Genomic DNA, 115,343 nt, shown 5'->3' on the forward strand with positions numbered 1-115,343 from the left:
ACCATGACTTCTGATGCCACCATCCTTCGCGTCGGGCTCGTCGGCACCGGCACCTGGGCCTCGAAGACGCACGCCGCCGCACTGCGCGCCCACCCCGGGACGGATCTCGTGGGTGTCTGGGGGCGCAGGCCCCAGGCTGCGGCCGAGGTCGCCGCCGCCCATGGGACGCAGGTGTTCGAGGACGTCGACGAGCTGTTCGCGGCGTGCGACGCGGTGGCGTTCGCGGTGCCGCCGGACGTGCAGGCGCCACTCGCCGCGCGGGCCGCCACAGCGGGCTGCCATCTTCTCCTCGACAAGCCGCTGGCCACGTCGGTGCCCGCGGCCAGGGAGATCGTGGACGCCGTGCGGGCCGCCGGGGTGGCGTCCATCGTGTTCTTCACGATGCGCTTCGCGAGCGTCACCTCGGGCTGGCTGGCCCAACAGGCCGCCGAGGGCGGCTGGTTCACGGGCCGGGCCGACTGGTACGGGTCCCTGTACACCCCAGGCGACACCTCGGAGCTGACCGCGTCGCCGTGGCGGGTCGGGCGCGGAGCCCTGTGGGACGTCGGCCCGCACGCCCTGTCCGTACTGCTTCCCGTGCTCGGGGACGTCACGTCCGTGACGGCCGCGCGGGGCCCGGCGGACACCGTGCATCTGGTCCTCGCGCACGCCTCGGGCGCGTCCGCCACGGCGGCGCTGAGTCTGACCACACCGGCGAAGGCGGCGGGCGTCGCCGTGGAGCTGCGCGGGGAGTCCGGCATCGCGTCGATGCCGACGGGCGGCGAGTCGGTCGACGCGTTCGGGGCGGCGATCGACGCGCTCCTGGAATCCGTGCACACGGGCCGGCCGCACGCCTGCGACGCCGCGTTCGCGCTGCGCGTCACGGAGATCCTCGCGGCGGCTGAGGCCAGTCTCGCGTCACCCGGCGGCGAACCAGGCCCCGGCGAGTGAGTCGAGCGTCGCCTCCGGCGGCGCGGGCAGTTCTCGCAGGTACCAGGGCAGATCGCTGTACACGTGCAGGAGTGTGTACGCCATCACGGTGCGGGGCGCGAACTCGCGGCCGTAGGCCTCGGTGAAGCGGGTCATCAGGCGCGGGTCGGCCCGGGTGACGAACAGGCCGACGGCCACGAAGTCGTACGCCGGGTCGCCGATCATGGCGGGCTCGAAGTCGAGGAGTCCGGTCAGCTTGCGGTCCCGAGGGCCGATGACGAGGTGCTGACGCATGAACTCCGTGTGCAGCAGGGCGCGTTCGGGCCCGCACGGCAGCGTGACGGAGTCGAGGAAGGCGGGGATCTGTTCCAACCAGCTCTCGGCAAGGCCGTGTTCGCGCTGCTGCTGTACGGCGCCTGCGCGCTGCTTGCGCACGAACGTGTCCCAGTCCTCCGGTCCCACCGCGCCGGCGAGGGGCGTGGGGTCGAGGGCATGCAGTGCGGCGAGGCATGCTCCGGCCTCGTCGACGATGCGGTCCTGGTCGGCGCGCGGGATGCCGGGCCAGGCCACGGCCAGGTCCGCGCCGGGCAGCCGGGACATCAAGATGTAGAGCCACCCGTTCTCGTATGCCCCCGCCGAGCGGACCTCGGGGGTGGGGACGGGCAGCCGGCCTTCGAGGTGGGCGAGGACCCGGGCCTCGGTGGCACCGTCCTCCGCGGAGGCGGCCGGGAACAGTTTCAGGACGTGCTCGTCACCGACGGCGTAGACGGGCTGGGTGCCCCCTTCGTAGCGCGTCAGCGGGAGGCCGGTGAGGCCGAGCCGGGCGCAGAGGTCGTCCGCTCCCCGCCGCATGACCGCTTCGTCGGAGACCACGGCGTCCCATTGTTCGTCGGTTTCCACCAGGGGCAGCATGGCCCGCACCCTAGGGCGCGCGCCGGAGGGCCTCAACGGGAATTCGGCGCCCTTGTCTGCCGAGAGCGGGTCCCGCCCCGGGTCTTGACCCGCGCCGCCCCTTCGGGGTCCGATCACTCGTGGCCCCGTCGCGCGACCCAGGGACTGTGACCGCATGACTTTGCAGATCAGCGCCACCAACCCCGAACACCCGGCCCTCCTCCTCGAACTCCCCTGGCACGTCCCTCTGGAGCAGTGGCCGGACGAATATCTGGTGCCGCTCCCCCGCGGCATCTCGCGGCACGTCGTGCGCTACGCCCGCGCGGGCAGCGAGGTCGTCGCCGTGAAGGAACTCGCCGAGCGGCCGGCGCTGCGCGAGTACGAGCTTCTGCGCACCCTCGACCGACTCGCGATACCCGCCGTCGACCCCCTCGCCGTGGTCACCGGCCGCACCGATGCCGAAGGCGCGCCCCTCGAACCCGTCCTCATCACCCGCCACTTGGGCGGCTCGCTCCCCTACCGCTCCATGTTCGAGACGACGATGCGCCCCGGCACCGTGCACCGCCTCATGGACGCCCTCGCCGTCCTCCTCGTACGGCTGCATCTGGCGGGGTTCGCCTGGGGGGACTGCTCGCTGTCCAACACCCTGTTCCGCAGGGACGCGGGCGCGTACGCCGCCTACCTCGTGGACGCCGAGACCGGGGAGCTGCACCCCCGGCTCAGCGACGGGCAACGGGCGTACGACATCGAGCTCGCCCGGGTCAACATCAGCGGCGAGATGCTCGACCTGGAGGCGTCGGGCGCGCTGCATCCGTCCATCGACCCGATCGCGTTCGGCACGGAGATCGGGGAGCGGTACGACGCACTCTGGAGGGAGCTGACGCGTACCTCCGTCTACCCGGCCGGCAAGCACCACTACATGGAGCGCCGCATCCGCCGTCTCAACGACCTTGGCTTCGACGTCGCGGAGATGCAGATCTCGCACGCGGACCAGGGGGACACGGTCACGTTCGTGCCCAAGGTCGTGGACGCGGGCCATCACCAGCGTCAACTCCTGCGCCTCACCGGCATGGACGCCGAGGAGAACCAGGCCCGTCGTCTCCTGAACGACCTGGAGAGCTGGATGGCCACGCAGGACGACTACGCGCCGGGCGATCCTCCCCCGAGTTCTCGGCCGCACTCGAACAGGGGGGACCCCCATGGCGCGCGCGCCGAGGTCCTCGCCCACCGTTGGGTACGCGACGTGTTCCGGCCGACCGTGCGCGCGGTACGCGACCACGTGCCGGACCGGACGGACGCGGCCGAGCTCTACCACGAGCTCCTCGAACACCGCTGGTACCTGTCCGAGCGGGCGCAGCACGACATCGGTCTCGACGCGGCGGTCACGGACTACGTCAAGAACATCGCCGGCCGCTCGCGGCCCTGACCGCACCCGCTACGAAGATCGTGAGGGACGGAACCGGTGGCGCGGACCCGTCGTGGTACCACCGAGGAAGACGCACGACGAGGGGAGACGGACATGGCCGGGAGTGTGCGGGTCGACGGGAACAGCCTGGTGCTGCCGGGCGGTGCGCGGGTGCGGTTCGTGCGCACGCTGCGCCTGCCGGAGACCGGAACGCATCCGCTGCCGCCGGGGCTCGGCGAGTTCCCGGTGCGGCGGGTCGAGGACTACGCGGACTCGGTGCCGCCTCAGTGGCGGGCGCGCGGCGGCGTGATGCTGCCGATGTATCTGCGCGAGGCGATGTGGCTGAGCTTCGCGGGAACGGCCGAACCGGCCGCGCTCCAGGTGGGCGTGGGCAAGGTGTGCGCCATCTCGGGGCTGCCGTGGAGCAGCCGGCTGTCCCGGGATCCGCAGAACTACGTGGTGCTGCCTCGCCAGCCGTGGCTCGACGGCATCAAGTCGGGGGAGGGCACGGTACGGCAGTTCGTGGCGCTGCCCCTGGGGCTCGGCGCCACGATCGAGGGCCAGGTCACGGGCGAGGAGACCTGGGGCGGGATTCAGCTCCAGGCCTTCACCCTGAGCGAGCCGGCGCTGGGGGCTTGGCGCGCGGAGGAGGCCCGCAAGCGGGAGGCCGCGCGGGCGATGCCGCCTGCGCCCGGCGGCATGCAGTGGATGGGGGCCTCCTCCGGCGGCTACGGGGCCGCGCCCATGCCGGCCGCGCCGGGTGCGGCGCCGCAGGCTCAGGCGGCGCGTTCGATGGGTCTCGGCGCGGGCGGCACGATGCGCCAGCAGGTGTTCCGGGACGACCGGCCCGCGTCCGACTGGGCCGAAACGGCCGCGGGCCGCGTGTTCGTGCACCTCGTGACGCCGCCGGACTGGCGCCGCATCACGGGCGAGGAGCCGCCGCCGTCGCCGGTGGACCGGGCCGCGTACACGAGGGCGGGGCTGCCCTGGTTCGACTACTACGACGAGAGCGCGGAGGATCTCGCGCCGACGGACACGCTGGGGGCGGTGAAGCCCGCGGGTGAGTGGCTCGGCGACGACCACGAACCGTGGCAGGCGCCGGGAGCGCACCAGGTCAAGCCCCTGGGGGACGCGGGCAAGCCGGTGGAGGACGGCGACTGGTGAGTGCGCTGTACGGCGGGGTCGGTTCGCCAGCCCCGCGCTGCGGCCGGCCCGCGTGCGCGGCAGCTGTTGCGCGGCTGGGCATGCGCGGGCGGCCGGTACCGTGGCCGCTACGTAATGGCGAGTGACGGCACCGGCCGCAGCCAGTGAGCCCTTGATCTGCCCGGGAGAAGTGCCCGAACTGGGCCAAGCGATGCACTTTCCGGTCACATGGATCGGAATATGACAACTGGCCTTGCACTGTTCCCGAAACGGATCCGAGGGTTCGACGGATACCCAACACAGGGAAATTCAGCCATTTTCGAGCGTCCCGGTCCAGGTGTCCCATCGGCGTGGCCGCGCGGCCCCTGGCGTTCAAACCAGCAGGTCGCCGACCCCACGGGCTCCATCATGACGCACTGGCTGATCGTTTTCTTCGGGCAATGTTTATTACCAAAGGTGATGGGAGTAATTAGACTGCACTCGCTCAACTCGGCGTGGACCTCAAGGGATTACCCACCATGAACAAGACGGCGCTCCGCGCCCTGCTCCGTGAACGGCGCGCCCTGATAGCCCCCGAATCCCACGGCTTCACCCGCCCCACGGGCCAGGGTCGGCGCGCCCCTGGCCTCTCCCAGCACCAGGTGGACCAACTGCTCCACCGCACCCTGGGGACGTACCATCGGCTGGAATCGGGGAGTTACCCGAACCCACCTTCGGAACTGCTGCACGACGTCGCACAGCTCTTCGGCCTCAACGAGCAGGAATGGGTGCTGCTCTGCCGGTACGCACTGCGCCGGGACCCACCGGGTCCGCTCCACCCCTCGTCCGGGAAGGAGGTGCCCGGGGTGTGGCAAGAGGCGGTCGACAGCATCGGACACATGGCGTACGTGACCGACGCATCCTGGGATCTCCTCGCCTGGAACCAGCCCTTCGGCGCCCTCTTCCCCGGCAGTCGCCTACCGGGGAACACGATGCGCTGGATGCTGCTGGATCCCGACGGCCGCAAGTCCTTGACGAACTGGCACACAGCCTGGGCCCCGTTGGTGATGCCGCAGCTTCGGGCGGCCCTCGTCTCCAGGCCGCGCGACGACACGTTGCGCCAGATCGAGAAGGAAGTCCTCGCGGACCCCGAGGCCGCGCCCATCTACGAGTCGGGCGGCGCCTCCATCCACCCCGACGGGGACGAACGCCCCCTGATGCACGCGGTACACGGTCCCGGCTGGGTGACGATGTGCGCCGCGCAGCCGATGACTGCTCCGGGCGCGCGACTGATCATCCTCGTCTTCCATCCCGGCACACGTCGCTCCCACGTGCGCAGGCCGATGCTCCGGGTCGGATGGCGGTGATCAAGGTCCGTCCAGTCGGGACGGGTGAATCGCGGTGAAGTACGTTGAGCGGCACCCCCCACATACCGACCCAGCCCTGTGGGAGACACCGTGCCCGCTTTCGTCTCGATGCCACAAACCGTCCTCGGAGCCCACAAGGTCACCACGGAGGACATCACCGACGACATTCGCAGCCGTCACCCGGATCACCCCAGACTCGCAGTGATCCTGCGCGTCCTCGCCAATTGCGGAGTGCGCACGCGGTATTTCACCCGCCCCCTGGACTCCCCCACGGTCTCGGGTTCGGCGGGAGTGCGCGAGCGCGCCGAGGGCGCCTTCAGCGATGCTCTCGCCATGGCGGAACTGGCCGCGCTGGCCGCGCTCGACAGCACGGGTGTGCCGCTCGGAGACATCGACGCGATCGTCACCACCCACTCCACGGGCTGGTCCGTCCCCAACCTCGACGCCCATCTCGTCGCCCGGCTCGGGCTACGGCCGACCGTACGGCGCGTAGCACTCACGACACTGGCCTGCGCAGGTGGCACCCAAGCCCTCATCCGGGCGGCCGACCTCGTCGCGGCACGCCCCGGAAGCAAGGTCCTTGTGGTGGCCGCGGAGACGATCTCCAGCGTGTACAACCACAATGACACCAGCATCGAATCGATGATCTACAAGTCGTTGTTCGGCGACTCGGCCGCCGCGACGGTCGTCAGCGGCAAGCCGCTCGCGCCGGGTCTCGCGATCGACGACAGTTTCGAGTATGTCCTGCCGGACAGTCTCGACCGGTACAGCGGACGGATCGACACCGACGGTCTGCACTTCGAATCCACCAAGGGGGCCCTGGCGGCCACGGACGACGTGCTGCCCGCGCTCCTGGACTGGGTCGATACGCGCGCTCTGGGCTTCGTCGTCATCCACCCCGGCAGTCCACGCATCATCACCGACACGGCCACCGCCCTAGGCCTCACCCCCCACGCCGCCCGGCACTCCACGGAAACCCTCTCCGAAGAGGGCAACCTCGGCGGCGTCAGCATCCTCCGGGTCCTGGAGCGCACCCACACCGCGCCTCCCGCGGCCGGAACCAAAGGCGTCGCCGTCGCCTACGGGCCCGGCTTCACCACCGCCGCCCTCCACGGCCACTGGCACGCCTGAAACGGCGCCCCACCCCTCATCCCGTGCCCTGAGGCGGGATCAGCTCTCCCCGGCTCATGACGAACCGCAGGTCCGCGAGCGCCTCGAGGCCGGCGCGCGGGTCGCTGCCCACGGCGATCAGGTCGGCCGGGCGCCCCGGGGCGAGCAGTCCCGCGCGGCCGCCGGCGCCGAGCGCGTCGGCGGCCTCGGTGGTGGCCATGTCGATGACGCGCGGCGCCGGCATCCCGATGTGCTCGAAGAAGGTCAGGCTCGGGCGCAGGCCGTCGAACCCGGCGCGCTGCACCCCCGCGTCGGTACCGGCGATGAACCGAACCCCGCGTTCCGCCATGGTCCGCACCTGGCCGAACAGCCTCTCGGCGCGCTCGGCGCCGAACACGGTCGGCAGCATCCGCCAGTGCGGACTGACGGTCGGGCATACGCGGATCCCGCGCTCCACGATGGCGTCGAGCACGTCGTCGCGCAGATCGTTGCCGTCCTCGGTCATCCAGGTGCAGTGTTCGAGCGTGTCGACGCCCGCGGTCACCGCGGCCTCGATCCCCGCAGTGCCGTGCGCATGGGCGGCGACCGGCAGCCCGGCACCGTGCGCCTCCTCGACGACGACGGCCAGCTCACCCGCGCCGAACTGGGCCTGCCACGTGGCCGGTCCGCCGCGCGTCAGGGCACCGCCGGTCGCCATGACCTTGATCACGTCGGCGCCCAGTGCGGCGTTCCGCCTTACCAGGTCGCGTAGTTCGCGCTCGCTGCCGACTTCGCCGCCCAGGAACCAGCAATGACCGCCCTTCGGGGTGACGGGCGTCGTCGCGGCGACGATCCGGGGTCCCGGCACCGCGCCCGACTCGATCTCCTCGCGCAGCCGCAGCGTGAGCCTCCCGCGGTCCCCCAGGTCCCGCACCGTGGTGACGCCGCTCGCCACGAGCCGCGCGGCGCGCTCCCTCATGACGGCGAGCAGCGCGTCGTCGTCCTGCCGTTCGAGCGTCCCGACCGGGTCCGTACCCGCGTCGAAGACGAGGTGGACGTGCGCGTCGACGAGTCCCGGCAGCACGGTGGTGCCCGGCAGCGCGATGCGCTCGTCCCGCTCGTCCGCCAGGGCCTCGACGTCGGAGCGTCTCCCGGCCGCGACCACGGTGTCCCCGTCCGTGAGAACGGCACCGTCCTGGACACAGCGGCCGCCGGGACCGGTCACCACACGCGCCGCCGTTATCAGCTTCCTGCTGCTCATCCTGACCTTCCGAAGGGTCGGAAAAAGGGCACCCGGGAGTGTGTCATGAAACGGGCCCTATCGGGCAGGGCACCAAGGGTCATGCACCGCGAAGGGCTCAAGGGGAACGATGGACAGGCGCCACGGACCGGCCGGACCAGGAGCACGGGACCCGTACTTCGACAACGCGAAATACCTGACGATCGTGCTCGTGGCATGCGGGCACGCGTGGGAGCCGCTGACGTACGGGAGCCGCACGGTGACGGCCGTGTATCTCGGTGTGTACGCCTTCCACATGCCGGCGTTCGCTCTCATCTCCGGCTATTTCTCGCGGAGTTTCGACATGGCGCCGGGCCGGCTGCGCCGTCTCGTCGGCGGGGTCGTGGTGCCGTACGTGGTGTTCGAGGTCGCGTACACGCTGTTCTACCGGTGGGCGCAGGACGATCCGGGGTATCCGATCAGCCTGCTCGACCCCTGGTATCTGATGTGGTTCCTGGTCGCCCTGTTCATCTGGCGGCTCACCACACCCCTCTGGCTGCAACTACGACACCCAGTGCCGGTCGCCCTGGCGTCGGCCATGCTCGTGTCGATGGCGCCGGACGCGGGCGGTGACCTGGCACTCCAACGGGTGGTGGGTTTCCTGCCGTTCTTCGTTCTCGGACTGACGCTGCGGCCCGAGCACTTCGAGCGGCTACGCACGCGGCGGGCCCGGCTGTGGGCGCTGCCCGTGGCGGCCGCGACGCTGATCGCCGCGTACGCGGTGGCGCCCTGGTTCGACGCGGGCTGGTTCTACCACCGGGGCAGCGTCACCGGCCTCGGCGCCCCCGCCTGGGCGGGACTGGTCACGACCCCGGCCCTGTTCGCCCTCGCCGTCGTCCTCAGCGCCTGCTTCCTGGCGTGGGTGCCGGGACGGAAGACACTGTTCACGACACTGGGCACGGGGACGCTGTACGCGTACCTGCTGCACGGCTTCCTCATCAAGTCGTCGCGCTTCTGGGGCTGGTACGACCACCCATGGCTGCACACTCCGGCGGGCGAACTGGCGGTGACGGCCACGGCGGTCGCCGTCATCACCCTTCTGTGTACGTCTCCCGTGCGGTGGGTCTTCCGGTTCGCCGTGGAGCCGCGCGTGCCGTGGGCGTTCCGGCGTTCGGAACCGGTGCGGGAGGCCGAACCGCCGGTGACCGGCGTCCCCGGCGAGCGGGTCCTGCGCCCCTAGCCTGTGCCGGGTCGCCGAACCTTCAGCCGACGTTCAGCCGCCCCCCAGAGAGGCGCCCCGTGATGCGCACCCGCTTCCGCCGCTTCCGACTGCTGCTGCCCGCGGCCCTGCTCCTCGCCTCCGTGCCTCTGCTCGGCGGCACGGCGCACGCGGGCGGCACGTGTTTCGCCACGCACGAGGACGCCCCGATCTACGCGGGCAACAATCCGTGGACGGACATCGTCGGCTATCTGGACCCGGGCGTCCCGGTCAACGGCACACGGCAGGGCGCGGACGAGCTGTGGCGGGTCTCGCGTACGGACAGCGGCGCGCCCCTCGGTTTCATGCGCGCCGCCGACCTCACCTGCGACGGCGGCTGACCGCCTGCGCGGACGAAAGCAGGGCGTGCATGCGCTCGTTCAGCTGGGCCAGGTCGTCGGCGGGCGCGTGGAACGGGAGGCGCACGTCGGCCTGGCCGCGGATGCGTTCGAGCCGAAGAGTGAGCCCGTGCCGGTCGACGGCCAGGGGCTGGACCCGGACGACGCCGTGCAGGCTGTCCACGTCGACGAGCCGGGTGAGCTGCTCGACGGCCTCGGGGTGGCAGTCGGCGAGATGGGTGAGCAGGCGGGGTTCTGCCGCGGTGAGGGGGTCGGGCGCGGTCTCGGCGAGTTCGTCGAGATCGATGCCCGTGCGGCCGGTACGCGTCTGGAGTACGGCGCGGATGGGCCTGAGCACGAACTGCTCGCCGTCGGGCTCGAGCGACCCGGACAGCCACAGACGCGCGCGGATCCGGTCCCTGACGGGTACCGGCGCGGCGTCCGCGAACTCGATGAGCGCGGTCGGCTCACCCCGGGGCGCGCAGAGCACGGCGGCGGACAGAAGGCTGTCGTCCGGCGGCTGGATCCGTACCTCGCCCTCATCGGTGACGCGATGGGATCCGACGAGGTCCTCCCGCCCGATGTCCGTCGTCACTTCGCACGACCAGGCGGTGGCGAGCATTGATCGCGCGCGTGCCGCAGCGGTGGGAGCGGCGGTACTGATCTGTCGGACACCCATCCGAACCTCCTTAGGTAAGCCTTGCCTAAGTTATCGGAGATTTGCAGAGGAGGCCAGTACGCGCGCGATGGCGGCGAACGCCACGCGATCGGGCGCTGAATATGCCGTACGCCCACGCGCGTCGGCCGGGAGCGGCATCATGCCGCCATGGACGGTACTGCCCTTCTGCGGGACCTCTTCACGCCGGACGAGTACGACGCGGTCCGCTCGCACGCGGACCACCTGGGCGTGACGGTGGTCGAGTACGTACGTCAGACAGCCGCCGAACGTGCCCTGGAACGACTGCACTTGGCGCAGGCCATGGAGGCGCAGGACCTGCGCCTGGGAAAGCTGTCGATCCCGCACGTCGAGCGCGGCCGCTGCGGCGAAGGACCGCCCGCGCTGCAGCGTTTCCTGGACTCCCTGACGCATCCTCCGGAGACGCAGAGCTGACGCGGACGGTCCCGAGCCGGATTGGCCGGGGCGCGCGGGGGCAACCGGCCTCCATGACCCCAGAGAGTGCGGCACGTCGGAGAAAGGGCCAGGACCGTAAGGGCCGGGATCGCAAGGGCGAGGCCCGGAAGCGGTCGGCGAGGAAGCGGGTGCCACGGAAACCGGTGGCGCGTAAGCCGGCGACACGGAAGCCGGTGCCGTGGGGGCGGATCGCCGCCCGGGCGCTCATCGTCGGCTTCGCGTTCTTGGCGCTCGTGGCGTTCTCCGCGGTCCTCGCCCGGCTGACCCTGACGCCGTCCCCGGCGTCGGCGGACGTCGCGGGGTCCAACATGCGGCCGGGACACTCCCTGCGCCAGTACGCCGAGTCGTACACGTTCCTCGGCGCGTGCAAGCAGATCGGCGGGAATCTGCTGCTGGGCGCGCCCTTCGGGCTGCTGCTTCCGGTGCTTGTGGCGCGCAAGGGCCGCATGATGCGGGTGCTCGCGGTGACGGTGCTCGTGATGGCGCTCGTGGAGCTGGCGCAGGGCGCGATCGTCGAGGGGCGCGCCTTCGATGTGGACGACGTGATCCTGAATACGACGGGCGCTCTGATCGCCTACTTCCTGCTCGGGCGCCGCATCGGACACAGCTACCACGCCCTCGCACGGCCGTCGAGCCGTAACCGCTTGACGATCAGGATGCCGGGGAATGGGGCTCGTTACCGGGGAACACCCGGCGCCACAGGCGACGGAAGGAAGTGATCGTCATGCGTGCGCCCAAGCGCGCCGTACGGCGGCCAGCACGCGTGGAGTACCTGTTGCCGCAGGGCTCGGGCTCGGCCCGCTGGGCCCGGCGCCTCACCCATGACTTTCTCGCGGGACGAAGCGCGGGCGGCGCGCACGACGCGGTGCTCGTCGTCTCGGAACTGGTCGCCAACGCGGCCCGGATCAAGGGCAGTCACTGCCGTATGAGTCTGTGCCTGGACGCGGACGAGCTGACCGTCTCGGTCCACGACGACAGCCCGCACCACCCGCGCCGCAAGCCGGATTCGCTGTCCGCGGAGTCGGGCCGCGGCATCTCGCTCGTCGACGCGCTGTCGCGCCGTATGTGCGTGGTGAGCGACCCCTACGGCGGGAAGACGGTTCGCGCCGTACTCGCCCACCCCTGACGACCAGGCCTTCCGGGCGGCAGCGCTCTGTCTGCCGCCCGGCCTGATCATCCGGCCTGATCGCCCGGCTCAGTGCCCCCTGGCGATCCACTCCTCCAGGTGGGGCGCCTCCGCCCCGATCGTCGTGCTGTCGCCGTGCCCCGTCCGTACGACGGTCTCCGGCGGCAGCGTGAGGAGCCGCTCCCTGATCGACTCGACGATGGTCGGGAAGTCGCTGAACGACCGCCCCGTCGCACCCGGGCCACCCGCGAACAGGGTGTCCCCCGTGAAGACGGCGCCGAGTTCCGGCGCGTACAGGCTGACCGCGCCGTGGCAGTGCCCCGGCGTGTGCAGCACGGTCAACTCCACGCCCGCCACGGCAAGTTGCTGACCATCGACGAGTTCGCCGTCAGGCGTGCGGTCGGGGTGCTTCTGCTTCCACAGCTCCGTGTCCGCGGGGTGCAGGAGGATGGGCGCCCCGGTGCGCTCGGCGAGCGCGGGTGCCGCGTCGATGTGGTCGTCGTGCGCGTGGGTGCACACGATGGCGACGAGCCGCCGGTCGCCCACGGCCTCGGCGATCGCGTCGGCGTCGTGCGCCGCGTCGATCACGACGACCTCGCTGTCGTCCCCGACGAGCCATACGTTGTTGTCGACGTCCCAGGTGCCCCCGTCGAGGGAGAACGTGCCGGACGTGACGAGGTGTTCGATGCGCGCGCCCGCCATCAGAAGATCACCACCGAGCGCAGCACGTCGCCGTGGTGCATCCGCTCGAACGCCTTCTCCACGTCCTCCAGGGCGATCGTCTCGGTCACGAACGTGTCGAGGTCGAGCCGACCCTGCCGGTAGAGGTCGATCAGCATCGGGAAGTCGCGCGAGGGCAGACAGTCGCCGTACCAGGACGACTTGAGCGCGCCGCCGCGCCCGAACACGTCGAGCAGGGGCAGTTCGAGCTGCATCTCGGGCGTGGGGACGCCGACGAGGACGACGGTTCCGGCGAGGTCGCGGGCGTAGAAGGCCTGCTTGTAGGTCTCCGGGCGGCCGACCGCGTCGATGACGACGTCGGCGCCGAACCCTCCGGTCAGCTCGCGTACGGCCTCGACCGGGTCGGCGGAGCGGGAGTTGACGGTGTGCGTGGCGCCGAGCTTCCTGGCCGTCGCCAGCTTCTTGTCGTCGATGTCGATGGCGATGATCTTCCCGGCACCGGCGAGGTGGGCGCCGGTCACGGCCGCCGCGCCGACCCCGCCGCAGCCGATGACGGCGACGGAGTCGCCGCGGCCCACGTTGCCCGTGTTGATGGCGGCGCCGAGACCGGCCATGACGCCGCAGCCGAGCAGACCCGCTGCGGCGGGCGACGCCTCCGGGTCGACCTTGGTGCACTGCCCGGCGGCGACGAGCGTCTTGTCGGCGAACGCGCCGATCCCGAGCGCGGGCGAGAGCTCCGTGCCGTCGAGGAGCGTCATCTTCTGCTTCGCGTTGTGCGTGTCGAAGCAGTACTGGGGGCGCCCGCGCAGGCAGGCGCGGCACTGGCCGCACACGGCACGCCAGTTGAGAATCACGAAGTCGCCCGGCGCGACCTCGGTGACCCCGTCCCCGACCGCCTCGACGACACCGGCCGCCTCATGACCGAGCAGGAACGGGAACTCGTCGTTGATGCCGCCCTCCCGGTAGTGCAGGTCGGTATGGCAGACCCCGCACGCCTGGATCTTGACCACGGCCTCCCCTGGCCCCGGATCCGGCACGACGATCGTCTCGATCCGCACCGGCTCTCCCTTGGCCCGCGCGATCACGCCTCGCACCTGCTGCGCCATGACGATCAGCCCTCCACTCGCTCGTCGCATCGTTCTTGGCCATCTTCACAGATGGGCCCCCGATCCGGACCGGGGTGACGCGGAGCGCGACCGCACGGGTCGCTAGCATCCGAAGCATGTCTGTCTACGAGAATGTCGAGATCGCCGCCCTCCAGGGCGGCCCCGCCGACCTCCCCCAGTACGAGGGCAAGGCCGTCCTCATCGTCAATGTGGCCTCGAAGTGCGGCCTCACCCCGCAGTACGCGGCCCTGGAGCAGCTCCACGCCGAGTACGCGAGCCGCGGCTTCAGCGTGCTCGGGGTCCCCTGCAACCAGTTCATGGGCCAGGAGCCCGGCAGCGCCGAGGAGATCGCCGAGTTCTGCTCGGCGACGTACGGCGTGACGTTCCCGATGACCGAGAAGGTCGAGGTGAACGGCGACGCGCGCCACCCCCTGTACGAGCGTCTGGTCACCACGGCGGACGCGGAGGGCCACGACGGGGACATCCGCTGGAACTTCGAGAAGTTCGTGCTCTCCCCCAAGGGCGAGGTCGTCGCCCGCTTCTCGCCGCAGGTCGTGCCGGACGCCCCCGAGGTGCTCGCCGCGATCGAGGCCAACCTTCCGAATTGACATGCTCCTCGGGCTGAAGCCCGAGGATTCTGGCCGTCCCACGGGTTGCTGTGCCGCTACGCGGCACGGCTTCCTGCTGGGATTCCGTGGCTTCCTGTTTCTTCGCGCTGTGCCAGAACAGGTTCTGGTCTTACCTTCGCTCCGCAGGCCGATGCCGCCAGTCCGGCGGCCTGTTTCACATTCTTGGCGGCGTTGACATCCCGGTCATGCCGGGTGCCGCAGGCGGGGCAGGTCCACTCCCTGACGCGCAGGGGTTTGGGCCCGTCGTGGTGACCACAGGCCGAGCACACCTGACTGGTGGGCTCGAACCGACCGATCTTGATAAAGGTCCGCCCGTACCGAGCCGCCTTGTAGGCGAGCATGGTCACGAACTGTGACCAGCCCGCGTCATGGACGGACTTGGCCAGTTTGGTGCGCGCGAGGCCCTTGACCGACAGGTCTTCCACGGCGATCGCTTGATTCTCGCGGATCAACCGGGTGGAGAGCTGATGGTGGAACTCCTTGCGCGCATCGGCGACCTGCGCATGCGCGCGGGCAACCTTGAGCCGGGCCTTGGCCCGGTTCTTCGAGCCCTTCTGCTTGCGGGACAGCTCCCGCCCGGCCTTCTTGAGCTTCTTCTCCGCCCGGCGCAGAAACCCCGGGGAGTCGATCTTCGTGCCGTCGGACAGCACCGCGAAGTGGGTCAGCCCCAGGTCGATACCGATGGCCTGCTCAGTGGCGGGCATCCGGCCGGCGTCGGCGGCCGGGTCGGTGTCGATGACAAAGCTCGCGAAATACCGCCCCGCACTGTCTTTGATCACGGTGACCGAGGACGGCATCACGGGCAGGGTGCGGGACCACTTCACCCGCACCGCGCCGATCTTCGGCAGGTTCAGCCGGCCGCCCGGGGTGATCGACCAGCGGGCGTTGGCCGTGAACCGGATCGACTGCCTCGGATCCTTCCGCGACTTGAACCGCGGCGCACCCACCCTCGCGCCCTTGCGCTCACCCTTGAGGGAGGCGAAGAACGCCTTATAGGCCGCCTCCACATCCCGCAAAGACTGCTGGAGCACCACCGAGGACACCTCGCCCAGCCAAGACCGCTCCACGGTCCGCTTGGCACGGGTGATCAAGGTCTGGGACAGCTCGGCGGCCTTCGGATACGGCAGACCCGCCGCGTGCGCGTCCTGGCGGGCGCGCACCGCGTCGTTGAACACGACCCGCGCGCACCCGAACGCCCGGCCCAATGCGAGGCGTTGACCCGGTTCCGGGTACAACCTGAAGGCGTACCGAAGCTGCATGAACATCACCCTAGGTACGCCCTCTCGGACACCGCCCCAGAAGATCGGAACTGATCACGATCAGTCCTCCTGTTTGACGCTCGCGCGCAAGTTCGATCTATTGCGCCCGCCAATGATCATTGGACGCGTGGGCGGAGGCCGGGCGGGCGGCGGAGTCACCACGCCTCCCTGCTCCGCAGGGAGGCACGCCGCGACGCTCCGCGTCGCTATCGCAAGATTCACTTCACCACCGGGCTGAAGCCCGATGCACTGCGAATGAATCCCGGTAGCGGTTACGCGGTACTCCGCTCGCCAGCCTCCATCATGCCCCGCTCCCAGCAGTCGGCGCGGGGCATGACGGAGGCTCCGTGGCCGACCAGGTCGGGCGCGATGACGGCGCGGGGGAACGGCTCGCTCGCGGCGCGGTCTCGCGCCGCTCCCCCGCGTCCACGACAATGGCTGCGATGACGCCCGAACCCGTCGAGTCCACCCCCGGAATCCGGCTCTCCTCCGCCAGGGGTCGCTGGATCCTCGCCTGTGTCGTCCTGGCCTCCGGGATGGCGATGCTCGACGGCACGGTGGTGAATGTCGCCCTGCCGACCATCGGCCGCGACCTCGACGCCTCCCTGTCGAGCCTCCAGTGGGTCGTGAACGCCTACATGCTGACGCTGTCCGCCCTGCTCCTGTGGGGCGGAGCGCTCGGCGACCGGATCGGGCGGCGGCGCACTCTCGCGCTCGGCGTGGCCTGGTTCGCGGTCGCGTCGGCGCTGTGCGGGCTCGCCCCCGACCAGGGTGTGCTCATCGCGGCCCGTGCGCTGCAAGGAGTGGGCGGTGCGCTCCTCACCCCCGGGTCGCTGGCCCTCGTACGGTCCTCGTTCCACCCCGACGACCAGTCGCGCGCCGTGGGCGCCTGGTCGGGGCTCACGGGTGTGGCCGGGGCGCTCGGACCGTTCCTCGGCGGGTACCTGATCGACGGACCCGGGTGGCGGTGGATCTTCCTGATCAATGTGCCGCTGGCCGTGATCGTGCTGCTGATCGCGGTGCGGCACGTGCCGGAGAGCCGTGAGGCCGGGGTCGCCGGGACCCGCTTCGACATGGCGGGCGCCTCGCTCGCCGCCCTGTGCCTGGTGGGCATCAGTTACGCGCTGATCGGGTCGTCCGGCGGCGCGTCCCTCGTGTCGACGGCGCTGCCCGCCGTACTCGGTGTCGCGGCCGGCATCGCCTTCGTCGTCGTGGAGCACCATCGCGCTGAGCCGATGCTGCCGCCCTCGCTGTTCCGCTCCCGGCTGTTCAGCGCGGCCAACGCGATGACGCTGTGCCTGTACGCGGCGATCGGCGGCATCCTGTTCCTGCTGCCCGTACAGCTCCAGATCGCGCTCGGCTACAGCGCGCTGCAGGCGGGTACGGCGACGCTGCCGATCACCGTCCTGATGCTGCTCCTCTCCCCCCGCGCGGGCGATCTCGCGCGCCGTGTCGGGCCGACGCCGCCCCTGGTCGCCGGGCCGCTGATCGCGGCGGTGGGCCTGCTTCTGATGCTGCGGATCGAGCCAGGTGCGTCGTACGTGGCCGATGTGCTGCCCGCGGTGGCGGTGCTCGGCCTGGGCATGAGCGTGTTCGTCGCGCCTCTGACTGCCACGGTCCTGGCGTCGGTCGAGCCGGGCCGCGCCGGGCTCGCCAGCGGCGTCAACAACACGGCTGCCCGGATCGCGCAGCTCCTCGTGGTGGCGGCGCTGCCGCTGGCGGTCGGCCTGTCCGGGGACGCGTACACGCAGCCGGACTCCGTCAACACGTCGTTCCACCGGGCGGCCATGGGGTGCGCCCTGCTGTTCGCGCTGGGGTCGGCGACGGCCGTCTTGTTCATCCGTCCGGCGGCGGTCCGGCCGCGGCTGGAGAAGGCTCCGAAGCCGCAGTGCCGCTCGCATCTGGGCGTGGCGGCACCGGCGTTGGAGCCCGGGCCGCACAAGCGGAACCAGCGGAAGGTGCTGTAGCGGCGGGGCGGGCGGACCGGCTCAGCTCCCGAACGGGACCTGGGGCGCCGTCAGCGCTGCCGAACCCCGGTGCGGGTGTGCCCAGAGCCCGCGGGCTTGCAGCCGTGGCAGGACGCCCTCCCCGAACCAGTACGCCTCCTCCAGGTGCGGGTATCCGGAGAGCACGAACTCGTCGATGCCGAGACGGTGGTACTCCTCGACGCGGTCGGCGACCTCGTCATGGCTGCCGACCAGCGCGGTACCGGCGCCGCCGCGTACGAGGCCGATGCCGGCCCATAGGTTCGGGTGGATCTCCAGGCTGTTGGAGCTTCCGCCGTGCAGGGCGAGCATGCGCCGCTGGCCCTCGGACTCGCTGCGCGCCAGCCCTTCCTGGACGGACCTGACGGTGGCCGGGTCGAAGCCCTGGAGGAGCCGGTCGGCCTCCGCCCAGGCCTGTTCGGCGGTGTCGCGCGTGATGACGTGCAGCCGGATCCCGAAGCGGACGGTGCGGCCCTCCTTCTCGGCGAGGCCGCGGATCCAGGCGATCTTCTCGGCGACCTGGGCGGGCGGCTCGCCCCAGGTGAGGTAGACATCGCTGTGCCGCGCCGCGATCTCCCCCGCGACGGGCGAGGAGCCACCGAAGTACACCTCGGGAACGGGGTCGGGCAGCCGGGCGAGCCGTGCGTCCTGCACCTGGAGGTGTTCGCCCGCGAGATCGACGGTGTCGCCGGCCCACAGCCCCCGGACGATCTCCAGGAATTCACCGGTGCGCGCGTACCGGGATTCCTTGTCGAGGAAGTCGCCGTAGGCGCGCTGCTCGCGGCTCTCGCCGCCCGTCACGACGTTCAGCAGAAGTCTGCCGCCGGTCTGGCGCTGGTACGTGGACGCCATCTGCGCGGCGAGCGTGGGCGAGACGAAGCCGGGCCGGAACGCGACGAGGAACTTCAGGCGCTCGGTCTGCTGGCTGAGCATGGCGGTGGTCAGCCAGGCGTCCTCGCACCAGGCGCCGGTGGGGGTCAGCGCGCCGACGAAGCCGAGGTCCTCGGCGGCGCGGGCTATCTGCGTGAGGTAGCCGATGGACGGGGGCCGGTCACCGCCCGCCGCGGTCACGGGTGTGCCGTGACCACCGCCGACGACGTGGCGGCTGTCGCCGTTGGTCGGCAGGAACCAGTGGAAGGTGAGGGACACGGGCGGGCTCCGATCGCAAGGGACTACAACGGGCTGTCAACAGGCCCCGACTGGGCTGGAGTTGACGGGTCAGCTCGCCGCGGCGAGCAGGGGCCTCGCGGTGCGCGTGAGCGCGCCGGAGAACTGGTCGACGACGCGGCTGAGCGCCTCGGCCGGCCCCGGCGCGACACCGACCGTGCCGTCCGGGGCGACGGTGATGTCCTTGTCGAGGGTGAACCACCCCTGGACGATGTGGTCGGCGCCCATGGAGTTGAGGACGGGCCGCAGCGCGTAGTCGAGGGCGAGGACATGGGCGGTGGTGCCGCCGGTGGCGAGCGGCAGCACGGTCTTGCCGTCGAGTCCGTACTGCGGCAGCAGGTCGAGGAGCGCCTTGAGGAGCCCGGAGTACGCGGCCTTGTAGACGGGCGTCGCGACGACGACCCCGTCGGCGCGGGCGAGGAGCTCGGTCACCTCGACGATGGCCGGGTGGGCGAAGTCCGCGCCGAGGAGCGCCTCGGCGGGCAGGGTGCGGACGTCGAGCGCTATGACGTCGTGGCCCTGCGCTTCGAGCCGTGCGTCGAGGTGGCGCAGAAGCCGCGCCGTGCGGGATGTGGCGGAGGGACTTCCGGAAATGGAGAGGACGGTGGCCATGACGGGACCCTTCGGACTGGAATTCGGCACGTGGAATGCGGGCAATGCGAAAGGCGTGAACGCGGGAATCGCAGGAGTGCCGAAATTCAGGAATTCGCGCATGCCGAATACGCGGTGCGGTTCAGTGAGGTGCGGTGGGAAGCCGTGCGGAAATCGATCGGCACGGTGGAGGTCCGACGATGGCGGCCGCCGTGGAGGCGGCCTGGTCGCCGGGGCGCGTGTGGCTCGTCAGAGGGCGCGGCAACAGAAGGAGCTGGAGACGCGCGCGAGGTCGACATGGCGTCGCCGCGTGAGGTCCAGTCTCGTGTTCATGCCACCGATCCAACCAGGGGCGCGTCGCGCCAGTCAAGAAATCTCCGTGCCGGTCTCGCATCGCGGAACGGACTTCCGATGGAGGGAGAATGGACTCGAAGGGCGAGTCCCTTTCGGGAATCCCTTGGTGAGTGCGGCTTATCGGCGGGAGCCCGTACCCTCGTGCGCCGCACCGCGACCCGGTGCACGATGGCTGCATGCTGTTCTCCCGGCTCGCACAGGTGTCCCAGGAGGTCGCGGCCACCAGGGCGCGGTCACGGAAGATCGCGCTGCTCGCCGAGCTCTTCCGGGCGGCGGAGCCGGACGACGTGCCGATCGTGATCCCTTACCTGGCGGGACGCCTCCCGCAGGGGCGTCTCGGCATCGGGTGGCGGGTGCTGCGTGACCCGGTGGCACCGGCCGCGCAGCCCCGGCTGACGGTCCAGGACGTCGACGCCGCGCTGGCCGCCCTGGGCGATGTGGCAGGCGCCGGGTCGCAGGCCGAACGGACCCGTCTCGTCGGGGAGTTGATGGGCGCCGCGACCGAGGACGAGCAGCGGTTCCTGTTCGGTCTGCTCACCGGCGAGGTGCGGCAGGGGGCGCTCGACGCGGTGGCTCTGGAGGGGCTGGCGCAGGCGACCGGCGCGCCGCCGGAGGAGGTGCGGCGCGCGGTGATGCTGACCGGGTCGCTCCAGGTGGTGGCGCAGGCCCTACTGGCCGAGGGCCCGGACGCGCTGGGCGAGTTCCAACTCACCGTCGGCCGCCCGGTGTTCCCGATGCTGGCGCACAGCGCGCCCTCGGTCGGGGAGGCCGTGGACAAGCTCGGGGCGTGCGCGGTGGAGGAGAAGCTGGACGGCATCCGCGTACAGGTCCACCGCGACGGCGACGTCGTACGCGTCTACACGCGCACGCTCGACGACATCACCGACCGGTTGCCCGAGGTGACGGCCGTGGCCGCCGGGCTCGACGGGGACCGCTTCATCCTCGACGGGGAGGTCATCGCGCTCGACGGGGACGGCCGGCCGCGCCCGTTCCAGGAGATCGCGAGCCGTGTGGGTTCGCGGGTGGACGTGGTGACGGCCGCCGGGTCCGTACCCGTGGTGCCGGTGTTCTTCGACGTCTTGTACGCGGGCGGGGACGAGCTGCTCGATCTGCCGTTCGCCGAGCGCCACGCGCGCCTGGCGCGGCTGGTGCCGAAGGTGATGCGGGTGCGCCACGTCGTCGTTCCGGACGGGGAGGACGCGGCGGCCCGTGCGGCGGCCGACGCGTTCTTCGCCGACACCCTGCGCCGCGGTCATGAGGGCGTCGTCGCGAAGGGGCTCGACGCCCCGTACAGCGCGGGGCGGCGCGGCGCGTCCTGGCTGAAGGTGAAGCCCGTCCACACGCTGGACCTGGTGGTGCTCGCGGCGGAGTGGGGGCACGGCCGGCGGACGGGCAAGCTGTCGAATCTGCACCTCGGTGCGCGCAGGCCGGACGGCTCCTTCGCGATGCTGGGCAAGACGTTCAAGGGGCTCACGGACGCGCTGCTCGCCTGGCAGACGGAGCGGCTGCGGGAGATGGCCACGAGCGACGACGGACATGTCGTCACGGTGCGGCCCGAGTTGGTCGTGGAGATCGCCTACGACGGTCTGCAGAAGTCCACCCGCTACCCGGCCGGCGTCACGCTGCGCTTCGCGCGCGTGGTGCGGTACCGCGAGGACAAGACGGCCGAGGACGCGGACACGGTCGAGACGGTGCTCGCCGCGTACCCAGCCCCGTGACAAGACCGTTTCTTTGCCAAATATTGGGGCCGATAGGGTGACACATGGCGCCCGGTACCTGCAGGCGCCATGTATCACCCAGGACAAGCACGGACAAGGGGAGAGCTGTGCCCGCTTCACGTCTGAGCCGCACGCCACTGCCGGGGATCGGCTTCCGGTACGACCTGACCACCCGCGACCAACGCCAGGTGTCGGTGGTCGCGCACCGGGACGGCGGGCGCACCCTGAGCGCCTACCGGACCGACGACCCGGACGCCTGCGACCTGTCGCTGAAGCTGACGTCCGGTGAGGCGGCCGCGCTGATCGACGCGCTGATGCCGTCCCACCACAGCCCGAACCTGCTGCACACCACCGATCTGGGCCTCGTCGCCGAGCGCATCGAGATCGGCGCGACCTCGCACTGGAACGGGCGCCTGCTCGGCGAGACCCAGCTGCGCACAGAGACCGGCGCCTCGATCGTGGCCGTGCTGCGGCGCGCCGAGGCGATCCCGTCGCCCACCCCCGACTTCCGGCTCGCCGGCGGGGACACCGTGATCGTCATCGGCACCCGCGAGGGCGTGGAAGCGGCGGCGACGATACTCGGAAGGGAGTGATCGGATGCACTCCGCGGTGTTCCTCATCGAGTTCGGGGCGATCATCCTCGCGCTCGGCCTGCTGGGCAGATTCGCCGGGCGGTTCCGGTTCTCACCCATCCCCCTCTACCTCCTCGCGGGCCTCGCGTTCGGCGAGGGCGGGCTGCTCCCGCTCGGCGCGAGCGAGGAGTTCGTGGCGATCGGCGCCGAGATCGGCGTCATCCTGCTGCTGCTGATGCTGGGCCTGGAGTACACGGCCAGCGATCTCGTCAGCAACCTCAAGACGCAGTACCCGGCGGGCCTCGTCGACTGCGCGTTCAACGCGCTGCCGGGCGCCGCGGCCGCGCTGCTGATGGGGTGGGGCCCGGTGGCGGCCGTCGTCCTCGCCGGTGTCACGTGGATCTCGTCATCGGGTGTGATCGCCAAGGTGCTCGGCGACCTCGGCCGGGTCGGCAACCGGGAGACCCCCGTGATCCTCAGCATCCTGGTCCTCGAGGACCTGGCGATGGCGGTCTATCTGCCGATCATCACGGCGCTGCTCGCCGGTGTCGGCTGGGCGGCGGGCGGTGTCACCCTGGCCATCGCGCTCGGGGCCGCCGGCCTCGTCCTGTTCCTCGCGGTGCGGTACGGCCGTCTCATCTCCCGGTTCGTCTCCAGCGACGACCCGGAGAAGCTGCTCCTGGTGGTGCTCGGCCTGACGATCCTGGTCGCGGGGATCGCGCAGCAGCTCCAGGTGTCGGCGGCGGTCGGCGCGTTCCTCGTCGGCATCGCCCTGTCCGGTGAGGTCGCCGAGGGCGCCCACTCGCTGCTGCTACCGCTGCGCGACCTGTTCGCCGCCGTGTTCTTCGTCTTCTTCGGCCTGCACACCGACCCCGCGAGCATCCCGCCCGTCCTGCTTCCGGCGCTCGCTCTCGCCGTCGTCACGGCCTGCACGAAGATCGCGACCGGCTACTGGGCGGCGCGGCGGGCGAAGATCTCCGTCAAGGGCCGCTGGCGTGCCGGCGGCGCTCTCGTGGCGCGTGGCGAGTTCTCCATCGTCATCGCGGGCCTGGCGGTCACGGCCGGGATCGAGCCCAGGCTCGGTCCGCTGGCGACCGCGTACGTCCTGATCCTCGTCATCGTCGGACCGCTGACGGCGCGCTTCACCGAGCCCGTCGCCGTGCGCGTGTCGCGGTGGCGGCAGCGTGGCGACGCACCGGCCGCGGTGGTCACCGCGGGCGCTGGCATCGTGCCCGCGCCGCGGGACGCGCAGGATCCGGTCGGCCCCGAGGCGGAGGCGCACGGCACGTCCGGGCGGGCCTCGAACTCCTCGTCCTGATCCGGTCACCCGACCGGGCGTAGACCGTCCAGGTCGCCGCCCGGTACGGGTGCCCGGACCACGGACACGATCCGTGCCGGCCGGGTGCGGAGCGAAGGCGGGGACCAATCTGCCCAAAACCGTTCGGGGCACACGACTGAGCATGGGCTCTGGCAACAGGACTCACTCCCGCTCAGTCCTCAGGACGAACCGCCCACCTGCCGGCCGGTGTCGACCATCGCGGACGCCACGCCCGCGTCGTGCACGGCGAGACGGTCTTCTGGAGGCACCGCGGATCGCCCGCCCCATTCCAGGCGCCGTTTCACATGGAGCGCGCCGACACTGGTGCCATGGCGTACAAGAAGCAGAGCGCGGGCCTGCTGCTGTTCCGGCGCACGGCCGCCGGTACCGAGGTGCTGCTCGGACACATGGGCGGCCCGTTCTGGGAGCGGCGCGACGCCGGGGCGTGGACCGTGCCGAAGGGCGAGTACGAGGACGACGAGGAACCGTGGGCGGCGGCGCGCAGGGAGTTCCAGGAGGAACTGGGCCTTGCCCCGCCGGACGGCACGCCGGTGCCGCTCGGTGACACCGTGCAGTCCGGCGGCAAGCACGTCACCGTGTGGGCCGTGGAGGGCGACCTCGACCTGGACGGCTTCGTGCCCGGCACGTTCACGATGGAGTGGCCGAAGGGCTCGGGGCGCATGGCCGAGTTCCCCGAGCTGGACCGCGCTGCCTGGCTCGGGCTCGACGCGGCGCGTCCCCTCGTGGTGCAGGCGCAGACCGTCTTCCTCGACCGGCTCGCCGAGCACGTCTGACTGCCGCGCCACTGGGTACACGGTCCGTCCGCGTTGCGCGGCGCGACGTGGCGCGGCAAGGTCGAAGCACCGCGCAGAGGAGGTCACCCCCATGCCCATCGCGACGGTCAACCCCGCGAACGGCGAGACGCTCAAGACGTACGACGCCCTGACCGACGAGGAGATCGAGCACCGGCTCCTTCTCGCCGCCGGCACGTTCCGCACGTACCGCACCACCACGTTCTTCGAACGGGCCCGGCTGCTCCAGGCCGCCGCGGACCTCCTCGACGCGGACCGTGACGACATCGCGCGCGTCATGACCACCGAGATGGGCAAGCCCGTCGTGGCGGCCCGCGCGGAGGCCGCGAAGTGCGCGAAGGCGATGCGCTGGTACGCGGAGCACGCGCAGGAACTCCTCGCCGACGAGCACCCCTCGGCCAAGGACGTGGAGGACTCCGGCGCGGTCAGCGCCCATGTCCGCTACCGGCCGCTGGGCGTCGTCCTCGCCGTCATGCCGTGGAACTTCCCGCTGTGGCAGGTCGTACGGTTCGCCGCGCCCGCCCTGATGGCAGGAAACGTGGGACTGCTCAAGCACGCGTCGAACGTGCCGCAGACCGCGCTGTACCTCCAGGACCTGTTCCGCAGGGCCGGGTTCCCCGACGGGTGCTTCCAGACGCTGCTCATCGGCTCGCGCGCGGTCGAGGGCGTACTCCGCGATGAGCGGGTCGTGGCGGCGACGCTGACCGGGAGCGAGCCGGCGGGACGTTCCGTCGCCTCGATCGCGGGCGACGAGGTCAAGAAGACCGTCCTTGAGCTGGGCGGCAGCGACCCGTTCGTCGTGCTGCCGTCGGCCGACGTGGCGAAGGCCGCGAAGGTCGCTGTGACGGCGCGGGCGCAGAACAACGGGCAGTCGTGCATCGCGGCGAAGCGGTTCATCGTGCACACGGACGTGTACGACGAGTTCGCCGAGCTGTTCGTCTCCGGGATGCGGGCCCTGCGGGTGGGCGACCCGATGGACGAGAACACCGACGTCGGCCCGCTCGCCAGCGAGCAGGGCCGCGCCGACCTGGAAGAACTCGTGGACGACGCCGTGGAGTGCGGCGCGACGGTGCTGTGCGGCGGCCGGCGCCCCGAGGCGTACGCCAAGAGCGGCTGGTACTACGAGCCGACGGTCATCACCGACATCACGCAGGACATGCGCATCCACCGCGAGGAGACCTTCGGCCCGGTCGCCACGCTGTACCGCGTCGGCGACCTGGACGAGGCCGTCGCCCTCGCCAACGACTCACCGTTCGGGCTGAGTTCCAACGTGTGGACACATGACGCGGCGGAGATCGACCGCTTCGCCCGCGACATCGAGGCGGGCGGCGTCTACGTCAACGGAATGACAGCCTCACACCCAGCCTTCCCGTTCGGCGGCGTCAAGCGCTCCGGCTACGGCAGGGAGCTCTCGGACCACGGAATCCGCGAGTTCTGCAACATCACCACGGTGTGGGTCGGGGCCTGAACCGTCCGCGCCATGCCCTTGAGGTCGGGGATCAGGGCGGGCCTCTGGCATGGCCTGTGGGGCACGCACCATGAACACGTCGATCGGGTCCTCCGATTCGAGGGTGAAGCCGTGGCGCTCGTAGAGGCGGCGGGCCGCGCTGCCCTGGACGACGTCCAGGCGTACGGTCTCGCCCGCCGCGTCGGCCCGGTCGAGCAGTGCGCGCAGGACGGCCGTGCCGAGACCCCTGCCCTGCTGTTCCGGGGCGAGGTAGAAGTGCTCGATCCACTGGCCCCCGGACTGCGCCGGGCGCATCGTGACGCTGCCCACGAACGCACCGTCGGCCAGGACGACGGAGGTGTACCGCTCGGAGAACGTGTCACGCAGCCGCTGCCGGACTCGGTGCTCGTCGTAGCGGCCGAGGCGCACCAGGTCCGGTCGCATGACGACGGCGCGCAGCTCGGCGATCGGCTCCACGTCGGCGGGCCCGGCAGCCCTCAGCTCCCACCGGACGCCGGGCGGCCGGCCTGCCTCGGAACCCTCCTGACCAGGCGGTTCCGCGTACTCCGTCGTGCGTGTGTTCATCGCCGAAGTATCCCAGAGGCCACGTACGTCCCGGTGCGCCGCCCGGGGGCAACGGCTGAGGTTCGGCCCCCGCACGGAAGTTGGCGGGGGCCGAACCGGGCACTACGCGCGCGTGGCCGTCAGCCCCGGGCCGCCAGCAGGTGGTCCATCGCCAGCTGGTCGAGGCGCTCGAAGGCCATGCCGCGGGCGGCGGCCGCCTCCACGTCGAAGCCCTCGAAGGCGCTCGCGTCGGCGAGCAGCCCCGACAGGCCGTCGGCGGCGGTGGGCTGCACCAGCTCGTCGAGCCGCGAGGCGCGCAGCGCCTCCTGAACCTCCGGGTCGGCCCGGAACGCGGCCGCACGCTCGCGCAGGATCAGGTAGTTGCGCATGCAGCCCTCGGCCGACGCCCACACGCCGTCGTAGTCCTCGGTGCGCGGCGGCTTGAAGTCGAAGTGCCGCGGCCCCTCGTACCCGGCGGTCTCCAGCAGGTCGACCAGCCAGAACGCCGAGCGCAGGTCGCCCGCGCCGAAGCGGAGGTCCTGGTCGTACTTGATGCCCGTCTGGCCGTTGAGGTCGATGTGGAAGAGCTTGCCCGCCCACAGTGCCTGGGCGATGCCGTGCGGGAAGTTGAGCCCCGCCATCTGCTCGTGGCCCACCTCCGGGTTCACGCCGTACATCTCGGGCCGCTCCAGGCGCTCGATGAAGGCGAGGGCGTGGCCGACAGTGGGCAGGAGGATGTCGCCGCGCGGCTCGTTCGGCTTCGGCTCGATCGCGAACTTCAGGTCGTAGCCCTGCTGGACGACGTACTCGCCGAGCAGGTCGAACGCCTCCTTCATCCGGTCGAGCGCGGCCCGTACGTCCTTGGCCGCGCCGGATTCGGCGCCCTCGCGGCCGCCCCAGGCGACGTACGTCTTCGCGCCGAGTTCGACAGCGAGATCGATGTTGCGGATGGTCTTGCGCAGGGCGTACCGGCGCACGTCTCGGTCGTTCGCGGTGAACGCGCCGTCCTTGAAGACGGGGTGCGTGAAGAGGTTCGTGGTGGCCATCGGGACGATCAGGCCGGTGGAGTCGAGGGCCTGCCGGAAGCGCTTGACGTGCGACTCGCGCTCGGTGTCCGAGGCCCCGAAGGGGATCAGGTCGTCGTCGTGGAACGTCACTCCGTAGGCGCCGAGGTCGGCCAGGCGCCGCACGGACTCGGCCGGGTCGAGGGCGGCGCGGGTGGCGTCGCCGAACGGGTCGCGCCCCTGCCAGCCGACCGTCCACAGGCCGAAGCTGAACTTGTCGTCGGGGGTGGGTCGGTACGTCATGTTGCGGCTCCTCGCCAGTCACGCCTATTTCGTCATGGCACTTTACAAATTAGTATGCGGACACGCCGCTGGGAAGAGGCATATCGGGAGAGCATCGGGTGAACGCTCTGTCGCACATGTACCTCGGACAGCCACGGAATCGTCTTGTCGGGAACGGGAGAGCCGGATGTCATCAGCCGATGGACCACTCGTCGTCGGGGTGGACAGCTCCACGCAGTCCACGAAGGCCCTGGTCGTCGACGCCGCCACGGGCGCGGTCGTGGCGAGCGGCCAGGCACCCCACACGGTCAGCTCGGGGCAGGGCCGCGAGAGCGACCCCGAGCAGTGGTGGACCGCACTGTGCGAGGCGCTGCGCCAGTGCGGTGACGCGGCGCACCGGGCCTCGGCAGTGTCGGTCGGCGGTCAGCAGCACGGCCTCGTCACGCTCGACGCCGCCGGCCGGCCGGTACGTCCCGCGCTGCTCTGGAACGATGTGCGCTCGGCGCCCCAGGCCCGCCGCCTCATCGACGAGATGGGCGGCCCCAAGGCGTGGGCCGAGCGGGTGGGCAGTGTGCCCGGGGCCTCGTTCACCGTCACCAAGTGGGCATGGCTGGCCGAGCACGAGCCGGACGCGGTACGCGCCACGGCCGCCGTGCGGCTGCCGCACGACTACCTCACTCAGCGGCTGACCGGCGACGGCACGACGGACCGGGGCGACGCCTCGGGCACGGGCTGGTGGGCCTCGGCCACGGAGTCGTACGACGACGACATCCTCGCTCGCGTGGGGCTCGATCCGGCGCTCCTCCCCCGGGTCGTGCGCCCCGGAGAGGTGGCCGGTACGGTCCACGGATCGGGTGAACTGCCTTTCTCCAGGGGGACGTTGGTGGCCGCGGGCACGGGCGACAACGCGGCCGCCGCCCTCGGCCTCGGGCTCCGGCCCGGCACCCCGGTCCTCAGCCTCGGCACGTCCGGCACGGTGTACGCGGTGTCGCGGCACCGCCCCGCGGACCCGACCGGCACTGTCGCCGGCTTCGCCGACGCGCGCGGCGACTGGCTGCCACTCGCGTGCACCCTCAACTGCACGCTGGCCGTCGACCGGGTCGCCGCGCTGCTCGGCCTGGACCGCGAGGCCGTGGAACCCGGCGGCGGCATCACGCTGCTGCCGTACCTGGACGGCGAGCGCACCCCCGATCTGCCGAACGCCTCAGGGCTGTTGCACGGACTGCGGCACGACACCACGGGAGGCCAGCTCCTGCAGGCCGCCTACGACGGCGCAGTCCACGCGCTCTTGGGCGCGCTGGACCTCGTCCTCGACGCTGACGCCGACCTGTCGGTGCCGCTGCTGCTCATCGGGGGCGGCGCCCGGGGAGCGGCCTGGCAACAGACCGTACGACGGCTCTCGGGCCGTGCGGTGCAGGTGCCCGAGGCCCGCGAGCTGGTCGCGCTCGGCGCCGCGGCGCAGGCCGCCGGGCTGTTGACCGGGGAGGATCCGGCGGCGGTGGCACGGCGCTGGGGAACGGCGCAGGGGCCTGTTCTGGATCCTGTGGAGCAGGACGCGGCGGCGCTGGCGCGGATCTCCGGGGTACTCTCCGACGCGGCCCCGCTCCTGGACAGGGGTCCGCGCTGACCACCCCGCCGACCGAGGATCCAGGAAGGCCGACGGCCGCGTGCGCCGGCCCGACCCCATGGGAGCGTCCGGAGGCATGACCGCACCACTGCACGAGCCCCGGCCCGGCACACCCGACACCCAGCAGGGCATGCGCCGGCGCAACCTCTCGCGGGTCATACACTCCGTCGCCACGGACGGACCGTTGTCGCGGGCCACGGTCGCCCAGCACATCGGGCTGACCAGGGCCGCGGTTTCGACGCTCGTCGACGAACTGATCCGGTCGGGTCTGATCGAGGAGCTCGGCCCACAGCGGCCCGGCAGGGTCGGGCGTCCCGGCTCGGCGCTCGTCGTCAGCCGCAGCGGTCCCGCCGGGATCGGGGCCGAGGTCGGTGTCGACCATCTCGCGGTGTGCGCGGTCGATCTGAGCGGCGAGGTACGCGCGCGTGCCGTGCGCCGCGTCGCCAACCGCGGGCGCGCGCCCGGCCCCGTCCTCAAGGAACTGTCCGTGCTGATCCGGGAGGTGACGGCCCGTGCCGAACGGGAGGGGCTGCGCCCGGCGGGCCTCGCGGTCGCGGTGCCGGGCCTGGTCGCGCGCGGCACGCATACGGTGGTCCGGGCGCCCAACCTGGACTGGCACGACACGGACGTCTCCACGCTGCTGCCGACACCGACCGAGCCACGGTCCGTTCTGCCGCTGAGCGTCGACAACGAGGCGAATTTCGGGGCCCTCGCCGAGCTCTGGCTCGGCGAGGAGACCCCCGCCGACTTCCTGCACGTCTCGGCCGAGATCGGCATCGGCGCGGCGCTCGTCGTCGACGGCAAGCTGCTGCGCGGAACCCGTGGATTCGCGGGCGAGTTGGGGCACGTTCCGGTCCGCCCGGAGGGCCCGGCGTGCCCGTGCGGAGGGCGCGGATGCCTGGAGCAGTACGCGGGCGAGGAGGCCGTGCTGCGCGCGGCGGGCCTCGGTCCCGGCGAGGACCGGGTGGGTCTGCTCGCCGAGCGCGCCGCGGCAGGGGACACGGATGCGCGGCGGGCGCTGCGCGGGGCCGGGGCCGCCATGGGCATCGCGCTGACCGGGGCGGTGAACCTCCTCGACCCTCGGGCGGTCGTGCTCGGCGGGGCGCTGTCGCGGCTCGCGCCGTGGCTACTGCCCGCGCTGGAGCGGGAGTTGACGCGCCGGACGGCTACGCCGGCCGACGGGGTGACGGTGTCGCGCCTGGGGTCCGACGGCCCTCTGCTCGGTGCGGCGCACTCGGTGGTGCGGGCGGTGCTCGACGATCCGGTGGCGGCGAGCGTGTAGGACGCCGGTGGCCGTCCGGACCCCTGCGCCGTGGCGCGCGAAGTGCCAGAGGTTCGGACCTCTGACGTGCGGTTGTTCACAATCGGCGAGTTATCCACAGGCGCGCCGCGCCCCCTTCCGCCCCAACCGCCAAGGCCCTTAACGTAATTCACGCGGAACGCCACCGCCTCGGCGTGGTGGCGCGGTCACGTGGATCGGGGGATTCAGGTGTCGGGGGTGGACGTTCAGAACGGAACGGGACTGCGGCGCGGGGCGATCGGGCTGCGCGAGGTCCTGTTCCAGAGCATCACGGCGATGGCGCCGGCGGCCGCGGTCGCCGCGTCGATCCCGGCGGGTACGGCGTTCGCGGGCGGCAGCCTGCCCCTGTCCGTGCTGATCGCGCTGGTGGCCTGTCTGTTCACGGCGTCGTGCGTGGCGGAGCTGGCACGCGAACTGCCCGCGGCCGGCTCCGTGTCGACGTACGCCGCGCGCGGCCTCCATCCGAGCGTGGGTTTCCTCGTCGGCTGGGGTTATGTGTTCGTCGAGGCCCTTGTGCCGCCTCTGCTTCTGCTGCAGCTGGGCTTCACCACGGCCGGGACGCTGCACAACGAGTGGTCGTCGTACCCGGCTGACCTGTGGTGGCCGTGGTCGCTCGCCGGAGCCGTGATCATCGCCGTGGCAGGCTACTTCGGAGTGCGCGCGTCGGCCCGCTTCGGGACGGTGCTCGGCACCTTCGAGGTCGTCGTCTTCCTGGCCTTCGCGATCCTGCTGATCTCGAAGGCGGGCAGCGACAACACCCTTTCGGTGTTCGGCACTTCGCACTCGGCACAGGGGTACGAGGGCTGGAGCGGCGTCTTCGCCGGTTCGGTGTACACGGTGCTGGCGTTCGCCGGGTTCGAAGCGGCGGCGCCCCTCGCCGAGGAGACCCGCGACCCACGGCGCACCATGCACCGGGCCGTCCTCGGGGCGGCCCTGGCGATCGGGCTCTTCTACGTACTGACGACGTACGCGATGTCGGTGTACTTCGGACCCGGCAGGTTCGCGACGTTCGGAGCGGAGGGCGCCGCGTCGTGGGAGGGCGTGGCCCGCGCCTCGTTCGGCCTCTTCTGGGTCCTGGTGTTCCTGGCGGTGGTGAACTCGACGATCGCGAACGCCAACGCGTGCGCCAACGTCACGACACGCACGGCGTTCGCCCTCGGCCGGATCGGCGTCTTCCCGAGCGGCTTCGCGCGCCTGCACCCGGTGCGCCGCTCCCCCGTCACCGGCGTCGCCGTCCAGTTCGTCGTCGCGGTCGCGGCGATGCTCGGGCTCGGTTTCGCCTACGACCCGGTGACGGCGTTCCTGCTCCTGGCGACGGTGATCGTCACGGTCATCATCGGTGTGTACATCGTGGCGAACCTCGCCTGTGCCGGGTACTTCCTGCGCCGCGGTCGCTCCGCTCTGCGCCCGGTGCGCCATCTCGTCCTCCCGCTCCTCGGCATCGTCGCCTTCGTGCCCGCGCTGCTGACGGCCGCGGGCCTGCCGGTCTTCGACTTCGTGTCGGAGCTGACGGCGCCGGTTTCCTACGCGGGCCCGGTCGTCGCCGCGTGGATGCTCGCGGGGATCGTGGTGCTCGCAGTGCTCCTGCGGCGCCATCCGGAACGCATAGCGGAGACCGGACGCGTCCATCTCGACGACGACGCACCCGACGGAGCACCGGACACAGGATCGGACCCTGACGCACCCACCTCACAGTGAGCGGAGCAGCACAGCGATGAACGACCCCAGGATCCTGACCGTGCGGCCCGAACCGGGCGAGTACGCCTACACGTTCGGCGGCGCGCCGCCCGTCGCCCGGATCGCACCGGGCACGGTCCTGGACCTGTACACGGAGGACTGCTTCGACGGGCGGGTGCGGTCCGAGAAGGACCTGGTGTCGCAGGTGTGCGAGTTCCCGTTCCTCAATCCGCAGACCGGGCCCTTCCACATCGAGGGCGCCGAACCCGGCGACACGGTCGCGGTGCACTTCGTCTCCGTCGAGCCGGCCCGCGACTGGGCGGCGTCGACGACAGTCCCGCTCTTCGGCGCACTCACGTCCACCCACACCACGGCCACGCTCCAGCCGCCGCTGCCCGAGGTCGTATGGATGTGGCACCTCGACGGGGAGCGACGCACGGCCCGGTTCACTGCGCACGACAGCGACTTCCAGGTCGAGCTGCCGATGGACCCGATGCACGGAACGGTCGGCGCGGCACCGGCGAACCTCGAGGTCCGCTCGGCCCTCGTCCCGGACGCGCACGGCGGCAACATGGACTCGCCGGAAATGCGGGCGGGCGTCACCTGCTACCTCGGGGTGAACGTCGAGGGCGCGCTGCTCAGCCTCGGCGACGGGCACGCGCGGCAGGGCGAGGGCGAGACGTGCGGCGTCGCCGTCGAGTGCGCCATGCGGACCGTCGTGATCGTCGAGCTCCTCAAGGGCGTCGCCACGCCGTGGCCGCGCATCGAGTCGGACACGCACATCATCTCGACCGGATCGGCGCGGCCCCTCGAGGACGCGTTCCGGATATCCCAACTCGACCTGGTGCGCTGGCTGGAGCGCGACTACGGCTTCAGTGAGCTGGACGCCTACCAGTTCGCCTCGCAGACCGTCGAGTCGCCGCTCGCCAACGTCTGCGACACGAACTACACGTGCGTGGCGAAACTCCGTAAGGAGTGGCTGCCGGCACGGGAGACGCATCGCGGGCTGCACGCGCACTTGAGGGACGTCGCCGCGACGCTCCCCCGCCCGGACCACCGCACCTTCTGACGACGCACCGTTCGCTGTTCGCAGACAAAGCCCTGCCCCACCGTCCCCACCAGAGAGGCAGACCAGTCATGGACCGAAGGCCACTTCCGAGCCGGCGCCGGTTACTCCAGGCCGGCGCGCTCGCCGCCGTGCCCGCAGCGCTGCTCCCCGCCGCCCACGCCTGGGCCGGGGCACAGGCCGTCGACTATCCGGGCGCCGAGTCCGTCCCTGCCAGCACCTCCAACTACACGGCGTCCAGCCGCCCCACCAGCTATCCCCTGAACTACGTGATCATCCACGTAACCCAGGAGACGTACGCCGACGCCCTGGCCATCTTCCAGAACCCGGCCAAGAAGGTCTCCGCGCACTACGTGGTCCGCTCGTCCGACGGCCACATCGCCCAGTGCGTCCGCGAGCGCAACATCGCCTGGCACGCCGGAAATTGGGACTACAACACCCGAAGCATCGGCATCGAGCACGAGGGCTGGGTCGACCAGCCGGAGTACTTCACCGACGCGCTCTACCAGTCGTCGGCCAATCTGACCGCCGCGATCTGCGCCAAGTACGGCATACCCATGGACCGCCAGCACATCCTCGGGCACTACGAGGTCCCCGGCACGGACCACACCGACCCGGGCCCGTACTGGGACTGGTCCCGCTACATCAGGATGGTCAACTTCGCCTGAGCAGTGGCCAGGAGCGCAGCGGGGTCGGCCTGCCCGGCGCGCACGCACTGTGACGCATCCGTGCGGATCAGTGTCGGGACGCTTGTCCGTATGCGTCCCCGGCGCGACGATGTCCCCACAGCGATGCACCGCCGCATCGCCCGCCGGGGAGGCCGACTTGACCGATCCATGGGTGGCCCTGGAGCCGGGCACCGATCCGTCCGAGCGGGTACGGGTCCTGCGCCGCGCGCACGAGGCGTTCACCGCCGCGGGGACCGTGTCCCGCCCGGTGCGCTCCGTGGTGGCCGATTCCTGGCGGCGCTCCGCCGGAGCGCACGTCAGCCCGGACGCCTCGGCGTCGGTGGAGCTGAGCGACGGCGACCTCGGGGCGTACCGCGCCGAGCATCCGCTGGCCCGGGTCATGCCGCTGTTCCGTGAACTCATGGGCACGTTCGCCCAGGACGGCGAGCATCTGCTCGCCGTGTGTGACGCGCACGGCAGGCTCCTGTGGGTCGAGGGCGACCGGACGACGCGGCAGCGGGCGGGGAAGATGAACTTCGTGCCGGGCGCGCGCTGGTCGGAGACGGCGATGGGGACGAACGCGCCGGGCACGGCCGTGGCGGTCGACCGGCCCGTCCAGGTGTTCGCCGCCGAGCACTTCATCCGGCGCGTCCAGCCGTGGACCTGCGCGGCGGCCCCCGTGCACGATCCGCGTTCGGGGCGGCTGCTCGGCGCCGTCGACATCACGGGCGGGGACGGGCTTGCCCATCCGCACAGCCTGGCGTTCGTGCAGGCGGTGGCCCGTGCGGCGGAGTCCCAGCTGGCGCTGCTCGCGCCGCCGCCTTCGGACGCGGACAGCCTCCGGCTCACCGCGCTCGGCCGGGACGAGGCGCTTCTCATCACGAGCGGCGGACGCAAGATCCGCCTCAGCCGCCGGCACAGCGAGATCCTCGTCCTGCTGGCCCGCCACCCGGAGGGCCTGACCGGCGACGAGTTGCTGTGCGCCCTGTACGAGGACGAGTCGGTCACACCTGTGACGCTGCGGGCCGAACTGGCGCGCCTGCGCCGGGTACTCGGCCCCGACATCCTCGGCTCGCGCCCCTACCGCCTGGCGGCGCCCGTCGAGTCCGACTTCGGGACGGTCGAGCGGCGCCTGGGGACGGGCGCGGTGACGGCGGCCGCCGCCGCGTTCGGCGGACCGCTGCTGCCCGGCTCGCAGGCCCCTGCCGTCGTTCGTGTACGGCGCAGGCTCACCGACGAGATACGTGCCGCGCTCATCGCGCGGGGCGACCCCGACCTGCTCGCGGACTGGGCGCACGCACCGTGGGGCGAGGAGGACCTCGACGTGTGGCGGGCGCTGGCCACGGTGCGCCCCACGCCGCCCGTGCTTGCCCGGCTCAGGGAACTCGACGCGGAGCAGGCCGCGCCCGGCCCCCCGACGTCGTACGCAACCTATCTGCAACGTCCGCGCGCCTAGCCTCCGTGCGAAAGCTGCCCAACGGCGGGCGGCTCGCACGGGAGGCCAGCCAAGATGACCCTTTACGCAGCGCCCGGTACCAACGGCTCAGTCGTCTCCTACCAGGCCCGCTACGACCACTTCATCGGCGGCGAGTACGTGCCGCCGGCCCTCGGCCAGTACTTCGAGAACCCGAGCCCGGTCAACGGGAAGCCGTTCACGGAGATCGCCAGGGGCACCGAGGCGGACGTCGAGCGCGCCCTCGACGCGGCGCACGCCGCCGCGCCCGCCTGGGGCCGTACGTCGCCCACCGCGCGCGCCGACATCCTCCTCAAGATCGCCGACCGGATGGAGGCGAACCTCGAGAAGCTGGCGGTCGCCGAGACCTGGGAGAACGGCAAGCCGGTCCGCGAGACGCTCGCCGCCGACATCCCGCTCGCGATCGACCACTTCCGCTACTTCGCCGGCGCCCTGCGCGCCCAGGAGGGCTCGCTCAGCGAGATCGACGACGACACGATCGCGTACCACTTCCACGAGCCGCTCGGCGTGGTGGCGCAGATCATTCCGTGGAACTTCCCGATCCTGATGGCCACTTGGAAGCTGGCCCCGGCCCTCGCGGCGGGCAACGCGGTGGTCCTCAAGCCCGCAGAGCAGACCCCCGCGTCCATCCACTACTGGCTGAGCCTGGTTGCCGACCTGCTGCCGCCGGGCGTCGTGAACGTCGTCAACGGCTTCGGCGTGGAGGCGGGTAAGCCGCTCGCGTCCAGCGCGCGCGTGGCGAAGGTCGCGTTCACCGGTGAGACGACGACGGGCCGGCTGATCATGCAGTACGCGTCGGAGAACATCAAGCCGGTCACCCTCGAACTCGGCGGCAAGTCGCCGAACATCTTCTTCGACGACGTGTGGGCGAAGGACGACGACTTCCGCGACAAGGCCCTCGAGGGCTTTACGATGTTCGCCCTCAACCAGGGCGAGGTCTGCACGTGTCCCTCGCGGGCGCTGATCCAGCAGGGCCACTACAGCGAGTTCCTCGACGCGGCGATCGCGCGCACGGAGGCCATCAGGCCGGGCAACCCGCTCGACATCGACACCATGATCGGCGCCCAGGCGTCCAACGACCAGCTCCAGAAGATCCTCTCCTACCTGGACATCGGCCAGCAGGAGGGCGCGAAGGTCCTGACAGGCGGTCAGCGCATCGAATACGACGGCGAGTTGGCAGGCGGCTACTACGTCCAGCCCACCATCTTCGAGGGCAACAACCGCATGCGGATCTTCCAGGAGGAGATCTTCGGCCCGGTCGTCTCAGTCGCCTCGTTCGCCGACTACGACGACGCCATCAAAATCGCCAACGACACGCTGTACGGCCTCGGCGCGGGCGTGTGGACCCGCGACATCAACACGGCGTACCGCGCGGGCCGTTCGATCCAGGCGGGCCGAGTCTGGACGAACTGCTACCACGCGTACCCGGCCCACGCCGCCTTCGGCGGCTACAAGCAGTCGGGGATCGGGCGCGAGAACCACAAGATGATGCTGGAGCACTACCAGCAGACGAAGAACCTGCTGGTGTCGTACTCGGCACAGAAGCTCGGCTTCTTCTAGGGGCACAAAAGAAGGCGCCTGACCTGGTCTTTTACCCGTCAGGCGCCTTTCGCTCGACCCGCTCAGGCCGAAGCCCTTTTTGGGTTGTAACTACCAGTTGATCCCGCGGCTATCCCGCTCCTGACCAGTTGTTCCGGACCAGTCGCGGACCAAGACCCGAGTCGGCGCTCACGCGCCGCCCGGCTGACTGACGCGGTCCCACTCCTCCATCGACTGCTCGATGGACGTCCGCCGGCTGGCCGAGGCACTTTGATCGGCTCCAGTACGGGAATGAGTTGAGGGGCATCACCCCACTGCCCAGGTGTGATGACGAAGGCAAGGGGACGACAGCCGCCCTCACTCACCAAGTGGATCTTGCAAGTCAGACCGCCGCGCGATCGGCCCAAAGCCTCGTCGAGACGATGGCGCGGTGGGCTGCCATGTCTGCCGGGCAACTTCGGTGGGCGGGACCGGGCTCCCGCTGCATGGTGGTGAGCCCGGCACGAGGTGGAATCCACGCTCACCATGCTCCAGTCGATCCGGCCCTCAGCGTCCGCATCGGCCTGGATTGCCTGCAGGACTCGCTCCCACGTGCCGTCTGCCGACCACCTGCGATGGCGGTCATGCACCGTTTTCCAACTCCCGAACCGTGCTGGCAGATCCCGCCACGGCAGACCCGTCCGCTGACGGAACAGGATCCCGTTGATCACTCGGCGGTGGCACTGCCATCGCCCGCCTCGGCCTGAGTTCTTCGGCAGGTGAGGTTCCAGCCGAACCCATTCCTCATCAGTCAGATCACCCCGCCCCACTCCGAACCGAACGACCGGGTGACAGATGAGTTACCTGACCCATCGGACACGCCCTAGCCGATGAGGCTCGACTGGAGAACAGCAACCCCGTCGCACGTTGTGTCTGGAGCGTTCGCGGATCAGCATGCGAGCCCGGCGCCGACTCGTGCACCAGCACGTCCGAGAGACCTGATCGGCTTCTGGCCTCAGCCACGAAGGACACCGTGTTGCGGTTGCGGCTCGTCCCACCGCCGCAGACTGTGGGGGGATGGGTGATCGTGTCCCGGCCGGGGGCGGGCTAGTCGGCTGGTGGGTGGAGCTGCCCCCGGGAGCAGGAACAGCGGTGATGGCGACCGGGATTGTCTCCATCGGGTTGCACCTGGTCGGGCAGGAGGCGCTCTCGTGGATCCTGTTCGTCCTCGCCGCCCTCGTATGGCTCGCCCTCGCCGTCGACTTCGCGCGGCAGCTACTGCGCGAACGGGAACAGTGGGAGGTCAAGGCAGACAAGCCGCCCGCGCTGACAGCAGTGGCCGCGACGACCATCCTCGGGACCTGGTTCGCACTACAGGGATGGTCGGGTGTCGCCGTCGCTGCGCTGGTCGTCGCGGTGCTGATCTGGCCGGTGTTGCTGACGGCGGTGGTGCGGCACTGGCGGCGGCGCTTGCCGGGCACGGTGTTCCTGGTGTGTGTCGCGACGCAGGGCCTGGCCGTGCTGGGTGGAACGCTGGCCCTCTCGCTGCCGTCCGGGTGGCTCGCCTGGCCGGCGCTGGGCTGCTTCCTGCTCGGGCTGGCGTTCTACCCGATCGCCTTTCTCCGCTTCGACCTCGGCCAGGTACGGTCCGGCGCGGGCGACCAGTGGGTGGCGGGCGGGACGCTGGCGATCTCCGCGCTCGCCGGGTCGAAGTTGTTGGCCGTGCCCGCCTGGCGCGGCACCGCTGCACAAGATGCGCTGTGTGCGCTCACTCTGGTCACGCTCGCGCTGTCCGTGTGCTGGTACGCCGTCCTCGTCTTCGCCGAGGCACGCTGGCCGCGTCCGCACTACGACGTGAGGCGCTGGGCGACGGTCTTCCCGATGGGCATGACGGCCGTCGCCACCCTGCCCGACGCCGACGCCGCGGCCGTGGGCTGGCTGCGGACGCCGGGGCAGGTATTGCTCTGGATCGCCGTCACCGCCTGGGTGATCACGCTGGTCGGGCTGGTCAGGCACTTGGCCACGTATTCGCGGTGACCTGTGCAGGGACGGCGGCAGGAGGCCTTTCTCGGCACCTCTGGCGCGGCGGTACACACCAAGCCGCTACACCGACCGCGGAAGTACGTTTGGGCACCCACTTGGCGAGCGACGGGATCAGTGCGTGTCCGGCACAGGCCATCGATAGACGACGCGGCAGACATCCTCCGGGCGCAGCTGCGTGCAGCAACTTCATCGAGCAGACCCATGGTTAGACCCGCCGTCGGGCCAAGGTCATCGACCGCTTCCCCAGCGAGACCACCTGCATCAGCCTGGTCTGGGCCGACCTCGACCGGGCCTCGCGTGGTTTCACCATGCCCCGCCGGCCTCCGCTGCCTCCATGACTTCCGCCGATCCCTGGCCAAACCCCCGGACCTCGATCAGGCGAACCGCCGCCGAGCTCAACGACACACTCACAGACGCCGCGTAATATCCACTGAACGGCACCTGCCTCGTCGAGCTTTACACCGCTCCGAGAATGCGACCGTGTGAACCGGAGGCCGCTAGATGTTTATCCCGAAACCGCTCCGCTCCCTGCCCCCGGCACAACGGCGACGGCTGGCCTTGTTGGCATTCGCGCGCAGCCTGGCCACCTCGCTGGGCCTGGTCGCGTTGTACTACCTCGCCCCGCTGCAGCAACTCGAGGAGTTGTCGGTCCCGGTCCCGGCGTCATTGTCAGTCGCGCTGCTGATCCTTGCCGGAGTCGTGACCTGGCAAGTCTTTTCGATCACCCGCGCCGACTACCCCGCCCTCCGGGCGGCCGAGGCGCTCTCGGTCACCACACCACTATTCCTGCTGCTGTTCGCCGCAGCATATTTCATCCTCGCCCAAGATAATCCGGCGAACTTCAGTTCCCACACCCTCACCCGCACCGACACCCTCTACTTCACGGTGTCGACCTTCACCACGGTCGGCTTCGGCGACATCACCGCCACCAGCGAAGCCGCCCACCTGATCGTCACCGTCCAGATGCTGCTCGATCTCCTCGTCCTAGGTCTTGGCTTTCGACTTTTCCTCGGAGCGGTCCGGACCGGCGAGAGCCGGCTATCCGACGCATCCCCGTGAGACCGGGCGCCCCGCAATCGGCCAGCAGACGGCACCCCGGCGCGATCTACCAGAACGGGCACTCAAGGGTCGACGATTGCTGCCTTCACGGTAAGTCGGCAATCGGCCCATCGGCGATTTGTCGAAATTTTCCCGTGATTGCGACCATGAATTCATTGAATCATCAGATATCGAAAGCCTCGCCCGGTCTTGATCTCGGGTGTAGCCTGGGTCGCCCCGGGGGCGAGGACTGCGGCGGTCGTCCCCAATCCTGATTTTCGGATCGCGGCAACCTTGCTGGCGGGTGGGGGCCGCGAACGACTCAGCATAAAGGCGGCCGCGTAGATAACTGCTGCGACAATATCGACTGATATGGCGGAGGCCGCGGGTCGCTGTTCTTCCTTGGCGTGTTCCTCGCCGAGGTACGTTCCGGAACTGTTTGAATCCTCCGCATGACCAAGAGAGACGCTGCGGCCCTGTTCGGCAACCGTTTCCTGACCGTGCCCGCTCCCTCGGAGACCTTCCCCGAGGAAGGCATGGCTGCGACGGACGCGATGAGGCTGCTGGATGTGGACCTCGCCATGGAGGGTGACCCGCAGCGTAATCTCGCCACGTTTGTCACCACGTGGATGGAGCCGGAGGCGCAGCGGATCATCGCCGAGAATCTCCACCGCAATTTCATCGACCATGCGGAGTACCCGATTTCCGCCGAGATCGAGCAGCGTTGCGTGCGCATGCTCGCCGACCTCTTCAACGCGCCGGGCAAGACCACTGGATGTCGGACCCAGGGCTCGTCCGAGGCGATCATGCTCGGGGCGCTGTCGCTGAGGTGGAAGTGGCGGGAGCGCCGCCAGGCGGCCAATCTCTCGGCCGACCGGCCCAACCTGGTCTTCGGCGGGGACGTCCACGTCGTGTGGGAGAAGTTCTGCCGCTACTTCGACGTCGAGCCGCGGATCGTGCCGCTTGCCGAGGGCAAGTACACGATCGGCCCGGAGGACGTGGAGCCTCTCCTCGACGAGAACACGATCGGCGTCGTGGCCGTCCTCGGTACCACGTTCACCGGCCACAAGGACGACGTCGTCGGGATCGACAAGCTCCTGCGGGACGTCCGCAAGGAGCGGGACCTCGACATCCCGATCCACGTCGACGGAGCCAGTGGCGGCTTCGTGTGGCCCTTCCTCTACCCGGACTCGAAGTGGGACTTCCGGCTCGAGCAGGTCCGTTCGATCAACGTCTCGGGACACAAGTACGGCCTGGTGTACCCCGGCATCGGCTGGCTGGTCTTCCGCGAGGAGTCCGACCTGCCCAAGGATCTCGTGTTCCTCGAGAACTACTTGGGCAAGACCGACGCGACGTTCACCCTGAACTTCTCCACCGGCGCGTCGATGGTGCTCGCGCAGTACTACAACTTCGTCCGGCTCGGTCGCCAGGGCTACACCTACGTCATGAAGATGTTGCAGGAGAACGCCCACGCGCTGGCGGACAACCTGCGGAGCAGCGGCCGCTTCGAAGTGATCGGGAGCGACCTCGAGCAGCTGCCGCTGGTGGCTTTCCGTCTCGCCGGCAAGCACGCCTACGACGAGTCCGACGTCGCCTGGCAACTCGCGGCCGAGCGCGGCTGGATGGTGCCGGCGTACACGCTCCCGCCCAACGCGGAGCGGGTGAAGATCCTGCGTGCCCTGGTCAAAGAGACCCTGAGCCGCGAGCAGATCGACCGCCTGAGCCAGGACATCGACGACGCGTGCAGCACCTTGGACCACAAGGGTGCGACCCATGAGATCGAGCGGGCCCAGGTCAAGCGCGGCACTGGCTACTGACGCCCGCAACAGCACCCCCAGGGAGGGGCGTCGAAGTCGCGGCCAAGAACGCGGACCTGCGGGTAATCCGACTGCATGACGCTCGGCACGGCTGCGCGACCCTGCTCACCGCGGCCGGGGTGGCGCCACGTGTCGTGATGGAGTTCCTGGCGCACAACCAGATCGCCGCGTACAGCTCGACCTTCGACATCTGCGGCATGGCCAGGACCTTCACCAGGAGCATCCCGATGCTGCCCTGCCGTCGGTCGGCTTGATCAGGCCGGGCCGAGTACCTCATCGGCGCTGCGGGGCTCCGTGCGCGGCTGCTTGTTGAGCGTGTGGCGCGCGATGGAGGATTGCCGGTAGACCTCCTTGCGGGCCCGCATGATGTTGCCCAGGGGCGCGTGCTCGGCGGTGACCCGCCAGGGCGTGAAGGACAGTGCGTCCATCTTTTCCAGGTTTTCCGGGCTGGAGATGTCCTGCTGCGGCAGTCGCAGTTTGGCCACGGTGACGGGCGGCGAGAGTTGCTCGGGCCACTCCACGGTGGTGTCCTCCACTGGCATGCGCTCCAGGTCGGTGCAGAGCTGGACCTGGATGTCGAAGGCGTAGGGCCGCTCCTGCAGCTCGGCTTGCAGGGCCGGTCGGAAGACCTCCGCCGCCGAGGTCGGGTCGATGTCGCGCCGGACGACCGCGGCGGCGAAGGACGGATCGGGGGTGATGCGCACCTTGGCGATGTAGTCCCCGTGCCGGACCGCGCCCATCGTCCAGTAGCTCGACAGCAGCAGGTTTGCCGGAGGGGTCTTCGACAGACGCAGGAAGGCCAGGAACTCGTCCCACGCCCAGTTGTCCTGGTCCAGCGTTCCCTTTCCGGTCACGAACTCGGTGAAGAAACGATGCACGCCGGGTCGGCCCTGGGAGAAGTAGGCCGGCGCGTTCAGGAACAGTTCCTGGATGAACAGGTAGTGCTCGACCGTGTTGCAGAAGAAGATCGGTCCGTTGATGTTGGCGTAGTCGAAGGTGCCCGCGTCCGGTTCGTCTTCCAGCAGGGTCGGGCCGGGGATGTCGAAGATCTTCAGTGCCAGTCCGGTGGCGGCACCCAGTCGCGCGTCGGCTCCGGCGTGAGGCGAGCCGTTGGAGAAGCGGATGAGCGCATCGTGGGTTCCCGGAGTCGCGTAGATGCCTTGGGCGTACTCGGGGGGAAGCCCGCCCAGGATCTCCACTTCCCCGCGGACCAGCCCGTAGCCCTTGGCATGGGCGTCGCGGAGGGCCCGGCCGGTGCCACCAGCGGTGACCGACTCGGTGATGTAGGCCTCGGTCTTTTCGATCACCGTCTGCACGTTGCGGTCGAAGTGCGGGTCGTCGTCTTCGACGTCCGGCGTGTAGGGGACGAACTGTGCTGCCATGACGTCGACCTCTCCTCGGAGACCGTGATGGGACCTCAGGGGGCAGGAATTGCCCTCAGTCCTCCAGTTCGGCAAGCCAGCGCAAGGCGCGCAGACCCGGCACGAAGCAGTACTCACCGCCCCGGGTGACCACGAAGCTGGGCAGGTTCTTCAGGCGGCGCCGGACCGGCTTCTCCGGGATGGTGACGCTTCCGGTTCCGCCGTGATGCCCGGCTACCGGGTCCTTCTCGCCGGGATAGCCGATGAAGTTGCCGTCGTTGACCCACTCGGCCTTGATGAACTCGAACTGCCGTTCCAGATGGGCTCCTAGAAAGACCCCGACCAGGCCGCGGTCGGCGCCGTCGTCCTCCAGTACGCCCTCCGGCAGCGGCGGGCCGTAGGTGGTGCCGCGGCGGATGAGGCGGTGCATCCGTGCGTCGCCGATGATGGTGGAATCTCGGGGGTTGGTGCGCCGGATGTGCGCACCGGCAGGGCACCGGAGGCCGCGATCGTCGTTCTCCCGGTACAGGAAGTTGTTGACGCGGTGCGGATCGGCCGCCAGCTCCGGGTCGTCGTGCTCCGGTGTCAGCGTCAGCGGCGCCCCGCTGGGCCAGCGCCCCACCATCTTCGCCGCCAGGAGCGCCTCCTCCTCGGCGCTGGAGGTGTTCGCGCGCAGGTACTGCCGCCAGGCCGCCACGTTGGTGTGGACCTTGCGCACGGCCGCGTAGGTCCCGTTGCGCCCCAGCACATCGGGGCTGGGCATGGGCGGCAGATTGCCCGTTTCGTCGGGGTAACCGAGGATGAACTCGCCGGCCTTGATGGGAACTTCCTGCGGGTTGGAGCCGGGCAGTCCGACGCCCTCGATGTTCGGATGGCTGATGCCGTCGCGGAAGCCGAAGGTGGTGCGCCCGGTCGGGAGCTGGTGGACCTCCTGCTGCCAGATCACCTGGACACCGGGCGTGTCCTCGTAGGCGACGCGCGCCCGCTCCAGTTCCTTGTCCAGCTGGGCCGCATCGGAAGACAGGGCGCTCAACGCGATGTGCACATCGCCCGTTCCGAACGGTGCCTCCCAGTGGGCCGCGGCACTCTCACCCACGTCACCGATCAGCTCCGCCCGCGCGGCCATCCCCTCACGAAACGCCCGCGGAAAGCTGTCCAGCGACTCCTGGGGCACCCCCAGGGCCCTCAGGCCCTGGTAGGTGAACGCCACAGCCACCCAGGCATCCCGGCTCGGGTCCACGCTGGGCAGGCCACCCGCGGTCACCGGGAGCAGTCGCCGCAGCAGGGCACGCCCGGCGTGGCGGTCATCGACGCGCAGGAAGATGAACTTCCCCTCGTACGGCACCGGCCGTGGACGCAGTGCCCCGCTTTGGACGTCGTCGATCTCGACGCGCACGCTGGCTGCGCTGCTACTTGCCGCCGTGTTCATGCTCGCTTGTGCCTCCATATCGGCCTCTGCCTGGGCAGCCCTGTGGCGGCCGACCCGCGCCCGCTGACGCGGTCCACAGATGTGGGGTCGGCTCCGAGGGCTGGTTGTGTTCGGGGTCTAGGCCGAGGCTTCCTCCAGCAGCTTCTGGAAGGCCGGCGTGCCCACCAGCGCCGCGTTGGCCGGGTTGTCCAGCATCGCCCGGAACTCGGACGTGTCCAGCACCTCCTCGAACGCCTCGTCCACTCGGTGGTCCTTCCAGATCTGCTGCATGGTCAGATCCGGAGAGGAGGTGATGAAGAGCCCCGCGGGCTCCTGGTGGGCGACGAACCAGTCCTTCGCCCCTGGATCGTGGATGCCAGGGAACCCTTCGCAGTGCGCGAAGATCGTTGCGAAACGGTCCCCCATTACCGTCTTGGCGAAATCATCGATGTAGGTGTCCCAGGAGCCGTCGAAGGAGCTGCAGAACATGAACCGGGTGTCGTTGTCGAAGATCACGTGCCGCCCTTCGTGCAGGGTGCCGATCTCGTGCAGTGCCGCACGGGCCCTCTCGTCATCCTTCCCTCCGGAGAGCGTGGCGAGATCCTTACGCAGCGCATCTGCATGGCCCGGCTTGATCTCGGCGAAGATGGTGAACTCGCTGATCACCCCATCCGTCGTGCCCGGGCGCTTGGGCTGAGCCGGCTGGGCTCCACCTGTCGTCGCAGTCATCGTGTGATTCTCCTGCCACGGATCGGTGCGAGGGTCGCCAAGCGCCCGAACATGAGGCGCCATCGCCCCCACATATCAATCCTCACTGCGAATGTGCTGCCTCGCATCTGCGCCCCTGGGCGTTGTGGTCGCCCGGGGCGGATTCCCGGGAAGCTCCGGCACTGCGGGGTCCAGCTGCCCGGTGCGGCAGGCCACTGCGGGGGTACTCGCGTGTCCCGAGAAACTCCCGAGGACAGATCCGGCCATGCGCAGGAGGATGGAACTGGTGGGACGTGCCGAGTACGTCGTCGTCTCCATTCTCGGGCAGCCACTTCCGCGCAGCCGAAGACAGCGGCGCAGCCGATTGCACAGCAGCCCGGTGCGCCGCCCAGGCCGTCGTGGCGTCCGCTTGCGCCAAGCCTCTGCGCCACCCTGATCCCTTTCTGGAGGCAACCATGGGCGCAGTTCTCGGTGACGTGTTGGGTTTTGCGGCCGCTGTCGCGATCAGCCCGCTCCCGATCATCGCGATCATCCTCATACTCGCCACACCTCGGGGACGTCTCAACGGCCCCCTCTTCACCGTCGGCTGGATCCTGGGACTCTCGGCACTGGGCGCGGTCATGCGGCGATCGACCGCCTCACGCCGGTCAAGGTCTTCGGACTCGGACTGGCGCTGGCCGCGCTCAATGCCAAGAACGCCCCGCTGACCATCGCCGCGGCCGCCTCCATCGGCTCAGCCGGTCTGCCGGTCGGGCAGCAGATCGCATCGCTGGCCATCTTCGTCCTGATCGCCACCCTCGGCCTGCTGGCCCCACTGGGAGTCTTCCTGCTCGGGGGAGAGCGAGCGAAGACCACACTCGGCAACTGGAAAGACTGGGCAGCTCAGCACAACGTCGCCGTGATGGCGCTCCTGTTCCTCGTCCTCGGGCTGAAACTGCTCGGAGACGGCATCTCCATCCTCGCCTCCTGACAGGCTTACTCACGTGTGGCGGTGTGATCCAATCGCAGACGCGCAACAGAGAAGGTCGGCGGAGCGGCTTTGGGCGGGAGCTGCTTTGGGGCGAGTGATCATGGCCCCTTAAGCTTCCGGCGAGTCGGGCGCCCTCGCCCGCCCCACGTCACTGATCGCCCTTGGCGGTGCTGCCACGGCCGCACTCGCAGCAGTCCCCGGTCCGTACGCCCTTCTGGTCGTGTTGTCCGTCGCCGCCGGGATGGTCCGCGGCAACCTCACCCTGCTGCAAGCCACCGCCATCGCCGACCGCTGGGGCACCACCCACTACGGCCGTCTCTCCGGACTACTTGCCGCCCCCGCGACCGCCGCTTCCGCTCTTGCACCCTTCGCCGGCGCGGCACTCGCCGCACCGCTGGGCGGCTACCCGGCCCTCTTCGCGGTGCTGGCCCTCCTCTCTGGCATCGCGGCCCTGCCCGCCGTCAGGTCGGCATCGACGAACACGCACGTTGTTGATCGCTGACCGGTATAAGGGCAGGCCTGCCGGAAGCGAGTTGCTCGCACCGCAGGTCTTCGTGGGCCACCAGATGATCCGCCGATTGGGGGACGGATGCACAGTTCGCAGTCGCGGGCGCTGACGTTCCGCGGCTCGACTGACTCGGCAAGCGGGGCCTCACGCGCCTGTAGTTGTGATGTCTCAGGAGTTGGTTCCACGATGTCCTCGAACGTCAGCTGCTCAGGGAGGATGTCGAGCGGTTCCGGCGGCTGATCGAAGGTGACGCGGTAGTCGATGGTTCGACCTTGCCGTTCGTTCGCGGTGTGTAGCGGAGTGGAGATACGTGTAGCCGACCTTCCGGTGCCGGGCCAGCGCGTTTGGAGACACTGGGGGGCCACGCCTGGTGTCAACGAGCGAACGCTGGCCGGCTGGCGTCTGCCACAAAGTCACGGATATGAGACGGGGCAGTCCCTCGCCCGCATGCAGCGCAGTTTCGGCCTTCGCGTAGACGGTGTCAGGGGCGGGATCTCCACTCGTTGCGGCTTGGGCCGTGACCGAGGTTTCGCTGAGCCCATCTCGCTGGGAAGGCGGAGAGGTAGCCAAGGACCAATCTGCGGGCAGCCACCGCCAGGCGAGATGTAGCGTCCCGGACACCTGCGGGATGCAACTGCCCTGGTCAGGATCATCACGGACATGCACCCGTTTGGAAAACTCGACGAAGAGGGTGAACTCGTTGGTTTTGCCTTCCCTCAGGCCGGGGCGGCTGGGCGTCTGTGTGTTCGCGGTCATGTCGGGAATCCCTTCTCGGAGCGCCTCAGGAGTGTTGGTCGCTGCCACAGATGGACTCGGCTGTTCGGCCCGCGGCGTGGCTCAGGTATCACGTTCGGCAATCCACTTCAGAGCGCGGATGCTGGGCATGAAGAGGTATTCGCCTCCCTTGGTCACGGCGAAGCGGGGCAGTTGCTGAAGGCGGCGACGAACGGGCCGTTTGGGGATCGTGAAGGTGCCTGTGCCGTCGTTGCTTCCCACGATCGGGTCCTTCTCGTCGCCGAGGCCGACGAAGTCGCCGTCGTTGGCCCACTGGGTTTTGAGGAACTCGAACTGCCGGACGAGGTCGGTTCCCATGAAGATGAACACGATGCCGCGCTCGGCGCCGTCGTCCTCCAGCTCTCCCTCGGGGAGCATGGGGCCGTAGGGGGTGCCCCGGCGCAGGGCTCGGTGCAGTTTCACGTCCACCAGGGAGTCGGCCAGGGCGTCGCGCGGGTTCATCCGCCGGATGTGGGCGCCGAGCGGACAGCGCAGGCCAGCCGGATCCTGCTCGTGGTAGGTGAAGTCGTTGACTCGGTGCGGATCGGTGGCGATGGCCGGGTCGTCGTGGTCGGGAGCGAGTACCAGGGGTGCCCCGCTGCGCCAGCGGCCGACCATCTTGGCTGCGAGGAGCTCTTCTTCTTCTTCGGGGGAGGAGGCGTTGTCCTTGAGATAGCGGCGGTACTCGGCGACCCGCAGGTGTAGTTTGCGGAAGGCCACGTAGGTGCCGTTGCGGCTCAGAACGTCGGGCTGGGGCATGGGCGCGAGCCGTCCCAACTCGTTGGCATAGCCCAGGAGGAACTCGCCGGCCTTGATGGTGGGGCCGAAGCCTGGCAGGTAGCCGTAGTCACCGCCGCCCATTCGCTGGGCGAGGCTGGCCACGCCGGAGCCCCGGCGAGCGCGGAGATCGCCAGCGTCCCGCCGGCCACCCACTGGTCGCCCGCTCCGGACCGTACCTGGCCGAGATCGAAGCGGAGGCAGGCGAACGCGTAGAGCACCAGCCCAAGCACGAAGCAGCCCAGCGTCGGCCAGGCGAGCCACCCGGACGGCAGCGATACGACCAGCGTTCCGCTCAGCACGGCCAGGCCCTGCGTCGCCACACACACCAGGAACACCGCACCCGGCAAGTGCCGCCGCCAGTGCCGCACCACAGAGGTCAGCAGCACCGGCCAGATCAGTACCGCGACGACCAGCGCGGCGACGGCGACACCCGACCATCCCTGTAGTGCGAACCAGGTCCCGAGAATGGTCGTCGCGGCCACTGCGGTCAGCGCGAGCGGCGTTTCCGCCTCGGCCTTCCACCGAGCCCGGTCGCGCAGCAGCTGCCGCGCGAAGTCGACGGCGAGCGCGAGCCACGCGATGGCGGCGAGGACGAGCAGGATCCATGAGAGCGCCTCCTCTCCGACCAGAGATTGGTGGAGGCTCCGGACTGCCCCGAGTTGGGTGGAGCCGTCGCTCGCCGACCAACGGATCGCCCCGAACCCGGGCAGTGGCAACCGTTCCTGGGCAGTGAGCAGGAGTGAGTCCTGACTCACCGGCGCGCCCCGAACGGTTTTGGGCGCGCTGGTCCTCCGCTTTCGCGTCCCGGTCGGCGACGCATATCCCGTATGCGGTCCGTCCCGGGCGGGCGGCATCCCTACGATCTGGCCATATGGGTGTGGCCAGAGGCGACGGGGAGGCCCCGAACCATCTCGCTGGTGACGCGGGGGCCCCGACCGCTGACGCCACACCCGGCGTCCCAGATCGCACCGAGAACATTACGCACACCCCGTCAGCCATGCCCACAGACCGTCGCACCGTTCACTCAATCGTGCCCATGTTCGCCAAAATGAGGTGCTGGCCCAGCAGTTGCGAACCCCTTCACCACCCCGAACGTCGGCACGGACCCCGTCAAGCGCCGGTATCACGTCACGTTGCGTGCCTCGGACGTCGTCAGGGACGGGTGTCTTCGGGGACCGCACGGGGAATCTCGCGCTTGAGGATCTTCCTGGTGGCGCCCTTGGGGAGGACATCGAGGATCCAGACTTCACGGGGGTACTTGTAGGGAGCGACGCGTGCCCGTACGAAATCACGCAGCTCGACCGCCGTGGCCTCGTTGCCGGGATGCAGGGCAACGGCGGCGGCGACGTCCTCGCCGAGGGTGGGGTGAGGGATGCCGATCACGGCGGCCTCGGCGACCGCGGGGTGTTCGTGGAGGACCTCTTCGATCTCGCGGGGGTAGACGTTGTAGCCGCCGCGGATGATCAGGTCCTTCTTGCGGTCGACGATGAAGTAGTAGCCGTCCTCGTCGACGGTGGCGAGGTCGCCGGTGCGCAGCCAGCCGTCGACGATGGTCTCGGCGGTGGCCTCGGGGCGGCCCCAGTAGCCCTTCATGATGTTGTGGCCGCGGACGCAGAGTTCGCCGACGCCGTCCTTCGCGTCGATCAGGCACAGCTCGATGCCCTCGATCGGGGTGCCGATGGAACCTGCCTTGCGCGGGCGGTCCGGGTGGTTGAAGGAGGCGACGGGCGAGGTCTCGGACATGCCGAAGCCTTCCAGGACGGGGCAGTCGAAGGCTGCCTCGAACGCGTGCAGGACCTCGACGGGCAGCGAGGCGCCACCGGAGGCGCACAGCCGCAGGGTGGAGGCGTCGTGGGCACCGGGCTGCTGTGCATCTGCGGCGAGCATGGCGGCGTACATCGTCGGCACGCCCTCGAAGACGGTGCCCTGCCGCTGCTGGATGGTCTGCAGGGCCAGGGTGGGGTCGAAGCGGGGCATCAGGGTGAGGCGGGCGCCGCTGGTCACTGCGGCGTTCATGGCGCAGGTCTGGCCGAAGGCGTGGAAGAGCGGCAGGCAGCCCAGCAGGACGTCCTCCGGGACGAGCCGGAGCAGTGGCGTCGCGATGATCTCGGAGTTGTGGACCAGGTTGGCGTGGGTGAGCTCGGCGCCCTTGGGAACTCCGGTGGTGCCGGAGGTGTAGAGGATGACCGCGGTGTCCTGCTCCTCGCGGCTCCGCTCGGGCGCGGGGAACGGGTGGGCGGCGAGCAGCTGGGTGAGCGAGCCGGGCCCGACAGGCACTACGTCGGCGGCAGTGCCCTGGGCCCCGGCCGCGGCCTCCTCCGCGACCGGGGCGAAGGCGAACAGCAGCACCGCGCCCGAGTCGCCCAGGTAGTGGGCGACTTCGCGCGACTTGAGGAGGGGGTTCATCGGGACGACGATGGCGCCGGCGCGCAGCACGCCGTAGTACAGAACCGGGAACTCCAGCAGGTTGGGCAGCATCAGACCGACCCGGTCACCGGGGGTGACACCGCGTGCGGCGAGCAGCGCGGCCACCCGGCCGGCGAGCGTGTGGAGTTCGGTGTAGGTAAGCGAGTGGTCGCCGAGTTCGACGGCGACGCGGTGGCCGTGTGCTGCGGCGGTACGGCTGAGGAGGTCGGCGAGGTTCACCTTCGGCCTCTCGTCTGACGGTGGCGGTTCGGGGGCGGCGGGGTGCGGGCGGTGTCAGCCGCGCAGTGCGGAGGCGAAGATGCCGGGGAGCCTGGCGATCGCCGGTGCGGCGGTGAAGCGGGTGACGCGTTCGATGGTGGTCCGGGCGGTGCGGTTGGTGACGAAATAGGGCGGGCGGGGCGACAGTGACGGGGAACCGGTGAGCAGGCCGCGCGGGGCGGGGGCGAAGGGTGCGCGCACCACGGTCTTCTCGATGTCCTCGAGCATGAAGGCGTTGTGGACGAAGCCGATGCCGCTGCCGATGTCCTGGCGGGTGTGGCCGGGGTAGGCGCCCCAGGGCGTGTAGCCGAGCAGGAAGCCGACCGCGGACCAGCAGTTGACGCCGAGGGTCCCGTAGCGCAGCCCGGCCACGGCCGCCTCGACCGCGGAGCGGTGGTGCTTCTCGGTCCGGGGGTGGACGATCAGGGTCGCGCCGAGGGTGCCGGGGAGCTTGTCGTTGGCGAAGTCGACGGCGTGGCGCAGGAATTCGGCCGCGGTCGCGCCGGGCAGGCGGACTACGCCCAGTGCGCTGCCGAAGACCTCGTCGGTGATCAGCATGTCGTCGTGGTCGGTGATGTCCGGGACCAGCACGCGGCAGGGGCCGTCGCCGTGGGTCTCGGCCTTGGGGTGTGCCTTGAGGACCGCGCCGAGACGCTGGTCTGCCCCGGGGTAGTAGTCGGTGCGCGGCGGCAGCTCGCGCAGCACCTTCCGGATCTGCTCCAGCAGTCGCTCGGTACCGTCCCACTCCGCCGGCAGGACCAGGATCTGGCTGGCGATGCAGTTGTGGCCGGAGTTGTTCATCTTGCTGGTCACGATGTGCTCGGCCTGGAAGCGGAAGTCCGCCTCGCTCCACGGCCCGGGGGCCACGATGCACGGGCTGACCCCGCCCAGCTCACTGCTGAACGGCTTGCCGAGAAGCGGCGTGTCGTCGCGGCGGCGCTGCGCGGCCTGCTCGTCGGTCCCCCACACGATCGCGTCGTGGGTGCGGTCGCTGCCGGTGACATGGATGGCGTCCACGCCGTCGTGCGCGGCGAGATAGCCGCCCTCCGCCGCACCGCCGTCGACGAACCGCAGCCAGCCGCGCTCGACGAACTCGGCGAAGACCAGCTCGAAGTGCCGCCGGAGGTAAGCGTTGACCGGGTTCATCTTCGCAACCACGACCTGGCCCTCGACATACAGCTTGTGCAGGATGTCCAGGGCGGTGATGGCCGCGACATTTCCCGCGCCCAACACCAGGGCGACGGCCGGGCGTCCGGGCCGCCCGCGGTACTCGCCGGCGGCCCGGTCTCGCACCTGCTGCGCGCTGGTGCCAGCGCGCATCCACACCTGGGCGGTGAACCCGTTGAGCAGCAGGGTGTCCCAGCCGGTAGCGGGGAAGACGTCGACCCAGGTGCGGCCGTTCCCCTCGTGCACGGCTCGCGCGTCGACCGGGTCCTTGCCCGCGGCGATCCGGCGCAGCACGTGCAGGTAGGCGCTGACGTTCTGGGCGAGCGCCCACGGGGCGCCGGCCCAGTCCTCGGCCGCCCACGGGGAGTCGGGGCCGTAGCCCTTGGCGCGGGCTCCGGCCGCGGCCGTCTCCGCGGCGCCGTCGGCGATTCGCGGCAGCAGCCGCTCCAGCAGCGCGATCCGCTCGGCGATCGGGGCCGCGGCCCACGATGCGGAGCCTTCACGCAGCTCGGCGACGGCACGGTCCAGCAGTTCGGTGTCGGTGGCAGGGGCGGTCACGGATCGGCTCCTAGGGCAGCAAGGGTGGTCGTGCGCGTCTCGGTGAGTCAAGCGTCCAGGCGAGCGGTGTGGCGAGCCGGGGCGATCAGGGTGAAGGCCGCGCATGCCCACCAGCAGCAGGACACCGGAGAGCAGAACGGCGCTCTGGTACGACGTCACGCCACAGCTGTCGACCCGTTGTCCGACCACGGCCGAGGCGATCGGGCCCGCGGTGGTGACCACGGCGTTCACGTACCGAAGGCGCCGCCGCGCCGTGCCGGCGGGGCCAACTCGGCGACGACGGTGAACGCAACGCTCGCGAAGGATCCACCCAGACCGAAACCGACCACCAGCAACGCGGTCCTCGCCCCGGCACCGCGCACCAGGGCAGGGCCAGGCAGGCTGCCGCCGACCCGGCCATGCGCCCAGCGGCTGTCGACTCCGCGGCGTATCAGCCAGTCGGTGAGCGCGGCCTGGACGAGCAGTACGAGTGCGCTCAGCGCCCAGGGCCGGGCCGACGGTGCCAGCGCCGAAGCGACCTGCGCTCGTACGTCAGTCAAAAATCCGTCCGGCCCGTTGGCCGTTGGAACTACTGCGCGGTGCGGATCAGCGTCTCGATGTAACCGTAGGCGGTCATCTATTCCGTAGGCGGGAGAATGCCGAGCTGCCGGGCGAAGTCTGCGCCGTCCCAATAGATCGTGTTCTGGCGGATGCGCAGCTGGTCGTCCCACTCGGCGACCGAGACAGCCCGCAGCCCTTCAAACCGTCGGCCCGTCGCTTCGATGCCGAGGAAAGGTGCCCCGGTGAAGGTCCCGCTGGCATGCCACTGGACCGTGGTCCACGAGCCGTCGGACAGAATGCGTTCGGTCTCGACCTCCATGTCGGGGAACGCGGCCAGGAACTCGGTGAAGAAGCCTACGATCGCGTCCAGGCCGCGGAACTCTCCGACCGCGACGAAAGTGTCTACGGCGTCGGGGCTCCACATCTGGTCCGCATTGGCGAGATCGTGGCGGCCCATCCGCTCGAACAAGGAGCGTGCCGCCTCCGCGGGTGTGGTGGGCTGGGTGATGCTGCTCGACTCCATTGCCTGCTCCTTCTCACTCTCAATCTCGATCGGGGTCTCTTAGCGCTTACGCGCTCCCGATTTCGTCATGCCGGCAACGGTGCCAGCGCCGACGTGACCTGCGCTCGTACGTCAGTCCAAAATCCGCCCGGACCGTTGGCCGTTGGATCAATGCGGTGCCGCGGCATGCTCGTGCACTGCCGGAACAGCTGTCCCCCGAGCGGACATGGGCCGACGTCCTGGCCCTGCGCAACGGCTCCGGTTTCAGGGCGGTCGCCAGGTTCGGGCGCGACTACCAGTGCCGCTCCAATCCCACGGTTCCGGTCACCATCGGCTGGAGCGAGCGCGACCGCATCCTGCCCCTGCACATGGCTGACCTGGCCCGCGAGCGGATTCCCCAGGCCGAACACGTGACACTGCCCGGCTGCGGGCACATGCCCATGAGTGACGACCCGGCACTCATCACTTCCGTCATCCTGGACACCATCGCAGCAGCAGCAAAGCCGTGACGTCACGCGCTGCCTGACGCCATCACGTCGGCAGGCCCTCCGCGTCCTCGCGGAGGGCCTGCCGACGTCAGGGGTCGCCGAGCAACCCGAGCCGAGGCGTGACTGCGGCCGTGCGGTGCCGGTGAGCTTGCCGCGGTTGGCCTGCCCACCGGCACCGCACGGCCGGCCCGTCACTGCCGGGACATGGCGATCCGCCAGCGCTCCTCGATCGGGATCAGGTGCTCGGGGTTGTCCGCGGCGGCGTCCACGTCGATCTGCACCCACCGGATCTGGCCGGTGAAGTCGTTGCCGCGCGCCGGGTACTCCGGCGTGACGGGCGAGCCCGACTCGCGGCCCACGTTGGTCGTCTCGTCCAGGGAGAACACCATCGCCTGGGTCACCGGCAGCTGGCCGCGGCCCACCTCGGTGCCGTCGACGTGGAGCGTGACGGTGCCGCCCTTGGCCAGGCCGGGGCCGTCGTAGTCGAACTCCATCCGCACCTGGTGCTCGCCGGCCGGGAGCTTGTGGTCCGAGCCGACGTAGAAGTACTTCAGGCCCACCAGGTTGTAGCAGTAGCGCAGTCGGCCGTCGCGGACGTAGAGGCTCCAGCCGCCGGCCAGGCCGCCCTGGGAGAGGATGACGCCTTCGGCGCCGTCCTCCGGGACCATGATCTGTGCGGTGACGGCGTGGCTCTTGTTCTTGATGTTGATGACGGAGCTCTCGTTGAGGTGGCCCATGCCTGGGAAGAGCACCTGGGTGTTCCCGCGGATGAGCTGCGGCCGGCCGGCCAGGTCGGGGTCCAAACGCTCGGCGGCCCGGTCGTCCAGCGGCAGCACCTCGTGCTTGGTCGCCTCGATCAGCCACAGCCGCTGCAGCTTGTGGAGCATCTCGGGCTGCTCGGCGGCGAGGTTGCGGGACTGGGTCCAGTCGTCGGGGCCGTACAGCTCCCACACGTCGTCGTCGAAGGCCACCAGCTTCGCTCCCACCATCTCCCACGGCGTGCGGTGTTTGGTGACCGCGGTCCAGCCGCGGTGGTAGATGCCGCGGTTTCCAGTGATCTCGAAGTACTGCGTCTGGCGCCGCTCGGGCGCAGTTGCGTCGCCGAAGGAGTAGCCCATGCTCACGCCTTCGATGGGGGCCTGGGTGACCCCGTGCACGGTGGTGGGCTCGGGCAGCCCGGCGGCCTCCAGAACGGTCGGCGCCACGTCGATGACGTGGGAGAACTGGTCGCGGACCTCGCCACGGGCGGTGATGCCGGCGGGCCAGTGCACGATGGTGCCGTTGCGGGTGCCGCCCCAGTGCGAGGCCGCCTGCTTGGTCCACTGGTACGGCGTGCACATCGCATGTGCCCAGCCCACGGCGTAGTGGTTGTAGGCGCTGGGGGTGCCGAACTCGTCCACCTTGGCGCGCAGGAACTCCGTCGACTCCAGGGCACTGAGGCCGTTGAAGTTGATCGTCTCGTTGAAGCTGCCGTGGTGGGTGCCCTCGGCCGAGGCGCCGTTGTCGCCGATGATGTAGTAGATCAGCGTGTCATCGAGCAGTTCCAGGTCGTCCAGGGTCTGCACCAGCCGCCCGATCTGGGCGTCGGTGTGGGCCAGGAACCCGGCGTAGACCTCCATCTGACGGGTCAGCACCGGCTTGAGGTCGTCGGGCATCTCGTCCCAGTGCGGGATCTCCGCATTGAACTCGGTCAGCTCGGCATCGGCCGGAACCACGCCGAGCTGCTTCTGCCGCTCGAAGATCTCCTCACGCAGCGCGTCCCAGCCCGCGTCGAAACGGCCCGCGTACCGGTCGCACCACTCCTTGGGGGCATGGTGCGGGGCGTGGGTCGCGCCGGGCGCGAAGTAGAGGAAGAACGGGCGGTCGGGCTGCAGCGCGTGCTGGCGGCGGATCCAGTCCACGCTGCGGTCGGCGAGGTCCTCGGTGAGGTGGTAGCCCTCTTCCGGGGTGCGCTCGGGCTCCACCGGGGTGGTGCCCTCGTACAGCGCGGGGTAGTACTGGTTGGTCTCCCCGCCGAGGAAGCCGTAGAAGTAGTCGAAGCCGCTGCCGGTCGGCCAGCGGTCGAACGGGCCGGCCGGGCTGGTCTCCCACACCGGCACCTCGTGGCACTTGCCGAACTGCGCGGTGGCGTAGCCGTTGAGCCGCAGTGTCTCGGGCAGTGACGCCTTGGTGTTGGGGCGGATCGTGTTGTATCCGGGCGCGGAGGTGGCCAGTTCGGTGATGGCGCCCATGCCGACCGAGTGGTGGTTGCGGCCGGTCAGCAGCGCCTGCCGGGTCGGCGAGCACAGCGCGGTGGTGTGGAACCGGGAGTAGCGCAGCCCGCCGTCGGCCAGCCGCTGCGCCGCGGGGGTGTCGATCGGGCCGCCGAACACGCTGGACGCACCGAAGCCCACGTCGTCGAGCAGGATCACCATGACGTTCGGCGCGCCCGCCGGCGGCCGCAGCGGCGTGATCGGCGCGAACGACGTCTCCGGGTCCCGGGCGTCGTACGTGGTCAGCCCCGGCCGGGGCCGATCGGGCATGGGCAGGGCGGTGCGGGGGAGATCGTCATGCGAGGGCACAGGGCCCCTCCTGTCCGGGATCGGTGAAGCGACGGCGACGGCTGTCCGGGCACGCAGTCCCGGTCTCCGGCGCGGTCGTGATGGGTGGGCAGGGACACGGCGGCTCCCGGCATGCCGCCAGATGAGGCGGGCCGAGCGAGGGGCTCATGTCCCGTGTACGCGTGGGGTCTCGTGCACCGTCCGGTGGGGAGCCGGGCGGCGAGGAGGTCACGGCCGCAGCGAGGCTGTCGGTCCGGCGGTGAGTGCAGCGCTGCCGTGACGGATCACAGCTGCCGCGGCCTGCGGGGTCTTGACGACCCCTGGCGTGGATGGGACTTTAACGGAACTCGCAGTTACGTATCTAGAGGGTCCGCATGTGACCGCAGCAACGGTCGCGTCGCACATCGCCGGCTGAGCCCGGCAGCTCGACACCGCCGCCTGCCGTTGGCAGGAAAGGCAGGCCGCGGCCCGATCCTCGTAACTCCGCAAGCCCCGTACAGCTAGGTGACACCGATGAGTGACGTACCCACCGCGACCACGCCACCCCTGGGCCACACCCCGCAGAACCAGCCCGACGACATGGTGTGGATTCCCGGTGGCGGGTTCACCATGGGGTCCGACCGGCACTACCCCGAGGAAGCCCCGGCCCACGCCGTGAGCGTCGACGGCTTCTGGATCGACCCGCATCCGGTCACCAACGCCCAGTTCCAGGCATTCGTCGAGGCCACCGGGTATCGGACGATCGCCGAGCGGCCCGTGGACCCGTCCGCGTATCCCGGCGCTGATACGGCCATGCTGGCGCCGGCTTCGGCGGTGTTCACGCCGCCTTCGCATCCGGTGGACCTGAGGTACCCGTACCAGTGGTGGTCGTACGTGCCCGGCGCGAACTGGCGGCACCCTGGCGGTCCGGGGACGTCGCGACACGACCGGCTCGATCATCCGGTGACCCACGTGGCATGGCCGGACGTGCTCGCCTACGCGCAGTGGGCCGGCAAGCAGATCCCCACCGAGGCCGAGTGGGAGTACGCCGCACGCGGCGGCCTGCTGGACAGCGAGTTCGCCTGGGGCGACGAGCTCAACCCGGATGGCCGGTACATGGCCAACACCTGGCAGGGCGAGTTCCCGCACGAGAACCTCGAACTGGACGGCTACGCCGGCACCTCGCCGGTCGGGGCGTTCCCGGCCAATGGCTACGGCCTGTACGACATGATCGGCAACGTGTGGGAGTGGACGTCCGACTGGTACGCGGACCACCGGCGCCTCGCGACCAACGCGCCGACCTGCTGCGGCGCACCACGGCCACGCTTCAACCCGGTCGGCGGCGCGGAGGCGGACAGCGTCGAACCCGGTCAGGTCCAGCTGCGTATCCCTCGCAAGGTGATGAAGGGCGGCTCGCACCTGTGCGCACCGAACTACTGCCGCCGCTACCGTCCCGCCGCACGGCTCCCCCAGCCGATCGACACCTCCACCTGCCACCTCGGCTTCCGCTGCATCGTCCGCCCTGCAGCCGGTGCCGCGCAGCAAGGGAGTGTCATGAATCAGCTTGACCGTTGACGCCTGGCCCCGAAGGTGGCGTCCGTCCCTGGCGAGCACCGCCGCGACCATGGCTCCGCGCAGTTGTTCCGACGGCCAACGAGCCGGACGGATTTCGGACCCATGTACAAGCGTGGGTCACGTCGACGCTGGCACCGTTGTCGGCATGACCGTGCCAGCGCCCCTCACACGCGAAGGGACACCAATCGTGATCGAGAGTGACGCCATCGCATTCCTCGCATCCAGGAGAGCGGCGGCGGCATGACGGCGGGATTCGTTCGGCTGTTGACCAGGGCGGACATGGGGTCCCGCGCTGGTCGGACAGCCTGACGACCTTTGTCGGTGTCCGCACTGGGGTTACATTCGAAAGAGGGGCGGGTCGGGTTGAGGATCAAGGACGGCGAGGAGGTCCACGAGGCGGGCCAGCCCCTGAAATTGAACGCCCGGACACGCGCCGCATGCGCTCGAGGACGCTGAGTACGTGGACTTCAAAGGCGCTTGTCCGAGTTCGCGGCGATCCGCTGCAACGCGACACCAAGGCTTCTCGGCGTTGCGAGCAGTGGTGGAGTGCAGCATTGTTCCGGACGTCCGAGAAGCGTGGCCACGGTCACAGCGGGAGTCGGAGGCGTCGATTGTCAGAGAACCGGTCGGACGCGTTGACTGCCTGGGCAAAGAACTTCGGCAAGACTGCCTCACAGGACACCCTGGTGGACTCCTTCGCAGACCGGATCAACGCCGTCATCCTCAAGCAGATCCCCGAGATCGCCGACGATCCCGTCCTCGTCCAGGACTTGCACTGCAGCACCCGCGCGGAGTGGCGCGAGTTCGTCGCGAGCCTGAGTGAGGACCACCGCCTCGTGCGGCCCGGCCAGGGCGCCGACCTGGCCCGGACCCTGGCCCGGCGCGGCTTGGACCTCGGGATCCTGTTGAAGGTTTACCGGGTCGCCCAGCAGAGCGTCTTCCAGTTCCTCACCGAGGTCATCGACGGGGCGAGTGAAGACGCTCCCCCGCGTGACGAGATCCTCGTCTTCCTTTGGGGTCTCGGCGGGCAGTGGATGGCCGACGCCGTGGAAAGCCTGATCGAGACGTACTACGAGGAGCGACAGCGACTGCGCGACGACGCCGTCATACGCTGCGCCGAGACCATCGAAGCGCTCCTCGGGGACGCACCACCCAGCGCGGACGACGCAACGCGCCTGCTGGGCCACCCCCTGTCACACTGGCAGACCGCCTACGTCGTCCGGGCCCCCGAGGCCGGCTCGTCCACGACCGAGGCAATGCTGGACGTCGCGAACGCCGTCGCCCAGGCACTCGGCACCTCACGACCACTGACGATGGTCGCCGGCAGCCGTGACCTGTGGTGCTGGGTCGCCACGCCCCACGAACCCGACCTCGCTCAGTTGCCCGGCCTCGCGTCGGCGCTCCAGCAGGCCGGCATGCAGGCGGCGATCGGCCGGCCTGGTCCGGGGATCCAGGGTTTCCGAACGAGCCACGCGGAAGCCCGTGCCGCCGAGAACCTGGCCCTCAAGGCTGCCCACGGTCAAGCGCTGGTGCGCTATGACGAGGAGGAGTTGCTCATCCTCGTTTCAGCACAGGAAACACTGATGCGACGGATGGTGGCCCGCGAGGTCGGTCGGCTCTGCGGCGCCGACAAGAACCTCGCCCTGCTCCGCGAGACCGTCCTGGCATACCTGACGACCTTGAACATTGAGACGACGGCCGAGCGGCTGTTCGTGCACAAGAACACGGTGCGCTACCGCATCGCCCGGGCCGAGGAGTTGCTCGGGCACCCGCTCTCGCAGCGCTCGACGCAAGTCGAGCTCGCGCTGCGATGGGTCTCGCTCTTCGGCGCTCCTTCCGACACACCCTGATCCGCACCCCCGACTTGTTCCAACGTCCAACGGGCACTGCCTGTTTCGGACTGAGGCACGAGCGCACGTGACGTCGGCGCTGGCACCGTTGCGGGCACGACGAAACCCGGACCAGCCGACCGGGTCTTCCTCGTGCAACAACTCCCGACTCGCCACCTGGAACCGTGCCCCATGGACTCAGTGATCACCTCTGTCTTCCTTCCGGTAGCCCTAGCGGTCGTCATGCTCGGCCTCGGACTGTCGTTGACCGTCGACGACTTCGCCCGCGCCGCCCGCCGGCCGCGCGCGGTGGTGGTGGCGCTCACGCTGCAGCTGCTCGTCCTGCCCGCACTGTGCTTCGGGCTGGTCGTGGCGTTCGGCCTCCCCCCGGTACTGGCGGTCGGGATGATGCTGCTCGCGGCGTCTCCGGGAGGCACCGTCGCCAACCTGTTCAGCCACCTGTTCCACGGCGACGTCGCCCTCAACATCACGCTCACCGCCATCAACTCGGTGATCGCCGTGGTGACCGTCCCGCTGGTGACCAACTTCGCCTTGAAGTACTTCGCACCCGACCTCGGCACGGGACAGCTCACGCTGCAGTTCGGCAAGATGCTCCAGGTGTTCGTGATCGTGCTGATTCCCGTGGGGATCGGCATGGTCCTGCGTCGATCCCGCCCCGCCTTCGCCGAGCGCATGGACCGTCCGGTGCGGATCGCCTCAACCCTGGTGCTGGCCCTGGCTATCCTCGGCACCGCCTACAACGAGAGGGCCCATGTCCTCGGCTATGTCACCTCGGTCGGCGTGGTGGCGCTGACGTTCTGCCTGGCCAGTCTGACGCTCGGCTTCGTCGTGCCGCGAGCAATGGGGGTAGAGCACCGCCAAGCCGTCGCGGCCGCCTTCGAGATCGGAGCGCACAACGCGGCCCTCGCCATCACCATCGCCGTCAGCGCCCTGAACAGCGTCCCGCTCGCTGTTCCCGCAGCGGTCTACGGACTGGTGATGATCCCCTGCACCGCCGCTGTCGGCCGACTGCTCACCCGAGGCAGCCCGAGGCCGTCGGCCATCACATCCGCCCCGGCGGCCGACACTCCCCGCTGAGACGCTGCACCGAGCGGAACCGAAACGCCCGCGGAGACCAACGGTGTGCGTGGCCCTGCCGAAGCGCACCTTCACGCTCCCTTTGCCGAGCGGTTCCACGCGCTGATCGAGATGCAGGCCGCCGACTGTGCCGCACGCGGTCGGGTGCAGCGACCATGCCAGGGCGTCAGCTCCGGCCCGGATGGCGCACGACAACAGCCCCGCGCCCCGGCGTCGGCACCTGCCGACCGATGACCGACGCTGCCGTTCCCTGACCGCCTCCGCGGTCTTCCGCGAGGCATGCGCCGTGGCCGCGGCTCCCGCCGTTCTGACGGCAGTGGGCGCTCTGGCCGCGGGGTGCAACTGGATCTGCCGATGACTGCCCTGAGCGCGATGCGCGAGGAACTGTGTCATTGGCTCGAAAATGTCTTCGAGAAGGGCTGTCGATGGAAACGCACGTCTCCGAATCCATAGAGATCGCTATACCGCCGAGCGTCGTCTACACGGCGGTGACGAACGTGGCCGACATGGGCCGCTGGAGCCCCGAATGCACCGGCGCCGACGTCAAGGACAACGGCCTGCAGGAGGTCCGGCCCGGGATGAAGTTCACCGGCCACAACCGCTCCGCCAAGCGCCCCTGGTCGACCCAGTGCACCGTGATGGCAGCGGAGCCAGGCGAGCGGTTCGCCTTCCTCGCCCGTGGCGCAGGGCTACGCGTCGCGATCTGGACCTATCGGTTCGAGCCGCTCGACTTCGGCCAGGCGACCAAGGTCACCGAGACCTGGATCGACCAGCGCGGCTGGTTCATGCACTTCATCAGCCCCAAGGTCAGCGGCATCCGCGACCGGGCCACCCACAACCGCCAGACCATGAAGGTCACCCTCCAGCGCCTCAAGAAGACACTGGAGAAGGAGCACCCGTCCACCTGAGGCCGTCTGCGGTGACACTTGTCCTGTAGGGCCCGATCACTCCAGGGCAGCGAGCGGGAGACGCCTGGATGGAGTCGACCATGAACGGACGGAAGGACACCACAGCGCCCCGGGGCGGGCCGGACACTGACCGCGGCGCTCGGTTGGTGCTGGATGAGCAGGGCCTGATCGCCGAGTGGAATCAGGCGGCACGGGAGCTGCTCGGGTATCCGGCGGAGGAGGTTCTGGGCCGCCCGGTGGCGAGGCTGCTGGCCCGAGAGCAGCCGGCCTCCCCAGCCGCAACAACGGGAGCGACTGTGACCGCACGCCACCGGGACGGACACCGGCTTGATATCCGCGCCAGGGTGTCTGCCCTGCCGGGCGAGGGCGCGGCCGTGCGCTGGTGCGTACTGCTCGACCCAGCAGAGCGAACCGACGCCGAGATGGTCGACGCGGCGCTGCTCACAGCGCTGCTGACCGAGTCCCCCCTCGGGGTGCAGGTCCTGGACCCCGAACTGCGGTTCGTCCGGCTGAACCTTGCCGGGCCAGGGCTGCGGGGGGCGGTGAGCCACGAGGCCATCGGGCGCCGCGCTCGCGAAGTGGCTCCGGGCATGGTCGACGACGAAACGGAGCGCAGACTCCGGTCGGTGGTGGAGACGGGCCGGCCGATGACCTTCGGCCACGTCGGCCGCCCTCCGGCCGACCCCGACCACGATCACTCCTACGACGTGAGCTTCCTGCCCCTGAAGGACCCGACCGGCACCATCCACGGGGTGGTCGTCGCCTCACAGGACGTGACCGAGCGGCAACAGGCACAGGCCCGTTTGAATCTGCTGGTGGAGGCGGGCACACGGATAGGCACGACGCTGGACGTGATGACAACGGCCGAGGAACTGGCCGAGGTCGCGGCACCGGCCCTTGCCGACATCGCGGCGGTGGAGGTCCTCGACGACGTACTCGCGGGCGAGGCACCGCCGCCCGGCCCGGTGAGCTCCGAGGCGCTGCTGCGGCGGGCCGGCTTCCGTGCCGCCGCAGGGCTGGACGCGACGCCCGCCTACAGTCCCGGCGAGGTGATCCCCGGCTACCCGCCGTCCTTCACCGCGTGCCTGGCCGACCTGCAACCCCGTCTGATTCGGGAACTGCAGGTCGACCACGAGTGGATCGTCCACGACCCCCGCCGCGCAGAGCTGCTGCGCCGGGCCGGCGCGCACTCGACGATGGTGGTACCGCTCACCGCCCGCGGGGTGGTACTCGGCCTGGCCAGCTTCTACCGAACGCAGACACCTGACCCGTTCGAAGAGGACGACCTCGCCCTCGCGGTCGAAATCGGCGCCCGGGCGGCCGTGTGCCTGGACAACGCCCGCCAGTACACCCGCGAGCGTAACGCCGCCCTCACCCTGCAACGCAGCCTGCTCCCACAGACCGTCCCCGTACAGAACGCCGTCGAGGTGGCCTGGCGCCACGAGTCCACCCGCGGCAGCGGGGACTGGTTCGACGTCATCCCGCTGTCCGGGGCACGGGTGGCCCTGGTAGTGGGACACCTGGTCGGGCACGGCATGCAAACAGCAGCAGACATGGGCCGGCTGCGCACCGCCATCAATACCCTGACCGCGCAGGATCCGACCCCCGACGAACTGCTCGCCCAACTCCACGACCTGGCGTCCGGCCCCACTGGCGAACACGCCCACCTGGCTGATGACGACCGTGCCGACGCACACCTGGCCGGAGTCACCTGCGTGTATGCGGTCTACGACCCCATCTCCCGCCGCTGCACCTTCGCCCGGGCCGGCCACCCCGCACCTGTGATCGTTCACCCCAACGGCTCTGTCGAGGTCCCCGACGTCCCTGTCGGTCCACCCCTGGGAAGCGACCATCCGCCGTACGAGACCACCGAGGTGGAACTACCGGTGGGCAGCACCATCGCGCTGTCCACCAGCAGCCTCGCCCCATCCGACCACCCACCCGAGGGATCGGCCCGTCTGCGGCGGATCCTCGGCAACCCCCACCGGTCTCTCAAGGACACCTGCGACGCCATAGTCCGAGAACGCCAAGACCGCGGCGAGGAGAGCACAGTGCTGCTACTGGCACGCACCCAGAGCCTGCGCGCCGACCAGGTCTCGACCTGGACTCTGCCCAACGACCCCGCACTCGTCACCACCGCCCGCACCCTGGCCGTACGCCAACTGGCCCACTGGTACCTCCAGGAACTCGAGTTCCCCACCGAACTGATCGTCAGTGAACTGGTCACCAACGCCATCCGCTACGCCACCGGCCCCATCCAGCTGCGCCTGATCCACGACCTCACCCTCATCTGCGAAGTCACCGACGACAGCAGCACCGCCCCGCACCTTCGCCACGCATACGAAACCGACGAGGGCGGCCGCGGCCTCTTCCTCATCGCCCAACTCACCCGCCGCTGGGGCACCCGCTACACCGCCCGAGGCAAGACCATCTGGACCGAACAGGCCCTCCCATCGGGACTGTAAATCGCTCCGGCGTAACTCCTGATCAAGGAACCATGCTGCGCCGCACCTCGGGGCGACCGATTGGCTTCCCCTCGCCCTCGCCCTCTCGGAGGCACCCGTAGTCGGCTGCGATACCCACGTGGCGGTTCGAGTCCGGCCTCAGAGGGGACCCATCAAGGTACGTCGTCTCGTGCAGCCGCAGTCTGAGGATCCCGAAGGAGCCGACCCGCATTTACCACGGTCTTCGACGGCTCACTACGACTGCCGGACGGCCGCATCGCCGTCGGCGACAGCAACTGACCCGCATACCGGGTGGGCGACCGTGGCGAGTTCAAGGTGCATGTAGCAGTGGACTCCCCAGGCGCCGACGCTCGCGTCACGACGTCACGATCATCCGAAGCATCATCTGACGAGGCGGGACCGCCCGTGGTCGCAAGCCGGCGACTCAGCGTTCACTCATCTCCAACAGCAAGATCGCGATCTACAGCTGGAGTATTTCCCGGCGAGGAGCACGCTTCGTCGTGCGCTTATGCACTCGTCGCCGAACGCCCTGGCGGCGAGCGGGCGGATTATGACCACGGCTTCGGCGAGCAGGCCGGACGGCCCCTACCCGGGCTGGGTTGCATCCGACCAGAACCCTCAGTCGCCCCAAGATCCGGGCCATTCCCGGGCCAAGTCTCGCCCTAAGACCACCAAGGAAGCCGTTTTCGCTGGTCAACAGCGGTGCGAATCGTGTACCACCAGCAGACGAAGCACCTTCTGGTGAGCTACTCGGCACAGAAGCTCGGGTTCTTCCAGAACCTCAAGTCGGTTGCCTGGAGGCGCCGTTGCGCTCCAGGCAACCCGACACGGGGAACCACCTTCCGCGATCAACAAGGTGCCTCACGTCACTATCCGGCCTCGAAATGACTCGCTCCCGGACCAGCCGCGGACCAAACCTGTCGGTGAGCACGCACACCAGCCTGAAAAGGCCGTGCGTTTGGGTTCGGACCAGCGGGCGAGATGCCCACGACTTCACGGTCGATGTCGCCTACCGACCCCACGTGGGAGAACAAGGTAGTGCGCCTCACACCACTCATGACGACGGACCCGGACGATCAACAACCAAATCCGAGGCCCGTCCTTGGCGACGCCGATTTCGTGGCGGCGCCGATCCGGGCCCAGCTCGTACGTGATGCGCCGGACGCGGGCCTTCAGGTCCTTCTCCAGTCCTCGGGCAGCTCCCACTCGAAGTGGACGCACGTCGGCAACCCGACGTCGTCGAGCTCGCAGTCCTCGGGCCACAACGGGAAGTGGAACCCCGGGTCGTGGGTGCGCAGCAGGGCCCAGCGGTTCGACGGCTCCCACGCCAGCGTGTACACCCCGTCACCGGAGCGGACGGCACCACGCTCGGCCTGCTGCATGCGCAGCGCCAGCAGTTCCTTGTCCGCCCACTCCCCCAGCCGCTGCCGCGCCTCGGCCGCGGCCTTCGCCTCCGACGCGGCGTCGTCGTCCTGGGCGTGCTCGGTACCGGGCACGATGACGGTCTGCTCGGCGCCGAGAAGGCAGCCGACCATCGCGTCGATCAGCTTCACGGGATCGCCCAACTCGCGGCGCCCCCAGGCATCTTCGTTGCCCGTGGCTGCCGCACCGAGGTGCCCGGCATGATTCCTGTAGTAGGCGGTGGCCGTCTTGTACGCGGCCGGCCGGCGCAGTTCCTCGTCCGGCACCCACGACGGGGCGAGCCCGGAGAGCGGGCCACCTGGGTGACGCGGATTCGCCTCTCCGTCCAGTAGTTGAGCCCCGACCAGGCGTCGATCAGCACGTCGCGGATGCGCACCAGCAGCCTCCGGGGGCGGACGGGCCCCCGCGCCGCAGATCAAGAGCATGGGCTTGAACCGACATCTCTTGCCAAGGCGATTTGAACGTGTTCAAATATCTGCGCACGGATGACCTCGAAGCTCTTGCATGCGTCGAGGCAGGGACAGTTGGGGGAAGCTGTGGCCTCGGGCGCTGGCTACGTCGTCTTGGCGGCGTACATGTTGTACCTGGCACTCATGACGCCGTTCTGCATTCTGATCGGGGTGAAGGTGTCCGCCAGAATGGGCTGGCTGTTCTCGGCGGGCTTGATCTTCTTGCCCCTAGCCCTGCTGTTCAGCTTCGTGATCGCCGGCGTCACCGCCTAGGGCTCGGCCCAGTCACTACGGCGTGATGCCCTCCGGCGCGCTCACGCAGCCGTCGACGAACGGCTCTTTCCCGTCGTCGGCGAGGTCGTCCTGCCGACGCTCGACGTCCCACCGCTCCTCGCGGTCCTCCCGGCTCGGATGCCGTGCCTCCACGACTCCTGCCGCTCTGCGCTGCTTGAGCAGCTCGCTCGGCGGAGAATTCCGCCATCCGCGTGAGCGCACACGGCGCCTTCTGCCCTGGACAGGACGGGTTCCCGGACCGTGGGCAGCCGGGAAACAGCCCGCCCACCCCCAAGGCTTCCTGATCAAGAGTTCACGGACAGGTTCTGGCGTCCCACGCGACCGGAACTTCGGGTGCAGGGAGAGCTCCCCCGTCTGCACGCGTCCTGATCATCCGCCCCTCCACCGTGCCGATCACCAGGTCCCCGTCCGGACCTGCGCTCAGGCAAGTCGGTGTGTAGAGGTGCCCGCTGAGGGTGAGCGCCCTCCGCCGTACCACCGTGCCTTCCTCTGCTCGCAGCGTGAGCAGCTCGCAGGCCCCGGCTCCGGTCACGGCGTGGACGAGACCGCCGTGCACGTCGACCCCGGTCACCCGCGCGTCGAAACGGTGGACCCAGGCCACAGCACCGTCCGGGTAAGCGCGACGTACGAGGTAGGTGCCGTCGCGCGCCGTGCACGTGTGGACAAGCCCCTGTCCGGCGTCGTCGTCGACGTATGCGGCGGGACCGCCGCGCAGGTGAGGGCCGAGTGCCTCGTGCCAGGCGAGCGGGAACAACTTCTCGACCCCGTTGGGGTCGGCCCGCACGACCCACTTCTCCAACAGTTCCGTCCTTACCTCCCCGCCGCCGACGCCGTAGAGGAAAAGCAGATGGGGCGAACGTCGCACGGTGAAGTCGTAGGAACTGTCGCTCTCCCCCAATGCCAGGGTGGCCAGCTGTCGCCCGGACGGCGTGAGCACGACGCTGTCGTACGGCGGCCAGCGCGGCCCGGGGAACAGCTCCCGTGAGTCCCTGGCCACCCAGGCACCATCCGTGCGCGCAGCGATGGCAACGGGAAAGTCGAGGCGGCTCTCGGCGAGTTGGGCACCGTCGGTGAGGGCGAACCGGCACAGCAGTGTGCGCCGGTCGCTGCTGTCGCCCACCAGGACGGTGATCCACGCGCTCTCCTCGTCCGGGGTGACGTACACCCGACAGCCGTTGCGTTGCCGCTGGCTGTCAGGCACCGGCACCGACCACTGCGGAGTACCGTCCGGCGACCAGCACTCCAGTAGGACCCCGCTCTGCGCCGCAGCAAGAATCCGGCCGTCCCGCAGCACCTCCACGACGGCCACCCCCGGCCGCCGGGCCCAGTCGCGGCCCCGCTCGGCGGCGATGCCGGCAAGGTACCGCTGAGGTTGGTCGATGTCCGGTCCTTTGATGCCGCTCCAGTCGACCTCCACCGGCCCCTGCGGCCAGGAGACCAGCGCGGCGAGCACGTCGGCGGTAACGTCCTGCCAATCGGGGCGCTCGACGACAGATCGCGTGTACGTCACCCGGCCCAGGTCTTCGTAGTCGACAACCGGCCGAGCGAACGTCACCTCCAGGCGGCACGCATCCCGCCAGCGCAGGGCGCTGACACCTGCCCCGGCGACGGCCACGTCAGTGCGGCGCCGCGTCTCCGGCTCGTACAGGTGCAACCCGCCCCGCAGTTCGAACTCGTCGCCCTCCTCCGTCCCCACGGCGAGCACGGGCAAGGCCGGATGGAAGGCGAGCCCCTCGATGCCCTGCTCCAGCACAATCTGGTCCCACAAAGCGAGATCGCTCGTCCGGTAGACCGCGATCCGGCCACCGTCGCCGCGTCCGCTCGCGTAACAACTGACGGCGATCCAGCGGCCGTCCGCACTCACGTCGGTCGTGAAAGGGTGGCCGATCTCGGGGAACGGGTCGTCGGGTATCAGACGCATCGCAGGAGCGTATCGGCCGACGATCCCTGGTGAGCGGTCCAGTCGCTGCCACTGTCCCCTATGAGCTGGACCTTAGAGGAGATGACCGCCTGCGCCTCCCGCGACATTCTCGTCATCCCGGGCGGTGTCCTCGGCCGGGCCTGCCGGGCCGGCCTGCTCCCCATGGAGCCGTCAGCCCATCTGGTCCTCGGCGGACAGGCAATCCAGCCAAGATCCGGACCGGGCGTGGACCAACTAGACTTCCCATCAAGCGATATCGCCCGTTACCGCAGGTCAGGCGCCAAAGAGGCCCTGTACCGCAAGGAGACGAAGAACGTTTTGGTTTCATACAGCCCGAAGAAACTTGGGTTCTTCTAGAGTCTCAAGTTGGGTGCCTGGAGGGAGCTTTACCCTTCCAGGCACCCACAGCCCCGCAGCCCCTATCCGTGACCATTCAGCAACCTTCCGGACCCGTTCGCCGCGAATCTGCGCGCGTCCCGGACCAGCCACGGACCAGCTGGGTCGCTAGGTTGCGTCGCCCTCGCGGGGCGAAGCATGCGAAGAAGCCGCGGACGTCGATGCCGTCGCGCAGGGCGGGGCTGCTCACCGGCAACGTCGAGGTGATAGACGTCGTTGCCCAGGGTCGGCCACCACATGTACCGGCGCCAGTTGCCGTCAGGGTGCGGGTGCGCAGCACTCGCCCGCTCCCTCAGGTCGACTGCCGGTGGGCCACCTGCGCGGGGGGCAGCACACTGTGCAGCATCGAGGCCGCGTCGACGTGTTCTCCGGCGGTCACGGCGCTGAGCCATTGCCTGGCATGCCGACCGTAATCGGTGTCCGGGATCCACGCGGAAGACAGTTGGGGCGTGGCGAGACGGGACTCGGGGGTGTTGTCGGCTCCCATCACCGCCAGGTCGGCCGGGGCAGAGAGACCCAAGTCGGTCAATGCTGCCAGGACGGCGAGACCCATGCGGTCTTCGTGGACGCAGACAGCGGTGATCCCGGAACTGAGCAGCGCCGGGATTCCTCCGGCAATGGCGTTGCGGTCCAGGCGGAAGGACACGGTGGTCGGCGTCGGCAGTCCGCGGCGGGTGCACTCGTCGATGGCGCCACTCAGCCGGCTGCGCGCCACGGACAGGCGAGGTGAAGGCTCGGCGGGCAGAACGTAGCCGATGTGCTGGTGGCTGCGTTCGGCGAGGTGGGAAACCTGGGCAGCCCCGATGTTCCGCTCCCAGAAGCGATCGCCCTCCTGGTCCGCATCGGCGAGTGGAGTCAGGCCGAGGACGTGTTGGGCGCCCAGCGCCGTGAGCCGGGTGTGAGTATCCGCAGACACGAAGGTCAGTAGGACGACACCGAAGGGCTGCACCGCCCGGACGGTGTCACACAGCTGTGCCTCGGAGGTCTTGGTGTGGACCAGGACGGTGTAGCCGAGGCTGCCGACGCCCCCGGTGATGTACTCGATCGTGCGCCCGCTGACCTCTCCCGTGTACGTGGGGTCGACGACGATGAGCACGATCTTGCTGTGCCCGCGGCGCAGCGAGGCCGCAGCCGCATTGGGGACGTACCCGAGTTCTTCGGCGGCGGCGAGGACGCGGGCCCGGGTGGCGGGAGTCGTCTTGTCCGGCCGGTCGTTGAGTACGTAGCTGACCGTGGCGATCGAGACCCCGCTACGCCGGGCTACGTCGCTGATGGTGACCCGCTTTTCGGCCCGCGCTGCCATGCGTCTCCCTTAACAACCGCCCGAGGCGGATTGCTTGTCCGCCAGCCCCCATTGTGCCTATGCTCGCCGCGCCTCGGTGAAACGTTTAACCGGGGTGTCGTCCACGGCCGGGACGAGGACGTTCCTCGGCGCGATGAAGGAGACCTGCATGCTGTGCGCCCCTGTAGATCTGCGGACCGACACGCTGGACAGTCCGTTGTGCATCGGCAGTCGAAGTCCGGAGTTCGCATGGCGGCTGCCTGCCGGGAGCGAGGCCCAAGCCGCCTACCAAGTACAGGTGACCGCTGGGGACGGTTCCGCCGCGGGTGAGCCGGCTTGGGACAGCGGCCGGGTGACCGGCACGGAGCCCTTCGGTGTCACGTACGAGGGCACGTCGCTGATGTCGTGCCGGCACTACGGGTGGCGGGTGCGCGTGTGGTCCGGGACGGAGCAGGATCCCGGTCCTTGGAGCGAGTACGCATCGTTCGAGACGGGCGTACTTGACCCGGAGCGCTGGGCCGCACGCTGGGTGAGCGGGCCCGCTCCTGCGGCGAAGACCGACTATCGCGTGCTGTACCTGCGTGCCACGGTCGATCTTCCCGCACCCGTGGTTCGGGGCCGGGCCTACGTCTCCGCGCTGGGCTGGTACCGCTTCTTCGTCAACGGACATGACCTCACGGGCCCGGCGCTGGTGCCGCGCTGGACTCCGTTCGACCAGTACGTGGAGTACCAGGCGTATGACGTAACGGAAGCCTTCCGCGCCGGCGGCAACGTGGTGTCGATGGCGGTCGGGGACGGTAGGTTCCGCGGGGCCAACGGGCTCACCGGGAAGCAGGCCGTCTACGGCGACCGGACCGCGGGCCTCGTCCAGGTGCATCTCGATCTGGAGGACGGCAGCACAGTCACGGTCGTCAGCGACGGATCCTGGCAGGTCGGGACCGGGCGCATCAGCGCTGCCGACCCGATGTTCGGCGAGCGGGTCGACCTGCGCGTACCCGATGAGGACTGGCTGACGTCATACGCACTACCAGCCCGGTTCGGGCCCGCCGAGGTACTCGACGACCGGCGCACGCTGATCGCCGAGGACGTTCCCGCGGTGTGCGAAATCGAGCGGCTCTCACCTCGCACCATCAGCCGGGCGTCTTCGGGTAGGCAGATCGTCGACTTCGGGCAGAACTTCGCTGGCGTGGTGCGCATCCGACTTCCCGCAGGACCCGGGACCACCGTCCGCCTGACGCACAGCGAGGTCCTGCGCAAGGACGGCGAGCTGGACATCGACTACATCCACGGACTTCCCGTGAACCGCTGGTACCAGCGCGACGAGCTCCTTCTCGGCGACGAAGCAACCTGGTGGTCCCCCTGGTTCACCATCCACGGATTCCGCTACGTCGAGGTCGACGGTCTGCCCGGCGACCTGAGTGCCCAAGACATCGAGGGCATCGTTCTTTCCTCGACGTTGCCGGACGCCGGAGGCTTCGACTGCTCCGACCAGCGGCTCGTCCGCCTTCGCCGCAACGTCTCCTGGTCACTTCGGTCGAACTTCACCGACACCCCGACGGACTGTCCAACCCGGGAACGCTCCGGCTGGACCGGGGACATCCAGGTCTTCGCCCCGACGTCCACCACGTTCGTCGACGTCCAAGCATATTTGCGCCGCTACCTGCGCAATCTGGCCGCAGAGCAACTGCCCGACGGTAGAGTGCCGGTCTTCGTTCCCGCTGAGGTCTCATCCTTCTCCGGAGGAATGGCCAAACTGATGCGCATGGTGGCGCAGTCGGCCGGCTGGGGAGACGCCGCCGTACTGCTGCCCTGGACGCTCTACCGGTATTACGGCGACCGGTCCGTCCTGGAGCGGCAGTACCCGAGCATGACCGCATGGGTCGATCAACTGACCCGCCGGGCTCGTGAGAAGCGGCGCATCAACCGGCGCCTGCGCGGCAGCGCGAACCCTGACGTCGACCCCTTCCTGCTGGACACCGGCTTTCACTTCGGCGAGTGGCTGCGTCCAGGGCAGGGCTTCGCCGCGTCGATTCTCGACAGCATGCGGCACAGCCCGGTGACGGCCACCGCCTACTTCGAGCACTCCGCGCGCACTCTGTCCGACATCGCGACTGTCCTCGGCCGCGACGCCGATGCCACCCGCTACCGGGAACTCGCGGACCACACGCGCAGCGCGTGGCGGGCGGCCTTCCTGCACGACGACGGCCGTGTCGGAACCGACCGCCAGGACGACTACGTCCGCGCCCTCGCCTTCGGCCTGCTGGAACATGACGAACGGCCCGCGGCCGTCGACCGACTGGTCGCGCTCATCGAGGAAGCCGATGACCACCTGGCCACCGGCTTTCTCTCCACGCCGATGCTGTTGCCGGTCCTCGTCGACGCAGGCCGGCCCGACGTTGCCTGGCGTCTGCTGTTGCAAACCACTACGCCGTCCTGGCTGTACCAGGTCGAACAGGGGGCGACCACCGTCTGGGAGACCTGGAACGGATACAACACGAAGGGGGAAGCAAAAGAGAGCCACAACCACTACGCCTTCGGTGCGGTGGTCGGCTTCCTCACCGAATACGTCGCCGGGCTGTCGCCGGCTGAACCGGGCTACCGCGTGTTCGACGTCTGTCCACTGGTGGGCGGCGGGCTGACCTCCGCCCGCGCCGAGGTGCAGACACCCTACGGCGCCGCCTCCAGCAGCTGGGTCGCAAGCGAGAGCAAGGTGACATTGGAGGTCACGGTTCCCCCAGGCAGCACCGCGCGCGTGCACACCGGCACCGGTAATCCCCCGCAGGAGCTCCGTAGTGGTACGCACACGGTGGTCTGGCCTCGCGCCGAGAAGAGGGGCCAGGGCTGAACCCCAGCCGTTCCGCCACGACTGCGGGCGGCGGTGTGGCTCCGGTGGGCAAGTCGCCGGCCGACAGCTCCCCGTCCGCTTCGGAGGTCGCCTTCGAGGTTCCGCCACGACTGCCTGAGCCGATACGCGACCAGGTACTCGCAGCAGGGCGGCGCGCCACCGTCCTACCGAAGAAGGTTGCCGCAGACGTCGACGCGACCACCACTGAACCGGGCGATGTTCCCACGCCGTGACCGGCCCGCCGGAGCCGCAGCCGCCGTGCGGTACCGCTTGGCACCCGCACACGCGCACCCCGCCCCGTTCCACGATGCTGTCGCCGTCACGGCTCTGCACGAGGCGGGTGACATCAAGGACGGCGTTGGGCGTTGGTCGGTGTCAGCGCAGCCGGCGGCGCTACGACCGCAGCAGGTACCGGCATGCCATGTCGCTCAGGGAGGCGAGGAAGGTGTCCTCGTCGGCCTCGGAGCCGGCGATGGCCGGACCGTAGGCCACGCGAACGACGAGCGAAGAGAACAGGACGGTGTAAGCGGCCCGGACGGCCGACTCCGGATCGTCGTGGTCCAGGTGGTCCCGGACCTCGAGCAGGACGCCGGCGAAGAGTCGGCCGAGCTCGGCGCTGTAGGTCGCGCCCCGCCGGTGGACCTCCGGGTGTGCCCCCGAGATGAGGATCACCGACCGCAGCAATGGAGCGTGCCGGGCGAAGATGCCGGCGACCGCCCGCACCGCGCGGTCCACCAGCCGGTCGGGGGCCAGGCCCCGCCAGTGGTCCGCGTCGGCGAAGACCCCCTGGTCGGCCCGGACACGGGCCAGCCCGTGCTCGTAGACAGCGAGGAACAGGGCGTCCTTGCTGTCGGTCCGTGCATAGATCGCGCGCGGCGCCACCTGGGCACGGTCGCAGACCGCCGCGATGGTGAATGCCTCGTACCCACCCTCCGCCAGCAGTGCCACCCCGGCGTCGAGCACCCGGGCCCAGGCTTCACGGCTGCGCCTCTGCAGCGGCGGCCTGATCGCGAGGGGATCGCCAGCGCCGTTGTCAGCCGATGTGGACGACGTCACCGATGGGTCCCCTCCGATGCGCGGCAACAGCCGCCGAACAGTCTTGACAGAACCGTAGCAGGCGCTATCGTCTCAGCTTAACCGTAGTGCTCACTACGCTTTGGCCATCTTCCACCATCGGAGGACAGTCGTGCTGATCGTGATCGGCAGTGCCCGTGCCCTTCCCGGACGCCGTGCCGACCTGGTGTCGGCCACTCGCGCCGTCACCTCGCAGACCCGTGACGACCAGGGGTGCGAGTCCTACGGCTTCTACGCCGATCTGGCCGACGAGGACGTGATCCTGAGCCTGGAGGTGTGGCGCGACCAGGCCGCCCTCGATGCGCACATGGACCACCCGCACACCCAAGAGTTCCTGGCCGCTGCGGGCCCGTTGATCGACGGCACGCCAACGATGCGCTTCCACACCGTCGCCGGCTGATCCCTTCCCCACCGCTGCATCTCGACGAGGAGAACCGTGAGCGTCCCCGCAACGAAGCGAGGCCGGGTCGCCGTCATCGGCGCCGGTCCGGCCGGCATGGCCACCGCCCTGTCGGTCCACCAGGCCGGCCACGACGTCGTCCTCCTGGAGCGCTACCCGCAGGCCCGGCCGGCCGGCAACATCCTCAACCTGTGGCCGCCGCCGATCAAGGCGCTCGGCCTGCTCGGCGTCGACATCGCCGACCTGGGCGCCCCCTGCTATTCGGAGTTCCGCTCCGCGAAGGGCCGCACCCGGGTCCGGGTCAACCTGCCCGAGCACACCGTCGCCGACTACGGGGGCGGCTTCATCGGACTGCTGCGCCCGGAGCTCTACCAGCGGCTGCTCGCTGCGATGCCGCCCGGTGTCCTGCAGCTCAACCGCACGGTGGAGAGCTTCGACCAGGACCAGACCGGCGTCCGGTTGAAGATGGCCGACGGCAAGACCATCGAGGTCGACGTGCTCGTCGGCGCCGACGGCATCGACTCGCTGGTCCGTCGGACGCTGTGGGGCGACTCGCCCAAGCGGGAGCACAACCTGCACATCTTCGGCGGATTCACCTTCGACGAGGACGTCGTCGCGGACCGGGGGTTGTGCATCGTCTCCCACAGCCGGACGGTGCAGGGCAGCTGGACCTCGATCCGACACAAGGGCCGCCACGGGTTCCAGTGGTGGGTGCTGGGCGCACACGACGCCGCCACCACCTTCGACGGCGACCTGCACGCCACCGCGACGGCGATGGGCGCGGAGTTCGCCGCCCCGCTGCCGCAGCTGATCGCCGCGACCGAGCCGGGCAACGTGCAACGCTGGGTGCTGCGCGACCGCAAGCCGCTCAAGCAGTGGTCCAAGGGCCGGGCGACCCTCGTCGGTGACGCCGCGCACCCGACCTCCCCCTATGCCGCTTACGGCGCGGGGATGGCGACCGAGGACGGGTACTACCTGGGCCGCCGACTGGCCGGGCTCGACCTGAGCGACCACACCGCCGTCCGGGCCGCGCTCGACGCCTTCGAGGCCCCGCGCAAGCCGCACACCGCCCGCCAGGTGCAGCAGGCTTACATCCTGGGGAAGGTCTTCCACCACACCCCGGGTCCCCTGCAGAGGGTGCGGGACACAGTCCTGGACCGGACTCCCTTCCTGCAGAAGGTGGCCGGCGAGTCCTCTCCCGGCGAGATCCTGGCCCAGATCGCCGCGATCGACGAGGCCGAGAAACGATTCGTCGCCGTGCGCGCTGGGGCGTGACGGCGCCGGGCGGGCTCGAGCGCATCGTCGGCCGGCCGCTCGGCGACTACATCGCGCACCCGTAAACGACCGTCAGATCCCTTCCCCATCGCGCACCACTACCTCCTGAGGAATCTCATGTTCGCGAAAATCAACGGTACTGATCTCTTCTTCGATGTCGTCGGATCGGGCCTCTCCGTAAGGGAGAAGAGCCTCGAACCGAAGCCGGTGCTGTTCGTTCACCACGGGGGCCCGGGCGGCGATCACAGCCATTTCCGGCCATGGCTCGACGGCCTGCAGGACACGGCACAGATCGTCTACTTCGACCACCGGGGCACAGGACGATCCGGCCGCGCGGACGTCAGCACCTACACGCTGGAGCAGATGGCCGACGACATAGAGGCGCTGAGGCTCTATCTCGGTATCGAGGCGCCTGTGCTGCTTGGCGCTTCATTCGGCGGCATGGTCGCTCTGCAGTACGCCATCCGCCATCCCGATTCGCTGTCGAAGCTGATCCTGGTCGACACGGCACCGAGCAACGACTATCACGCGCTCTCCATGAAACAAGTTGCGAAGGTGGCCAGCGCAGAGCAGATGGAGATGCTCAAGGACCTGTTCGCGGGGACCATCACCCCTGAGAGGTACGCCAGGTGGGCAGAGGTCGTCGGCCCCCTCTACTACCGCACGGTCCCGCCGCTGGCCGAAAGGGAAGCTGTGGACGCACGCGTCATAGCCGGACCCGAAGTGGCCGAACAGGTCCTGAAGAACGAACTTCCCCTCTATGACGTCCGTGCACAGCTGGGCGCCATTCACATCCCAACGCTTGTCGCCACGGGCAGGCACGACTGGGTCACCCCGCCGTCGCAGTCGGAAGAGATCGTGAAGGGGATTCCCCACGCGGACTTGCACATCTTCGAGAACTCGGGACACAACCCCTTGGTGGAAGAGACCCACGAATTCCTCGAGACCATCGCCCGATTCATTCGGTCGTGAGACAAGGGAATCGCGTGAACGCGGTTCCCTGACATGGGGTCAGGTGCAGTGGCCGAAGCCGGCCTCGTCGAATACCCCCGCATCGTGGCCGTCGGACGAGCCATCACCATGTCCGGCGGCCACGGTCACTTCACAGGAGCACTCGAAGCCTCGAGGGCTCACACCGAATGCGAAGGAGCAACGTTATGACTCGAGTTCCGTATGATGCCGAGCTGCAGTCCGCGGCCGAGCAGTTCATGGAGACCTACGGTCCGACCATGCCCGCTCACGTTGTCCCCTTCGCGCGGTCCCTTTTCGAACAGCAGGTGCCGGGACTGGACGAGCTCGTCGCCAGTCGCCAGGTCGCGGCACGCACCGTCAATGTCCCAGGTGATGAAAGTGGTCCCGCATCCGCCGTGACCATCTTTTCGCCGGAGTCGCCCGCCGCTGGTGGCGGAGTGTTCTACATCCATGGTGGAGGGATGGTGATGGGGCATCGGCTGGGCGGCGCGGACGAACTCGTAGCCTTGGTAGAGCAGTTGCAGGTGCCGGTTATCACCGTCGATTACCGGCTTGCACCGGAGGATCCGTATCCGGCGGCCGCGAACGACGTACGACGTACCTGGCTCTGGGTGGTTGAACATGCTGCTGAGCTCGGCGTTGACCCAAGCAGCCTGATACTCATGGGCGGAAGCGCCGGCGGAGGGCTGGCGGCCGGACTGGCTCTGCGTCTACGGGACGAGAAAATGCAGACGCCTCTGGCGGTCTGCCTGCTCTCACCGATGCTCGACGACCGGAATGAATCCGTTTCCAGCCACGACTACGATGGCACCTCGTTGTGGGACCGCGGCTCCAACCTGATGGGATGGGACGCCCTCCTGGGTGCGGAGCGGTCAACGGTTTCCGACTACGCGGCACCAGCACGCGCCACCGATCTCTCCGGGCTGCCGCCTACCTATCTTGAAGTCGGTTCGTCCGAGGTATTTCGCGATGAGGTCAATGAATTCGCATCGCGACTGTGGGCCGCAGGAAACCTGGCCGAACTGCACGTGTGGGCCGGCGGTTTCCACGGCTTCTCCACCTTCGTGCCACAAGCACGGGTGAGCGTGGCATCCCTGACCACTCGCACCGATTGGCTGCGCCGGATACTCCTGTCCCGATAAGCCTCACTGACGCATCGAAAGATTCACTCGGGCGTAAGGCAAGAGAATCAAATGAACGCGGTTTCCCTGATCACAAACACCCACCTCATCGATGGACTCGGAGGCGCTCCCCAAACCGGCACCAGTGTCCTGATCGACGCAGGCCGCATCGCCTGGATCGGTCCGGACGAGAACGCCCCTTCCATCGGCGACAAGCCCGCAATCAACGGCCATGGGCACTCTCTGATCCCCGGCCTCATCAACTCTCATGTCCACTTGGCGAATGATGGCTCCGCCGATCTCTTCGAGCAGGTTGTCAACGACAGCCTGCCGATTGCCTCACTCCGCGCCGCTCAGAACGCCCGTTACACGCTTGCATGCGGCGTCACCACCGTGCGCGACTGCGGTGCGGCGAACGGAATAGTCATCGAGTTGGGCAAAGCGGTCGAGGCCGGCCTTGTCGAAGGTCCCCGGATCGTGGCAGCCGGCCGGGTCATCACCATGACGGGCGGCCACGGTCACTTCATGGGACGGGAAGCGGATGGTATAGATGCCATCCGCCACGCGGTCCGGGCGGAGATCAAGGGAGGCTCTCAGTTCATCAAGGCCATGGCCACGGGCGGTGTCCTGACGCCCGGAGTTCGCCCGACCCAGACCGCGTTGCTTGCCGAGGAACTGCGCACAGTAGTGCAGGAAGCTCATAACGCCGGGAAGCGAGCTGCTACACACGCGATCGGCCGGCAGGGAATCAAGAACGCACTCGACGCCGGCGTGGATTCAATCGAGCACGGCTATCACCTCGACGAGGAGCTCTTCACCCAGGCGATCGATCAGGGCACCTTCCTTGTGCCAACTCTTCTCGCGGTCGATGGAATTGCCGAATTCGGGCCAGCCGGGGGCAGTCCGGGGTGGATGATCGACAAAGCGATATCGGAGCGCGATCGTAGCCGCGAGATGTTCCGCGCGGCTGTCCAGGCCGGGATGCGCGTCGCGGCCGGCACTGATGCCGGGACTCCCTTCAATCGTCATACCGACCTCCCCAAGGAGCTCGCGGTGATGGTCGCGATTGGCATGACGCCGATGCAGGCTCTCCTGGCGGCGACAGCGAATGCTGCCGCAAATCTTGATCTCCTCGACGAGATCGGCACCATCGAGGTGGGAAAGGCCGCTGATCTCGTGTTGCTCGACGGGGACCCGCTCGAGGACATCGGCACTTACGGTCGACCGGTCCTGGTCGCGAAGGCCGGCGTCATTGCCCGCAACGACCTGATGGGAGCTGCACGTTGAAGGAACTGACCGAACTCGGGGTGCTCGACATCCTCGACGCGGAGAGTGCCTACAACGATGCGGTGGCGGTGGCCGAATCGCTCGCGCCGCTGGCCGTGTCCGCCCTGCACGACCTGGAGAAGGAGAACCGGTGACCGGATCCCTGATGCTGCGCAACGCCCGCCTGCTCGACCCGCTGTCCGGGGAGTACACCGAAGGCGACCTGCGGTGTGATTCCGGCCGGATCGTGGAGGCGGGGCCCGGTCTCACCGCGGCCGACGTGCCTTCGATCGACGTCCGGGGCGCGGTCGTGCTGCCCGGGCTGGTCGACGCGCACGTGCACATCACGGCGTCGACCGCGGACCTGGGCTCGCTGCCGTCGTTGTCACCGTCGTATGTGGCCGCTCATGCCGCGCGCACGATGAGCCGGATGCTCGACCGCGGATTCACCACAGCCCGCGACGCGTCGGGCGCCGACTACGGCTTCGCCGACGCCCAGGCGGAGGGACTGTTCCGCGGCCCGCGACTGCTGTTCTGCGGGCGCGCGCTGAGCCAGACCGGCGGGCACGGCGACAGCCGCACCCGCGGCACGCAAGCGAAGGATGACCACCCGTGCTGCGCGGGCCTGGGCCGGGTGGCCGACGGCGTCGACGCGGTCCGCGCGGCCGCCCGCGACGAGCTGCGCAAGGGCGCCCACCACATCAAGGTGATGGCATCGGGTGGCGTCGCGTCCCCGACCGACCGCATCGACTCGACGCAGTACTCGGCTGACGAGCTGAGCGCGATCGTCGAGGAAGCATCGGCGGCGAACCGCTATGTGGCGGCGCACGCGTACACCGCCCGAGCTGTCAACCGCGCTTTGGAACTGGGCGTCCGTTCGATCGAACACGGCAACCTGCTGGACGACCGGAGCGTTTCGCTGTTCCTCGCCCAAGAGGCGTTTTTGGTGCCGACGCTGGTGACGTACTGGGCGCTGAAGGAGGAGGGCCGCGACCACGGGCTGCCGGAGTCGAGCTGGCGCAAGGTCGACGAGGTTCTGGGCGCAGGCATGGCGGCCCTGGAGCGTGCGGCTCGTGGCGGCGTGAAGCTGGTGTACGGGACGGACCTGTTGGGCGGCATGCACCGCCACCAGAACCACGAGTTCCGCCTGCGCGGCGAGGTCCAGACCCCGCTGGAGGTGATCCGCTCGGCAACGTCGACCGCGGCGGAGTTGCTGAACCTGACCGGGGAGATCGGGACATTGGCCGTGGGCGCGCACGCGGACCTACTGGTGGTGGACGGAGATCCGTTGGCGGACCTCGGGGTTCTGGCGGAGCCGAAGCACTTCCGCCACATCATCCAGGGCGGTGCGGTGGTTTCCGGGACCTGACACCGGAGGAGACCGGGCAGCACGCCACCCGTTCGCCAGGGACGGCCGGGCTTTCGGGCGTGCCGGTCCACGAAGGCGCCGCCTCGGGCGGCCCGCGCCAACTGCCGCCTCCGCCAGCGCACTTCGTCAGGCGTGCGGAACAGCTCTCCGCCGGGCTCGGCGTCCCTGCGCCGGGACCTGGCTGAACGCTTCCAGGATGCGCGCGGCACGGGAGTGGACCGACTCGTGGTGCGGTGGCTTCATCGCACGGCTCCCACGGACACCCGTTTCACCCGGCGCTGCCCTCGACCGGTCCGCCCTGCGGCTGCTGGGGCAGGCCCGCCCCGACCCGCACGGCGGTCTCACGCAGCCAGATGTGCGCGGCGTCGTGCGTATGCACGGGATGCCACCACATCGCTTCCTGCAAGGGCACGGCCGCGTAGGGAGGTTCCACGATGCGGACGGGGGCGATCGGTGCGAGCAGGCCGGCGAGCCGTGCCTGGACCATGGCGATCCGGCGGGTGCCTGCCACGAGCAGCGGCAGCAGCTGGAAGCTGTCGACGGACACCTCCACGCGCGGCTCCACCCCGAGCAGCCCGAGCTGGCGCACGGCCGGGGCGTCGTACGTCCGCTGGTAGGTGACCCACGGCAGGTCCGCCAGGTCCTCCCAGGTGAGCCGGTCCGCGACGGACGGGTGGTCGTCGGCGATCACGAAGACCCAGCGGTCGTCGTAGAGGTCGGTGGCGGGGAAGTCGCTGATCACGCCGTGCGGCATGAGCAGTCCATCGACGGTGCTGAGCAGGGTCGTGGTGTCGTCGACCACGGTGGGTGGGGTCTGCGCGAAACGCAGCCGGATGCCGGGAGCCTCCTCGTGCACGACGCGGGCGAGTTCGGCGCCGAAGACCGCGACGGCGTAGTCGGAGGCCACCAGCTTGAACTCGCGGCTCTCATGCGCCGGGTCGAACGTGGCCTGGCTGGAGAAGAGCCTCTCGATGACGTCGTAGGCGGTGGAGGTGCGTTCGAGCAGGACCTGGCCGAGGGCGGTGAGTTCGTAATGGCCGCCGACGCGGGCGAGCAGGTCGTCGTCGAAGTGCTTGCGCAGCCGGGCGAGCGCGGCGCTCATGGCGGGCTGGCTCAGTCCGACGCGCTGCCCGGCCCGGGTGACGTTGCGCTCCTCCAGCAGGGCTCGCAACGCGACGACAAGGTTGAGGTCCAGACGGGCCAGATTCACGGGCTTTTCCTTGCTGTACGGCGTCGGACAACGCTGACCAGCGAACATCTGGCAGATGGATGGACGCTATCCATACAATCGATTTCCCTGATCCTCGGTGGCGGGTTCAGATTAGTCCCACCGCAATCAGGAGGACACGTCCGTGAAACCCGCTCCCGCATCCAAGCCCTTCACCGGCCCCTTCGCTCTCGCGACGCTCTCGGTCCCGAATAGCCCGGTGTTCCCCGCCCTGGTCACGTCCGACGCGCGCGTCGTCGACCTGCGCGACGCCCTGGGCGACGAGCGGTTGACCGTCCGTCGCCTCCTGGAGGACTGGCCGGCGGTACTGCCCCGGCTGCGGGCCCTGGCCGGCGACGAATCCGTAGAACGCAGGCCGTTGGCGCAGTTCCGGGCGCACGCGCCGGTCGAACCGCGGCAGGTGTTCCAATCGGGTGCCAACTACCGGCAGCACGTGATCGATCTGCACGTCGCCCATCGCGCCCCGGGCGATGACCGGCCGGAGGACGAGCGGCGCGCGGAGGCCGCCGAGATCATGGACCGGCGGGCGAAGGAGGATCTGCCGTACGTGTTCATCGGTCTGCCGAGCGCCATCACCGGCCCGTACGACGACGTCGCACTCCCCGGATGGGCCGAAAAGCCGGACTGGGAGCTGGAGTTGGCGGCCGTGATCGGCCGCCCGGCGCACCGGATCTCCGTCGACGAGGCCATTGAGTACGTCGCCGGGTACACGATCGCCAACGACCTCACCGACCGTGCGACGGTCTTCCGCCGGGACATGCCGCAGATCGGCACCGACTGGCTGCGCAGCAAGAACGCGCCCGGTTTCACCCCGCTCGGCCCGTGGATCGTGCCCACCGAGTCGATCGCCGACCCCGGCGAACTGCACCTGGTCCTGAAGCTGAACGGCGAGACCATGCAGGACGAGTCCACCAAGGACATGATCTTCAACGTGGCGCGCATGGTGTCCTACGCCTCGCAGAGCGCCCAACTCCTGCCCGGAGACCTGGTGTTGACCGGTTCACCGGCAGGCAACGGCATGCACTGGGGACGGCTGCTGCGCGACGGCGACGTGATGGACGGCTCCATCACCGGACTCGGCGCCCAGCGCACCCGCTGCGTAGCGGAGGCGGCGTCGTGACGGCGCCGGACCGGACCGACCCCGAGGGTGCGATAGCCGAGGCCGCCAAGGCGTACTCGAACTGGGGCCGTTGGGGCGAGGACGACCGTATCGGCACCCTCAACTTCCTCGACGAGGCCAAGCGCCGCGAAGGCGCCGCGCTCGTACGGCGGGGCGTCAGCTTCTCGCTCTCCCAGCGGTTCGACATGAACGGACCGCAGAAGGGCTGGCGGCGGCGCACCAACCCCGTCCACACCATGCTCGACACGGGCACCGACGCCGCCCTCGGCAACCAGGGCTTCCCGCACGGCATCGGCGGCGCCGACGACGTGATCGCCATGCCGCTGCAGTGCTCGACGCAGTGGGACGGGCTCGGCCACATCTTCGACCACGGCAAGGCGTGGAACGGCCGCCCCGCGGAGCAGGTCGTCACCTCCGACGGCGACCTCGTCACCGGCATCGAGCACATGGCCCCGTACGTCGCCGGGCGCGGCGTCCTCCTCGACGTCGGCCACGTGGTGGGTGAGCACGGCGAGTTGCCGGACGGCTTCGCCATCACCGAGGACCACCTGACCCGGACCGCCGAGGCGCACGGAGTGACGGTGGGGCGCGGGGACCTCGTGCTCGTCCGCACCGGGCGGCTCGCGCGGGCCCGGCGTGAGGGCTGGGGCGAGTACGCGGGCGGTCCGTCGCCCGGTCTGTCGTTCACCACGGCCGGCTGGCTGCACCGGACGGAAATCGCCGCGATCGCCACCGACACCTGGGGCTTCGAGGTCCGCCCGAACGAGTTCGAGCACGCCTTCCAGCCGCTGCACCAGGTCGCCATCCCCAACATGGGCCTGCTCATCGGCGAGATGTGGGACCTGGACGCGCTGGCCGCCGACTGCGCACGCGACGGCCGGTTCGACTTCTGGCTGACCGCCGCGCCCCTGCCGATCACCGGCGCGGTCGGCTCGCCCGTCAACCCGATCGCCGTCAAGTAGTCCTCAACCTCCTCGAGGGACACAGGAGTTCCCCCATGAGCACACCCCGCACGGTTCTCGTCATCGGCGGTGGCGCGGCCGGCAACGCCGCCACGATTCTGCTGCGCCGCGCCGGGATCGCGGTCGACCTGATCGAGGCCAAGGACGACTGGAACGCCACCGCCGGGTCCGGCATCACACTCCAGGGCAACGCCCTGCGCGTCCTGCGCGAACTCGGCGTGTGGGAGCAGGTGGAGAAGTCCGGGTACGGCTTCGCCGCGGTCGGCATCACCGCCCCCGACGGCACCATCCTGCATGTCGCCGACGATCTGCGCACCGGCGGCGACGACCTGCCCGCCACCGTCGGCATGCAGCGCCCCCAGCTCCAGCGCATCCTCATCGACGCGGTCCGCGCGAGCGGTGCCACCGTACGCCTGGGTGTTCGCGCGGAGTCCCTCGAACAAGACGGTGCCGGCGTCACCGTCCGCTGCACCGACGGCACCGAGGGCCACTACGACCTCGTGATCGCCGCCGACGGCCTGGGCTCCACGACCCGCGCGGCCATCGGCATCCCGGACAAGCCGGAGCCCACCGGCATGGCCATCTGGCGGATCGCCGCACCCCGCCCGGCCGGTCTGACCCGCACCGACCTCGCCTTCGGCGGCCCCGCCTACATCGCCGGCTACTGCCCGACCAGCGAGAGCACGCTCTACGCGTACGTCGTCGAGGCCAACCGCGACCGTGCCTCCCTCCCCACCACCTCCTACGCCGACGAGATGCGTGCCCTGGCCCGGCACTACGGCGGCCACTGGCCCGAGATCACCCGGCACATCACCGACCCGACGCAGGTCAACTACACCTGGTTCGACCGGATGCTGGTCGAGGGCTCCTGGCACCGCGGCCGCGTCGTGCTCGTCGGCGACGCCGCGCACTGCTGCCCGCCCACCCTCGCCCAAGGCGCGGCCCTGTCGATGGAGGACGCCTGGGTCCTCGCCGAGATGCTGACCGCCGCCGACGCCTGGGAGGACGCCCTGTTCCAGGCGTACTACGAGCGGCGGATCCACCGCGTACGTCCCGTCGTCGAAGCGTCCGTGCAGATCGGCCAGTGGCAGCTCGACGGAGTCCGCGACGCGGACATACCCGGGCTGATGGGCCGCACCATGACCATGCTGCGGGAGCTGCCATGACGACACCGCCCACCATCGACGTGCACGCCCACATCCTGCTGCCCCAGATCGAGGCACTGGTGGACGGGCTGCCGGGCCATGCCGAGGCCAAGGCCCTGGACGCCCGCCGCAACGGCCCGGACGCCCTGAAGGTCAACGGCCCGATGATCGGCGAACGCATCGCCCGGCTCACCGATCCGACCGTCCGCCTCGCGGCGATGGACGCCCAGGACGTGGACGTCCAGCTCGTCAGCCCCTCCCCCTCGCACTACCACTACTGGGCCGACGAGGAGACGGCCGAGAAGGTGTACAGGCTCGCCAACGAGACGACCGCGGCGCACTGTTCGGCCGCCCCCGACCGGCTGCGCGGCATCGGCCTCGTACCGCTGCAACACCCCGAACAGGCGGTGCACGCGCTCGACCACGCCCTTGAGCAGGGCCTGTCCGGGGTGGAGATCTCCAGCCACGCACCGGGGCGCGAACTGTCCGACCCCGCCTACGAACCGCTGTGGGCACGGGCCCAGGAGACCGGGGCGATCGTCTTCCTGCACCCCTTCGGCTGCACCCTCGACGAGCGCCTCGACCAGTGGTACCTCTCCAACTCCGTCGGCCAGCCCACCGAGAACGCCGTCGCCCTGTCCCACCTGATCTTCTCCGGCGTCCTCGACCGGCACCCGGGACTGCGGCTGATCGCGGCGCACGGCGGCGGCTATCTGCCCACGCATATCGGCCGCGCGGACCATGCCTGGCGGGCCCGCCCCGACGCACGGACCTGCCGGGAGACGCCGAGCAGCTACCTCGGGCGCCTCTACTTCGACTCGCTCGTCCACGACCCCTACGTACTGCGGGAGTTGGTGCGCGTGGCGGGCGCCGACCGGGTGCTGCTCGGCTCCGACTTCCCCTTCGACATGGGCGCCGACGACCCGCTCGGCGCCCTGCGCGCCGCCCGCCTGTCCCACGCCGACTTCGACGCGGTGCGCGGCGGCAACGCGGCCGCCCTCCTCCGCCTCCGTCCCCGGAAGGACTGATCGCCATGAACGGACGTCTGCTCACCCATCTGCGGCACGTCGACCTGGCCGTGCCCGACTATGACAAGCAGCTCGACTTCTACTCCGGCGTCTGGGGCCTGACCAAGGTCGCCGAGGACTCCGGTCTCTCCTTCCTGGCCGCCGAGGGCTCCCCCGAGCAGTACGTCGTCCGGCTGCGCAAGGCCGACGAGAAGCGCCTCGACCTCGTCTCGTACGGAGCGGCCTCACCGCAGGACGTGGACACGCTCGCCGAGCAACTCCTTGCGGGCGGCGTGCAGTTGATCTCCCAGCCGGGCAAGGTCGACACCCCCGGCGGCGGCTATGGTTTCCGCTTCTTCGACGTCGACGGGCGCACCATCGAGGTCTCCGCCGACGTCGAGGTCAGGCGGCACCGCAAGATCGAGGAGAAGGAGGCCATCCCGGTCAAGCTCTCCCACGTCGTGCTCAACTCCCCCGACCTGAACCGCACACGGGAGTGGTACGAGCGCCACCTCGGCTTCGCGCTCTCCGACACCCTCTCCTCGCCCCACATGGGCGAGGTCATGCACTTCATGCGGATCAGCAACCAGCACCACTCGATGGCCCTCGCCAAGGGCCCGCACACCGCCCTGCACCACGTCTCCTTCGAGATGCGCGGCATCGACGAGTACATGCGCGGTTCGGGCCGCGTGATGCGCGCCGGGTTCAAGAAGATCTGGGGTCCCGGCCGGCACATGGCGGGCGACAACACCTTCACGTACTTCCTCGACCCGCACGGCAACACCGTCGAGTACACGACCGAGTTGGAGCTGCTCGACGAGGACACCTGGCACCCGCACGTCTACGACTTCTCAAAGCCCGAGGTCACCGACCAGTGGGGCACCGCCAACGCGATGAACGAGATCGTCGCCAAGGAGTCCTTCAACGACCCGGACCGCGGCGTGTTCGTCGCCCCGCCGGTCTGACCCCACCCCGAGCTCCGGGGGCGCGGCGGCCCTGTCCATGCCTTGACTCACCGCCGCGCCCCGGCCCCTCCTCGCGCCAGGAGTCCCATGCGATTCGCCACCTACGCCCACCAGCACCGCACCCGCGTCGCCGTCGTCGAGGCGGACGGCACCCTCTACCCGCTGCCCGGCACCACGTCACTCACCGAGCTGATCCGCTCCGGCGACGGCCTGCCCGCCCTCCTCGACGCCGGCGCCGCCGCACTCGACGTACCGCCAGGGCCGCACGTCTCGAAGGTGCGGCTGCTTCCCCCGCTCCAGCCTTCCTCCGTACGGGACTTCGTCACCTTCGAGGAACACGTCGAAGGCGTACGCAAGGCAGTGGACGGTATCGCCGGAGTGCCCGAGCAGTGGTACGCGGCGCCCACCTTCTACTTCACCAACCCGCACGCACTGTTCGGCGCGCACGACGACATCCCGATGCCCCCGGGCTCGACCGCCCTCGACTATGAACTCGAAGTCGCCGCCGTCATCGGCCGCGAGGGCAGCGACCTCACCCCGGAGCAGGCACGGGACCACATCATCGGCTACACGGTCTTCAACGACTGGTCCGCACGGGACCTGCAGTCCGCCGAGATGACGGTCGGCCTCGGCCCCTGCAAGGGCAAGGACACCGCGACCACCCTCGGCCCGTACCTGGTCACGGCCGACGAACTCGAGCCGTACCGCGACGCCGAGGGCTTCCTCCGCCTCGCCCTCACCGCCTCCGTGAACGGCCAGGTCATCGGCAAAGACCTGCTGTCCAACATGAGCTGGACCTTCGAGGAGATGGCCGCGTACGCCTCCCGCGGCACCCGGATCGTCCCCGGCGACATCCTGGGCTCCGGCACCTGCGGCAACGGCGGCTGCCTCGCCGAGCTGTGGGGCCTGCGCAGCGAGCAGACCCCCGCGCCGCTGAAGCCCGGCGACACCGTCGCCCTTACCGTCGAAGGCATCGGCACGGTCTCCAACACCGTGGTCACGGGCGCCGCCCCGGTCGTCCTGCCCAACGGCCGGCGCCGCTCCCGGGAACGGCCGTGAGCGACCTGCGCCCCAAGCGGCTTCTCGGCAAGGTCGTGGTCGTCACCGGCGCGGCCCGCGGTCAGGGCGCCGCCGAAGCCAAGGCGCTCACCCAAGAGGGCGCCCGCGTCATCGCCACCGACGTCACGGAGGCCACGGGCATCCGCCCCCTCGACGTCACCGACGAGGCACAGTGGGCCCAACTCGCCGCCGAGCTGAGGGAGTCGTACGGACAGATCCACGGCCTGGTCAACAACGCGGGCATCACCTGGCGCGCCCGCCTCGACGAGATACGCGCCGACGACTTCGCCCGCGTGCACGCCGTGAACGTCACCGGCCCCCTCCTCGGCATCCAGCACCTCACCCCGCTGATGCCGCCCGGTGCGTCGATCGTCAACATCGGCTCCTCCGCCGCACTGACCGCCCATTACCCGGTGGCGTACACGTCCAGCAAATGGGCGCTGCGCGGCCTGTCCAAGACCGCAGCGCTGGAACTCGGGCCGCGCGGCATCCGCGTCAACACCATCCACCCCGGCTTCATCGAGACGGAGATGACCGCGTCGGCCGCCCCCGCCTTCCGCGAGAGCAACCTCCGCGAGACCCCGCTCGGCCGCACTGGCACGGTCGACGAGATCACCCCGCTCGTCGCGTTCCTGCTCTCCGACGAGGCTTCTTTCATCACCGGCGCCGAGATCCCCGTCGACGGCGGCTACACCGCCCACGGCGGCGCCAAGTCGATCTCCGACGCCCTGCGCACGCAAGCCGGATCGTAAAGAGGGCGGATGGCGAACCCGCCCTCGTCGCCAACAAACATCGGTGAAGCCGGGGCATCGCACCATCGCCCCTGCATCGGGCAGATGGGCGACACACTCAACATGCGACGTCATCGGAAACACGTCGACATCGACGGGCCGCCTGATGCGCGGATGACGCCAGACTCCCACCTTGGCACTCATCAGCGAAGTGCAGCCACGACTGTCGGCCAACTCTGCTCTTCCGAAGCAGTCTCCACGGTCTCAGGGGGCACGTGGGTCGACCCGATGCGTGACGTGGCACCTTCCCGAAGGCAGCACAAGACAACTCGAGACCAAGATCCGGACCATACACGGGCCAAACCCCGCCAACCACCCCTCGAATCGCACATACGCGCAGGTCAGAGCAACGCGCACGGAGTACCACCAGCAGACGAAGAACGTTTTGGTTTCATACAGCCCTAAGAAACTTGGATTCTTCTAGAGCCTCAAGCTGGGTGCCTGGAGGGAGCTTTACCCTTCCAGGCACCCACAGCCCCGCAGCCACTATCCGTGACCATTCAGCAACCTTCCGGACTCATTCGCCGCAAATCTGCGCGCGTCCCGGACCAGCCACGGACCAGCTGGGCCGCTAGGTTGCGTCGCCCTCGGTGGGGCGAGGCATGCGAAGAAGTGCGAGACGACGTCGGGTGACGGGCGCGATCACACGGCAGTGGGCTCTCGGGTGGTCTCGAGGTCGTTGAGCACCGCGAGGACTGGCTTCTCCACATTGTCAGCCCAACGAGCAAGCTCGGAAAGCAGGCTGGAAAGGCTCAGTGCCTGGTCAGGACGGACCGACGATCAGTCAGTGGCTGACTGTACGAGAGGCGTCGGCTGGACGCTCGGTCGGCGGTTCGGGGTGTATGCCCAGGTGCGGAGTTGCTCTACGGCTTTGCCGATGCGGAAGACGGTCGGGTCGTCATAGGTGTGGCCGACGATCTGGACGCCGGTCGGAAGGCCCCAACTGGAGTGGCCGCTTGGCACGTTGAGGACGGGGCAACGGTTGCTGATGTTGAAGGGCAGCGTCATGGTCGCCCACAGCGGCTCGCCGTGGTCCTCGCCGTTCACCACCAGACGCCCCAGGAGATCGTCTCCGGCGGGCAGTCCCGGAACGGCCGTGGTCGGACAGATCAGGGCGTCGAAGGGGGCAATCGCCTCAGCCAGTTCGCGCTGCAGCCGGGTCTCGACGCGCAGGCCGTCGAGGTAGGTGACCTGCTCACGGGCGACGGCCATGGTGTCGGCGAAGGCTGCCGCGTACGGCGACATCCGGTCGCGGTGCTCGGCTTCGATCTCGCGGACGAGGGCGCCGAAGATCGTGGAGAAGTGTGCGGCGGCACTGATGAGGAGGTCGTCCTTGGTCCACGGGAGTTCGATCTCCTCGACGATCGCGCCCGCGTCGGTGAGGGCGCTGGCGACGGCGCGGGTGTTGGCCTCGATCTCCGGGTGGACGTCGTAGGCACCCAGGCGCAGGCACAGGGCGATGCGCATCCCGGCGACCGCGTCGTACTCGGTCGGCAGGACGAGTTTCGGGCGCAGCGACACGTGGTCGCGCGGGTCGGGGCCTGCCAGGACGTTGGCGAAGGTGATGCAGTCGTCGACGGTGCGTGCCATGGGGCCGTCGCCGCGGTAGTGGTCGGCGGACAGCGGTGCGACGCCGGGTATCCGGCCGTACGGGGCCTTGTACCCGACGGTGCCGGTGAAGGCGGCGGGGATGCGGGTCGAGCCGCCGATGTCGGAGGCGGAGGCGAGCAGCGCGGTACCGGCGGCGAGGCAGGCGCCCGCGCCGCCGGACGAGCCGCCGGGGGTGAAGTCGGGGTTCCACGGATTGCGGGTGACGCCCCACAGGCGGCTGTGGGTGAAGGTGGCGATGGAGAACTCGGAGGTGGCGGTGCGGGCGTGGACGATGCCGCCCGCGTCGAGGATCCGGTCGATGACCGGGGCGTTCTCGGTCGCGGTGTTGCCGACGTTGACGAGGGAGCCCTCGGTGAGGGAACGCCCGGCGATGGCGTGCTTCTCCTTGGTGGCGACCGGGATGCCTTCCAGCGGGCGCGGCGTCAGGCCGCCCTTGCCGAGGAAGCGGTCCTCGGCGTGCCGGGCCTGTTGGAGTGCCTCGTCGAAGAGCTGCTCGGTGAAGGCGTTGACGACCGGTTCGGTCTGTTCCGCGCGGGCGATGACCGCGTGCATCAGCTCCACCGGGGAGAGCTCGCCGGCGTCGAAGAGCCGTCGCGCCTCGGTGGCGCTGAGGTAGGCGAGATCGGCACCGGCGTCGTTCGGGTTCATACGGACTTCCTTACGGATAAAGGGACTTCACGGACGAGGGTGGGTAGGGGCTGTCAGCCGAGCAGTCGTTTGAGCGCGGCGTTGATCCAGGCCGTCGCCTCCCCTGCGGCATGGCTGAGGTGGTCCATGCCGTAGAAGCCGTGGACGAGGCCGTCGAACCGCCGGTGCGCGACGCGTACGCCGGCGCCCCGCAGCGCTTCGGCGTACGCGTCTCCCTCATCACGCAGCGGGTCGTACTCCGCGGTGGCCACGACGGCCGGAGCGAGCCCGGACAGGTCCTTCGCCCGCAGGGGTGCGACCCGCGGGTCGGCGCCGAACGCGGCGGAGGCAGGATCGGAGGGGCTGACGCCGAGGTACTGCTCGAAGAACCAGTGCAGTTCTGTGGTGGTGAGGAAGTAGCCTTCGCCGTTCTCGGCCCGCGACGGGTAAGCGCCGGACATGTCCGTGCTGGGGTAGACCAGGAGTTGGGCGGCGAGCGACAGTCCGTCGGCGTGGGCCTGCTGTGCGCACACGGCGGACAGCGTCGCTCCGGCGCTGTCGCCGCCGACGACCAGCCGGGCAGGGTCGCCGCCGAACGCGTCCGCGTGCCGCGCGACCCAGGTCAGGGCGGCGTAAGCGTCCTCGACCGCGGCGGGGAAACGATGCTCGGGCGCGAGCCGGTAGTCGACGCTCACCACGACGGCGTCGAGGTCGCGGCACAGGTTCCGGGCGTGCACGTCGTGTGTGTCGAGGTCGCCGGCCACCCAGCCGCCGCCGTGCAGGTACACCACCGTTGGCACGGGCGTCGTGGCATGCGGCCGGTAGACGCGGGCCGGGACGGAATCCGCCAGCACCGTCGAGGTCACCGTCGCGACCTCGGGCTTTGCGGCCTGGTCGAGGTGGTCGGCGGTCAGCGCCCGCAGCCGGGCTCTGGCCCGTGCAACAGCGTTCTCCCCTGGTTCTGGGGCGCCGAGTTGCTGGAGCCTTCGCAAGAACGCGGCAATGTCCGGGTCCAGAGGCACGTCACTTCTCCTGTCGGTCGCCGGCACACAGCCAGTGGGCGGCCGCCGCGAGCAGCGCCGTCACGCCGGTGTGGATCGTGGGTTCGGGTACGGGCGCGAAGTACGGGGAGTGGTTGGCCGGGACCGTGTCTGGCAGGCCGTCCGTCAGCAAGGTGTCGGGGTCGATGTGCTCGAAGTGGGCCGGGTCGCCGCCCCCGAAGTGCCAGAAGACCGAGGGAACACCGAGCGCCGTGCCGAAGGTGCCGAAGTCCTCGCTGCCGGTGAGGGGTTCGGGAAGGGTGAACACCCGCTCACCGCCCAGGACTTCGGCGATCGCGGTCAGTACGGTGCCGGTGGCCGCGGTGTCGTTGACCGTGACGGAGAAGGCGTTGAGAGCGGTGATTTCGGGCTCCTTGGGCGCGCCGGACGCGGCCGCCTCGGCACGGACGATCCGTTCGACAGCCGCCAGGACCCGCTCCCGTACGACGGGCGTCGTGGAGCGAATGTTGATCCGCAGGTCCGCCGTGTCGGGAATGATGTTCTCCTTCGTGCCCGCGTGCAGCGATCCGACGGTCACCACGGCGGTCTGCGCCGCCCCCACCTCCCGGGAGACGACCGTCTGCAGCCGCATGACGACCGCGGCGGCCATGACGATCGGATCGACGGTCGTCTCAGGCGTGGAGCCGTGTCCGCCGCGGCCGTGAAGGCGGACCCGCAGGCTGTCGGAGGCGGCCATCACCGTGCCCGGGCGGGTGCCGACGAGACCGACGGGGGCCGGGGACACATGCTGGCCGAGGCAGACATCCGCGCGTGGAAAGCGGTCCAGGAAGCCGTCCTCGATCATGGCCGGTGCCCCGCCGACCTCCTCCGCCGGCTGGAACACCGCGACGACCGTGCCATGCCATTCCCCACGGGCGGCGGCGAGTTGAGTGGTCACGCCGAGCAGGCAGGTGACGTGCATGTCATGGCCGCAAGCGTGCATGACGGGAACCTTGTTGCCCTCGCCGTCGACGCCCATCTCCTGGGAGGCGTACGGCAGTTGTGTCCGCTCCCGCACCGGGAGCCCGTCCATGTCGGCGCGGAGCAGGACCACCGGGCCCTCGCCGTTGGCCAGGACCCCGACGACACCGGTGCCGCCGACGCCCTCGGTGACCTCCCAGCCCTGCTCGCGCAGCCGTTCCGCGACGACTCCGGCCGTACGGAACTCCTGGAAGGACAACTCCGGGTGGGCGTGCAGGTCCTCGTAGAGGGCCATCAGGCCGGGCAGCCGCTCCGGGAAGCCGGACAGCAGGCGCGCGATGGGGGCGGCGGTCATGAGTGCTCCTTTGCGGGCGTGGGCAGGTCGGACGCGCCGGTGACGGTCCGGAAGGTGGCGGCGTCCTGCGGGGTGAGAAGCGCCATCACAAGAGCGATGGCCGCGCCGAGCACCAGGGAGGCGAAGGCCACCTTGAAGGAGAAGGCGTCGGCGAGCACGCCGATGACGGGCGGGGCGACCATCCCGGCCACCTGGCCGCCGAAGACGATCGCGCCACTGCCCACGCCGACGTCCTCGGGCGCGAGGCCGCCCAGCGGCACGGCAAGGATCGGCATGTAGCACAGGGAGACGGCGGTCGTGGCGAGCGTGCCGAAGACGATGAAACCGATGAGCGACGGCGAGAAGACCATGAACAGCAGCGTCACGGCAGCCACCGTCATGCCGGGCACGATCACCCTGCGGTGGTGGCCGCCAAGACGGTCCGCGAGCCGCCCGCCGACGACGATCGCGCCGGTCGCGGCGAGACCGGGAATCGCCACGAGGGCCCCGGTCGAGGCGAGCGAGACGCCGTACTCCTCGCTCACATAGGACGGGATCCACGTGCTGAGACCCCACACGATCATGCTGTAGCCGAACATCATGGCGCTGAACCGCCAGATCACGCCTTGACGCAGGACGCCGCCCGCGCGCCGCCGGGCGACGCGGGTCTCCGGCTCCGTCGGCGGCAGCGGCGCGGGGAGCCATACCCGTATCGCCACCAGGACGAACACGCCGAGGGCCGCCGTCGAGTAGAACGCCGAGCGCCACCCGAAAGCGGCGATCAGAGGCGCGACGAGGAGCGGGGTGAGGACCCCGGCGAGGGCGTTCGAGCTCATGATCACGCCGTTGGCGCCCATGCGCTGGGCCGGTGTGGTCCGCTCGACGAGGACCTTCATCGAGGCGGGCGGGAAGACGCCCTCGGCCGCGCCGAACGCGAACCGCATGAGCAGCAGGACGGCGAACGACCAGGCGAAGCCGGTCAGCGCGGTGAACACCGACCAGGACAGCAGGGCCCAGAGCATGATCCGCTGGGCACCGTACCGGTCTGCGAGCAGGCCGCCGGGGATCTGGCACAGGGCGTAGGCGAGGAAGAACGCCGAGACGATCAGGCCCTGTTCCCCGCGGCCCACGTCGAACTCGTCGCCGATGGAGGGCAGGGCAAGGTTGATGACGAGCCGGTCGGCGTAGTCGACCAGCCAGGCGGTGAACAGCAGCACGATCGTGATCCGGACGGTTCTGCGGACGGGCTGAGGGGGCGGAGCAGACACGCGGCACTCCTTCGACTCCGGGTGGCCGAAGCCGGGGTTGGGCATTGGCCGGAAGTGCCCCTACGATCCGGTCCGTGACAGGAATCCCTGGAGAATTGCAGGAAAACATCTCGGGAGGAGCCACAGTCCCTGATTCCCGCGGGACCGGCGGGGCTGCTCCGTTCTCCGAGTTGGACCTGGCCCTCGTCGACGCGCTCCAGGCCGCTCCCCGGGCACCGTGGGCCCGGCTCGGCAGGGCCCTCGGCGTGGACGCGACCACGGCGGCCCGCCGCTGGGAACGGCTGCGCGCGGGCGGTCTGGCCTGGGTCAGCGCGTACGACTCCGCGAAGGCGACGACCGTCGCCTACGTCGAGGTCAGGTGCCGGCCCCGGGCCGTGGAATCCGCCGGCGCCGCCCTGGCCGACATGCCCTGGGTCTTCAGCGTCGACGAGACGGCCGGCGACTTCGATCTCCTGGCGTCGGTCGTCGCTGCCGACCTGCCCTCCCTCGGCCGCTCGGTGTACGGTCTGATCGGCGGCCTGAGAGGCGTACGGTCCACCCGCACACGCCTCGGCATCACCCTGTACAGCGAGGGCGGCGACTGGCGCATGCGGGCCATGGAACCGTCCGGCGACGCGGGGCTCTCCGCTCCGCGCACCTCGCACCCGACTCCGTACAGCGCCCATATGCACCACCGGCCGCCGCCCGAGGATCAGGCCCTTCTCGAAGCCCTCGGCCGTGACGGACGCCTCGGCTACACCGACCTGGGCACCGCGACCGGCATGAGCGAACACACCGCCCGCCGCCGGCTCCAGCGGATGGTCCGCGACAGGGACATCACTTTCCGCTGCGACCTGGCCCATCCCCTCGCCGGGCTCTCGACGGTCGTGCTCTACCGCACCGCGGTCCCCCACACCCACCTCGAGGCCACGGGCAACGCGCTCGCCCGAAGGGAAGAGGTCCGCCTGGCCGTGTCCGTCAGCGGCTCCGACAACCTCCTCGTCATGGTCTGGCTGCGCGGCCTGCACGCCATCGACCCCTTCGAGGCGCACCTCGCGGAACGCTTCCCGCACCTGAAGGTCAGCGACCGCACCGTCTTCCTCCACACCCGCAAACGCATGGGCCGGCTCCTCGACACCACCGGCCGCGCCGTCGGACACGTCCCCTTCTCCCTGCCGCAGGTCTGACCCCTACGACTGGACCGCGTTCGCCGTCAAGGTCGAGAAGGTCCTCAGTTCTGGCGACGACGCGGCGGCGAGTTCGGTGGCGATGGCCCGGAGCAGGTCGCGGGGGACGAGGCCGACCGCGAACGTGGCGATCTGGAGCAGGGACAACTCCGCGGCCATGCGGGCGAACGGCCCATCCAGGAGTGCCGCGAAGTGCGCCCGCAGGATGCGTTCGCCCTCGGTGTGCGCGAGCAGGTCACGCAGCGGTACGTGGACGCTGAGCGGGCCTGGGGGGAAGTCCTCCGGGCGGGGCGGGGGTTCGGTGGACGCCTCCACCTGGGGGCGCTGCGTCCGGGCGAGCAGATGCGCTTCGGTGACCGGGCCCGACTCCGGCAGTCCGAGCCGCACGTACTGCTCCCGCGGAGCGTCCGAGGTCCTCAGCAGGTCGGTCAGCAGCGTCGCCATGCGCAGCTCCAACGCGTCGTCGACGAGCGAGTGTTGCTGCTCGGGGTCGGTTTCCAGGTCGTAGAGCAGGGTTCCGAAGGCGTACGGGTTGGACATGGCGTGGCCCGGCACCTTCACCAGCGGCACCTCTTTGGTGAAAGAGAACGGTGGTACCAGTTCGGCGCCCTTGAGCTCGGCGGGGGCGAAGCGGCCGCGCATGTGGGTGGGCATGAGGGTGTGCTCGTGCAAGGGCTGGTTGGTCCGCTCCGCGCTCGCCCGCATGTAGACGTGGCGGCCGTCGGTGACGCTGACGTGGCCGCCGAAGGCGCCGAACAGGCCCGCTTCGCGTACGGGGGTGTCGTCGGTGACGGTCCGCTGCAGCGGGTGGCCCTGCATATCGGGGGTGGGGGCGAGGCCGAAGTGGTCCAGGAGCGTCGGTGCCAGGTCGATGGTCTGGACGAGAGAGGTGCGGCGCTCGCCCTGGACGCGGCTGCGCGGGTCCCAGATGAACAGAGGGGTGTGGATGGTCTCGTCGTACCAGGGCTGGACGTTCTTGCCCCACCAGCCGTGCTCTCCGAGCAGCAGGCCGTGGTCGGTGCAGACTATCAGCAACGTGTCGTCCCACAGAGCGAGTTCGTCCATGGTGTCGAGGACTCGGCCCAGGGAGGCGTCGCACATGGACAGCAGGGCCGCGTACTCGCGGCGGGCATGGTCGACCTGTTCGTCGCTCTCGCTGACCTGTTTGTAGTCGGGCCAGTCGAAGTGAGGGCCGTCGTAGGCGTGCGCGTAGTGCTGCTTGTGGCGGGCGTAGCTGAAGAACGGCTCGTGCGGGTCGAACGTCTCGATCTGCAGGAACCAGTCGTCCTCGGCGTGGTTGGTGTACAGGAACTCCAGGCCCGCGTCGAAGGTGCGGGTCTGCGGGTGGTCGGCCTCGTCCGCGAGGTACTGGCGGTTGATCCAGTCCTGTCGCCAGCCCTCCCCGCGGCGCACGCGGACGGCGTCGGGAATGTCGGGGTCGGCCACGTGCCCCTTCCAGGGGTCGCCCTCCTGGCCGCGGAAGAACTCGAAGGTGCGGTAGCGGCCGTGATAGGTGGCGCCGCCGTCCTCCCAGTAGTGCTGATGGTCCGTCACCAGGTGGGTGTGGACGTCGTGTTCACCGAGGATCTGGGGCATCGAGTCGTCGAAGGGTTCGAGCGGGCCCCAGCTGCGGTGCAGGAAGTTGTGGCGGCCGGTGTGCAGTTCGCGGCGGGCCGGCATGCACGGCATGGAGCCCGCGTAGCAGGTGTCGAAGGTGGCCGTGCGCTCGGCGAGGCGCGTGAATTTCGGGGCATGGATTTCCTGTGCCCCGTAAGGCGGCAGGAAGCGCCGGTTGAGCGTGTCGAACATGACCATGATGGCTTTCATCGAGCCTCTTCCCCTGCCACGATTCCCCGTGCTTATGTGCATACGAACATAGGTCGGGGTTGTCGACGGAGACAACCCCCGGTACCCGGAGGATCAGAGCCGAGATGAGCGATACCCGCGCCCCCGCACGCTGCTGCATGCCGACCGGCGGAGGACCGGCGGCCGCCTCCGTGGCCGTACCCCTGACCGCGGCACCGGGCCGGGTGCCCGACGGGCGGAGGATGGTGTCGCTGCCGGGCGGCGAGTTCCTGATGGGCGCGGACGACGCCGAGGGCTTCGCCGGGGACGGCGAGGGGCCGGTGCGGGCGGTGCGGCTCGACCCGTTCCGCATCGACGTGTGCGCGGTGACCAACGAGCAGTACGCGACGTTCGTCGAGGCCACCGGGTACCGCACCGACGCCGAGCGCATCGGCTGGTCGTACGTGTTCGCCGGCTTCCTGCCGGCGGCTCTGCGGCGCGGCGCTCCCCGGCCCGAGCGAACCCCCTGGTGGTGCGGGGTACGGGGCGCCGCCTGGGACCGGCCGGAGGGACCCGGCAGCACGCTGGAGGGGCGCGGTGACCACCCGGTCGTGCACGTGTCCTGGAACGACGCCGCCGCGTACGCCGCGTGGGCGGGCAAGCGGCTGCCGACCGAGGCCGAGTGGGAGTACGCCGCCCGCGGAGGGCTCGAACAACGGCGTTACCCCTGGGGTGACCAGCTCGACCCCGACGGCAGCCACCGCTGCAACATCTGGCGCGGCACCTTCCCCACGAAGAACACCGCCGTCGACGGATATCGCGGCACGGCCCCCGTCGACGCCTTCGAGCCCAATGACTTCGGCCTGTACAACACCTCCGGCAACGCGTGGGAGTGGTGCGCCGACTGGTGGACCACGGACCACGGATCCGCCCGGCCGCTCGTCAACCCCCAAGGCCCGCGCGGCGGTTCGGACAAGGTGATCCGTGGCGGCTCGCACATGTGCCACGTCTCGTACTGCAACCGCTACCGCGTCGCGGCCCGCACCGCCAACAGTCCGGACAGCTCCAGCGGACACGCGGGTTTCCGCTGTGTTGCACCCGCGTGAAGACTCTTGACACCGTCCGGGAGGCGGGTGAATCTGAGCCTAACTAGGTTCCTGCGAACATAAGAGGTTCGGATGCAGCTCGACTACGTGATCCTCGGTGCGCTGGCGCTTCGCCGCCTGTCCGGCTATGACCTCCGTCGCTGGATGGAGGGTCCGGGCCGCTACATTGGCTACGGCGTCAAGCTGCCGCAGATCTACCGCAGGCTCGGCACCCTGGTGGAGCGCGGCTGGGTGGACTTCGATGTCGACCCGCGCGAGGGCCGCCCGGACGCCAAGGTCTACCGGCTCACCGAGGTGGGCGAACAGGCGCTGCTCGCGTGGGCGCGTTCCCCGTACGAGCCGTCGCCGCGCCCCATGGACCCCGAGTTCAAACTGCGCTTCATCTTCGCCGGGCAGCTCGACCCCGAGATCGCCCTGGACGTCGTACGCACCGAGCTGGCATACCGGCTCAAGCACGACGCGCTCAGCGCCACGCTGTACGTCCCAGACCCGTACGAGCCGCAGATCGACGGCCTCGACGGGGACTGGGCCCGCGAGGTGCACACCATGGCCCACGAGCACGGCTACGCGTTCGCGGCCTCCTACATCGCCTGGCTCCAGCTGACCGAGGCCCGCCTGGAGGCGCGGCTCGGCCGCTGACCCCGCCCCACCTGGCCCCTCCTCGACATCCCCCATACCGCTTCCGCAGCACGTGGCGAGCCGCACCGCCACGTGGCGGTCGCCCCTTGCCCGATCCCCGACCGGGAGCCGCACATATGCGCATCATCTACGTCGACGTGGACACCCTCCGCGCCGACCACACCACCCCGTACGGATATCACCGGCCCACCACCCCCAACCTGCAGAAGCTCGCCGACAAGTCCGTCACCTTCGACCGCTACTACTGCTCCGACTCTCCGTGCCTGCCGTCCCGCACCGCGCTGACCAGCGGCCAGTTCGGCATCACGAACGGGGTGATCGGGCACTTCGGCCCGGCCGCCCAGTTCCGGCTCGACGCCGGGCACGGCCCCGAGCCCGACCGGCCACTGCTCGGCCAACGCCTCGGCTTCGGCGGGTACTACACCGCCGCCGTGTCGGTCTTCGCCGAACGCCACCGCGCGTACTTCTTCCACGCCAACTTCCGCGAGTCGATCCGCGCCACCGACCGGATGGGTGACGAGGAGGCGCACGACGTCAACCGCGCCGCGATCGACTGGCTGCGCCGGCACGCCGACGACGACAACTGGTATCTGCACCTGACCTATTGGGACCCGCACACCAACTACACGCAGCCCGCCGAGTGGACCGAGGAGATGGCCGCTTCGGGGCCCGTGCAGTCCTGGCCGGACGAGGAGACGATCGCCGCGCACGCCGAGGTGTACGGCCCGCGCAGCGCTCTCGACCTGCACTACTCGATCCGCGGCGCGGGCACCTCGCCCGTCCCGCACAACATGCCGGACGCGATCCGCTCCCGCGCCGACTTCGAGCACCTGATCAACGGCTTCGACGGCGCCATCTCCTACTGGGACCACCACTTCGGTCAACTCATGGCCGCACTGGAGGAGTTGGGCATCGCCGACGACACCGCGGTGATCGTCAGTGCCGACCACGGGGAGTCCTTCGGCGAGCTGGGCTCGTACGCCGAGCACGGGCACGCCAGCGAGCCCGTCCAACGGGTCCCGCTGATCGTGCACTGGCCAGGGCTCACCGACCGGCTGCCCGAGGAGGCCCGCCGCAACGACGCCCTCCTCTACAACATCGACCTCGCCCCGACCCTGTGCGATTTGCTCGGCTTGGACGTCCCTGCCGGATGGCAGGGAGAGTCGTTCGCACCCGCGGTCCGCGGCGAGCACATCGACTCGCGCGAGTACCTCGTCCTCGGCCACGGCGCCCACACCTACCAGCGCGCCGTCCGCACCCGCGACCACCTCTACATCCGCACCTACCACCCCGGCAGCTTCCGTACCGAGTGGGAGCAACTCTTCGACGTCACCAAGGACCCATACCTGACACGGGACTTGAGGGACGACGAGCCCGACCTCGTGGCACTGATGCGGTCTCATCTCGCCGAGTGGTGGCACGAGTACGCGGGCCGCCCCGGCGCCCTGCCCGACCCCATGCAGACCACCCTGCAGACCGGGCCCACGTACTACAACGACCCCGCCCGCTACGCCGCGCACCTGCGCGCCACCGACCGCGCCCACCTCGCCGACGACCTGGAGCAGCGCCTCGCCACGCTGAACATCCCCGTGTCCTGGCATGCCCCCGACCGGCCCCGCACCGCGGAGCTCCTCGAACGCTGGGTCCACCTGCTGCAGACCCGTGACCAGCGCACTCCCACCCAGCAGGGCGGCTGAGCCTCCCCACCCGCGCACGCACCCCGCACCGGCAAAGGAGCCGAGATGCCCACCGATGCCGTACCACCAGTGCCGCCCGTACCCGTGCGATCCGTCCCGCCGCCCACGAAGGCGCCACCGCCCGGCGCCCCTCGCCGATGGCGTCAACTCGCCCTCCTGGGTGGGCTGCTGAATGTGGACAACAGCGAGTCCAGTGTCCAGTCCGTCCTCTTTCCCGCGCTGCGCGCCTCCCTCGGGCTTCCGCTCGCCGCGCTCGGCCAGCTGGTCGCCGCGAGCAAGCTGGCCCACGCCGTCGCCGGGCCCCTCTGGGTCGCGCTGGCCCGCCGATGGCCGCGCAAGAACGTCCTCGCCGTGTGCTGCGGATTCTGGGGCGTGTGGACCGCGGCCATGGGCCTGGCCCAGAACTTCGTCCAGCTCCTCGTCCTGGGCACCATCGCCTCCGCCGGGATCGCGGGCGGCGGACCGCTCGTCAACGGCCTGGTGGCCGACCTCTTCGACGACGCCGACCGCGGCCGCGCGGCCGGTGTGCTGTACGGCATCGCGGCGCTGGGCCTCGGTATCACGGGTCCGCTGCTCGGCCTGCTCTCGGACGTGGAGAACGGCTGGCGGTACGGATTCTTCGCCTCCGGCACCGTCCAGGTGGTCTTCGGCGTGCTGATCCTCGCCTTCCTCCGCGACCCGGGCGTCGGCGCCAGGGACGGCGCCGGCTCCGGACCGGCCGCCGTGGCCCGGCTGACCCGGGCCCAGTTCCGCGGCCTGCTGCGCAACCGCACCCTGCTGCTGATCTGCGTACAACGCCTGACCACCGGGCAGTTCATCCTGATCAGCTTCGGAGTCACCTTCCTGGTCGACGAGCGCGGCTTCACCAACGCCACCGCCTCCCTGGTGACACCGGCCGTCACCGTCACCTACCTGCTCGGCACGTTCCTCGGCGGCTTCGTCGCCGACCGGGTCCACCGGCGGCACCCGCGCACCGGCCGGATCGCGGCCATGCAGACGGCGATCGTCGCCTATGCCGTGGTCGCCTACGCCGCCACCCAGATCGACTGGGGCCCGATGTGGGTGTACATGGTGGTGTTCGGCCTGGTGGGCGGCGTGCAGAGCGTCAATCCCGGCATCAACCGGCCGGTGGTGATGTCGGTAGTGCTGCCCGAACTGCGCAGTGCGGCCTTCGCGTTGATGCTCTCCGTCGAGGCCGCCGGGTGGGCCATCAGTTCTCTCCTGGTCGGCTACCTCGGCGACGCGTTCGGCCTGCAGACGGCATTCCTGTGGCTGGCTGTCGTCCTCATGCTGGCCAACGGCGCCCTGGTGACGCTGCTCTACCGGCCCTACGTGCGCGACGCCGCCGCCGTCCGGTCGGAGCTGGCCCGCCGCGCCGCCGCCACCATCGGAGGAGCGAAGCAGGCATGACCACCGTGACCGAGATCGTCCAGGCCCCGCACCCGGAGAACGCCTCATGAGCACCCGCACCGCCCGCCCCAACTTCCTGATCCTCATGCCGGACCAGCTGCGTGCGGACGCGCTCGGCGCCTTCGGCAACGTGCACGCGGACACCCCGCATCTAGACGCGCTCGCCGCGCGCGGCACGCGCTTCAGCAACGCCTACGTCCAGCACCCGGTCTGCTCGCCCAGCCGCGCCTCGATCCTCACCGGCTGGTACCCGCACACCGCGGGCCACCGCACCCTCACCCATCTGCTCAAGGACCACGAGCCGAACCTCCTGCGCATCCTCAAGGACGCCGGCTACCACGTCACGTGGGCCGGAATGCGCGGCGACACCTTCGCGCCCGGCGTCACCGAGTCCAGCGTCGACGAGTACGGCTTCTCGACCTGGCCCACCCGGCTCTACGGCGGGGACTACCCCGAGGGCGTCTGGTCCCGGCTGTTCTACCGGGGCCGGGTCCCCGACGACGGCGGGATCGACTTCGACGAGGCCGCGGTGCGCACCGCCGAACAGTGGCTGCGCGAGCCCCCGCGGGACCGGCCCTGGGTGCTGTTCGTGCCGTTGGTGGCGCCGCACTGCCCGTTCCAGGTGGAGGAGCCGTGGTTCTCCCGGTTCGACCGCGGCGCGGTGCCCGACCCGGCCCCGCCCGGCGATCCCTCCGGTGAACCGCGCTACCTGCGCGCCGTCCGCGAAGCCCACGGCCTGGACGAGGTCACCCCCGAACAGTGGCGCGAGGTCGTGGCCACGTACTACGGCATGGTGTCCCGCCTCGACGACCAGATCGGCCGCATTTCCAGGGCAGTTGAGCAGGCGGGCGCGGCGGACGACACCGTCACCCTCTTCTTCGCCGACCACGGCGAGTACCTCGGCGATCACGGGGTGATCGAGAAGTGGCCGTCCGCGATGCACGACTGCATCACCCGCGACCCGCTGATCATCAGCGGTGCCGGGCTCGGCGAAGGCGGCCGGGAGTGCGACGCGATGGTGGAGATGGTCGACGTCCTGCCCACCGTTCTCGACCTCGCGGGCGTGCCCGCGCCCCACCGCCACTTCGGCCGCAGCCTCCTGCCTCTGCTGCGCGACCCGTCGGCGCCACACCGCGAACTCGCCTTCACCGAGGGTGGGTTCACCGTCGATGAGGAACCGCAGATGGAGCGGGCCGACTTCCCGTACGACCTGAAGTCCGACCTCCAGCACCAGGACCCGACCTTAGTGGGCAAGGCCGTCGCCGCCCGGGACCAGGAGTGGACGTACGTGTGGCGGCTGTACGAGCAGCCCGAGCTGTACCACCGGGCCGAGGACCCGCACGAGCGCACCAACCTCGCGGGCCGCCCCGAACACGCCGACGTGGAACGGCGCCTGCACGACGCCGTGCTGCGCTGGCTGGTGGAGACCTCCGACGTCATCCCGGCCGACCCCGACCCGCGCCGGCCCGACGTGGCTCTGCCCGCCCCGGCCGCACCCGCCCGGTCGTAAACGATCCCCGCACCCACGCAAGGGAACCAACGATGAACCACACCAACCGTCTGGCCGCCGTCGAGGCCGCCCTGGGCCGCCTCGACCTCGACACGAAGACGCGCCTGCTGGCCGGCCAGGACCTGTGGTCCCTGCCGGCCGTCCCGGAGATCGGCCTGGAGTCCGTGGTCATGTCGGACGGACCCGTCGGCGTGCGCGGACCCGAGTTCGACCCCGACGACCCGGCCCTCACCCTGCCCAGCCCCACCGCGCTTGCCGCCACCTGGAGCCCGGAGCTGGCCCGCACGGCCGGCCGTGCCCTCGCGCAGGAGGCCCACCGCAAGGGAGTGCACGTCCTGCTCGCCCCCACCGTCAATCTGCACCGCTCCCCGCTGGGCGGCCGCCACTTCGAGTCGTACGCGGAGGACGCGCTGCTCACGGCACGCATCGGCGCGGGCTACGTCACGGGACTCCAGGAGAGCGGCGTCGCCGCCACCGTCAAGCACTTCGTCGCCAATGACGCCGAGACCGAACGCTTCACCGTCGACAACCAGGTCGGCGCCCGCGCCCTGCGCGAGCTCTACCTCGCCCCGTTCGGGGAGATCATCGCCACGGCCCGGCCCTGGGCGCTGATGTCCGCCTACAACTCCGTCAACGGGTCCACCATGACGGAGCACCGCACGCTCCAGATCGGCGTCCTGCGTGAGGAGTGGGGCTTCGACGGCGTCGTCGTCTCCGACTGGTTGGCCGCCCGGGACACCGTGCGGGCCATCGAGGGCGGACTCGACATCGCCATGCCGGGCCCCTTCACCGTCTTCGGCCCGGCGCTCGCCGCCGCCGTGCGCGACGGCCGGGTGGCGGAGTCCACGGTGGACACCGCCGTACGGCACGTCCTGCTGCTCGCCGCACGCCTCGGCCTGCTGAAGGGCGCCCCGCCCGTCGTGGGGCAGGACGACCGCCCCGCGCCCGTGGACGGGGAGGCCGTGGCCCGAGAGATCGCCACCCGGTCGATCGTGATGCTGGAGAACCGCGACCGGACGCTGCCGCTGGACGCTTCCAGCACGCCCCGCATCGTGCTCATCGGCCGGGCCGCCCGCGACGCCCGCATCCTCGGCGGCGGCTCCGCCACGGTCTTCCCCGCCCATGTGGTCTCCCCGCTGGACGGACTGCGCGCCGCGCTCCCGGAAGACGTAGCACTCGACTATGCCCTGGGCGCCGACCCGGACAACGAACTCTCCATCGTGGCGGAAGAGTTCACGCTCCGTGCCGTCCTGCGGGACGCGCACGGATCGGTTCTCGCCGAGTGCCCACTGCCGGTCGGCAACCTGCGCTGGACGGCCGACGCACTGCCCGACGGCGCCGACTTCGAGGCTCTGGACTCGGTCGAGATCACCGGCACCTTCACCCCACAAGACAGCGGCACCCACCACTTCGGCACGCGCGGCATCGGCGACTTCCGGCTCACCGTGGACGGCAGCGTCGTGTACGAAGGCGTGGACGACCCGGAGGCCACGGAACCGATGGACGCGGTCCTGATCGGCCGATGTGTGCCGCGCCGCACCGCGGACCTGGAAGCGGGCCGCCCGGTCACCGTCAGCCTCCTCAACCACACACCCAAGGGCGCCATCGGCCCGCTGCGCGGCGTCGCCTTCAGCCTCGCCCACCGGGCGCCGGAACGCGACGGCGACCAGCTCATCGAGGAAGCGGTCGCCGCCGCGTCCGCCGCCGACGTCGCGGTCGTCGTGGTCGCCACCACCGAACACGTCGAGAGCGAGGGCTTCGACCGCGCCACCCTGCGCCTGCCGGGGCGCCAGGACGAACTCGTCGCCCGCGTCGCCGCCGCCAACCCGCGCACCGTCGTGATCGTCAACTCCGGCGCCCCCGTGGAGATGCCGTGGCGCGAGGACGTCGCCGCGGTACTGCTGAGCTGGTTCCCCGGGCAGGAGGGCGGCGCGGCCCTGGCCGATGTGCTCCTCGGCCACGCCGAGCCGGGCGGCCGCCTGCCCACCACCTGGCCCGCCCGCCTCACCGACGCCCCCGTCACCCAGGTCACCCCCACCGCCGGCGTCCTGCGCTACGACGAGGGCGTCTTCATCGGCTACCGCGCCTGGCAACGCCACGCCACCGCCCCCGCCTACCCCTTCGGCCACGGACTCGGCTACACCGACTGGACGTACGAGCACATCGAGATCACGGACACCACCACGGCCCGCATCCGGCTGCGCAACACCGGCGACCGCACCGGCCGGGAAGTGGTCCAGCTCTACGTCGCCCCCACCCGGCCCGACACCGCGGAACGGCCGGAGCGCTGCCTCGCGGGATTCGCCGCCGTCACCGCGGAACCGGGCGAGGCCGCAACGGCTGAAATCCCGCTTCCCGAGCGCGCGTTCATCCTCTGGGACGAGAACACCGGTGGCTGGACGACGATCCCCGGCGAGTACCAGGTACTGGCCGGCCACAGCGTCGCCGACACCCGCCTCTCGGCCGTCATCGCCGTACCCGCCAAGGACGCCTGAGACCCGGCCGCCTCCATGACGGCACTCCACGAAAGGCACTCCACTTCCATGCAGTCCGCCCCGCCCGCCGGGCCTCTCAACGTCCTGTGGTTGTACTGCGACGAGCTGCGCGCAGACGCGCTCGGCTGCTACGCCACAGGCCCCTTCCGCCCGCACACGTCCGCCATCGACGAACTCGCGGCATCCGGAGCCGTGTTCAAGGAGTGCTACACCAACTCCCCAGTCTGCGTGCCCTCCCGCACCGCCCTGCTCACCGGTCAGCCACCCGAGCGCACCGGCGTCTACCACAACGAGGCATACGCCGACGGCTTCCCACTGCCACCGGGCCTGACCACCTTCCCGGAGGTCTTCGCCCGCCACGGCTACCGCACGGCCAGTTTTGGCAAGGAACACATCCCGGCCGGGCTGACCCCGTGGCAGTTGCACGACCCCGCCGGCGGCGCCATGCGCGACCCGCTCAGCGGCCGGGACCCGGCGGACTGCGCCCTGACGGTCACCCCGAACGGGAAGACGGTCGTCGCCGGCACGCTCCCCGAAGGACAGCCGTACGGCCCCGCCCAAGTCACGGAGAACGCCGCCGCCTGGATCGCACAGGCCCAGGAACCCTTCCTCGTACGGGCTTCCTTCCTCCAGCCGCACACTCCGGTGATCGTTCCGCACGCGTACGGGCAGGTGCACAGGCCGGAGGACTTCCCGGACGTGCTCCCCGGCTCACGGGCGCCGGTGAGCCGGTTCGAGCGGCGCTTCGCCGAAGTCAGCGGCGGCGGCCAGGACGCCGACCCGGCCGTGGCCCGCCGGGCCCACGCGGCGTACCACAACCTGGTCAGCTGGGTCGACGCCCAACTCGCCGTCCTCATGGACGCCTTGCGCGCCAAGGGAGTTGCGGACCGCACCGTCGTCGTCCTCACCTCGGACCACGGCGCCCACCTCGGCGAGAACGGGGCGTACGGCAAACACACCTTCGCCCGCGGCTCCCACCGGGTGCCGCTGATCATCAGCGCACCCGGACGCCTCGCGCGCCAGGTCCGCACCGACCTGGCCCAGTCGCTCGACCTGGCCCGGACCCTGTTCGGGCTGTGCGGCATCGAGGCACCGGAGTCGTTCGACGGACGCGACCTCTTCCACGACCCGGCACCGACCGGGATCTTCTCGACCATCGGCTACGGCGCACCATGGAGCCGGGCCTTCCCCAACCAACAGCACGGAACCTACGACGACGGCCGAGGCTGGCCCCGCCGCTCGTGCATCCGCACCGACCGCTACCGCCTCGACGCCACCGTCCGGATCGACGGCCGCCCACCACGCGACAGCGAAGAGGAGGACCTCGTCCTGATCGACCGCGTCGCCGACCCCGACGAGACGGTCAACCTGGCAGACGACCGTCAACTGGCCGACGTGGCGAAGGACTTGCACGCCCGGCTCCTGAAGAACGCCGCGGATGCCGTGGAAGTCGACGACGACCTGCTCAAGGACCTCGCCCTCAAGACCCTGGCCCGGCACCGGGAGCTGCGGCGTGGCGGCCGTAGTCCGCTGTGACGCATGGCTTCAGGAAGGATCGGACCAGATGTCCATGGGGACGGTGCTCACGCTGCGGCCTGCCGGGTCGAGGATGCGGCCCATGCGCTTGACGAAGCGCAGCGAGACGGCCTGGTCCAGCACCTTCAGCTGGGGCAGTGCGCTGGTGAGGCGGGATTCGAGGCCGCGGGCCTCGGTGAGGGAGCGGAGCCAGACGCTGATGAGCAGGTTCGCCGTACCCCCGGCGAGGCCGATGCACGCCCGGATCTCTGGTACGGCGGCCAACAGTCTGTTCAGGGCGTCGCGGTCGTCGATCCGGGCCTGGGCCCAGATCGAGGTGGAGATCGGCCAGCCGCACAGGGGTTGAGCCACTTCGCAGCGCAGCTCCAGGTCCTCGTTGGCGATGAGGAGGGCGAGACGCTTTCGTACGGTGGTGATCCCGACGCCCAGCTCCTGCGCGAGGTCCGTGAGCGACGTACGGCCGTCGGCCCCGAGGCGCACGCTGAGGAGCCGGTCCCGCGCGGTGAACGTCTGGGGCGTCGACGGCGACCTGGCCGGGCGTTCGGCGGTGATGTGAGCCCGCTGGCGGGGGTCGAGGGCGCGCAGGCGCCAGTCGGTGGCGTGCACGAAGACATGGGTGCCGAGCTGGGTGCGGGTGGCGCTGATTCCGGGGAGTGTGCCGAGGCGTTCGAGCAGGTATGCGGAGAGGGCGGGAAGCGTGGGCATCGACACGGTGAGCAGCAAGTCCCGGCCGCCACTGGTGTGTTCCACGGTCATGACGTGGGGCCACTGCGCGAGGGTGTTGGCCACGTCGAGCGCACGGCCGGCCGCACAGTCCACTTCTACGAAGGCCACGAAGCCCTGCGCGATCTGAGCGCGCCCGGGCTGTGCCGTGATCCACGCGACGCCCGTCTCGGTCAGTCGGGACCAGCGTCGGGCCACGGTGACGGGGTCGAGGTCGAGTGCCCGTCCGATGCGCGACCAGGGGGCGCGGGGGTCGATCTGCAGCGTGTTGACCAAGCTGAGGTCGGCCTCGTCCAGTTGTGCCGGTTGAGCAGATTCCTGCAAACGATCAGGCATGGAACAAAAATCCTGCGTATTGGATGAGCGTACGTGTCGAGTATCCATCATCACTGGCAACCGAGCGACAGCGAGGTGAACGTCAGTGAAAGGGGACAAGGGTGTCGGTGCGCGAGGACGCGTGGAGTGTGCAGGGTGATCTGGTCCGCCTGCGGCGGGCGCTGCATGCCGAACCGGAGCTGGGCCTGGAGTTGCCGCGCACGCAGGACAAGGTCTTGGCCGCCTTGGGCGGGCTGCCGCTGGAGGTCACCACAGGGAACCGGCTGACCTCCGTCACCGCGGTCCTGCGGGGTGCCCGTCCCGGTCCCACGGTGCTCCTGCGCGGTGACATGGACGCGCTGCCCGTCGCGGAACGCGCCGATCTTCCGTACGCCTCCCGTACGGAGGGGGTCATGCACGCCTGCGGTCACGACCTGCACACGTCCATGCTCGTCGGCGCGGCGCAGCTCCTCAGCTCTCGCCGGGACGAGCTCGCGGGCGATGTGGTCTTCATGTTCCAGCCCGGCGAGGAGGGTCAGGACGGCGCCGGCCACATGCTGGGCGAAGGGGTCCTTGAAGCCTCCGGTGAGCGGCCGGTGGCCGCCTACGCACTGCACGTGACGTCAGGGGTACTCCCGAGCGGGATGTTCGCGACCCGCCGGGGCCCGATCCTCGCGTCCTCCGACAGCCTTCGCGTGACCGTCCGCGGTGCGGGTGGTCACGGCTCGATGCCGCACGTCGCCAATGACCCCGTACCGGCGGCGTGCGAGATGGTCACCGCGCTGCAGACGTTCATCAGCCGCAGGTTCGATCCGTTCGACCCCGTGGTACTGACCGTCGGCGACTTCCACGCGGGCACGGCCGCCAATGTCATTCCCGACGAGGCCCGGTTCACGGCGACCGTACGGTCGTTCTCCGCGTCGTCGCACGGCCGGATCAAGGACGGCGCCGTGCAGGTGTGCCGGGGTATCGCGGCCGCCCACGGACTCGATGTCGAGGTGGACTTCGCCGAGCTGTACCCCCTCGCCGTCAACGACGCGGCCGAAGCCGAGTTCGTCGCCGAAGTGGTGGCGGAGGTGCACGGAGAGGAACGCTTCGCGTGGGCGCCCCAGCCGGCCACCGGCTCGGAGGACTTCTCCCGGGTACTCGACGAGATCCCCGGCGCGTTCGTGGTCCTGGGTGCCTGCCCGCCCGACCGGGACGTACAGCAGGCCCCGTACAACCACTCGCCGAGGGCCGTCTTCGACGACCGCGTGCTCGGGGACGGCGCCGCGCTCTACGCCGAACTCGCCCTGCGGCGACTGTCGAAGGCAACGTCGGTCCCCGCCTCCTGACCACTCCGTCCGCGGCTCCCACCCGCCGCGTCCCTCGCACCGCCGCACCGCCGTACACAGCTCGTCCACGCTGTGTCTCGTCCCCCAGGAGGAACCCGTGCCCAACCATGCGCCCTCGGCCAACAGACCCGGCACGCCCGGCACCACGGTGAAGAGCGCCCCAGCCCCGTCCCGGCTCCACACCATCATGAGCACCGGCGTGGGCAACGCCCTGGAGTGGTACGACTGGAACGTCTACGCGATCTTCACCCCCTTCTTCGCCTCGCAGTTCTTCCCTTCCGCTGATCCGACCTCGGCGCTCCTGAGTACCCTGGCCATCTTCGCCGTCGGCTTCCTCATGCGTCCCCTGGGCGGCCTGGTCTTCGGCCGGCTCAGCGACCGCAAAGGGCGGCGTGCGGCGATGGTCGGCTCCATCGGATTGGCCGCCGCCGGAAGCCTCCTGATCGGCCTCGCACCGACCTACGGCACGATCGGCGTGGGCGCCTCCGCCCTGCTGGTGTTCGCGCGACTCGTCCAGGGCTTGGCCCACGGCGGGGAGCTTCCCGCGGCCCAGACGTACGTCGCGGAGATGGCCCCCCGCGAACGGCGCGGGCTCTGGTCGAGCCTGATCTACATCTCCGGCACCTGCGGCATCATGGTCGCCACCGTGATCGGGGCGGTCCTGGCCTCCTTCCTGAGCGAGGACCAACTCCACGCGTGGGGCTGGCGGGTGCCCTTCGTCATCGGTGGACTTCTGGGCCTGTACGCGCTGATCATGCGGCTCCGCCTGGAGGAGACCGAAGCCTTCGAGAAGCAGGCCGACACCCCACACGACGAGCCGCGCCCTTCCGTGTGGCGGGGCTTCTGGGAGAACCGGGCGGCGTGCCTGCGCGTGATCGGCCTCACCCTGGGCGGAACAGTCGTCTACTACACCTGGGCCGTCTCCGCTCCCGCCCAGGCCATCTCCCTCAAGGGCATCGACGCATCATCCGCGCTGTGGGCGGGAGTCCTCGCCAACCTGGTCTTCCTCCTGACGCTGCCCCTATTCGGGTCACTCTCCGACCGCGTCGGCCGCAAGCCCGTCCTGTACGGCTCCTACATCGGCGGAGCCATGCTGGCCTTCCCCCTGAACTGGTTCATCCAGGACCAGGTCTGGCAACTGGCCGTATCGATGACGACGGCCATGCTCTTCATGTCCGCAGGCGCGGCGATCACCCCCGCGGTGTTCGCGGAGATGTTCCCAACCCGTCTCCGCACGACAGGCGTGGGCTTCCCCTACGCGATCGCCGTGGCCGCCTGCGGCGGCAGCGCGCCGTATCTTCAGACGTGGCTGACCAGCACCGGGAAGGGTGACCTCTTCCTCGGCTACACGGTGGTCCTGCTGCTCCTCGCCCTGGTCGTGGTGCACCGGATGCCCGAGACGAAGAACACCGACCTGACGTGACACCGAAGAACACCGACGTCCAAGGACCTCGAGAACGGAGCCGTACTGTGCCGAGCCTGATCAGCAGAGCGATGCCGACCGTGGTGCGGCTCCGTGGCGCCAAGAAGGTGTTCAGCTCGGCGGAGGCCGTCCGGAAACAGGCCCTCGCCCGTTCCCTCCGGCCGACCGGATACGCACCGCCGCCCGGACTGGAGCGCACGGTCGACCTCGCCGTACGCCGTGTGGCCGGATGGCCCGTCTACGACGTCACCCCGCACGGCACTCGCGACTCCGGACGGCGGGCCATCTATCTGCACGGCGGCGCGTACATCAACGAGATAGCACCCCAGCACTGGAAGCTGATCGCCCAGGTGGCCGTCGAGACCGGCACCCGGGTCACCGTGCCGATCTACCCCCTCGCTCCCCTGGCGACCGCGGCCGAGGTGGTGCCGGCCGTCACCGACCTGGCCGCCGAGATCCTCGGCGAAGGGGCCGACACGGCGCTCAGTCTCATCGGAGACTCCGCCGGCGGCGGAATGGCCCTCGCCGTCGCCGTCCATCTGCGGGACCGAGGACAGCCCGCGCCCGCCCGCACCGTCCTCATCTCCCCCTGGCTGGACATCAGCCTGACCGATCCGCGCATCACCCTGCTCGAGGACCGCGACCCCTGGCTCGCCGTCCCAGGTGCGCGCTACGCCGGGGACCTCTACCGCGGCGCGCTCCCCATCGACCACCCGCACGTCAGCCCTCTGCTCGCCGACCTGACCGGGTTGAACCCGATCACGCTGTTCAGCGGAACCCACGACATCGTCAACGCCGACGCACGGCGACTGGCCGCCCGCGCCACGGCCACAGGCGTCGAGCTGGACTTCCACGAGGCGCCCGAGATGCTCCACGTCTACCCCCTCCTGCCGATCCCCGAAGGCAGAGCGGCCCGCGCCGCCCTCTGCGCCGCCCTGCTGAGCTGACGCGGAACGACCATCCGGTCTCATCCGTATGCACGGGCATCCACCCGGCGCGGACATACAGGAGGGTGCCGCCCACCCTCCCTTTAGGCGGCGCCCACCCCTGACTCCGCAGTACGTGTCGAGCACCAGCAGTTCGACGGACTCGTCCGCGGCTTCTAGGGCATGGACCACCTCAGCCCGGCCGGCGGCGAAGCAACAGCATGGATCAATACCGCTCTCAAGCGTCTGATCGGCTGAGACCGAACCGGATCCCTCCTCACCTCCACCAGCCCGCTCTCGGAAGGCAGTTGCCGTGAACATCCCTCAACCCGATCCGCTCTGGCCGACGTACGACCAGCCGGGCGACCTGAAGACGATCGAGTCCCTCGCACTCGAGGATCGCGGCCTGCCAGGTTCCACCTACGACGTTCTGGCCCGCGCCGCCATGCTGTGGCCCGACCGGCCGGCTCTCACCGTGCTGCCCAGCGCGGAGCAGTGGACGCGCGGCGAGGCCGTGGGCTTCGCCCAGCTGCGCGACCAGGTACACCGCATCGCGAACCTGTTCCACCAGCACGGTGTCCGCCGTACCACCGCCGTGGGCCTGCTGACCCCCAACACCGGCCTGCTGCCCGCCACGCTCCTGGCCGCACAGCTCGCGGGCATCGCCGCACCCGTCAACCCTTCCCTCGCCGCCGAGCACGCCGAACGCCTGCTGGGACTGGGCGGGGCAAGGATCCTGGTCGCGGCCGGACCCGAACTCGACCCCGGCGCATGGCGGACGGCCCGCACCGTGGCGGCATCGCTCCGCTGCTCGGCACTCTTCGCGCTGCGTCCCGTCGGCGCGCCCGAACCCGTACCAGCTCTGGAGCCGGTCGAGGGGGTCGAGGTCGCCCATCTGCACATCGCGGCCGCCGCCCAGCCGACGGAACTCCGTCCCGGGGTGGTACCCCCGAAAGCCGGTGACCTGGCCGCGTACTTCCACACCGGCGGCACCACCGGCGCCCCCAAGCTGGCCGCGCACACCCACGCCAACGAGGTGACCGACGCCTGGATGATCGCGGCCAACAGCCTGCTGGACCCCGATTCCGCACTCTTCGCCGGGCTGCCGCTGTTCCACGTCAACGCCCTCGTCGTCACACTGCTGGCACCGCTGCTGCGCGGTCAGCACAGCGTGTGGGCCGGTCCCCTCGGATACCGCGAACCGGCGCTGTTCAAGGTCATCTGGAAGATCGTCGAACATTTCCGGATCGCCACCATGTCCGCCGTTCCGACCGTCTACGCCGGGCTCGCCCGGGTGCCGCTCGACGCGGACATCACCTCGCTGCGCTTCGCGATCGTCGGGGCGTCCCCTCTGCCCTCGGCGGTACGCGCGGCGTTCGAGGACCACACCGGCGTCCCCCTGTGCCAGGGGTACGGCCTGACCGAGGCCACCTGTGGCAGCGCCCGAAGCTTCCTGCGCGAACACCAGCGCCCCGAGGCGGCGGGCCAGCGCATGCCCTACCAGCAGGTGAAGACGGTACGGATCGACAGCGACGGCCAGTGGCACGACCGTCCTCAGGGGGAACCCGGCATCCTCGCCATCAGCGGCCCCACCGTCTTCCCCGGCTACGTCGTCGGCCACGACGCCGACGGACCGCGCATGGACAGCCTCGGCAGTGTGCGCGACGGCTGGCTCAACACTGGTGACCTCGCGCGCGTGGATGCCGAGGGCTTCATCTACCTGCGCGGCCGCGCGAAGGACCTGATCATCCGCGGCGGCCACAACATAGACCCCGCCGTCATCGAGGACGCACTCCTCGCCCACCCGGCCGTCACCGGAGCGAGCGCCGTCGGCCGCCCCGACCCGCACTCCGGCGAAGTCCCCGTCGCCTACGTCACCCTGTCCCCCGGCATCGACACCTGCCCCGACGAACTGATCGCGTTCGCCGCACGACACGTACCCGAGCGAGCCGCGGCCCCCAAGGACGTCATCGTCCTGTCGGCGCTGCCCCTGACCGACATCGGCAAGCCCTCCAAGATCCCCCTGCACCTCGACGCCACCCGGCGCGCCTTCTCCAGCGCTCTGGCCTCCATCGGCATCGCCTACTCCCACAAGGAGATCCGATGCGACCTGGCCGACGGCCGCCCGACGGTATCCCTGCCTCCCGTCTCCGACCCCGACCTACGCCGCCGGATCACGGGCCAGCTTGCCCCGTACGGCGTGGACTGGGCGTTCGCCGACTCCGGAAGCGACTGAGACCGGCCTGCCGTATCGGGCGGCAGCTCCGAGGGTTGAGGAAACCAGTGGTCTACGCCAACTTCTCCTCGGTGCATGATCAGCTGTTCCCCACACGGACGTTGAGCCGTGGGACGTCGACTGATCGACCTGCGCTTCGAACTCACCCAGCCGGATACCGAATTGGCCCGCACCTCGTTCGACAGCCCGTAACCTGCCCGTCGCAGTTCCACGTGCTGCGTGAACGCTTCGAGATGGCCGACCGACTGCCTCCGGCATGAGGACAGTTCTGCCGACCTGTGCCATGTGGTATCTCGGTGGCCCACTCGTCAGCACCCCAGGCAGCACGCCAAGATCCGGACCAGACTCGGACCAACTCGGCGTCACACCATGCAATTTCCCCCTAAGCACAGGTCAGAAGCGACTAGGGCCGTGTACCACCAGCAGACGAAGAACCTTCTGGTGTCGTACTCGGCGCAGAAG

The 115,343-nt window shown here is 69.9% G+C and carries 98 protein-coding genes and 3 pseudogenes (1 of these 101 only partly in view); 66 read left to right on the forward strand and 35 right to left on the reverse strand.

Annotation, left to right across the window (positions count from 1 at the left end):
* A pseudogene (locus tag OG574_RS52665) lies at positions 1–93 on the reverse strand (LysR substrate-binding domain-containing protein) (its annotated part extends 474 nt beyond the left edge of the window); the annotation flags it as partial.
* Between OG574_RS52665 and OG574_RS05795 the strand changes: the two are divergent.
* Complete coding sequence (locus OG574_RS05795) at positions 4–930, forward strand: Gfo/Idh/MocA family protein (protein ID WP_326772181.1); 927 nt, start codon at positions 4–6, stop codon at positions 928–930. The pseudogene OG574_RS52665 and the gene OG574_RS05795 sit on opposite strands and share 90 nt — an antisense overlap.
* On the opposite strand, the gene OG574_RS05800 is transcribed toward OG574_RS05795, so the two are convergent.
* Positions 898–1,821, reverse strand: a complete 924-nt coding sequence (locus tag OG574_RS05800; protein WP_326772182.1) for a phosphotransferase family protein — start codon at positions 1,819–1,821, stop codon at positions 898–900. The genes OG574_RS05795 and OG574_RS05800 overlap by 33 nt on opposite strands.
* 154 nt (positions 1,822–1,975) lie before the next feature.
* Between OG574_RS05800 and OG574_RS05805 the strand changes: the two genes are divergently transcribed.
* The 4 genes from OG574_RS05805 to OG574_RS05820 all read left to right on the forward strand — a co-directional run bounded on the left by OG574_RS05805 (position 1,976) and on the right by OG574_RS05820 (position 6,825).
* Complete coding sequence (locus OG574_RS05805) at positions 1,976–3,226, forward strand: DUF4032 domain-containing protein (protein WP_326772183.1); 1,251 nt, start codon at positions 1,976–1,978, stop codon at positions 3,224–3,226.
* Positions 3,227–3,319: 93 nt separating this feature from the next.
* Positions 3,320–4,369 carry a hypothetical protein gene (locus tag OG574_RS05810; protein WP_326772184.1) on the forward strand — a complete coding sequence of 350 codons (1,050 nt, stop codon included), beginning with the start codon at positions 3,320–3,322 and terminating at the stop codon, positions 4,367–4,369.
* A gap of 497 nt (positions 4,370–4,866) precedes the next feature.
* On the forward strand, positions 4,867–5,694 hold the full coding sequence (locus tag OG574_RS05815; RefSeq protein ID WP_326772185.1) for an MmyB family transcriptional regulator: 828 nt from the start codon (positions 4,867–4,869) through the stop codon (positions 5,692–5,694).
* Between the two features lie 90 nt (positions 5,695–5,784).
* Positions 5,785–6,825, forward strand: coding sequence for a PhlD (locus tag OG574_RS05820; RefSeq protein ID WP_326772186.1), 1,041 nt, complete (start codon positions 5,785–5,787; stop codon positions 6,823–6,825).
* A gap of 16 nt (positions 6,826–6,841) precedes the next feature.
* Here OG574_RS05820 and OG574_RS05825 read toward each other — a convergent pair whose 3' ends face one another.
* Positions 6,842–8,044 carry an amidohydrolase family protein gene (locus OG574_RS05825; protein ID WP_326772187.1) on the reverse strand — a complete coding sequence of 401 codons (1,203 nt, stop codon included), beginning with the start codon at positions 8,042–8,044 and terminating at the stop codon, positions 6,842–6,844.
* A 109-nt stretch (positions 8,045–8,153) separates the two neighbouring features.
* Here OG574_RS05825 and OG574_RS05830 point away from each other — a divergent pair, with 109 nt between their 5' ends.
* Positions 8,154–9,242 carry an acyltransferase family protein gene (locus OG574_RS05830; RefSeq protein ID WP_326772188.1) on the forward strand — a complete coding sequence of 363 codons (1,089 nt, stop codon included), beginning with the start codon at positions 8,154–8,156 and terminating at the stop codon, positions 9,240–9,242.
* A 62-nt stretch (positions 9,243–9,304) separates the two neighbouring features.
* Positions 9,305–9,601, forward strand: coding sequence for a hypothetical protein (locus tag OG574_RS05835; RefSeq protein ID WP_326772189.1), 297 nt, complete (start codon positions 9,305–9,307; stop codon positions 9,599–9,601).
* Here the strand turns inward: OG574_RS05835 and OG574_RS05840 are convergent.
* Entirely contained in the window at positions 9,582–10,277 is a 696-nt protein-coding gene (locus tag OG574_RS05840) for a DUF2470 domain-containing protein (protein ID WP_326772190.1), read from the reverse strand. The genes OG574_RS05835 and OG574_RS05840 overlap by 20 nt on opposite strands.
* A 147-nt stretch (positions 10,278–10,424) precedes the next feature.
* On the opposite strand from OG574_RS05840, the gene OG574_RS05845 reads away from it, so the two are divergent.
* The 3 genes from OG574_RS05845 to OG574_RS05855 all read left to right on the forward strand — a co-directional run bounded on the left by OG574_RS05845 (position 10,425) and on the right by OG574_RS05855 (position 11,856).
* A complete protein-coding gene (locus tag OG574_RS05845) occupies positions 10,425–10,709 on the forward strand; it encodes a hypothetical protein (RefSeq protein ID WP_100593170.1) in 285 nt (94 codons plus the stop codon).
* A 164-nt stretch (positions 10,710–10,873) separates the two neighbouring features.
* Complete coding sequence (locus OG574_RS05850) at positions 10,874–11,449, forward strand: VanZ family protein (protein ID WP_398376776.1); 576 nt, start codon at positions 10,874–10,876, stop codon at positions 11,447–11,449.
* Positions 11,450–11,454: 5 nt separating this feature from the next.
* Complete coding sequence (locus OG574_RS05855; protein WP_326772191.1) at positions 11,455–11,856, forward strand: ATP-binding protein; 402 nt, start codon at positions 11,455–11,457, stop codon at positions 11,854–11,856.
* Positions 11,857–11,925: 69 nt separating this feature from the next.
* Here OG574_RS05855 and OG574_RS05860 read toward each other — a convergent pair whose 3' ends face one another.
* Both OG574_RS05860 and OG574_RS05865 read right to left on the reverse strand, forming a co-directional pair.
* Positions 11,926–12,558, reverse strand: coding sequence for an MBL fold metallo-hydrolase (locus OG574_RS05860; protein WP_326772192.1), 633 nt, complete (start codon positions 12,556–12,558; stop codon positions 11,926–11,928).
* Positions 12,558–13,643, reverse strand: coding sequence for an S-(hydroxymethyl)mycothiol dehydrogenase (locus OG574_RS05865; RefSeq protein ID WP_326772193.1), 1,086 nt, complete (start codon positions 13,641–13,643; stop codon positions 12,558–12,560). The genes OG574_RS05860 and OG574_RS05865 overlap by 1 nt, the downstream gene beginning before the upstream one ends.
* A 116-nt stretch (positions 13,644–13,759) precedes the next feature.
* Here OG574_RS05865 and OG574_RS05870 point away from each other — a divergent pair, with 116 nt between their 5' ends.
* Positions 13,760–14,251, forward strand: a complete 492-nt coding sequence (locus tag OG574_RS05870) for a glutathione peroxidase (RefSeq protein ID WP_326772194.1) — start codon at positions 13,760–13,762, stop codon at positions 14,249–14,251.
* 56 nt (positions 14,252–14,307) lie between these two features.
* On the opposite strand, the gene OG574_RS05875 is transcribed toward OG574_RS05870, so the two are convergent.
* Positions 14,308–15,531, reverse strand: a complete 1,224-nt coding sequence (locus tag OG574_RS05875; RefSeq protein WP_326772195.1) for an RNA-guided endonuclease InsQ/TnpB family protein — start codon at positions 15,529–15,531, stop codon at positions 14,308–14,310.
* A gap of 434 nt (positions 15,532–15,965) precedes the next feature.
* On the opposite strand from OG574_RS05875, the gene OG574_RS05880 reads away from it, so the two are divergent.
* Positions 15,966–17,498 carry an MFS transporter gene (locus OG574_RS05880; protein WP_398376840.1) on the forward strand — a complete coding sequence of 511 codons (1,533 nt, stop codon included), beginning with the start codon at positions 15,966–15,968 and terminating at the stop codon, positions 17,496–17,498.
* A 21-nt stretch (positions 17,499–17,519) separates the two neighbouring features.
* On the opposite strand, the gene OG574_RS05885 is transcribed toward OG574_RS05880, so the two are convergent.
* From OG574_RS05885 to OG574_RS52670, 3 genes are all read right to left on the reverse strand, one after another.
* Complete coding sequence (locus OG574_RS05885; RefSeq protein WP_326772196.1) at positions 17,520–18,665, reverse strand: LLM class flavin-dependent oxidoreductase; 1,146 nt, start codon at positions 18,663–18,665, stop codon at positions 17,520–17,522.
* A gap of 69 nt (positions 18,666–18,734) precedes the next feature.
* Complete coding sequence (ssuE, locus tag OG574_RS05890; protein ID WP_326772197.1) at positions 18,735–19,295, reverse strand: NADPH-dependent FMN reductase; 561 nt, start codon at positions 19,293–19,295, stop codon at positions 18,735–18,737.
* Positions 19,296–19,523: 228 nt separating this feature from the next.
* On the reverse strand, positions 19,524–19,607 hold the full coding sequence (locus tag OG574_RS52670; RefSeq protein WP_351255852.1) for a putative leader peptide: 84 nt from the start codon (positions 19,605–19,607) through the stop codon (positions 19,524–19,526).
* Positions 19,608–19,804: 197 nt separating this feature from the next.
* Here OG574_RS52670 and OG574_RS05895 point away from each other — a divergent pair, with 197 nt between their 5' ends.
* From OG574_RS05895 to OG574_RS05915, 5 genes are all read left to right on the forward strand, one after another.
* A complete protein-coding gene (locus tag OG574_RS05895) occupies positions 19,805–21,346 on the forward strand; it encodes an ATP-dependent DNA ligase (RefSeq protein ID WP_326772198.1) in 1,542 nt (513 codons plus the stop codon).
* Positions 21,347–21,468: 122 nt separating this feature from the next.
* Positions 21,469–21,939, forward strand: coding sequence for a cation:proton antiporter regulatory subunit (locus OG574_RS05900; protein WP_100593818.1), 471 nt, complete (start codon positions 21,469–21,471; stop codon positions 21,937–21,939).
* Positions 21,940–21,943: 4 nt separating this feature from the next.
* Positions 21,944–23,236, forward strand: a complete 1,293-nt coding sequence (locus OG574_RS05905) for a cation:proton antiporter (RefSeq protein ID WP_326772199.1) — start codon at positions 21,944–21,946, stop codon at positions 23,234–23,236.
* 329 nt (positions 23,237–23,565) lie between these two features.
* The gene (locus OG574_RS05910) at positions 23,566–24,030 is read left to right on the forward strand and encodes an NUDIX domain-containing protein (RefSeq protein WP_100593161.1); all 465 of its coding nucleotides are present in this window, start codon (positions 23,566–23,568) and stop codon (positions 24,028–24,030) included.
* 91 nt (positions 24,031–24,121) lie between these two features.
* Positions 24,122–25,516 carry an NADP-dependent succinic semialdehyde dehydrogenase gene (locus OG574_RS05915; RefSeq protein WP_326772200.1) on the forward strand — a complete coding sequence of 465 codons (1,395 nt, stop codon included), beginning with the start codon at positions 24,122–24,124 and terminating at the stop codon, positions 25,514–25,516.
* On the opposite strand, the gene OG574_RS05920 is transcribed toward OG574_RS05915, so the two are convergent.
* Positions 25,403–26,080 (reverse strand): GNAT family N-acetyltransferase, encoded by a 678-nt coding sequence (locus tag OG574_RS05920; protein WP_326772201.1) that lies wholly within the window; start codon positions 26,078–26,080, stop codon positions 25,403–25,405. The two genes, OG574_RS05915 and OG574_RS05920, sit on opposite strands and share 114 nt — an antisense overlap.
* Positions 26,081–26,199: 119 nt before the next feature.
* Entirely contained in the window at positions 26,200–27,366 is a 1,167-nt protein-coding gene (gene xylA, locus OG574_RS05925; protein WP_100593158.1) for a xylose isomerase, read from the reverse strand.
* A gap of 166 nt (positions 27,367–27,532) precedes the next feature.
* Here xylA and xylB point away from each other — a divergent pair, with 166 nt between their 5' ends.
* The 7 genes from xylB to exaC all read left to right on the forward strand — a co-directional run bounded on the left by xylB (position 27,533) and on the right by exaC (position 36,717).
* Positions 27,533–28,972: a xylulokinase gene (xylB, locus tag OG574_RS05930; protein ID WP_326772202.1), complete on the forward strand. Its 1,440-nt coding sequence runs from the start codon at positions 27,533–27,535 to the stop codon at positions 28,970–28,972.
* 76 nt (positions 28,973–29,048) lie between these two features.
* Entirely contained in the window at positions 29,049–30,254 is a 1,206-nt protein-coding gene (locus tag OG574_RS05935) for an ROK family transcriptional regulator (RefSeq protein WP_326772203.1), read from the forward strand.
* Positions 30,255–30,470: 216 nt separating this feature from the next.
* Positions 30,471–31,970, forward strand: coding sequence for an APC family permease (locus tag OG574_RS05940; RefSeq protein WP_442816794.1), 1,500 nt, complete (start codon positions 30,471–30,473; stop codon positions 31,968–31,970).
* A gap of 16 nt (positions 31,971–31,986) precedes the next feature.
* Complete coding sequence (locus OG574_RS05945; RefSeq protein WP_326772204.1) at positions 31,987–33,018, forward strand: acetamidase/formamidase family protein; 1,032 nt, start codon at positions 31,987–31,989, stop codon at positions 33,016–33,018.
* Positions 33,019–33,086: 68 nt separating this feature from the next.
* Complete coding sequence (locus tag OG574_RS05950; RefSeq protein ID WP_326772205.1) at positions 33,087–33,683, forward strand: N-acetylmuramoyl-L-alanine amidase; 597 nt, start codon at positions 33,087–33,089, stop codon at positions 33,681–33,683.
* 157 nt (positions 33,684–33,840) lie between these two features.
* Positions 33,841–35,139, forward strand: a complete 1,299-nt coding sequence (locus OG574_RS05955) for a GAF domain-containing protein (protein ID WP_326772206.1) — start codon at positions 33,841–33,843, stop codon at positions 35,137–35,139.
* Positions 35,140–35,193: 54 nt separating this feature from the next.
* A complete protein-coding gene (exaC, locus tag OG574_RS05960) occupies positions 35,194–36,717 on the forward strand; it encodes an acetaldehyde dehydrogenase ExaC (protein ID WP_326772207.1) in 1,524 nt (507 codons plus the stop codon).
* A 161-nt stretch (positions 36,718–36,878) separates the two neighbouring features.
* Here exaC and OG574_RS05965 read toward each other — a convergent pair.
* Positions 36,879–37,505 (reverse strand): annotated as a pseudogene (locus OG574_RS05965) (IS5 family transposase); the annotation flags it as partial.
* 247 nt (positions 37,506–37,752) lie between these two features.
* On the opposite strand from OG574_RS05965, the gene OG574_RS05970 reads away from it, so the two are divergent.
* The 4 genes from OG574_RS05970 to OG574_RS52675 all read left to right on the forward strand — a co-directional run bounded on the left by OG574_RS05970 (position 37,753) and on the right by OG574_RS52675 (position 41,827).
* The gene (locus OG574_RS05970; RefSeq protein ID WP_326772208.1) at positions 37,753–38,712 is read left to right on the forward strand and encodes a tellurite resistance/C4-dicarboxylate transporter family protein; all 960 of its coding nucleotides are present in this window, start codon (positions 37,753–37,755) and stop codon (positions 38,710–38,712) included.
* Positions 38,713–39,219: 507 nt separating this feature from the next.
* Positions 39,220–39,777: a potassium channel family protein gene (locus OG574_RS05975; protein ID WP_326772209.1), complete on the forward strand. Its 558-nt coding sequence runs from the start codon at positions 39,220–39,222 to the stop codon at positions 39,775–39,777.
* 431 nt (positions 39,778–40,208) lie between these two features.
* Complete coding sequence (locus OG574_RS05980) at positions 40,209–41,573, forward strand: glutamate decarboxylase (protein ID WP_326772210.1); 1,365 nt, start codon at positions 40,209–40,211, stop codon at positions 41,571–41,573.
* 119 nt (positions 41,574–41,692) lie between these two features.
* Positions 41,693–41,827: a hypothetical protein gene (locus tag OG574_RS52675; RefSeq protein WP_398377230.1), complete on the forward strand. Its 135-nt coding sequence runs from the start codon at positions 41,693–41,695 to the stop codon at positions 41,825–41,827.
* Here the strand turns inward: OG574_RS52675 and OG574_RS05990 are convergent, their stop codons facing one another.
* From OG574_RS05990 to OG574_RS06000, 3 genes are all read right to left on the reverse strand, one after another.
* Entirely contained in the window at positions 41,828–42,955 is a 1,128-nt protein-coding gene (locus OG574_RS05990; protein ID WP_326772211.1) for a catalase family protein, read from the reverse strand.
* Positions 42,956–43,010: 55 nt separating this feature from the next.
* Positions 43,011–44,363, reverse strand: coding sequence for a Dyp-type peroxidase (locus tag OG574_RS05995; protein WP_326772212.1), 1,353 nt, complete (start codon positions 44,361–44,363; stop codon positions 43,011–43,013).
* Positions 44,364–44,480: 117 nt separating this feature from the next.
* On the reverse strand, positions 44,481–45,134 hold the full coding sequence (locus tag OG574_RS06000; protein ID WP_326778378.1) for a hypothetical protein: 654 nt from the start codon (positions 45,132–45,134) through the stop codon (positions 44,481–44,483).
* Positions 45,135–45,505: 371 nt separating this feature from the next.
* Here OG574_RS06000 and OG574_RS06005 point away from each other — a divergent pair, with 371 nt between their 5' ends.
* The 3 genes and pseudogenes from OG574_RS06005 to OG574_RS06015 all read left to right on the forward strand — a co-directional run.
* Positions 45,506–45,757, forward strand: a complete 252-nt coding sequence (locus tag OG574_RS06005; RefSeq protein ID WP_326772213.1) for a GAP family protein — start codon at positions 45,506–45,508, stop codon at positions 45,755–45,757.
* Positions 45,679–46,020: a GAP family protein gene (locus OG574_RS06010; protein ID WP_398377240.1), complete on the forward strand. Its 342-nt coding sequence runs from the start codon at positions 45,679–45,681 to the stop codon at positions 46,018–46,020. The genes OG574_RS06005 and OG574_RS06010 overlap by 79 nt, the downstream gene beginning before the upstream one ends.
* A gap of 136 nt (positions 46,021–46,156) precedes the next feature.
* Positions 46,157–46,522: pseudogene (locus tag OG574_RS06015) on the forward strand (MFS transporter); the annotation flags it as partial.
* Positions 46,523–47,365: 843 nt separating this feature from the next.
* Here OG574_RS06015 and OG574_RS06020 read toward each other — a convergent pair.
* The 6 genes from OG574_RS06020 to OG574_RS06045 form a co-directional block, all read right to left on the reverse strand.
* Positions 47,366–48,061, reverse strand: a complete 696-nt coding sequence (locus OG574_RS06020; RefSeq protein ID WP_326772214.1) for a Dyp-type peroxidase — start codon at positions 48,059–48,061, stop codon at positions 47,366–47,368.
* Positions 48,040–48,837 (reverse strand): hypothetical protein, encoded by a 798-nt coding sequence (locus tag OG574_RS06025; protein ID WP_326772215.1) that lies wholly within the window; start codon positions 48,835–48,837, stop codon positions 48,040–48,042. Before OG574_RS06025 ends, OG574_RS06020 begins: the two co-directional genes overlap by 22 nt.
* A gap of 397 nt (positions 48,838–49,234) precedes the next feature.
* Positions 49,235–50,728, reverse strand: a complete 1,494-nt coding sequence (locus OG574_RS06030) for a long-chain-fatty-acid--CoA ligase (RefSeq protein WP_326772216.1) — start codon at positions 50,726–50,728, stop codon at positions 49,235–49,237.
* Between the two features lie 54 nt (positions 50,729–50,782).
* On the reverse strand, positions 50,783–52,492 hold the full coding sequence (locus tag OG574_RS06035) for an aldehyde dehydrogenase family protein (RefSeq protein ID WP_326772217.1): 1,710 nt from the start codon (positions 52,490–52,492) through the stop codon (positions 50,783–50,785).
* Between the two features lie 227 nt (positions 52,493–52,719).
* Entirely contained in the window at positions 52,720–53,031 is a 312-nt protein-coding gene (locus tag OG574_RS06040) for a hypothetical protein (RefSeq protein WP_326772218.1), read from the reverse strand.
* A 77-nt stretch (positions 53,032–53,108) separates the two neighbouring features.
* Complete coding sequence (locus OG574_RS06045) at positions 53,109–53,555, reverse strand: ester cyclase (RefSeq protein WP_326772219.1); 447 nt, start codon at positions 53,553–53,555, stop codon at positions 53,109–53,111.
* On the opposite strand from OG574_RS06045, the gene OG574_RS06050 reads away from it, so the two are divergent.
* Complete coding sequence (locus OG574_RS06050; RefSeq protein ID WP_326772220.1) at positions 53,555–54,043, forward strand: alpha/beta hydrolase; 489 nt, start codon at positions 53,555–53,557, stop codon at positions 54,041–54,043. The genes OG574_RS06045 and OG574_RS06050 overlap by 1 nt on opposite strands.
* 170 nt (positions 54,044–54,213) lie before the next feature.
* Here the strand turns inward: OG574_RS06050 and OG574_RS06055 are convergent, their stop codons facing one another.
* Entirely contained in the window at positions 54,214–56,583 is a 2,370-nt protein-coding gene (locus OG574_RS06055; RefSeq protein ID WP_326772221.1) for an arylsulfatase, read from the reverse strand.
* 492 nt (positions 56,584–57,075) lie between these two features.
* Here OG574_RS06055 and OG574_RS06060 point away from each other — a divergent pair, with 492 nt between their 5' ends.
* The 5 genes from OG574_RS06060 to OG574_RS06080 all read left to right on the forward strand — a co-directional run bounded on the left by OG574_RS06060 (position 57,076) and on the right by OG574_RS06080 (position 64,416).
* Positions 57,076–58,116: a formylglycine-generating enzyme family protein gene (locus OG574_RS06060; protein WP_326772222.1), complete on the forward strand. Its 1,041-nt coding sequence runs from the start codon at positions 57,076–57,078 to the stop codon at positions 58,114–58,116.
* 686 nt (positions 58,117–58,802) lie between these two features.
* On the forward strand, positions 58,803–59,966 hold the full coding sequence (locus OG574_RS06065; protein WP_326772223.1) for a PucR family transcriptional regulator: 1,164 nt from the start codon (positions 58,803–58,805) through the stop codon (positions 59,964–59,966).
* Positions 59,967–60,137: 171 nt separating this feature from the next.
* Complete coding sequence (locus OG574_RS06070) at positions 60,138–61,043, forward strand: bile acid:sodium symporter family protein (RefSeq protein WP_326772224.1); 906 nt, start codon at positions 60,138–60,140, stop codon at positions 61,041–61,043.
* 425 nt (positions 61,044–61,468) lie between these two features.
* A complete protein-coding gene (locus OG574_RS06075) occupies positions 61,469–61,951 on the forward strand; it encodes an SRPBCC family protein (RefSeq protein WP_266743392.1) in 483 nt (160 codons plus the stop codon).
* An 80-nt stretch (positions 61,952–62,031) separates the two neighbouring features.
* Positions 62,032–64,416, forward strand: coding sequence for a SpoIIE family protein phosphatase (locus OG574_RS06080; protein ID WP_326772225.1), 2,385 nt, complete (start codon positions 62,032–62,034; stop codon positions 64,414–64,416).
* Positions 64,417–65,588: 1,172 nt separating this feature from the next.
* On the opposite strand, the gene OG574_RS06085 is transcribed toward OG574_RS06080, so the two are convergent.
* Positions 65,589–66,104: a hypothetical protein gene (locus OG574_RS06085; protein ID WP_326772226.1), complete on the reverse strand. Its 516-nt coding sequence runs from the start codon at positions 66,102–66,104 to the stop codon at positions 65,589–65,591.
* Positions 66,105–66,323: 219 nt separating this feature from the next.
* On the opposite strand from OG574_RS06085, the gene OG574_RS06090 reads away from it, so the two are divergent.
* Positions 66,324–66,560: a hypothetical protein gene (locus OG574_RS06090; RefSeq protein WP_326772227.1), complete on the forward strand. Its 237-nt coding sequence runs from the start codon at positions 66,324–66,326 to the stop codon at positions 66,558–66,560.
* Positions 66,561–66,575: 15 nt separating this feature from the next.
* On the opposite strand, the gene OG574_RS06095 is transcribed toward OG574_RS06090, so the two are convergent.
* Both OG574_RS06095 and OG574_RS06100 read right to left on the reverse strand, forming a co-directional pair.
* Complete coding sequence (locus tag OG574_RS06095; protein WP_326772228.1) at positions 66,576–66,782, reverse strand: hypothetical protein; 207 nt, start codon at positions 66,780–66,782, stop codon at positions 66,576–66,578.
* Positions 66,783–66,873: 91 nt separating this feature from the next.
* The gene (locus tag OG574_RS06100; protein WP_326772229.1) at positions 66,874–68,502 is read right to left on the reverse strand and encodes a hypothetical protein; all 1,629 of its coding nucleotides are present in this window, start codon (positions 68,500–68,502) and stop codon (positions 66,874–66,876) included.
* An 81-nt stretch (positions 68,503–68,583) separates the two neighbouring features.
* Here OG574_RS06100 and OG574_RS06105 point away from each other — a divergent pair, with 81 nt between their 5' ends.
* A complete protein-coding gene (locus tag OG574_RS06105) occupies positions 68,584–68,859 on the forward strand; it encodes a hypothetical protein (protein ID WP_326772230.1) in 276 nt (91 codons plus the stop codon).
* Between the two features lie 331 nt (positions 68,860–69,190).
* Here the strand turns inward: OG574_RS06105 and OG574_RS06110 are convergent, their stop codons facing one another.
* Entirely contained in the window at positions 69,191–70,201 is a 1,011-nt protein-coding gene (locus OG574_RS06110; protein ID WP_326772231.1) for a LacI family DNA-binding transcriptional regulator, read from the reverse strand.
* 34 nt (positions 70,202–70,235) lie between these two features.
* On the opposite strand from OG574_RS06110, the gene OG574_RS06115 reads away from it, so the two are divergent.
* The gene (locus OG574_RS06115; protein ID WP_266933032.1) at positions 70,236–73,025 is read left to right on the forward strand and encodes an alpha-L-rhamnosidase; all 2,790 of its coding nucleotides are present in this window, start codon (positions 70,236–70,238) and stop codon (positions 73,023–73,025) included.
* A gap of 393 nt (positions 73,026–73,418) precedes the next feature.
* Here OG574_RS06115 and OG574_RS06120 read toward each other — a convergent pair whose 3' ends face one another.
* The gene (locus OG574_RS06120) at positions 73,419–74,081 is read right to left on the reverse strand and encodes a TetR/AcrR family transcriptional regulator (protein WP_266570694.1); all 663 of its coding nucleotides are present in this window, start codon (positions 74,079–74,081) and stop codon (positions 73,419–73,421) included.
* A 130-nt stretch (positions 74,082–74,211) separates the two neighbouring features.
* Here OG574_RS06120 and OG574_RS06125 point away from each other — a divergent pair, with 130 nt between their 5' ends.
* From OG574_RS06125 to OG574_RS06155, 7 genes are all read left to right on the forward strand, one after another.
* A complete protein-coding gene (locus OG574_RS06125) occupies positions 74,212–74,499 on the forward strand; it encodes a putative quinol monooxygenase (protein WP_266570695.1) in 288 nt (95 codons plus the stop codon).
* Between the two features lie 36 nt (positions 74,500–74,535).
* A complete protein-coding gene (locus OG574_RS06130) occupies positions 74,536–75,774 on the forward strand; it encodes an FAD-dependent oxidoreductase (RefSeq protein WP_266933029.1) in 1,239 nt (412 codons plus the stop codon).
* 117 nt (positions 75,775–75,891) lie between these two features.
* Positions 75,892–76,746, forward strand: a complete 855-nt coding sequence (locus OG574_RS06135) for an alpha/beta fold hydrolase (RefSeq protein WP_326772232.1) — start codon at positions 75,892–75,894, stop codon at positions 76,744–76,746.
* A gap of 185 nt (positions 76,747–76,931) precedes the next feature.
* Positions 76,932–77,888 (forward strand): alpha/beta hydrolase fold domain-containing protein, encoded by a 957-nt coding sequence (locus tag OG574_RS06140; protein WP_326772233.1) that lies wholly within the window; start codon positions 76,932–76,934, stop codon positions 77,886–77,888.
* A 51-nt stretch (positions 77,889–77,939) separates the two neighbouring features.
* The gene (locus OG574_RS06145) at positions 77,940–79,154 is read left to right on the forward strand and encodes a metal-dependent hydrolase family protein (RefSeq protein ID WP_326772234.1); all 1,215 of its coding nucleotides are present in this window, start codon (positions 77,940–77,942) and stop codon (positions 79,152–79,154) included.
* Entirely contained in the window at positions 79,151–79,288 is a 138-nt protein-coding gene (locus tag OG574_RS06150) for a hypothetical protein (RefSeq protein WP_266570700.1), read from the forward strand. The genes OG574_RS06145 and OG574_RS06150 overlap by 4 nt, the downstream gene beginning before the upstream one ends.
* The gene (locus OG574_RS06155) at positions 79,285–80,502 is read left to right on the forward strand and encodes a metal-dependent hydrolase family protein (protein ID WP_326772235.1); all 1,218 of its coding nucleotides are present in this window, start codon (positions 79,285–79,287) and stop codon (positions 80,500–80,502) included. Before OG574_RS06150 ends, OG574_RS06155 begins: the two co-directional genes overlap by 4 nt.
* A gap of 268 nt (positions 80,503–80,770) precedes the next feature.
* On the opposite strand, the gene OG574_RS06160 is transcribed toward OG574_RS06155, so the two are convergent.
* Positions 80,771–81,712: a LysR family transcriptional regulator gene (locus OG574_RS06160; protein ID WP_266570702.1), complete on the reverse strand. Its 942-nt coding sequence runs from the start codon at positions 81,710–81,712 to the stop codon at positions 80,771–80,773.
* Positions 81,713–81,854: 142 nt separating this feature from the next.
* Here OG574_RS06160 and OG574_RS06165 point away from each other — a divergent pair, with 142 nt between their 5' ends.
* The 7 genes from OG574_RS06165 (at position 81,855) to OG574_RS06195 (ending at position 88,740) form a co-directional block, all read left to right on the forward strand.
* Positions 81,855–82,850 carry a fumarylacetoacetate hydrolase family protein gene (locus OG574_RS06165; RefSeq protein WP_326772236.1) on the forward strand — a complete coding sequence of 332 codons (996 nt, stop codon included), beginning with the start codon at positions 81,855–81,857 and terminating at the stop codon, positions 82,848–82,850.
* On the forward strand, positions 82,847–83,812 hold the full coding sequence (locus tag OG574_RS06170; protein ID WP_266570704.1) for a cyclase family protein: 966 nt from the start codon (positions 82,847–82,849) through the stop codon (positions 83,810–83,812). Before OG574_RS06165 ends, OG574_RS06170 begins: the two co-directional genes overlap by 4 nt.
* Positions 83,813–83,847: 35 nt before the next feature.
* On the forward strand, positions 83,848–84,978 hold the full coding sequence (locus OG574_RS06175; protein WP_266570705.1) for an FAD-dependent oxidoreductase: 1,131 nt from the start codon (positions 83,848–83,850) through the stop codon (positions 84,976–84,978).
* On the forward strand, positions 84,975–85,985 hold the full coding sequence (locus OG574_RS06180) for an amidohydrolase family protein (RefSeq protein WP_326772237.1): 1,011 nt from the start codon (positions 84,975–84,977) through the stop codon (positions 85,983–85,985). Before OG574_RS06175 ends, OG574_RS06180 begins: the two co-directional genes overlap by 4 nt.
* 5 nt (positions 85,986–85,990) lie before the next feature.
* On the forward strand, positions 85,991–86,929 hold the full coding sequence (locus OG574_RS06185) for a VOC family protein (protein ID WP_266629691.1): 939 nt from the start codon (positions 85,991–85,993) through the stop codon (positions 86,927–86,929).
* Between the two features lie 87 nt (positions 86,930–87,016).
* Positions 87,017–87,988, forward strand: a complete 972-nt coding sequence (locus tag OG574_RS06190) for a fumarylacetoacetate hydrolase family protein (RefSeq protein ID WP_326772238.1) — start codon at positions 87,017–87,019, stop codon at positions 87,986–87,988.
* The gene (locus OG574_RS06195; RefSeq protein ID WP_266570709.1) at positions 87,985–88,740 is read left to right on the forward strand and encodes an SDR family NAD(P)-dependent oxidoreductase; all 756 of its coding nucleotides are present in this window, start codon (positions 87,985–87,987) and stop codon (positions 88,738–88,740) included. The genes OG574_RS06190 and OG574_RS06195 overlap by 4 nt, the downstream gene beginning before the upstream one ends.
* An 819-nt stretch (positions 88,741–89,559) precedes the next feature.
* Here the strand turns inward: OG574_RS06195 and OG574_RS06200 are convergent.
* Genes OG574_RS06200 through OG574_RS06215 form a run of 4 tightly spaced genes read right to left on the reverse strand, consistent with a single transcriptional unit; the run spans position 89,560 to position 94,580 of the window.
* Complete coding sequence (locus OG574_RS06200; RefSeq protein WP_326772239.1) at positions 89,560–91,038, reverse strand: amidase; 1,479 nt, start codon at positions 91,036–91,038, stop codon at positions 89,560–89,562.
* Positions 91,039–91,091: 53 nt separating this feature from the next.
* On the reverse strand, positions 91,092–92,039 hold the full coding sequence (locus tag OG574_RS06205) for an alpha/beta hydrolase (RefSeq protein WP_326772240.1): 948 nt from the start codon (positions 92,037–92,039) through the stop codon (positions 91,092–91,094).
* Between the two features lies 1 nt (position 92,040).
* Positions 92,041–93,333: an amidohydrolase gene (locus OG574_RS06210; RefSeq protein WP_326772241.1), complete on the reverse strand. Its 1,293-nt coding sequence runs from the start codon at positions 93,331–93,333 to the stop codon at positions 92,041–92,043.
* The gene (locus OG574_RS06215; RefSeq protein WP_326772242.1) at positions 93,330–94,580 is read right to left on the reverse strand and encodes an MFS transporter; all 1,251 of its coding nucleotides are present in this window, start codon (positions 94,578–94,580) and stop codon (positions 93,330–93,332) included. Before OG574_RS06215 ends, OG574_RS06210 begins: the two co-directional genes overlap by 4 nt.
* 74 nt (positions 94,581–94,654) lie before the next feature.
* Here OG574_RS06215 and OG574_RS06220 point away from each other — a divergent pair, with 74 nt between their 5' ends.
* Positions 94,655–95,746 carry an Lrp/AsnC family transcriptional regulator gene (locus tag OG574_RS06220; RefSeq protein WP_326772243.1) on the forward strand — a complete coding sequence of 364 codons (1,092 nt, stop codon included), beginning with the start codon at positions 94,655–94,657 and terminating at the stop codon, positions 95,744–95,746.
* 3 nt (positions 95,747–95,749) lie between these two features.
* Here OG574_RS06220 and OG574_RS06225 read toward each other — a convergent pair whose 3' ends face one another.
* Positions 95,750–97,573, reverse strand: coding sequence for a sulfatase-like hydrolase/transferase (locus OG574_RS06225; protein ID WP_326772244.1), 1,824 nt, complete (start codon positions 97,571–97,573; stop codon positions 95,750–95,752).
* A 104-nt stretch (positions 97,574–97,677) separates the two neighbouring features.
* Here OG574_RS06225 and OG574_RS06230 point away from each other — a divergent pair, with 104 nt between their 5' ends.
* The 7 genes from OG574_RS06230 (at position 97,678) to OG574_RS06260 (ending at position 107,924) form a co-directional block, all read left to right on the forward strand.
* The gene (locus OG574_RS06230) at positions 97,678–98,637 is read left to right on the forward strand and encodes a formylglycine-generating enzyme family protein (protein WP_442816795.1); all 960 of its coding nucleotides are present in this window, start codon (positions 97,678–97,680) and stop codon (positions 98,635–98,637) included.
* A 72-nt stretch (positions 98,638–98,709) separates the two neighbouring features.
* Complete coding sequence (locus OG574_RS06235) at positions 98,710–99,276, forward strand: PadR family transcriptional regulator (protein ID WP_116505658.1); 567 nt, start codon at positions 98,710–98,712, stop codon at positions 99,274–99,276.
* A gap of 116 nt (positions 99,277–99,392) precedes the next feature.
* Positions 99,393–100,973 carry a sulfatase family protein gene (locus tag OG574_RS06240; protein ID WP_326772245.1) on the forward strand — a complete coding sequence of 527 codons (1,581 nt, stop codon included), beginning with the start codon at positions 99,393–99,395 and terminating at the stop codon, positions 100,971–100,973.
* 45 nt (positions 100,974–101,018) lie between these two features.
* The gene (locus tag OG574_RS06245; RefSeq protein ID WP_116505662.1) at positions 101,019–102,383 is read left to right on the forward strand and encodes an MFS transporter; all 1,365 of its coding nucleotides are present in this window, start codon (positions 101,019–101,021) and stop codon (positions 102,381–102,383) included.
* A 46-nt stretch (positions 102,384–102,429) separates the two neighbouring features.
* Entirely contained in the window at positions 102,430–103,893 is a 1,464-nt protein-coding gene (locus OG574_RS06250) for a sulfatase-like hydrolase/transferase (RefSeq protein WP_326772246.1), read from the forward strand.
* 32 nt (positions 103,894–103,925) lie between these two features.
* Entirely contained in the window at positions 103,926–106,388 is a 2,463-nt protein-coding gene (locus OG574_RS06255) for a beta-glucosidase (protein ID WP_326772247.1), read from the forward strand.
* 48 nt (positions 106,389–106,436) lie between these two features.
* Positions 106,437–107,924, forward strand: a complete 1,488-nt coding sequence (locus tag OG574_RS06260; protein WP_326772248.1) for a sulfatase family protein — start codon at positions 106,437–106,439, stop codon at positions 107,922–107,924.
* Positions 107,925–107,933: 9 nt separating this feature from the next.
* Here the strand turns inward: OG574_RS06260 and OG574_RS06265 are convergent, their stop codons facing one another.
* A complete protein-coding gene (locus tag OG574_RS06265; protein ID WP_116505670.1) occupies positions 107,934–108,983 on the reverse strand; it encodes an Lrp/AsnC family transcriptional regulator in 1,050 nt (349 codons plus the stop codon).
* Positions 108,984–109,084: 101 nt separating this feature from the next.
* Here OG574_RS06265 and OG574_RS06270 point away from each other — a divergent pair, with 101 nt between their 5' ends.
* The 4 genes from OG574_RS06270 to OG574_RS06285 all read left to right on the forward strand — a co-directional run bounded on the left by OG574_RS06270 (position 109,085) and on the right by OG574_RS06285 (position 114,881).
* Complete coding sequence (locus OG574_RS06270) at positions 109,085–110,296, forward strand: M20 metallopeptidase family protein (RefSeq protein WP_326772249.1); 1,212 nt, start codon at positions 109,085–109,087, stop codon at positions 110,294–110,296.
* A gap of 97 nt (positions 110,297–110,393) precedes the next feature.
* Complete coding sequence (locus tag OG574_RS06275) at positions 110,394–111,719, forward strand: MFS transporter (protein WP_326772250.1); 1,326 nt, start codon at positions 110,394–110,396, stop codon at positions 111,717–111,719.
* Between the two features lie 47 nt (positions 111,720–111,766).
* Entirely contained in the window at positions 111,767–112,666 is a 900-nt protein-coding gene (locus OG574_RS06280; protein ID WP_326772251.1) for an alpha/beta hydrolase fold domain-containing protein, read from the forward strand.
* Between the two features lie 292 nt (positions 112,667–112,958).
* Positions 112,959–114,881 (forward strand): acyl-CoA synthetase, encoded by a 1,923-nt coding sequence (locus tag OG574_RS06285; RefSeq protein WP_326772252.1) that lies wholly within the window; start codon positions 112,959–112,961, stop codon positions 114,879–114,881.
* Positions 114,882–115,343 lie beyond the last annotated feature (462 nt).

It is taken from the genome of Streptomyces sp. NBC_01445, assembly GCF_035918235.1.
In the GTDB taxonomy this organism is placed as follows: domain Bacteria; phylum Actinomycetota; class Actinomycetes; order Streptomycetales; family Streptomycetaceae; genus Streptomyces.

What these genes read in the sequence shown, in the direction of transcription:
- OG574_RS05795 (WP_326772181.1), top strand. Translation starts at nt 4, where the DNA reads ATGACTTCTGATGCCACCATCCTTCGCGTCGGGCTCGTCGGCACCGGC.
- OG574_RS05800 (WP_326772182.1), bottom strand. Translation starts at nt 1,821, where the DNA reads ATGCTGCCCCTGGTGGAAACCGACGAACAATGGGACGCCGTGGTCTCC.
- OG574_RS05805 (WP_326772183.1), top strand. Translation starts at nt 1,976, where the DNA reads ATGACTTTGCAGATCAGCGCCACCAACCCCGAACACCCGGCCCTCCTC.
- OG574_RS05810 (WP_326772184.1), top strand. Translation starts at nt 3,320, where the DNA reads ATGGCCGGGAGTGTGCGGGTCGACGGGAACAGCCTGGTGCTGCCGGGC.
- OG574_RS05815 (WP_326772185.1), top strand. Translation starts at nt 4,867, where the DNA reads ATGAACAAGACGGCGCTCCGCGCCCTGCTCCGTGAACGGCGCGCCCTG.
- OG574_RS05825 (WP_326772187.1), bottom strand. Translation starts at nt 8,044, where the DNA reads ATGAGCAGCAGGAAGCTGATAACGGCGGCGCGTGTGGTGACCGGTCCC.
- OG574_RS05830 (WP_326772188.1), top strand. Translation starts at nt 8,154, where the DNA reads ATGGACAGGCGCCACGGACCGGCCGGACCAGGAGCACGGGACCCGTAC.
- OG574_RS05835 (WP_326772189.1), top strand. Translation starts at nt 9,305, where the DNA reads ATGCGCACCCGCTTCCGCCGCTTCCGACTGCTGCTGCCCGCGGCCCTG.
- OG574_RS05840 (WP_326772190.1), bottom strand. Translation starts at nt 10,277, where the DNA reads ATGGGTGTCCGACAGATCAGTACCGCCGCTCCCACCGCTGCGGCACGC.
- OG574_RS05845 (WP_100593170.1), top strand. Translation starts at nt 10,425, where the DNA reads ATGGACGGTACTGCCCTTCTGCGGGACCTCTTCACGCCGGACGAGTAC.
- OG574_RS05855 (WP_326772191.1), top strand. Translation starts at nt 11,455, where the DNA reads ATGCGTGCGCCCAAGCGCGCCGTACGGCGGCCAGCACGCGTGGAGTAC.
- OG574_RS05860 (WP_326772192.1), bottom strand. Translation starts at nt 12,558, where the DNA reads ATGGCGGGCGCGCGCATCGAACACCTCGTCACGTCCGGCACGTTCTCC.
- OG574_RS05865 (WP_326772193.1), bottom strand. Translation starts at nt 13,643, where the DNA reads ATGGCGCAGCAGGTGCGAGGCGTGATCGCGCGGGCCAAGGGAGAGCCG.
- OG574_RS05870 (WP_326772194.1), top strand. Translation starts at nt 13,760, where the DNA reads ATGTCTGTCTACGAGAATGTCGAGATCGCCGCCCTCCAGGGCGGCCCC.
- OG574_RS05875 (WP_326772195.1), bottom strand. Translation starts at nt 15,531, where the DNA reads ATGCAGCTTCGGTACGCCTTCAGGTTGTACCCGGAACCGGGTCAACGC.
- OG574_RS05880 (WP_398376840.1), top strand. Translation starts at nt 15,966, where the DNA reads ATGGCTGCGATGACGCCCGAACCCGTCGAGTCCACCCCCGGAATCCGG.
- ssuE (WP_326772197.1), bottom strand. Translation starts at nt 19,295, where the DNA reads ATGGCCACCGTCCTCTCCATTTCCGGAAGTCCCTCCGCCACATCCCGC.
- OG574_RS52670 (WP_351255852.1), bottom strand. Translation starts at nt 19,607, where the DNA reads ATGAACACGAGACTGGACCTCACGCGGCGACGCCATGTCGACCTCGCG.
- OG574_RS05895 (WP_326772198.1), top strand. Translation starts at nt 19,805, where the DNA reads ATGCTGTTCTCCCGGCTCGCACAGGTGTCCCAGGAGGTCGCGGCCACC.
- OG574_RS05905 (WP_326772199.1), top strand. Translation starts at nt 21,944, where the DNA reads ATGCACTCCGCGGTGTTCCTCATCGAGTTCGGGGCGATCATCCTCGCG.
- OG574_RS05910 (WP_100593161.1), top strand. Translation starts at nt 23,566, where the DNA reads ATGGCGTACAAGAAGCAGAGCGCGGGCCTGCTGCTGTTCCGGCGCACG.
- OG574_RS05915 (WP_326772200.1), top strand. Translation starts at nt 24,122, where the DNA reads ATGCCCATCGCGACGGTCAACCCCGCGAACGGCGAGACGCTCAAGACG.
- OG574_RS05920 (WP_326772201.1), bottom strand. Translation starts at nt 26,080, where the DNA reads ATGAACACACGCACGACGGAGTACGCGGAACCGCCTGGTCAGGAGGGT.
- xylA (WP_100593158.1), bottom strand. Translation starts at nt 27,366, where the DNA reads ATGACGTACCGACCCACCCCCGACGACAAGTTCAGCTTCGGCCTGTGG.
- xylB (WP_326772202.1), top strand. Translation starts at nt 27,533, where the DNA reads ATGTCATCAGCCGATGGACCACTCGTCGTCGGGGTGGACAGCTCCACG.
- OG574_RS05935 (WP_326772203.1), top strand. Translation starts at nt 29,049, where the DNA reads ATGACCGCACCACTGCACGAGCCCCGGCCCGGCACACCCGACACCCAG.
- OG574_RS05945 (WP_326772204.1), top strand. Translation starts at nt 31,987, where the DNA reads ATGAACGACCCCAGGATCCTGACCGTGCGGCCCGAACCGGGCGAGTAC.
- OG574_RS05950 (WP_326772205.1), top strand. Translation starts at nt 33,087, where the DNA reads ATGGACCGAAGGCCACTTCCGAGCCGGCGCCGGTTACTCCAGGCCGGC.
- exaC (WP_326772207.1), top strand. Translation starts at nt 35,194, where the DNA reads ATGACCCTTTACGCAGCGCCCGGTACCAACGGCTCAGTCGTCTCCTAC.
- OG574_RS05970 (WP_326772208.1), top strand. Translation starts at nt 37,753, where the DNA reads ATGGGTGATCGTGTCCCGGCCGGGGGCGGGCTAGTCGGCTGGTGGGTG.
- OG574_RS05975 (WP_326772209.1), top strand. Translation starts at nt 39,220, where the DNA reads ATGTTTATCCCGAAACCGCTCCGCTCCCTGCCCCCGGCACAACGGCGA.
- OG574_RS05980 (WP_326772210.1), top strand. Translation starts at nt 40,209, where the DNA reads ATGACCAAGAGAGACGCTGCGGCCCTGTTCGGCAACCGTTTCCTGACC.
- OG574_RS05990 (WP_326772211.1), bottom strand. Translation starts at nt 42,955, where the DNA reads ATGGCAGCACAGTTCGTCCCCTACACGCCGGACGTCGAAGACGACGAC.
- OG574_RS05995 (WP_326772212.1), bottom strand. Translation starts at nt 44,363, where the DNA reads ATGAACACGGCGGCAAGTAGCAGCGCAGCCAGCGTGCGCGTCGAGATC.
- OG574_RS06000 (WP_326778378.1), bottom strand. Translation starts at nt 45,134, where the DNA reads ATGGCGCCTCATGTTCGGGCGCTTGGCGACCCTCGCACCGATCCGTGG.
- OG574_RS06005 (WP_326772213.1), top strand. Translation starts at nt 45,506, where the DNA reads ATGGGCGCAGTTCTCGGTGACGTGTTGGGTTTTGCGGCCGCTGTCGCG.
- OG574_RS06020 (WP_326772214.1), bottom strand. Translation starts at nt 48,061, where the DNA reads ATGCCCCAGCCCGACGTTCTGAGCCGCAACGGCACCTACGTGGCCTTC.
- OG574_RS06045 (WP_326772219.1), bottom strand. Translation starts at nt 53,555, where the DNA reads ATGGAGTCGAGCAGCATCACCCAGCCCACCACACCCGCGGAGGCGGCA.
- OG574_RS06060 (WP_326772222.1), top strand. Translation starts at nt 57,076, where the DNA reads ATGAGTGACGTACCCACCGCGACCACGCCACCCCTGGGCCACACCCCG.
- OG574_RS06070 (WP_326772224.1), top strand. Translation starts at nt 60,138, where the DNA reads ATGGACTCAGTGATCACCTCTGTCTTCCTTCCGGTAGCCCTAGCGGTC.
- OG574_RS06075 (WP_266743392.1), top strand. Translation starts at nt 61,469, where the DNA reads ATGGAAACGCACGTCTCCGAATCCATAGAGATCGCTATACCGCCGAGC.
- OG574_RS06080 (WP_326772225.1), top strand. Translation starts at nt 62,032, where the DNA reads ATGAACGGACGGAAGGACACCACAGCGCCCCGGGGCGGGCCGGACACT.
- OG574_RS06090 (WP_326772227.1), top strand. Translation starts at nt 66,324, where the DNA reads ATGACCTCGAAGCTCTTGCATGCGTCGAGGCAGGGACAGTTGGGGGAA.
- OG574_RS06100 (WP_326772229.1), bottom strand. Translation starts at nt 68,502, where the DNA reads ATGCGTCTGATACCCGACGACCCGTTCCCCGAGATCGGCCACCCTTTC.
- OG574_RS06105 (WP_326772230.1), top strand. Translation starts at nt 68,584, where the DNA reads ATGACCGCCTGCGCCTCCCGCGACATTCTCGTCATCCCGGGCGGTGTC.
- OG574_RS06110 (WP_326772231.1), bottom strand. Translation starts at nt 70,201, where the DNA reads ATGGCAGCGCGGGCCGAAAAGCGGGTCACCATCAGCGACGTAGCCCGG.
- OG574_RS06135 (WP_326772232.1), top strand. Translation starts at nt 75,892, where the DNA reads ATGTTCGCGAAAATCAACGGTACTGATCTCTTCTTCGATGTCGTCGGA.
- OG574_RS06140 (WP_326772233.1), top strand. Translation starts at nt 76,932, where the DNA reads ATGACTCGAGTTCCGTATGATGCCGAGCTGCAGTCCGCGGCCGAGCAG.
- OG574_RS06145 (WP_326772234.1), top strand. Translation starts at nt 77,940, where the DNA reads ATGAACGCGGTTTCCCTGATCACAAACACCCACCTCATCGATGGACTC.
- OG574_RS06175 (WP_266570705.1), top strand. Translation starts at nt 83,848, where the DNA reads ATGAGCACACCCCGCACGGTTCTCGTCATCGGCGGTGGCGCGGCCGGC.
- OG574_RS06180 (WP_326772237.1), top strand. Translation starts at nt 84,975, where the DNA reads ATGACGACACCGCCCACCATCGACGTGCACGCCCACATCCTGCTGCCC.
- OG574_RS06185 (WP_266629691.1), top strand. Translation starts at nt 85,991, where the DNA reads ATGAACGGACGTCTGCTCACCCATCTGCGGCACGTCGACCTGGCCGTG.
- OG574_RS06190 (WP_326772238.1), top strand. Translation starts at nt 87,017, where the DNA reads ATGCGATTCGCCACCTACGCCCACCAGCACCGCACCCGCGTCGCCGTC.
- OG574_RS06200 (WP_326772239.1), bottom strand. Translation starts at nt 91,038, where the DNA reads ATGAACCCGAACGACGCCGGTGCCGATCTCGCCTACCTCAGCGCCACC.
- OG574_RS06210 (WP_326772241.1), bottom strand. Translation starts at nt 93,333, where the DNA reads ATGACCGCCGCCCCCATCGCGCGCCTGCTGTCCGGCTTCCCGGAGCGG.
- OG574_RS06225 (WP_326772244.1), bottom strand. Translation starts at nt 97,573, where the DNA reads ATGAAAGCCATCATGGTCATGTTCGACACGCTCAACCGGCGCTTCCTG.
- OG574_RS06230 (WP_442816795.1), top strand. Translation starts at nt 97,678, where the DNA reads ATGAGCGATACCCGCGCCCCCGCACGCTGCTGCATGCCGACCGGCGGA.
- OG574_RS06235 (WP_116505658.1), top strand. Translation starts at nt 98,710, where the DNA reads ATGCAGCTCGACTACGTGATCCTCGGTGCGCTGGCGCTTCGCCGCCTG.
- OG574_RS06240 (WP_326772245.1), top strand. Translation starts at nt 99,393, where the DNA reads ATGCGCATCATCTACGTCGACGTGGACACCCTCCGCGCCGACCACACC.
- OG574_RS06245 (WP_116505662.1), top strand. Translation starts at nt 101,019, where the DNA reads ATGCCCACCGATGCCGTACCACCAGTGCCGCCCGTACCCGTGCGATCC.
- OG574_RS06250 (WP_326772246.1), top strand. Translation starts at nt 102,430, where the DNA reads ATGAGCACCCGCACCGCCCGCCCCAACTTCCTGATCCTCATGCCGGAC.
- OG574_RS06255 (WP_326772247.1), top strand. Translation starts at nt 103,926, where the DNA reads ATGAACCACACCAACCGTCTGGCCGCCGTCGAGGCCGCCCTGGGCCGC.
- OG574_RS06260 (WP_326772248.1), top strand. Translation starts at nt 106,437, where the DNA reads ATGCAGTCCGCCCCGCCCGCCGGGCCTCTCAACGTCCTGTGGTTGTAC.
- OG574_RS06265 (WP_116505670.1), bottom strand. Translation starts at nt 108,983, where the DNA reads ATGCCTGATCGTTTGCAGGAATCTGCTCAACCGGCACAACTGGACGAG.